Below are 115,343 nucleotides of genomic sequence, written 5' to 3'. Positions count from 1 at the left end.
GATTGCCCGTAATGTTCAACGGAAATGATATATTGAAACTGATTTTCAGTGGCACTTCAGTAGCAGTTTAAAGTCCTTAATTAAGATTTAAGTTCGAAGACGGGAAATCGTAGAACGTTGGAACTACATTAGTTTTTATTTATAATTTAACAGCAATTAAAGCGGCAGAATCGGGAAATGCAAAGTGAAAAGACAAATCCGGTAGTGAAGGATTCAATTCTCATACCTGTTGCAAAAAATAATTGCAAAAAAATAAAGCCTCCAGGAAAGGAGGCTTTATCAAATCTAATTAGCTGCTTTGAATTTATTGTTTAAAATTTCAACAATTTCATCATCAGTTAAAACAATCGTTTGTTTTCGGACTTCTACAAATGCATTTACTACATCTTTATTGTCAAATTCTGTTAGCATTATTTTTGATATGTCCTTATTGTTTATGCCTTGCTCTTTATTGTATTCATCAAACTCTTTTCTCATGAGGTCTTTGTTTATTTCTTTCTCATTTCCTCTTACAAGATTTTTGTATGCGGTAGATACTTTGAAAAAGTTATGGAAGCCATAGTTTATAAAAGTGTTAAATGTTCCCGCAATACCTGAATATGTTGAAACCACATCTTTCGGAATAAAAATAATTGGTTTATTTTGGTATGTGGGTAACTGAACAAAACCGGCATTCCAAGTAATAGTATTTGAATCAAAAATCTTGCTGACCGCTACTTGTTGCATAGGGATTGAATGTAAAATGCATTGTTGTCGTGTAAACTCTATTAAGCGAGACTTAACAATGCTTGTTACAATATCAGAAATCCTGTCAGGTCCAATGTTTTTTATTCCAAAATACACACTATCAATTTCAAGGTTACCCTTAAGAAACGCTTTCTTTAAAAATTTTAGATTTTTAAAAATTGTTTCTTTTAATTCATCTCCTACGGATTTACCTCTAGGATTACCTTCTGATAAACCTAAATGTGTTGCATTTGTTTCGTGTAATCCTTTAAGTAAGTCAGATAAATTAACATCTTGATTTTTAGATAAGTATATAAACATACTACTCATAAAATTATTAATATCAGTTTTCATTGCCTTATAAAGAGGCGAATTACCTTGTAATATTTTGTTATAATCCAAGAATAATCGATTGTCTACACCAAGGTAGACATTTAAAAAGTCAACATTATGTTGAGTATAGCCTTGATTATGAAGGCTGAAATGGGAAATTATATTTTGCATATGCGCGTTTTAATTTTTATACTATTATTTGAGTTTTTTAGTTCGTAAGTCCAAGTAATATATAGCAATTAAAATTTAACATAATTTTGTTTTGTTAATCCAATTGTATTTGTATTTTTGTCTCCTCTTAAAAAGAACATAATACAATATTTATATATCTCATAAATACCTTTAGATGACTAGTCTTTTGGTTAACAAATAGACTTAATATTTGTTTATTTTAATGTACAGTCTTTATTATTTTTTTTAAAAGAATAGTATTACAAATTTTATGCCAAATTTTCATGTTGTGAATTTTCATGTTGTGAAGTAAAATAACACAAAAAAAAACAGCCATTTTGGCTGTTTTTTTATTCATGTCAATTTTTTTTGGCAGTATAACTTACGCATTGTCATATTTCATAAACGCAACGCTTTTAATATAGGATTACAGCTTTCTTAAATATTTAACTCAAAATAACCCAATCATATTTTCTCCATTCTTGATTTAAAAAACAATTCTGTTTCTTTATCTTCAAAGAATACATAACATCCTTTCATACCCCTTGTTAGCAATATTTTATATGTATTTTTCATATAATCTAAAAACAGTTTTTTATCTCTTTTTACAGTATGGTCATGAGATATATTTGGATTACCACTCCAAGTTGAATTTTCTAAATTGTAAACTAAATCTTTTCCAATAATTACACCTACATAATCAAATTCAAATCCTTGAGCAGTATAGACACATCCAATTTGATTGATACCGTTTGGGTCTGTTGCCCATAATGATGCTTTTGGAATCCCGGGTGCTAACTTTATATTATTAATTGGTTTTGCATTCCATGGCTTTTGATAGTCGCCGATTTTAACATCCGAAATTAGGTTCCCTTGTTTATCTGGTTCAGACCATGGCCAACAAAATCCTGCTACTATCCGACCGGTATTTCCTTCTTCAATTCTTTCATTAATTATATTTTCCAAATCAATTGGCGATTTCATTATTCTAAAATCAAACGTAGTTTCGTCTCCTTCATTCCAAATTACATTGGCAGTGTTTTTTATGGCTAATGTATTATTAAGCCAATTGATAAAGCCGTCTGAACCGTTGCATCTAAATTGTGACTCCAGCTCGAATTCTATTACTTGGACGTTTTTTGATTTTGCATATTCTTTGACATAAGCAATAGACCCTATTTCACCTGGTCTTACAATTTGATTGTCATCAATGAAAAAGACTGAAACTTTGGCCACTTTCAATATTTCATATAATTGAGGGACATTTTTAGCAGTCGTTTTCTTTTGGAATCTGTTGGCACTAGATTCACGGATACGGTGTGCTTCATCACATATCAATAAGTCAAGAGTGTTTTTTTGTGCCTCTTGATAATTATTGAAATATTTAAACACATCGTGTGATTTTTTACCAAACATCTCCCGAAATGTTTCAGTAAAGGCTTTGGACCCTGTAGCATAATGTGATATTTTTCCCTGTTTTAAGAAATAGGTAAGTAGATGTAATGCTATTACCGATTTACCAGTTCCAGGACCACCTTTGACAATAACGGCTCTTTTTATATTTGTATTAGCTGCATTTTCAACCAAGGATTTTACTTTGTCAAACACAATTAATTGGTTGTCTAATAAAACATATGGAGATTTTGATTTTAATACATTCCCTACTTCGATCATTAGTTTTTTAGATGGCTGGTAGTTTCCATTTACTATTTTTTCTAAAGTAGGTAGACCATCTCCATTTATTAATTTATCTAATAAATACTGCTCTAATGTACTTTCTTGATTCTTAAAAAATACAGGAAAATCTTTTCTTACATCATCAAACTTAGGTTTCAATAAGGCATCTTTATCGTTATAAATATAATTATGCAAATAGGCACAAGCTGATAAATTAATATTTGATTGAAAAGCAGTATGTACACTGGAAAGATAGGTAGCATATTGGCCGACCTGTGAAGAGGGATGGAGTAAATCTCTGTATTCAATTCCCCAATGAACGGAAACTTCATTATCACCTTCAGCATCCAATGTCTCTGTCCATTGTTTTAATTCGATAATAACAGCATTCTCTCCATCCAAATTATCTTTCCCACAAATCAGGCAGTCTAATCTTTTAGAAGTTAATGGTAGCTGGTATTCGAGTAAAATGCCATGGTCATAAAACTTCAGGCGATCAAAAATGTTACTTACCTCTTTTAAAGAATTTTTCCAACTCAAAGCTTCGCTTGGTTGTGGATTCTGTCTGTAGTGTTTAAAGAACTCTTTAGATAATTTTTCAACAATGATATTTTGCTGATTGTCTTTAATAAATTCTAGCGATGATCCTTGATATAACCTCATATTTTACTTGTTTGTTATGAAAGGAAATTTTCCAAATATTATAGCTTTCATTCTAGCTCTGCTTATGGCAACATTAATACGGTTTGGTGAGAATATAAAGTCTTTTTTACTGTTCAAAGTATTTAAATCTGTTGTGCAAACAGAATATATTACAATGTCAACTGTTATACCTTGCACTCTTTCAACAGTATCAACTATTGGCAAAGTAGTCAAGCCTATTTCGGATAAATATTTTTTAATAACATTAACCTGCTTCCTAAATGGTGTTACAATAGCGATTTGATCTATTGGATATTTTTGTTCGTTTAAATAGCGGATAATCTCAGTTATTTTTTGTGCCTGAATATGGTTTTCAAATTTAAATAGACCATCCTCTATATTATCTTCTATAACGACCAAAGAATTTTCTTTGGTTAAACAATACCTTATAAATTCATCCGCTTCCTTCAAATCTATATCCAATAATCGTTCTGCCGATTGTTGGCTACTCATTAGAAAGGACTTCTGCGTTGTTTCATCTTTGTAAAAATTTAAACCAATGATATTGGTTAACTCCTCATTCATTCGATAAGTCAAATCTAATTTGTCTAGGAATTGAGGGTTAATTCTTCTTATTTGCTGAAAAACGGAAACACTTAAATTGTCGCTAATCAATTCTTCTTGAAATATGGGTGGCATTTGTGCATCATCACCAAAAAACAAATTGGAACCGGCACCAAAATACCCTATCAATGCACCAATAGAGAGAGGGATTTGCCCTGCTTCATCAATTAATAAAACATTTGGATTAATTGAATTTCTCCTAAGGCCTAAATTCAGAATGGCTGAATAAATGGTCATTCCGATAATAGTGGTTTCAGCTATTTTACTTTTTTTGTTTTTTAACGTGAACTCCGTAAAACTCATTGTTTGAACCGATGAAGGTAAATCCCGTGATTTTAGTTTTTCACCAATTTTGACTAACTTGATTTTAGGGTTTTGTTGATGAATAGCATCTAAACAATTGTTTACTGCTTGATGGGTATGCGATACAATAACAATACGCTTTTTATTGGAATAAAGAATGTCAGCAATTACACTTAAAGTGAAAGATTTGCCCGTTCCAGGAGGTCCTTGTATTCCTAAAAAGGAAGGTAAATCACAAGCTTTGTATACTATTCTTTTTTGAGCATCAGATAAATTTATTGATTGAATTTTAGTGTCAATTTTTTGGGAGTCAATTGATGAAAAACGAGATTTCTGGACAGGTTCTTTTAAGCCTGCAAGCATTTCTAGAAAAAACCAACCAGGTGCGCCTTCTTCAAGTCTATTGTAAAGTTCAATTATAGGGTCTAAAAGTTGGGGTATACTTATTTGTAATTTACAATTGGAGCCTAAGGGTAAATCCAATATTCCATCTGTAGTTAAAGAAATTTCATTTACTAAATTTTCGATAATGACTACATTTACTTTTTTAGTTGTTAAAATAAGGCATGCTTTATCCCCGGACTTCAGTTTGGAATTATTAACATCCACAGAAAACAATAATTGGTTTTCAAATTTATCTTCGAGAAATAAGTTTTCAATTAGTAAACCTTTTTCTATTTGAACATCTTCCGGTAAGGTTTTGAGTTGTTCAATTTGATCTAGAATAATTTTCTTTTCCTTTACCGTATATTCAAGTAATTGATCTCTGAACATGCTAATTTAAAATTGAAGTTAAATATTGTTTTGTTTCTTCGTCATGAACATAAAGGTACATCCCTTTCAAAGCTCGTGATAACAATATTCTATATCCCTTAATTATTTTGTCCAGAAGCACTAATTCAGGTTCAGTTAAACCTCTTGAACCTGATTTTTCTTTTTGAACTATTGCATTTTTTGCCCTTGACTTAGTTTGTGATAATGCTGTTTCTTTAACATTCTCAATTAATACACACCATCTCCCATTTCTGTAAACTAAATCGTCTAACCATAAAAGACCTAAATAATCATAATCGAAGCCTCTAACCACATATGGACAACCAACTTCACATAATTGATTGTCATTCATCCTAGAACCAAGAGGTGCTTGTATAAACATAGAGTAATCTTCACCAGGTGCATAATTCCAAGGTTTGGAATAAATCATTTCTGTGGAATTGCATTCATAATTGAAATGAAAATCCATTAAATGTGGAGCTACATCATGTGGTATCGATTCTTTTTTGGTTTTCCATTCCCTAGAATAACTTGAAATTATTCTTGCTGTGAGCCCTAAATCAATTTTAGATTGTAATTTTTCATCTATTTGGTGCGGGAAATCAACTATTTCGAAATCAAAAACTCCAGATTTATTTGCAGATGTTTTTCTCCAACTAGTATCTAATTCAAATTCTGAATCATTATCTAACAAATTTTCAACGAATTCAATATATTCTTTTGAACCACCACATCTAAATTGGCTGCCTTCCAAACTAATTTTATGAATTTCTGCATTAAGTCTTCTAGAAAAGTCTTCTAAATTATCAATAGTTGTGGTTTCACTGTCTCTGTAAGATTGTTTACCATCAGTGAAGAAAACTGTGATTTGTGAGCTTCTAATCACATGGTAGGCTTGTGGGCCTGCTTGTAAGCACCATCCACTTGAAAAACCTATATTGTGACCTTCCGTGTTTATTAAGGCATGTGCTTCATCAACTACTGAGATAAAATGTAAATTGTCCATGGATCTTTGATCACCACCATTTTCAAAATAGGTGTTAATATTTTCTTCCCAATCTTTTACCAACATTTCTTTGCCTGTTAAGTCCCTAAGTCTTTTGACTTGTGAACCTGATATTCCAGGATTATATTGATTAGAAGAAAGGATAAAACCCTGTCCTGAAAATTCTGGTGCTAAATTTTGAAATGTACTTTGCCAATTTGATTTTTGAGAGCTTGATGTCGTTACGAAAACTATGTTTTCAGTTTTACTTAAGTTTTTAGACTTTATTTCTGTTTTAAGCTTTTTAATTTTTTTATCAGGAGTAATGAATTTCATTACAGATTCTATCCAAAGATTAATTGCTAAAGCGGATTTACCAGAACCTGGTGGACCTTCAACTATAATAACATGTTTTTTAGATTTATCCCCAGAACGGTTGATTTCTTCTAATAAACCCATTACAAGATTGAATCCTTTTCGTTGTTCATCTAACAATTCGTATGGCGTTAGGGATCCGTTAACTTTTGATTGAATTTGTTCTGCAACTTGTCTTAAAATATTCCTGTTTTGTTTGTAATATCCTTTCTCAAAATCAATAGCAAATTGATTATCAGATTCAGAAATATTATTCACGATATTTTGAGCTAACTCTTTTGAATTGTCCAAATTAAAAATCGGAAATTCATTTACCAAAGTTGAGTTTGGATGATCTAAATAGGGTTGAATATTACCTGACTTTGTAATAAAAGCACAACCAGTAACATTCGCACTATAGCTTTCCACCGCAGAGTGAAAGCGTTTGCAGTAGTTTACATATCCTTTTAATTGATCGCTTGGGTGATTCCATTGATTTCCCTTGTGTGTAATTAAACCTTCGGCAAATCCTACTGAATCAGTTGATACATCCCAATCTTTTAATTCAATAATGTATACACATTGTTTACCGTCGCTGTTTTTCCCCATTAATACGGCATCACACCATGAAGAGGATGACGGTAATCTGTATTCTAAAGTTAGGTGGCCTAAATACAAATGAGTGTTAGAGAAATTTTTATTGAGCTTAGACGCTTCAGCAAGTATTTTGGATAAATGGGGTAATGAACTTCTCCAAGCTTCAATTTCAAATGGCGTTGCCCTTCCAGTTCTCTCAGTTAAAGAATCGATTAATCCGGATAAATCACCTTGAACATAATCAACAAAATCAACGGTTTTTAATAACATATTGTTTTTAGATTAATCTAATATTTGTAATAATTTTTTGTATTTACTTTTTGACAAGTTAAAGTATTTTATTACAATTCGTTGTATTTTTTAGCAGTTCCTTTTGCTTTATCTACAGGATATTTCTCACCATTTTTTTTTATCTTATCAAGTACAATTTTTTCAACATCTAGATCTAGTTTGTCAGCCAAAAGAAATGCATATGCAAATACATCTGCAAGCTCTTCTTTTAATCGATCCTTGTTTGCAGCTGTAGGGTCTTTCCAGAGAAATTGTTCTAATAGTTCATTTGCTTCAATACTTAATGCAATAGCTAAGTCCTTTGAATTATGAAATTGCTCCCAATCTCTTTCATCTCTAAACTTTTTTAGAGCATTCGTAATTACGGAAAAATCACTCATATTACTTGGCTCTATACATTGTTAATGCTAATTTATACTCATTATCAAATGGTAATTGTAACTGTGATAACATCTCTGGTATTGCAATTGCCCAACTAACATAATAATATGCCAACATTTGATACCCTGAAAAAGTTTTATTAGGTATAACACTTAATTTATAATTTTTAACATTTGGGTCATATCCCTGTGTCCCCTGCATTGCTATTTCAAAAGCAATTGTTTTGATATCTTCTTTTGATTTTCCTTCAAAGAATTCCTGAGCCCCAACCATAAACATGACCACGGCCATGTTTAGGCCTATCTCTTTTTGATTCTCTAAAAAGGCCTCCATTTTCTTCTCTTTGATAGGGTCTTTTTCATCAGTCCCGAAAGGATCTTTTTCTAAATCATCAATAAAATCATCAATATTACTCCTCTTTCTATATTGGTTTTCTCCAATAAGCTCAAAATATTCGCTTAGTTTTAAATCTTCAGCCCAGTGTTGAACCAATTCATATTCCTCTGCAGGTTTTCTATCTTCTTTGTACTCTTGATACTCTTGATAGAATTTATTAGCCGTATCTAACTCTATTTTTGTTGCATTATATTCACTAATGAAATCAATAGCAAATAAATCTTTTATTTGAAAAGCACCTACTAGGTTGTATATTTTAGTTTTAGATACTACATCCTTAGGAGTCAATTCTAACACTTTCTCATCAGTAACTGCCTTTAACCCATCTTGAACCAAATTCAATAAAGAAACAAATTGATAAGGTCTTAAATCTGTGAATTTATTGTATAAATTGTTTTCAATGAAAAGGTCTATAGGAGCATTGAAAATTTGAGAGTTGACTCCATCAAAAAGACTAGAGCCATAGGTATCAATACCCTCGTTAGAAATTCCTCTTTGTTTAAGTTTACTTAGTGATGGCTCTATACTTTTTAAAAATAAATTTTTATGCTGTTGCGTTGAAGTGAATAATAAATTATTTTCTTCTTTCTTAGCATCTAAAACAAAATCTAAATGAACCAATTCATGCATTATTAAATGTTCATACGCAGGAACAGTATCTTTAAATTTGATTATGTGTTTTTCTCTATCGTAGTTCTCAGCAAATTCAATTTTAGCTGGAGTAGGTATTGATACATCTTTTATGAGATCTATTTCAACGCCTCCTTTTTCTTCAAGGTAAACTCGATATTTTTTGAAAACTTTTTCACCATTATTCTCTTCAAAAATTTTATTTGCAACTTGATATGCACCTTCAATTCCCTTTTTGTAAAAAAAATCATTTTTATTCGAACATTTAGCCGTTTGAATAAAGCTATTAAATGACAAATCTAAATCACCTTCTTTATCTGCAATTAATGCAAGAGCATAATGAGTGTTTGGATATTTTTTATCCAGGCTTAAGGCCTTATGAAAATATTTTTTAGCTTCTCCAAATTTATTCTGCTGTAGCAAATTAGCTCCAATATTGTTAATGGTAATATTATCATCCGGCTTAGCAATTAATGCCTGATCATAATATTTCATTGCTGTCTCAATATCATTCTTGAATTTTGCAAAAATATTCCCCATCATCACCAATGCATATGCATTCTTAGAATCCCATCTTAATGCATCAATAAGTGAATTTATAGCTTCATCCTGGTCACCTTCATCTGAGTGAATTTGACCAATAATTCTATGACATTCAGAATTGGTTGGATTTTGCTTAACTAAACTTTGCAATAAAGGTTTTGCTTCGGCAAACTTTCCATTTTCACAAAAAGTTATAACTTTTTTAAAATCATTTTCTTGAGACGCTATTTTAGTAATGTCTATATCGACAATTACAAAACCATTCTCTATTTTTACTTTTGGTTTATGAGAACCGTATGAATAGAAACTCTCTAAAATATTAATAATATTATTTTCATCTTTTATATTTGGAAAAATGGTGTGAAGGAAATCGTCAATTTTATGAATAATTCTCATTATGAATACTTTGTTTTTTACAAATAACAAATTGTAACTATTATTTAATGCTTTATATTTTATGGTTTTTAATCTTTAAAAACAATTAACAAATGTACAAAAAAGCAAATTAATGTTAAGTAAGGAATACCGTAAAGAGTTACAAATTTTTCGTAACTTGTTTCTGCTGTCTAATGCTGCCTGTTTTTATTTCAAAGCTTTGTCTAATTTGTTTATTGTACCATCAATGATATTAATTTTTTCTTTTTCTACCAGTTTCCTTGTAATTTTTTCTGCTTTTATATAGGTACTTGCTTTGTCTCTTTCCACTTTTGCACTAATTGCTCTGGTATTGTCTCTTCATTTTTATGATTAGAATTTACATTTCTTATTATTGGATTGTATTTAAGATTAAACTTTTCTTCTGACATAGTTATTAAGATTACAAAATCGATCATACCTATAATTAAAGGAATATAGGTCCAGAAAAAAATTAGAGAGAAAATGCCTTTTGCTGTTTTTCCTAAATAAAATCTATGAATTCCAATACCACCTAAGAAGAATGCCAGGCAAGAAGCTGTATTTTTAATTTTCATTTTTTTACTTTTATATTGGAATCTGAATAATTCGTATTTTGTAGTGGCGCTTCTTTCTTAATTGAAGCTGTATATCTTAATAAGGTTAATATTCCAATTATGATTATTACTGTCATTAGTGTTCTAAATGTTAGTTGGCGTAATTATTATTTAATTAAGAGTATTAAGGGAAAACATAAAGACTATGCTTATTTTAGATAGAATTCCATACCATTTAATTTGATTTCATTTGTGTAAATAAACGACTTTTTGGGGGATTTTACTATACCCACTTTTCGTGATTTTTGACTCTTTTTTTATTGATGTAAATTTGAAGTCTTAGGAATATTTATTAGAACTTTGATTGTATTTATCCAAGTAGTATTCTAATTCGAATAAATGAATCAACTCCTCGTTATCAGAAAATTTATTAGCAGGTTTGCCATTGCTTGAGTAGGGCAGTTGAATTAAACTAATATTTTGGGATAGTATATTTTTTCCTGCAATGTTATGCAGTATAATAAAAATGGCTTGCTTTAAAGTCTTTGTATCACAGTACAAATTGTAGTCTTTCAGGAAAATGATAATGTCGATTTTGGCTGTTATTGGATTATAATCTATGGGTAGAAATTTAGATTCATTAGATTGTAAAGTAAGTTCCTGAATGATGTAGGGTTGGTCCAATCCGTTGATTATTCTATTAATTTTTTCGGTTGACTGTAAGAATGCTGTGAATTTCCATTTTCTTAATAGTGGCGCATTATCGACTAAATTAATTACTTGACCGAAATATTCTACATTACCGTTTGCGGTTATGATGAGTTCCGTTTTATCTGCATTGTTTTTAGGGAATAGAATTATAAAGTCGAGCTCTTCGCAGTAGTAGCTGAGGTTTTTTGATAACCAATAGATGATATGAATTTGGTTTTTAGGGGTTTCAAAGATGAGGTTTTGGATGGTTTTGTTATTGTCTTGGAACCAGTTCCAGAAGGTGTTGATTTTTCTCATTTGTTTGTAGTGAAAAGTTGTTGGGTTTTGGTGAATGATGTCCCTCGACTGCGCTCGGGATGACAGTGAAGGTTGAATTATCGTTTGTCTTTGGTGTTTTTGTCGAAGGTGATGAGGTTGAACATAGCTCTCATTCTGGAACGGAGTCTGTTGCCGTAGTTGTTTTCGATTTCGGAGGCGGAAAGGTTGGTGGTGATGTGTGTGATAGAATTGTTTTCGACAAACTGTTCGTAGCGGCTGATGAGTACCTCAGCCATAACGTTGCAGTCATTTCCGAAGTGTTTGATTTGCTGTTCGGCACCCAAATCATCAAAGCAATAACCGGCTAGTTTCGATTGATTGACTTGCTTTAGCGTGTAGCAGTTGAGGGCTTCAAAGCCGTTTTTGGCAAACTCAAAGGAGACTTCTCTACATGTTTTGATTTTATAGTCGGATGAATGATAGGCAAAAGGTCGTACTAAGTTCATTAAAGATGTTTTTCCGCAACCAATTGCTCCAGATACTAGAATGCCTTTTGATAGATCGATCATTAGGTCTAGGGCTACTTTTTCGTCTTGAATCATATAAATCAACAATTTGTATATGGTAGGGTGGTCCATTTCGCTGATATGAAACGAACTTCCGTAGGTGGTTCTTCCTTGGTTTTCTAGGTATTCCAGACATTTGTGGAAGTTATATACTTTGAAACCTTTGTGAACCACGTAGGTGTCACGGACGGATTTACAATGGTTCATCATAGTTTTTTTGTATTATGGTGTGCAGGTGCATTGGTTTTGTATGAGAGTTGTAATCGGATTTTTGGGTGTTAGTAGCAAACTTAGCTGTGTTTAGCATCCAGTTTCTTGCTGCAGCTTTCCAATCTTTCATTTTTGTTTTTCCACCAATGAGCCAACCGATGCTGGAGTAGTAATTGAAAAACTTATTGGCTTCCGTTTGGGAACTTTCCTTGAAAGAGAAGTATTCGAGTATCATTTCGAGTGAAGGCTTCTCGACTTCGCTCGAAATGGCAGTTTCGTACAAACTGTTTTCAGTTTGATTTTTTGAGTTTGCTTCAAAAATTAAATCGAGTTCGATTGGCTTTTCTTTTTTGGCGCAACTTTTTTCTTTCTCTTTTTTTTCTTTTTGATTTTTTAAAGGATTCAAATTTTGAACTGGTTGATTGATTGAATTTTTTTCTATATCTATTTTTGTATTGTTTAAATTGTTTTTAACTGTTTGTTTTTTATTATATATATAGAGCGGTTCATTTACCTGTTCAATGACTTGTTCGTTTTTTGGTTCGGTCAAATTGCGAACGGGTTCATTTTTTGAATGGGTTGGTATAGCTAATTTTGAGTTTGTTTTTACTTCTTCAGAGAAATTTGTCATAATGATGTTGGAACAGGAATGGGGATTGAATGTTGGGTTGTATACCATAAATCCTAAGAGTTCCAACTCTTTCATACACTTGTGATAGGTCGCTTTCGAATTGATTTTACTGGCTTTCATAATCTCTTCCCGAGAAATGCCTGTTGGATTCTTGAAACGATTCACATTCCAACATTGGAAAAGTGCTAAATAGAGTGAAATGTGGGTGGGGTTGAGGGTGGTTTCATAATTAATTTTATTGAAAAATCCGGTGAGGTGTTTGATGTAGTTCATATTTTTAGTGAATTGTGTCTCTCGACTGCGCGTGAGATGACGGTGAATAGTGAGAATGTTCCCTCGTCTCTCGACTGTGCTCGACATGACGCGCTCGGGAAGACAATAGCCGCGACTATTTGAATAGTTAGGGATTGGCGTTGACTTTGTTATTTTCCAGTACTTTTTCAATGTGTTGATTGGCGTAATAGATAGTGCCACCGATTTTGGTATAGGAAAGTGTTCCGTTGATGCGGAGGTTTTGGAGTGTTCCAGGAGAGATGTTTAGCAGTTTGCGTACTTCTGTGGATTTTAGCCACTTTTTGGTTTGCGTAGTAGTTTGCGATTGAAATATTTTTTGGATTTCCTCTAATAACTCAATTTTGAAGTCTCTAAGATCTTCGACTGTGATAATTGTTGCTGCCATTTGAAAGTAATTTGATTTTGTATCTATTGTGTTTTTTAGTGATACAAAATTGACTGCTTTTATTTGCTTTCTATCCCCATACGCTTCGTAGTACCGAAGAAATTTAACATTTCAATATTATTTAAAGCCTGTTTTGGGGGGTATTGGTATCTTCTAGCTGTTCTTTTTTTTAGCTGTTAAAGTTTATTATTTCCAGTTGAACTTTTTATAATGAAAAATGCCCCAATGTACTGGGGCATTAATATCTCGATTGTGCTCGATATGAGATGGAAACGAATACTATTTATAAAGTTTAGAAATACTCGAAGTCCCATTACGTAAGGTGTAACAATCAATTCTAGGGCTGTATTTCTCTAGTGTATTTTTCGTACTACCGATTGGATACCGATTTTTAAAATTCGTCTTCTTTGTGGATTTTTTGTTGCAGGTTCATCATCAGTTCTTCCAGGAATTTTGTTTTGCTACTTTTACGGTCCTTAATCTCTGAGTAGGTTTTATAGATATTGTCTATTTTAACGTTGAAAAAATCTTCAAAAGAGGACGCAATAGTATTTATGTCGGCACCTCCATGGTTCAAAGCCCCATTAGAGTATAAGGCATAGATTAATTCTGTTAGTGCTGTTTTGGGTGCTGTCCAAAGCAGAACTTTGTGTTTTTTTTCGTCAAATAGCATTGCATTTCCAGCATTGAGTTTTTGCATTGCTTCGCGGATGTAATGAATAAAGCGGTACATCGCTTTTATTTTTGCCCAAAGCATGTCATGTGAAGAGGAAAATTCAGGATATTGGTAATAATCCGTCATTGGAGTGAAAGGAAAACTATTTCCGGGGTTTCTTGTGAAAAATTGATGATCAATATAGGTGTATCCTTGCTCCATATAATTAACAAAGTCCAGATTGCGAGAAAAGAACTTATTGATTTTCCGCATTTCCTTTTCGAAAAAATCTATTTGATAGGACGTGCCTGCTTTAGGTTTGCGTAGTTCGCAAGAACGCAGTTCTGTAAAATAGATAAGGTAACTCATTGGAAGGGGTTTGATATTTTTAAAAAAATCAATCTCGTCAGGTGTCGTTTCAAAATCGTTTTGCTCGACTCTCTCTTTCATGTCGGCTAGTGTTTTGTTGCATAAATGAATACCATCAGTTGCTTTTTTAAGATGATTTTCGTCAGAATTAATTATCAATTTAAGTTTTTCATCAAACTCTTCTACAGTAATTTTTAGCATATGTTTTTGGTTTATCCTCTCCCCAGCCCCTTCGAAGGAGGGGAGCAAGAAAAAGAGGAGGGGAAAATTGGATTGATTTTTGTTTTTTAGTGGTTTTGCAATAAGTTGATAAAAATCAAATTTTATTTAGTTTTTGAATGTGTTTTATCTTCGTTTTGAATTGTACCCATTAATTCCATGGAAAAATTATCTCGGGCTTGAATATAGGCTACTTTTGGAATTATTGTGGCTCCCAGTTTTCTTTTCTCGAAAGTGGCAGATACCCCAAAATCAATTTTATTCAAGTTTAAACATCTAGCTCGTTTGATTGCCTGAAAAAGGAGTTGTCGGTAAAGTTGGAATTCTTTTGCACAGGAATAGTCCATTCCTATTAGAGCTGGAACATAGGTATGTTCTGTGTTTTTATAACAAAATAGAATTCCGATTAATGGGTTTGTGATTTCTTCTTTTTCTTCATTTTTGAGATATAACAATATAAATTCCCATTGCCGATTACTCTCCATTTTTTTAAATACTTCTATTGGATAGGTAAATGTATTTATAGCATGATTGTTATTTTTTACATTCTGATACAGATAATACGCTTGTTCTAATTCTTTATCTGATAATTGATCTTTTATTACAATATCGAAAGCTTGTTCAAAAGGTACTATCTCTTTAAAGAAATGCTTTCTGGAGCGGGAGGAAAGGGTCGCCGAAAATTCTTCGGTACTATTCCATTTACTATTTTGTATGATGCAGGTTTCGGGCATATTAATTTTTAAGAAGCCTTGATTGTGAAAAATACGATTCAATTGTTGATCTTCTTCGAAATCTCTTAACACGAGTATGTCAGCATCTAATTTATGGTATACTATTTCCACTTGCTCCAGCAAAAGTACTATTGCTTTTTCTGCTAAGGGGTGCGTTTTATTGATGTAACAGTGATTGCCTTCTGTGAATAATGAACCCATTCCCAAGACTTTTGAAGTCAGGTATAATGGATTTTGTTTTCTTTTTTCTTCTAGTTGAAGTGAAATTGATTCAGGTGCCAGCATATCGTCCTTCCAAAGTCCATAAGTAAAAAAAGTTGCTAGTATGGGAATTTCATTTTTGTCTTTTATTACATAATAATGAAATTCCCAATTATTTTCAGGGGAATTTGTATTTGAAAAAGCATTTTCCAAAAAAGATAATCCTTCCCAGTCGAATGTGCTTTGTTTTCCTAAAAGGTTATTCCAGTTTTGCTTGTCTATTTTTTTTATGGATGTTTCATACTGTACTATTAAGTTAGGTTTTGGCTCTTCATCTTCTATTTGAGGCATTGTTTCAGGGATGCCAAATGCTTTTTTTACTTTGTTTAGACTATTACCTGATTCTTCCAAGGCTTTAGGGAAATGGAATTCCATTGCTTCTACTAGTGCTTTTATTTCTTGTTTTTGATTGTGGCGGGAAAGGGTAATGCGAATTCCCGTATTTTTGATTGGAACTGCAGGATATATTGCGGGATTTACATAAAAACCTTCATTAAAGAGTCGTTGCACCATTTTATAAGCGGTCAACGGCATAGCGGTACCCAAGAAAAAAACGGGAGAGTCGTTTAAGACAATCATAGGTAAGGTAGTTTTTACCAATAATGATTTGAAATATTCTATCTTTTCTGATAAATCGCATTGTAAGCTCGTGATTTCGGTCGAAAGATGAATGTCAGCTGAAGCAATTGCAGCTGCTACAGAAGCGGGTTCCAGTTGTGCAGAAAAAGTAAGGGGTCCACCAAAGTTTTTAATTTTTTCACGCAGTCGATTATCTGTGCAAATTAAAGTCGCTCCACTGGCACCAAATGTTTTGCTCAAAGTACCGAACAGTAAAACATTGTCTGGTAAAGTTTTTAAAATATCCAATACGTATCCAGTGCCATTTTTTCCTCTCCAACTCATGCCATGTACATCATCAAAATAAAGATGTAACTGCGGGTATTTTTTACATAGTTCCATCAAATTAGGTATTGGAGCGAAATCGCCAAACATGGAATATACCCCATCAGCCATATACCATATTTTATTGCATCGTGTAGCGAGGTATTTAATTTTATCTTCAAGCATATTCAAATTATTATGTCTAATCATTTCTACCGGGATGCCTCTTATCTTTAGTAATTGACAGGCATTTTGAACACTCCAATGTACCTGATGGTCTAAAATTACTCCGTCTTCATCTCTTACCACTGTTGGAATTACTGCCAAATGACCAAGTGTGCTGTTTTTAGTTATTATAGGTGGGATTCCATACATCGATTCAATTTTTGATTCCAGCTCATTGTATAATGGATTGGAAATGTAGGTTTTGGATAGGGGGAATTGTGTACCATAATTTTGAATAGCAGCTATTGCTGCGTTTTTAAGCCGGATGTCTTGTTCTAGCCCCAAATACCCTGTCGTGCCAAAATGAAACATTTTTTGCCCTTTTATCTGTAGGGTACGTCCATTCAAAATTTGATCTTCAGCATAAAGGTGAAGCACACCTTCTTTTTTTGCTCCAGCGATCACCTCATCGACGGTGTCAATAAAGCTGTTGTGTTTGATTTTTGCCATATTATTTTGGTTTTAGTTGTTTAAAATTATAACCACTTGAATATCTCTTACTAGTTTGATATTTGTGGCGTAAAACTCTGAATAAAAAGGTAATAAGATTCAACGAATTATAAAAAAATCCTTTTATGACAACAGATACTCCCGATTTGATAACATTTGTGATTGTTTATATCAAATTGTATGTATTTAATTTAAATTGTATTATTTTTAATATTTTTTTTGCTAAATTGTGGCGTTTTATTTAATTTTTTATAAAAATGATGCATACTTTTCAGGATAATGAATTTGCTCAATTTTGGATTCATAACGAGATTCTTTTCTTTAAATACAAGCCTAATGTTGTCATTAATTTAACAGCAGCCCAACGCATCGTTGGTGATCGAATTCAGTTACAAAATGAAATGGCTTATCCTATTTTTTGTGATATTAGAGGGATTGTAGATTCTGACAAAGCTGCAAGGGACTATTTGGCGCAATCGGGCTCTATTCTTACCAAGGCAGTAAGTCTGGTTGGGCATCAAAGTGTTTCCTTAAGTATGACCTCATTTTATCTCAAAATATGTAAGCCAAGTGTTCCGACTAAGATTTTTACTGATGAATCAGCTGCTTTAGTTTTTTTGGAAAAGTATGTCTAGTGAGCGGATACTTATTTATGACTAATATTTACACATTATGAATCAAGAAATTAATCTGCAGCGTATGCGCAGTATGTCTCAAATGCTTCTTGAAATGGCAGGAGGTAATTTTGGTAATCGAATCCAAAGAACAGAAGAGGATGATGAACTGGAAGGATTAGTTGTGCTTATGAATATGGTTGCCGAGGAAATGAAGGAGTCTGTTTTTCACGCGGGTTTTATAAATCCTCATCATTCCTACAGGAATCTAGTTCAAAGTACTTTTATCTTAGATGAGTGTTTTGTCATTAAAAGTTATAATTCCGAAGCCTCTGTTTTATTAAACTTAACTCCTGATTTGTTATATGATACGTTATTTAAGAATTTGTTATCCGAAGATTCATTGTGTTTTTGGAATCGTTTAGAAGAAGAAATATTGTTAGACCCTGACTATCATGCTACAGTGCAATTAATTTATATTGCGCAAAATAAATTATTAGTTCCTGTGTATTGTACTATTTCAAGGCTAATGAACTGCTCAAAAATTTTAATTAGTTTCGTAACAACTGTAGTAGAAGAAACTATTTCGAAATTTGATATGATTACTCCAGAAAGTAAAGATCTACCGATTTTCTTAAGTAGACCTTCGGATATATTAATGATTCAAAATGTTTATGATTATGTTTTAGAACATTTGGATAGTCCGTTACCTTCTGTTAAGGAACTCTCTTATATTTTTGGTACGAATGAAAATAAATTAAAATACGGATTTAAGCAACTCTTTCGGACGAGTATCTACCAATTTTATATCATTGAGCGGTTGAAAAAAGCGCATCTTTTAATTCAGCAGACCAAGATTCCTTTAAAAAGTATTGCTACTATGACAGGCTTTAACACTTATCCAAATTTTTCGAAAGGTTTTAAAAAGCATTTTGGGTATACCCCGATGGATATTAAAAGAAAATTTTGACAGGAGGAGGAAAGAATAAAGAATAAAGAATAAAGAGGAAAAAAGTATAATGTAGAAAAACTCCTTTTTTGACAAGTTATACTCCCGATTTGCTTCACTTTATTTATTTGTTTTTTAGAATTTTATATCGGATTAAATTTAAAGTTCGCCGATATGAAACTAAGTGCCACCACCAAAAGTATTTTTCTCAACAGTATTTCTCTGCTGTATATATTATTGTTTGTTTATGCAGCAGTTAGTAAACTATTGGATTTTGAGAATTTTCAGGTTCAGCTAGGGCAATCACCCTTACTAAGTGCTTTTGCCAGTTGGGTTTCGTGGGCTGTCCCAATTATTGAGTTGCTTATTTCCTTACTTCTGATTTTTCCAAAATATCGACTTATTGGATTCTTTTCCGCTTTTAGTTTGATGATTCTATTTAGTACTTATATCATCATTATTTTAAATTTCAGCTCTTTTGTTCCCTGTTCCTGTGGAGGTATTCTTGAAAAGATGAATTGGACTCAACATCTTATTTTTAATATTGTATTTTTTTTGTTAGCTTTAGGTGGGATTCTAATACTAGAAGAAAAAGAAACAACGTCACAAATCAAAAGATGGAAACCTATTTTTATAGCTCTTCCAATCGTATTTGTTTGCAGCATTTCCGTTGTGATTTTACTTTTTATAGTATCAGAAGATATTATACATCATCGCAACAATTTTATTCGTCGTTTTCCTCACCACCCAATATTAAAAACACATGAAAAGGATATTCAGTTTAATTCTTATTATATAGCGGGAATAGCTGATGGGAAAATATATTTAGGTAATGTTACTGCCCCGTTAAATATACTTGTTTTAGACACAAGCTTGCAACATCAAGAGCGTTTTGTGATACAGCTTAAAAATGAAAATATTGCTTTTCGAAGAATTGCTCTAAAGGTTAAACCTCCTTATTTCTATGTTTTTGATGGAACAGTCCCAACTATTTTGAGTGGAAGTATCAAAGATTGGAAAGCATCACAATTAATGAAAGGCAAAGCTTATTTTTCTTTATCTGAGCCCATTAATTCGAAAACTTTTGTTTTTCGAGCTGTAAGCAGTACAATGCATAATTCTATTTTAGGACTTTTAAGGATTAGTGATACCATTCAAGTAAGATTAGCTCCTCATTTATTGCAAAAACAAATTGATGGACTTTTCGATACAGACGGGATGCTTTTGTATAACGAACAACTTCAGAAAGTTATTTATACCTACTATTATCGCAATCAATATCTTGTCATAGATACTAATTTAAAGCTAAATTATATAGGACATACTATTGATACGACTAGTCGTGCTCGTATTAAAGTAGCTTACATTCATTCTAAAAATCAAAGCAAACTTTCAGCCCCTCCGTTATTAGTTAACAAAGGCACTTCAACTTTTGGAAATTACCTTTTTGTGAATGCTGGTTTAATGGGATTGTATGAGCCGGAAGAAATGTGGCGAACCGCTTCTATTATTGATGTTTATGATTTAAGGTATAAACGTTATGATTTCAGCTTTTATATTAATAATGAAGAACAACATAAGATGGAACATTTTCAGGTTGTGGATAATTTAGTAGTTGCATTAATTGGTCATAAAATTGTTACGTATCGCTTGTATACTAAAGGGTTTCATCCGGCAAATTTTAAATCAAAAATGGGAGATACAATAGGCCTATAAAAATATACTGCGCGGTGTCAGGAAATCGATCGAAAACCTGTAAAAAAGAGTAGATCAAAAACTTTTAATTTAAATATTATGAAAACACGTATTGTACAAAAGGCATTGCCTTTTGCAGCTATTGTTTTAGCGGTAGCAGGGGCTTTTGCAGCCAACATTTCCAGAACCAATGTCAGCACTTACGCTGATGTTAACGGACGAATTCCTTCCACTTGTGCCGAAACAAGTGTTGTTTGTTCTGATAATTTTAATCCACAAATGTGTACTAATGGTGCTCAACAGTTGTACAAACTAAATGCAGCAGGTACAGCTTGTCCACAGGCTCTTTACAAAAAGATTCAGTAGGACTTTAACAACCCTATATTAAGTAGGGGAAATGGCAATGCCGAACTTGAAAATTTCAGGTTCGGCATTGTTTTTGTCCTTTCCCCGACCTTTCAATAGGAGGGGGAGGAAGTGTATATCTCATTCTCGTTTTACCCCGTCCCTAAAGCGATTCGAAAATTTGGAGTTTCATATGATAAAAAAGTTGAACTTAGTAAGTATCAAGTCGTAGTTTAGATTTTTTTTGTGGAAAAAGGGATTCCTTTGAGATAATAATCGAACCATTCTTTTACTCTTTTATCGAGGTCTATTTGAGACTCAGGCTTGCCAATGGCGTGGCCTTGGCCAGGATATACCAGAAATGTATGTGGCTTTTGAAGTCTTTGTAACGCCAAATGCAGTTCAATACTTTGCGTCCAATTCACGTTAGGGTCTTGCTGGCCCGTCCAAATCAACACTGGTGTATTTATGGAGGAAGCGCGTGCTATAGGTGAGTTTTCAATATATCCTTTGTAATTGTCAAACAAAGAGGTACCCATTCGCAATTGTGCGGATTCATAGCGCCACATATGGGAGCGTTCGCCACTGGATTCCATACTCAGGTAATTGCTGACTAGATCTGTACAGGCGGCACCCACGACTGCTGTGGCAAACCGATTAGTTTGTGAAATAATATAGGCAGTTTCATATCCACCAAAGGAACCGCCTATCAAACCAATGTGATTGGATTCAACAATACCGTTCGCTATAACAGTATCAATAGCTTCCTGTACGCACGAAACGGCAGATTGTCCTGGTATTCCTACTTCATAGGCAATATCTGGATAAAATACTAAATAGTCCTCGAATGTATATTTAGTTGGATTAAATCCATCGGAATTGTATTGTGTAGGATTAATATAATGATGCATAATTCCCGACTGTCTTTCGTATAGATGAACAATCATTGGATATTTTTTACCAGATTGAAAACCTGCCGGATAAAATAATACCCCCTTTAAGGGTAGCCCTTTTTGGTTTGTATAGGAAATCAGTTCAGCATGTCCCCAGAAGAATTTATCCTGCTGCGGATTTGTTTTCAATACCAGCTGCTCTTTTTTCATGGTTTTGCTCCAAAGCTGTAATTTTGGTGAACTCTCAAACGACTCTTCTTTATACAGATATTTTTCAGTTTGCTTTGCCTTTTTCAGCATGCTGATTCTTGCCTTTTTATATACCATCACTTTGCAATGACCATTGCTTTGCAAGTAATAATATCCGGAGGCTTTATTATCACCCAAGGCCTCAAGTACCGTTCCTTTAGTAAAGTTAAAAGTACGGGTTGGTAAATTAGATGTGGTATTGATTATGTTGCTTTCATTTAAATTTTGGTAGATCCTGAAACGTATTTTTTGCTCCCGACCTTGGGTTAGTCTTTTGGCGTTTTCCCCATCTGGAGCTACTGTCCAAATATCATACTGGTCGTACACAATAAGCTTACCGTCCTGTGTCCAACCCGGACTACCATAAGGCGGCGTTGCTCCTGGCTGATCGAATTCCAAGTTATAAACGGCTGAGGGAATTAGTGTTGTAACATTGGTCTGTTTTTCCAATATAGGATCGTATATCCACCATTTTTTATCTTTAAAGTAATTGATATACCTGCCCTGTGGTGCTGCTCCTATATTTCCAATGGAATGGAGCTGTTTCTTTACTACTAAACTGCTTTTTCCTGTATTTAAATCGGTCAGGTAGAAGTCGGGTATTGCCTCAAATTCATATTGAGGTTCATAGGCCCGGTTATTAAAGGTCAATGCATAGTTTTGATTGCCAATTAACAAAACGTTTGGCAAATCATCTGTTCCTATTTGGACTATTTTATTTTCCTCTGGCCACCATACTGCCAATTTAGGAATATGGAAAGGGTCTAGCTGTTGTCCATGATGTACGCCTGTTACAACACTACTCCATATTTGCACTATTTCGTTTTCTTCCTTTTGAGGAATTGCAGCACTTAGGTTAAAGAATATTCGTTTGCCATCTTCTGAAATTTCAAGCGGCACGCGAGCAAAGGGAATTACAATATGTTTGTCTTTAAAGAAATCTGTCGACAATAATGGGTCTAAAACTACTATTTTTGGTTTTTGTTCTAATTGGGTTATGTAGTATAGCTTGTGGTTTTTTAGTTTAGCGGTCTCGCTATTAGATTCTTGTAAAAAGGAGAGTACATCGCCTTTATTATTCCAACTAAGGTATTTAAAATCCCCTTCTTTTTCTTGAACTAATGTCTCACTATTAAAATTGGAATTCATTCGAATCAGATTCACTGTATTTTCTTTTGGTGTTACGTAGGCTAAAAGAGTACCATCCCCATTAAAACGATATTCTGAAACTCCATTGATCGTCTGTTCTTTACCCGTTTGTAAATGGAATATGTGGAGAGACTCTTCCTTCTGTGATTCCTGTTTCGTTAGTACTATATATTTTCCTCCAGCTACAAACTCATATTTAGAAACGTGCTGAATCCATTGCAATACACCCGTTTTTAAGTTTAGTAATGCCGTTCCTTTCTTTGAATCTTGCGCAATCCACCATTTACTGTCTGGACTAAAAAGACCATTTTCTGCTGTTGGAAAATACTTTTTCTTCGCAGTTTGTGTGTTTTGTACAAATAATGTGTCCTTTGCTGACTGATAATTCAGCTTGTAACTTATCCAATTTCCATCCTCTGAAATTTTTTCCTCTGAAAGGGTACTCCATAATGCATAGTCTTCGGGTTTAAGTTGCCTTTTTGAAAAGGATTGGCTCCAAGAAGAGCCAATCCCAAGTATCAAAAGGAGAAAAATCCAGTTCGTATTCCCTTTTAAATTCATCCTCTTTTTCATCTTAATATCCTGGATTTTGATGTAGGTTTTTGTTCAGCAGTAATTCTGTTTGAGGGATAGGTAACCATTTATCGGTACTTTTCCATCCTGGTTTTATAGCACTTAAAATCCCATCTGCTTGTTCTGTTCTTTTTAGATCAAACCAGCGTTGCCCTAATTCAGTGAATAATTCGACCCTGCGTTCTTGTTGAATAGCAAGTAATACGTTTTCGGGCGTGTTGGCCGCCGTATCTGCTAATCCTGCTCGGTTTCGAATTAGGTTTAAATCAGCTAAAGCACCAATCCAATTATTTTGATGAGCCCTAGCTTCTGCACGGATGAGGTATTGTTCTTCTAATCGCAATATAATTGCAAATTCCTGAGAGCTTCCTGTATTGGCGATTTGTTTGTATTTGTATGGGTAGTACCATGTTTGAGTACCGTCCGTCACATTCCCCAACCAATGTTGCTTTCTTTGATCTCCAGTTTCAAATGCGTTTAGTAAATGGGTACTTATAGCAGTAATCGGAGGAGGGCCGCTGCTAAAAATAAAAGTATGCGCATCATGCGTGTTCAGCCCCGTAATACCTGGGTGCAATTGCCAAATTGTTGAGGGATTTTCCTTTAGAAATACCTTATCTAAATCCGCTTCCAACTGGTATGTATTCGTATTAATTACTTGGGACGCTTCCTCTTCGGCTAGTTGCCACGCTCCTCTGTAAAGGTACACTCGTGCTAGTACTGCTGTAGCCGTGCCTTTATTAGGTCGAACACGTTCTGCAGTACCATAACTGTAGTTTAATATGCTTTTAGATAGCATTAAGTCGGTTGTAATTTTATCATATACTTCGTCTTCGGACATTCTCGAAACGGTACTATTTTTTTTATAATCTGTTGTTTCGATATATGGAATGTCTCCAAATAGATTTAGTAGATAAAAGTGAATAAATGCTCTAAGAAACAAGCCTTCTCCTTTTAAGACATTACGTTGCTCTGAAGGAATTGCTGTTGATTTTTCAAGACCTTCTAAAAGTGCGTTTATTGCATAAATTTGACTGTAACTGCTATTCCATAAAGAACTAACCATAGGATTTGAGGGGAGTACGGTATGATTGTAAAAGTCTTCTAAAGGCGCACTGGGACTTCCATAATAGGTTAATTCATCCGAATAGTTTCCCAGTCCATTCGAAAGGCCATCTTGGTTTCCAGAAAGTATGCCGTTTTCTCTTAGTTGTGAATAGCAATTTGAAAGTGCTGCGTTTGCTGTTGTAACATCTTCTAACACTGCAGTACCAGTAAGCTGTGATTGTGGCAAATCTACCTCCGTAAAACTTTCGCAGCCATTCAGCCACAAGCAAAGGAGTACTATTAATGCTATTATTAGCATTGACTGTATTAATTTATAGTATTTCATATCGCAATATTTATTGATTTTTAAAAGCTAAGGTTTAGTCCAAAAGTAAATTGACATAAAGGGGGGGAGTAGAAAGCGGATTGATTTTCAGGATCGGCACCTTTGTAATTGGTCCATGTGAGGAGGTTTTGTCCTTGTAAATAGATTTTTGCTGTCCCCCCTTTTGTAACTTCTTTTGGAATCGTATATGAAATACTGATGCTTTTCAATCGGATGTAGGAAGCATCACTTATGGTTGCGTTACTGTTGCTGTATAAGAAATAGGCATCCAATGCTGCTGCATTAGCTCCTGTTGTATATTGCTGAATTTCGGCATCGGTACCATTTTGTGGCCAGTGATTCAAAACCGCTTGTGGCTGATTCGAGAAATCTCCTATCCAAGAAGCCGTGTATAAGTAATTACGCCCTTTTTGTTTTACGCCCTGAAATAGAAAATCCAGTGCCCAATTTTTATAGCTGAGTTGGTTGCCAAATCCTCCAAATAATTGAGGTGCTGTATCTTCAATCCATTGGCGGTCTTCTGGTCCTGTAATTTTTCCGTCACCATTGTAGTCCTCAAATTGATAAACACCTGTAACTTGATCAATTCCTGTGTAGTGGTATGTTTTTTGGATACTCAATGATTTACCTATTACCAGCGAATTGGCGTAAGTAGACCCCTCTAAATCAGGGAATTCCAAGAGTTTATTTTTAGGTAGGGTCAGGTTTAATGTAGTCGTCCAATTGAACGCTGTCTTTCTAAAATTAACCGTTCGCAATTCCAGTTCTAAACCTGTATTTTGAACTGTTGCATTTAAATTGGCTTGTAAAGAAGAAAAACCTGTAGTTCCTGGTTGTGGTACACCCACAAGTTGACTAGAAGAACGGTTGCAAAAATAGGCTGAAGTTAAGAAAATACGATCGTTGAAAAATCCTAGGTCGATTGCGGCTTCTCTTTTTTTATTGGTTTCCCAACCAAAGGAAGGATTGAAAAGACGGGTAGGTTTTATCCCAATAGTACCATTGTAATTGTTGCCAGTAATCTCATAAGTGTCTAAGAATTGGTAATCACCAATCTGGTCATTTCCACTGGTACCATAACTGGTGCGTAATTTTCCGAAACTTAGGAAACTACTATTATTTATGAACGCCTCCTTTGAGAATATCCAGGCTGCACCTATAGCTCCGAAATTAGCAAAGCGATTGCCAGGGCCAAAACGACTGGAACCATCTCTTCTTCCTGTTAAGTTGATGATGTATTTACTTTTCCAATTGTAATTAATTCTACCAAAGAACGCTTGGTATTTGTAAATGGTTAACTGATCGTCAGTAATTGTTAAATAGGAAGCTGCAGCTATATTGTGCAGTAAACTGTTACTTGCAAAACCTGATCCGATTTGTGCCAATTGTTGCTCTGTTTGCTTCTGAAAAGTTGTGCCTGCTAATAGCATTAATTCTGAATTGCCTGCCGTTTTCTTCCAATTGATCTGAGGTTCAATAATCCATGAGCTACGTTTGGCATTGTTTATAATAAGCGTGGAAACTTCACTCCCCAGTCCATACGCTGGATTGTACATGGTAGAAGGAAATGTCCGATTTTCGGAGATGTGATAGTCTGTGTACCCTAGATTTGTTTTTATTTCCAAGTTTTCCAGTATGTTGTACGAAAGAACAGTATTAGCAATTAGGTTGCTTGTGTTGGCTGCATATTTGCCTTCCAAATAGCTTAACGGATTGTTCCAAGTGCCATTTTCCCAATTTAAGTTTCCTTGGGCATCGTATAGAGCTGGGGCATTTGGCGCCAGAATTATAGCTTGGTACATCAAGTCGTTTGCGGGTAGTGTATTCTTATCAGTAGCATAGTCTGCTGTAAAGCTCATTTTAAAACGATTGTCAATAGAGCGATGCGTTAGGCTGTTGTGAAACGCCAATTTTTCATATTTTGCATCCCCAGGGAAAACGGTTGTTTCGTTACGGTAGGTGCCACTTAACAAAAATTGAGTTTCGGCATTTCCACCAGAGACCGTAGTTTGAATATTGTTTGTATTTGCAGTACCTCCCAGTAATTCTTTTTGCCAATTGGTGTAACGGTTTTGATCCCAAGTACCATTTACATCATAGGCGTACCCTGGATAGTCTGTAATTCCGTCGTTGGCAAAGGCTTCCTTACGCATGGATAAATATTGTTGTGTATTTAATAAATCCATGGTGCGAGTTAGTTTTCCAAAACTGGAATACGTATTCATATCGAATTTGGTTTTTCCTTGTTTTCCTTTTTTGGTCGTTATGAGCACGACGCCGTTGGATCCTCTTGAACCATAGATTGCAGTAGCATCAGCATCTTTTAGTACTTCCATACTCTCAATATCTGATGGGTTAATATTGTTGAGAGGACTTGCTGATCCTGCCAAAATATTGCCCGATGTCATTACTGAGCCTAATGATTGTGAACTGTAAGGTACTCCATCCACAATATATAGCGGCGCATTACCATCAGTGCGAATGCTGTTTATCCCTCTGATCTGTATGTCGAAACCACCACCAGGAGTTCCAGTGGCTTGTGTTATTGTTACGCCAGTCATGCGACCTTGCAAAGCAGCCAAAGGGTTATTTATGGGTTGTTTTTCTATATCCTTTGCAGTGATTTTCGCAATACTTCCTGTGCGTTCACTTTCTTTAACGGAGTAGTAACCAGCGTTGACACGGACTTCTTGTAGCGAGGTTATATCTTGCTGTAATTGGATGTTAATTGTTTTACGGCCGTTTAAGGGGATTATTGCTGTTTTAAATCCTATGAATGCGACCACAAGTGTATCAATTGGGGTCGCTTCTATGGTGTATTTACCATCAAAGTCAGAAATAACGGTTGATTTTGCTTTTCCTTTTATGGAAACAGTAACACCAGTTAAGGGGTTGAGTCCATCTGTAATGGTACCGTTTATTTTTATTTGTTGCGGTAAGGAGTGGTTTTGCCTCAGTAGCTTGTTGGCTAGAGCAGGGGTATAGGATAATGAGAACCCGATAATAATCAGGTACCAAAATGCCGATCCACCCTTGTAAAATGAAATTTTTTTCATAATATTGGTATAGTTAATTGAAACGTTAGTTTTGTTAGCGGTGGTCCTCTAGTATAGCTTGCCGGCGTGTTAGAGGGCCTTTTTTTATGTCTTACTGTTGTTAAAAGGGAATTGTGAGAAGTGAGTCGAAACTCACAAAACTAAATTTGAATCATAAACAACGATAGACGAAGTGTTCTTTTTTTATTGCATAGGCATTAGATTTAAAGGTTTTTTTAAGGAAAGTCAACTGCCGTTGCCTGTTGCAGCCAGACGCAGGCAGAGCCTTTCCAAACTAATTCAAATAATTAATGGTATTGCGAGACTAAAAAGGAAGAGGCAGTGCTAAGAATGTAAGTGAGTTTGGCCAAAATAATGGATATAAAAAAAGGCATGGAACTCAGCTTATTGACTTTGAGGTACTGGTATACCCTGCAACAATAAGTGAGCCCACGCCATGGGACGTGAGCATCTTACTTATCTTCTCGTTGCAAAAATTACCAGTTTTCAAAGTCGAGATTCTAAGCGAATGCTTCAAATATTTTATATGAAGAATCGCAAATATATGTATTCAAAAACAAATATAATAAAAAAATACTATACCACACATATATGTGTGGGATTAATATTTTTTTATAACGCAAATTTATCAAGTGGAAGAAAAAGAATTAAATAAGGTACAGATTACACTTGGGGCTACCATAAGGAGAATTAGAGAAGAAACAACAGATTTTTCTCAATTCAAGCTATCTATTGAAATAGGTATGTCAGAAAATCAGATTAGAAGAATCGAAAAAGGGAAAAGTAATCCAACAGTTAATACTCTTGCCAAAATAGCAAAAGCTTTAAAAGTAAATATTAAGGTGCTATTTGAATAATTAAATCTTTAAGTATTAAAAGAATTCAAAAATATTCATCATGGAATGGTATGAAATCGTAATTGGCATTCTAATATGGATTGTAGGAGTATTTATCTATATGAAGTATAAAGACTTTCAAAAGAATAAATATCACAATGATTCATTCAAAAAAAAGTATAAATAAGTAAGATGCTGAGAGGCATCTTTTTTTTTAAAGATAATTTTTTTTTATATAATGTAGGAAATCGTAAAGAATTTTAGAAACGGTTTTGTAGGTTTGGGAAATAGTACTCAAATTGAACTAAGCGTATCTGCTGTAATAGGGAAGCTACTCAGTTTTAAAGTTAAAAGCAAGGTGTATAGGGACTTAAGTAGTGAATTAGTAAGTAAATGTAAATACTTTAAAAAAGTAATATATTGAAATGTAAGTGCTTCGAAATCCCTTATAGGGTATAGCTAAAACATTTGTATATACGAGAATCAAAAAGCTTAAATTAAAATGAATAGAAAATTAACAACGAACTCAAGATTAGTAAATGAATTATTTGCTAATTATATAAGTACTTTCACAGCATTTTGTGAACTTATGAATAATTCTATTCAGGCAAAAAGTAAAAATATTTGGATCGATATAGATTATACTTCGGATGAAGAAATACACCCTCTTATTATCAAAAAAATCACTATTAAAGATGACGGTGTTGGAGTTCATATTTCTGATATTGAACGAAAATTATTAGATATAGGAACAGCAAATAAAGATGGAGGAAAAGGAATTGGTAGATTTGCTTCATTTCAAATTGGACAAAAAGTTGAAATTGAAACAGTTTCTTATTCTAAGGAAAATAATAATTTTACAAAAGTATATATTCCATTAACTTTTGATAGTTTTGGAAAAAACATTAATGTATCAGAAGTTGAAATAGATACAAAAGAAAAAATCCTAAAAGGAAATAATCATAATCCTTATTACAAAGTAACAATCTCAAACTTGTATGATTCGAACATAACTGATAATGAACCCAAAAAGAAAATAATTGATAAATTTTTGAGTACTAATATTGCAGATGCAATTTTCGAACGTTATCCACTCAAAATTTTCAATAACGATATAAAATTTTGCATTAATGGTAAAAATATAAACCCAAATGATTTTGTGTTAAATAAGCCAATTAAGAAAATATTCGATTATACTGATACAAAAGGTAAAGTTCATAAAATTCTTTTTGACTTTATGCAGATAAAAAAATATGAAAAAATAAAAGTCTTTTTAACAACACAAAATGCTGGATTAAACACAATAGCAAACGGGTTTGAATATGATGCGAGTTGGTTAAGTCCAAAAATTGGAGGCTGGTTTATATATATTGCATCAGCGACATTATCTGCCGATATTTATAGAAATATTGACTTAGATGACTTGGATGATAACTGGAAAAAATATAGAGAATTTATTAAAGAAAATTTAAATGATTTTTACAGAGAACGAAATATAGAATTTGATAATTTTTCTGACAAACTAAAGGGGGATGAATATTATCCATATAAAATAAAATCAAGCTCTAAATCAAAAGTAATTCTGTTTGATAAATTAGCATACTTAGTTGAAGATAAATACCATATTTTAAATGAAAACAATAAACTACGAGAAATAATATACCCTCTAATCGATAGAACTATATCTAACGGAGAATTAAACAAAATATTAGGAAGTATCTTAAAGCTTAATAGTAAAATGATTTCAAAATTTTCTGATTTATTAGAAAAAACAGATCTTGAAAATATTATTGAATTTTCAGATAAAGTTTCTTCAAAAATAGAAGATATTGAATTTCTTGAAAAATTAGTTTATAGCGAAATTTCTAAAAATGTAAAAGAAAGAAAAGAACTCCACAAATTTTTAGAAAAGATGCTTTGGGTTTTTGGAGAAGAATATAATGAGACAACAAAATTATTATCTGATAAGAATTTAGAGAAAAATTTAACTCAATTACGGGATGATTATTTAGTATATAAGCCTAGTAAAGCTGATAATAATTCAATTGAAATTACTGAAAGAACTGTAAAATCGATTACAGATCTGTTCATGTATAACGAACGTATAATTGACCATAAAAAACGAGAAGTTTTAATAGTTGAGTTAAAAGCACCAAAAGTAAAAATTAGCCCTAAAGAAATTGGACAAGTAATGAAATATGCACGAGAAATTGAAAAATTAAATGCTTTAAGTAAAAATATAAATTATAAAATTTTATTAATTAGTTCAGGAATAAATAGTGACGCACAATTCGACATAACGGGAAGACAGAAAAATGAGGACAACCCTTATTTCTATTTTAGAAATGAAAACAAAAATATTGAAATATGGATTATGAATTGGTCGGATTTAATTGAAAATGTAAAAAGAAAGTTGAAATATATGGCAAACGTATTAGAAACAAAAGACATAGATGTACAAGATAAAGCTAAACGAGACTTTGAAAATATTGAATTTGGAAAAACCAGTTCTACTTTAAAAAAAGTAGCTGTATAAGGGAATTGTCTATAATGAATAAGACGGGCGCGTGTTCTGAAAGCCCAAGCAAGAAGTTGTTGTTGAATATTATCTATTATATTATTATTATTATTAGCTTGTGGGGCTTGAGGACTTTTTAATTTTGATAATAGGATTTTAAAAGGTTTCTGGTTAGAGAAGGTATTATAACAGCTACGTTTATAGATATTAATAAAGATGCTGAGAGGTGTCTTTTTTTATTTTATAAGGCACTGTCTCATAATGTGTAAGTTTTAAAATCTCAGGTTATTAGTTGACCTGAGATTTTTTTATTTATTAAATTTAACTTTTATACACTTATGAAACCAGAAGACATTTTAAACGAAGATTTTTTAAAGCAATTTAGAAACGGTCCAGAACTCACTAATTTTTTAGAATAACTTCACAAACGTGATATTGAAAAAATTATTGAAGGTGAGTTAGATGCTCATTTAGACTATGAAAAGCATCAAAAAAGCAAGGCCAATAACTTAAGAAATGGCTATACAAAAAAGAAACTAAAAACCACTTTAGGTGAAACAGAGATACAAGTTCCACGTGATCGTGATAGCTCTTTTAGCCCCATGATTGTTAAGAAAAGAGAAAGTGCAACAGATGGTGTTGAAAATGTTATTATTTCACTGTACGCTAAATGGATGAGTAAGAGTGATATTGAAGAACAGATAAGAGAACTCTACGATTTTAATATCACTACATCCACTATTTCAAGAATCACTGATCGCATTACCGATGATATAATAACTTGGAAAAACAGACCCCTGGAAGCCACTTATCTCATTGTTTGGATGGATGGAATCGTTTTTAAAGTTAGAGAGAATTCCAAAGTAGTAATATTAGATTACCAATGTCGAAGTTAGTATCACCATTTATATTTTTCGAATTTATAATTAAAAATTTATTTCCATTAGAATTTAATAAAATTTTTGCAAATAAAAATTATCAATCAACATTTAACAATTCAAAAAAAAAATCCATCAATATAATACCTTTTATAGAAACTAACATATTTCTCCATCAAGATTAATTTATGAAAGAATAATAGTAATTGTGTTTGTTACTATAGGCGTTTTTTATCTGTGTATCTTATAACTTGGAAGCGGAGTTTAATATAGCGGCTAATCGAATGCCAGATTTTTGGATTTGTGATTGAATTATTGCGATCGGATTATATAGGAAAAGATGCTGCGGAGGAGTTTTTGATTTCTTGCTAAAAAAGAAAATCCTATACTTTCTATATTTGAGGTATGGAATGGTATGAGATAGTGATTTTGATTGTCCCACTGGGAGCATATATAAGAGGGAAGATATATGAGTTTATGAGGGGGTATGATAAAAATGGTAATTGGAGGAGTAGGGGGAAGGGATAGAAAGATCCTGATGAGGTGTCTTTTTTTATGCGTTTTGTTTTAGTGAAAGCCCGTTAAGAATTAAAATTATTATGGAATACTTTTACTTCCTACACTTTTAGTAATATCACTAAAAGTGGGTATTGTAACAATAGTTAAAAAAGCCTTTATTTACGAACTAGTATATATAGCTTACGTTGTAGTAAAACTTTAAAAAAGGGTTACTTGTTGAGGTTAAATACTGGTTATAGGCAAGCTTACAGCAGAAATCGAGAATTCAATAACAAACAAAATCAATATTAATGATTAGAAAAATAGGCTTATTCTTATTATCACTTTGGCTTCTTTTTGTTCTAATAATTTTAATTACAGCCAAAATACCACTTGACGTTTCATTAAATGCAGTTTTTGTCGGATGGCGATTTCTTGCAGTAAATAATATAATCCCAATTTTTTGCCTAATTGCGCTGACAATCGGCTACATTTCGTATCGAGACTTTATACATCAAATCAAAGGAACTCCAGAACTTTCATTTAAAGTAAAAGAAATTGAAAAGATTGATTATGAACATTTAACCTTTTTAACGACATACATAATTCCGTTGGTATGCTTTCAATTCGATAATCTAAGATATATATTCGCCTTTTTAATTATTCTTTTTGTTATTGGTTCTATATATATAAGAACAGATTTGTTTTATGCGAACCCAACGCTAGCTATATTAAATTTCCGTATTTATAAAGTTTCTGGAGAATTTCGAAATGGAGAAACTAGACAAAATAAAATTTTAATTAGTAAAGACTTAATTGAAAAAGAAGATAGAGTAAAATATTATAAACTTGACGAAAGAATATATTACGCAACTAAAGTAAACTCAAATGACTAAAATTGAATTAGACAATGCCCTAGCTTTTATTAACAATCCTCAAGGCGAATTGCAGATAATTATTTATGCTAATGTTGAGGATGAAGATGAACCAAAAAAATTGGATATTAAAGCTGATGATTTACCTGAAATCAAACAAATATTTATTGATGGAATTAATAATTTTATAATAGCCAAAAACGACTACACTATTTTACAACTTTCAGCAGCAGATGAAAGAGGAAAATGTTTTTATCAATATGATTTGGAAATACCTGAAGAATTAGAACTTTTGGAAAGTGTTATTGGAAATGATAATTTACAAACTTTTGATTTTCAGGTAAGCCAACTTTCATCAATCAAGTCTTTAGTCATTTTACTCGCAGATGACAATAACGAATTGACCTTGTATAAAAAGTTATCTCCTGTTGAAGTAATTGGAAGAGGTGGACATATATTTAAAAAATCAAATCAAAGACTTGAAAAGTTTGAAGATCAGCTTTTAAGAATTACTGCGAAGTTTCAAGTAATGAGAATTGCTGGTGAGATCATAATTATAGATTTAGCATCAATTGAAAGAAGTTTTGGATTTCACGATGTGATAACACGAGAAGCTTTATTAAGTATTGAGGCAATTAATGATATGCAAATTGTTGCAAACATTGATAGCTTAAATGAATTAGTTAACAATGTTAGTTTTGCTAGAAAGCTTACTAAAGTTGCAAAATTCTCTCCTGTAATAAAGCTTAACATTCCAGTAGCAGACATAATAAATTTCGCGAAAAATCATCCTCTCACTAAAAAGAAAATGAGATATAATCCAGAAGGTACTCAATTTAATTTAGATACTCGTGTTTCAAAAGATTTACTAATTAAAATATTAAATGATGACTTGCTAACTTCGGAACTGACAAAACTGTATTATGATAGTTTAGCAAAAGATGGTATTGAAGTAGAGGAAGAGAATGAAGTTGAAAATAATTAAAAAGCATACCGCTAACAGTTAAGGCTTCGTTGGGCTTGAAAAGCTAATAATGAAACTTGTATTGAAGGAAACCTGAGGCAGTTTAAAAAGTACTGGTTTTAAGCTGCGGATTTTTGAGACTGAAATAATACTATGAAGGAAAAGATGCTTAGACATCTTTTTTAATATACATTTTATTTTTTTCTGATAATGTGGGAAACCGTAAAGAATAGTATAAATGGTTTTGTAGGTTTGCTATAGTAAAAAGGTATTTTTTCGAACAAACCCAACCTAATTTGGGTGGATTGTAGCTATTTTGTGGCTGGTATAAACAAGTTACGGTAATTATCAACAATATTCCGGTAATAACAATATAACTATCGATATGCAAGATGTAATTAATGATTTAACTTCACTCTTTGAGGAAGCAAAGCAAAAAAGTGAGTTTGATTTTGTATTGATACTTATCAATTACAAAGGAATGGGTACGAAAAAGTTAACCACAAATTTGCATGAGTGGTTTGAAGCAATAGAATTTTACAAACAATTATATACTATACATTCTGATAAAGAAAAGACTAGAGTTGGTACATTAATCTATTCAACTTTTTTTGAAAACAGTGATTTTTATAATATTATCGGAAGTCTTTGCAAAATCAAGCTTGGACAAAAAGGCTCTTCATATTTATTTTGGAAAACAAAAAAATATGAACGCCTATTAGGAATCGGTGAAAAACAGGATTTCCTTGTCGAGTTATTAGATGACGCAGGAAAACGAAATATCATAGCTTTTTTTAATGACAATCATCATAAAGAAATAAGAAATACATATTTCCATTCTGCTTATTCTTTAAGTGATGAAGATTACAAAATGCATGATTCAGAAACAATCTCAATTGGCGGAGTTGGAAGATCTTGGTTTAATATTGATACTTTTTTAAATCCAAAAATCGATAATGTAATTATATTCTTTGATACTTTTAAAAAGCTTTATTTAGATTCTTTTGATTCATATATTGTAGATAAAGAGGTGACCGGTTTTTTTCCTAATGAGTCCAAAATAACAATATTGGGTTCTGATGAAGGATTAAAAGGTTTTCGAATAAAAAATGCCGTTCAGTTTTATGGCGAGTGGCATGATTCAGGAATTTGGTATGAAGAAGAACACGATATATGGGCAGGTAATAATATAAACGTATATTTTCAAAATGTTGAAACTATAGAAATTAGAGAGCAAATTACTAGATATGAAAATAAAGCTGACATAAATAAAAATGATTCTGAATTCTATAACTTAATAGATAAAATTAAAGAAAGACAGCAACCTTTTGAATTACAAAAAGCAACTCACCTTTTATTAAAGTTTGGTAGTATTCGTGATAAAAAAATGTCAGAGGAAGAAAACCAATTTAAAAAACAAAGTTATCCTAAAGTTGTGTTGCCTTATTATCAAAAAGCTATTGAAATCGGCCCTCAATTTGTTGACATTCCAACGCTAACGAAACGAATTGCAGAGATCGAAAATAACTACAAGCAACAGCCATATTAACTGACGAAAACGACAATGATAAACATAGAAAGATTTTCAAAACGACAAGGTCTTTTTGCATTAAAGGAAAAAGAAATTACCATTCGCGAGGACGCACCAGAAGGTCTTCGTGGATATATCAAAATGGCTTATTACGATTTAAATAAAAATCCTTCTGACCTTCGTGCAATAACTACGAGGGTTTTAAGAATTCCTCCAGATCATAATAATTGGTCTGAATTTCCGAATATAGATTACGAAGTTGGAGAACATTTAGAATCTTGTGATTGGTATCTAGTTTATGACATTATTGAAACAATAATTCAAAAACTAAACCCACAAGAAAGAGAAATCTTTACAAACGAAATAAATGAATACTTCATTTCAAATGGAATTGGATGGAAAATTGAAAATGGACTTATAGAAACTCGTGGGGATGAAGTTTTTGAAACAGCAGTTAAGACTGTTGTTTCTGTTTTGGAAGCAGCAAAACTTGAAACAGCCAAGACAGAAATAAGAGAAGCACTTAATGACTTGTCAAGAAGACCAATACCTGACATAACTGGAGCAATTCAACATTCACTTGCTTGTTTAGAGTGTGTGACAAGAGAGGTTACCGGAGATTCTAAATCAACTCTTGGAGACTTAATGAAAAAATTCCCTGGAATAATCCCAACTCCACTTGACCAAGCAGTAACTAAAATTTGGGGTTTCACTTCAGAACAAGGCAGACATTTAAGAGAAGGGCAAGCACCTGAATATTTGGAAGCAGAATTAGTCGTTGAAGTTACTTCGGCCATTGCGACATATTTAGGAAAAAAACTTGGTGTAGCAAAAACGGAAAAAGATGACTTACCATTCTGACAAAGAAAATACGGCTGGTAAGGCCTGCTAGAACGGATTTGGGTTTTGTACTTAATTTGAAAATGGCTTGTATTTGTGAGAATTTTGTTAAACCGAAAAATAACGCTACTTTAGTTCCAAACCTCTTGTAGCAAGGAACGTGATAGCCAATTTTATAGAAAAAACATGACAGTAAAATTACATCCCCCAATTGACGGAAGCGTACTTGAAGGAATTAGTAAGACTTTAGGAGATACTTACAATGGATTAACTGGAACTGAAATTTCTAAATTTCTTCAAGAAGTTGGTATTCCTGACATTGATTCAAACAATACTAAATGGAAAAGGTTATTTAATGCTTTTGCAGATTATCAGAATAAAAAGCAAATTTCCAATAACATTCTAAAATTCGTAAATAGATCAATGAATCCAGCTAGATTTATTGGAAGAAATGAACAATTTGAAAATGTTAGATTCGAACTAAATAAGAGATTATCTTTTATTGGTTTGCAACTTTTAGAGAGCGGAAAATTTTCTTTGATTACAGTATCAACAACAATTTCTGAAGCCGAACAAAAAGTAAATAGATTCAAAAGTAAACTTCAACAAAGAAATGCTCATCAAAAAATATATGAATATTGTAAAGCCGAATTGTTAGCCGAAAATTATTTTCACGCTGTTTTTGAAGCTACAAAAAGTATTGCAGAAATCATTTGCCAAAAAACTGGTCTTTTTCAAGATGGAAGTGAATTAGTTGAAATCGCTTTTTCAATAAAAAATCCATTAATCAAAATTAATGACCTTACTTCTGAAACTAAAGAAAGCGAACATAAAGGATTCGCAAATTTAATAAAAGGTGTTTTTGGAATGTTTAGAAACACAACTGCACACGCTCCAAAAACGATTTGGGAAATAAATGAAAACGATGCATTAGATATAATGTCAACAATATCATTAATTCATAGAAGACTGGAAAACAACGCATAAAAAAACTGGCTGTAACAGCTAAGGGTTTCGTTGCGTGCGCAGCACGAACAATGAAACCTGTGTTGAACGGAACAGGAGGTAGTAAAAAAATATTGTTTAATTCATCCTATATTTACTTCCTAATTAACAAAATAAAGTTCGTTTGGAGGTTTTTAGACGAATTGAAGTTGTGGGCAATGCTAACGCAGACCATTCAAAACATTTTTTTATATTAAACCAAAATGAACATTAGCTTTTTTTCTAACTTATTTCTTTGGTTATTATTAATAACTTTACCAGAAATTGTATTTTGTCAATCGGCCGACTTTATCATTCAAGATGTAAAATTTGAAAGTCAGGGCGTCACTCTTGCAGGCTCAATTTTAACGCCTAAAAAAACAACTGCAGCAGTTGTAATTGTTCATGGGTCTGATCCTGTAAAAAGAGAAATGGAGTTCGCTAAACGTCTTGCGAAAGAAGGTATTGCCGTATTGACATATGATAAACGTGGAGTTGGGGAATCGGGCGGTGTATATGTAGGGCCATCTGTTGGTACTAATAATATTGACACTACTAATCTTAATTTATTATCTCACGATGCAAGTTCAGCAGTAAACACATTTCGAACCTATTTGAAAGATAAAAAAACACCAATTGGATTAGTTGGCTTCAGTCAAGCAGGATGGATAATCCCAATTGCTGCAAACAAAAATCCACAAATAGAATTTATGATTTTATTTAGTTGCCCAACAATTACAACTCTAGAACAACTTCGATTTCAGTTTTATACTAACGGCAACAATAATTTTTGGGAAAATCATACAGAATCAGATGCTCGTGAACATACTAAAAATGATCCAGACAGGTATCAATTCGTTGCGACTGACCCAAAAATTTCTCTGAATACTCTTTCAATTCCGGGACTTTGGCTTTTTGGTGAGAAAGATATACAGATTCCAGTAAAGTTGTGTATGGAGCAATTAAATACATTGAAAGCTCAAGGTAAACCTTTCGAATATACTTTGTTTTCTAAATTAGGACACAATACTTCTTCCGGCGATATTACAGAAACTGTTGATATTTCAATTCAATGGATAAAACAGAAAGCTTTGAATATTAAGAAGTTTAAATCATCCAAATAAAGCACTGCCTACAACAGCTAAGGCTCGTTGGGCTTGAAAAGCCAACAATGAAGCCTGCGCTGAATGGAAACTATAGGCAGTTTAAATCCTGTATATTTACTTCCTAATTAAAAAAACAAAGTTTGTTTGGAGGTTTTTAGATGAACAGACGTTGTAGGTAACGCGGTTACAAAATTGCACTTAAAAAGTATATTTTTTTGAAAGATTTTAATTAGTAAAATTATTCCTTTTTGACATCTCTTATTTTACGGTATCTATTGTAAGCCGAACAAATAATTAAAATAATTACAAAATAAACGAGATAAGATCGCGGTTCTCCTATGCCTCCAACTGTTGTAAACATTCGATTCCATCTAATTTTATTAATTCCTTTGCCATCAGTATTCCAACTTAACCAAATAAAAATTGGCTTGCCAACCACATGGTCAAAAGGAACAAATCCCCAAAATCTAGCGTCAATTGAATTATCTCTATTGTCGCCCATCATCCAGTAATAATCTTGTTTAAAGGTATAATTTGTAGCAAGATTATTATCAATAAAAATCTGATTTCCTCGCACCGATAGCTGATGACCTTCATATTCCGTGATTAATCTTTTATAAAGCGGTAGAATATTTACATTTATGTCAATTGTCTTTCCTTTTTCAGGAATGTAAATTGGTCCAAAAAAATCAGCATTCCAATTGTAATTCTTGTCATAAGGTAATATTTTAGAATCTCGATCTCCTTTATTATTTTTTCTCAATTCAAGACTTTCTATGTATGGATTATTCCTAGCATTAGCAACAGCTTCTTCTGTTGCTTGAACAAAATATTCTCCAGATTTAGAATCGTAAGCTATTCCATCGGTTATATCATATAATTTTAGAATATTAGACGCCTCCTCATAAGAAGAAAATTGAGCTTTAAATTTAATAGTATATGAAAACTGCAATTTTGTTCTATCAGATAGTTTAGTTTGTTTTCCATCAATAAATACGTAACCATTTCTAACTTCCAAAGTGTCTCCAGGAATTCCTACACAGCGTTTTACCAAGTTTGTTTTTTTGTCGATAGGTTTGTAATAATTTCTATCAGGTGAAAAATTATCCATATCCAAAAGAGTATCGGCTGGTTGGTTAAAAACTACAATATCGTTACGTTCTATTTGTTGAAAACCAGGCAATCTTAAATACGGTAATTGAAATATGTTTAAGATTGAAGTTTCTTTTTTTGAAATATCATCATTGAACATGTAGGATTTCTTTTTTACGAAAGGAATTGTGTCATGTACCATTGGCAAAGTAACTGTTGTAATTGGTACTCTGGCTCCATAATGCAACTTACTTACAAATAAAAAATCTCCAACTAATAATGATTTCTCCATTGACGAAGATGGAATTGTGAAAGGCTGAATAACATATGTATGAACAATAGTAGCAACAATAACAGCAAACAATAGTGAACTTACAGTTTCTCCTAATCCTGCTTTTGGGCTTAAGTTTCTATCCTTTACGTATTCTAATTTATCAGAATTATAATTCAAATAGGCAATATAAAAGCCTAAAGATAGTACTACTAACAAAGTGTCCTTTGTGGTGTTTTTACCAAAACTACGAATGGTTTCAACCCAAACAACAGGAAACATTATTAAATTTATTATAGGAATAAAAAATAGAAACACCCACCATTTAGGTCTATTAATTATTTGCATTAATATAATGGCATTGTAAATTGGTATTAATGCTTCCCAAGATTTTCTACCTGCTTTTACATACAATTTAAAAGTGGCTAAAAAATGAACAAATTGGATAATAAAGAATAATAAGAAAAATTTAGTCATTTGAATAATTTAAAGAATTTATGCAAAACTCGTTTAAATTATTACTAACAGATACTAAATTCATGATTCTGGCACACCAAATTATAAATCTAATTCTGATTTTTTTATGAATGATTGTCGATAATTAATTGCGGTAGTATTTGTTAGTTTTTTAAATGTATCATTAAAAGAAGAAATACTATTAAAGCCACTTTCAAAAGCAATTGTAGCAATTTTATAATTATGAAATTTAGGATTTTTTAAATTTTTTTTAGCTTCTCCAATACGATATTTAGCAATATATTGGGAATAGTTTGTGTTTTCAATTTGGTTGATAATTTGAGATAGTTGCTTAGAAGAAATGTTCATTCTTTCTGCTAATTTTACTAAAGTCAACTCTGGATCTAAAAATAATTTGTCATTTTCCATAAATTGATTAAGCTGTTTATAATACTCACTTGCTTTTGTATTATTTAATGTTGAATTAGTATATTTCTTCTTTTCATCTTCAAATATCCACAAATTTTGACATCCCAAAATTGCTAAAGAAATAATTATAAATGAAAACAAGAAAGCACTACTAGGATAAAAAGAAACAACATCAAAGAATACTAATATTGCATGAATAAAAATTAAAGTTGTAGCTACTATAAATGCAATTAACCAATTTTTAATTTTCACGTTCTTTTGTGAAACATCATGAAAGTTTGGGTGTTTTACTAACCAATAAAAACTATAACAACAGTAAATTAAACCGTGTATGAATAAGAACAAATAAAAATTTCCTAAGTTCGTAATTCCATTATTTGGGACAAACACTGTTAAAATCATTACCAAAAAAAATGGTGCATAATGCCGATAACAATCTATCCTTTTTAAGGAAGCATTATTATTATATAAAAGATTTACATAAAACCATAAACAGGGACCTATTAATAAAAATAAGCCTAAAAATAAGATGAGAATAGAATCGGTAATTGCATAATAATTGTGAAATAACGCTTTTCCTGTACGCAAGCTTAATGTTAAAAGATATACAGCCAAAAATAAATTTGCTTTTGAATTTTTACTTGTTTTGGCAAGAAGTATTATTCCAAAGAAAAACCCCAAAACAACACCTATACTGCTAATTAATAATTCAAAGCGACTAAAAAATCCTGGTTCAAAATTCATCAAACAAAGAAACTAAAATCTTAAGTATTTTACAATTGATTTATCCTTTATTGCTTTTACGCGAAAAATCTCTGTATTTCATCAAAATTTGAAAATAATGAGCTACTTAAAAGCGAGGGTTTCGTTGCGTGCGTAGAACGAACAATGAAACCCCCGGTTGAACGGAATCGCTTATAAGTTTTATTTCTCTGATTTGATCTCTTTTATCATACACTCGAGTTTTTCTCGCTGTTGTTTTGCTTTTTCATCATATGCCTTTTGCCTTCTCTCGAAAGTAACTTGTTGCTGAACGAGTTCTTTGTGCAGGGTAGGAGGGTATCATATAAAAAAACCTCTATAAAATCCAAAGGGCTGATATGAAAATATTTTTTTTTGATTCTTCTTCAGAGACTTTTTTGAGATCTTTAATAAATTCTCAAACTATACTGAACCTTTATATTGTTACTAATTTCCTTAAACATTAGGAAAATTTAAAGGGATAGAAAATATCAGATTGTTTTTTGTTCCTTTTTTGTCTCTATCTTACTGAATTTGTCTCGTAGAATTTTCATGTCTTCACCTACTTTTTTATCAAGTACTTTAGCATAATGTTGTGTGGTTCGTAGATTTTTATGACCAAGCATCTTACTAACACTTTCAATAGGAACTCCATTGGTTAGTGTTACAGTGGTTGCAAACGTGTGTCGTGCAATATGGAAGGTGAGGTCTTTATCAATCGCACAAATGCCTGCAATCTCTTTTAGATAGGCATTCATTTTCTGATTACTTAAAATAGGGAGCAGTTTGTCTTGGTTGCAGCATTCTGGATACTCTTCATATTTATCAATAATCATTTGCGTAACTGGAAGGATAGGGATTTTGGATGCGGTTTCTGTTTTCTGTCTGTGAGTGAAGATCCATTTCTCGCCATCGATACCTAGGCTTATATGCGATTTGGTTAAGTTTTTGACATCAATGTATGCCAGTCCCGTAAAGCAGCTGAAAAGGAAGATATCGCGAACTAATGATAATCGTTCTGTTTTGAAGTCTTTGTTGATTACGGTCTCTATTTCAGCTTCTGAGAGATACACACGTTCTACTTCTTTCACTTTTGCTTTGTAGTTGGCAAAAGGATTTCTGTCGATCCAATGATTGGCCAAACAGATCTTGATTATTTTGCTGAAGTTCTTGATGTATTTCACTGCGGTATTATTAGCACAATTACGGACGCTTCGCAGAAAGAATTCATACTCCATTATAAAAGCATGATCTACGTGCTTAATGTCTATATCTGATACTTTGTATTTCCATTCTAGAAACTCTACTGTATGTTTTAAAGAAGTGTTGTAGCGTTCCAATGTTCCCGGAGCATATTCCTTTCCTACCAATTCCTTGATTTTGTTGTTATGGTCCTTGAAGATTGGGATAAGCATTCTTTGGTTGTCTTGGATCCCGAGAAGTCTATTTTTAAAAACTTCAATTGTGAGGAGTTCGTTGCGGTGTATTAGTTCCATTTGGATGTCGAATATTTTTGATTTCAGTAAATCAAGGTATTCATTTAATGAACGAGCATTCTCTGTATTACCTTTCATTTTTGACATCTCTGGTGACCATTTAGCAGAATCTATAAATTTTTTGGTACTGAACTCCATTCGATTTCCATCTACAGTTAGTCTTACATAGATAGGAAGTAGACCTGCTGCATTAGCTTTTGTGCTCTTGGCATAAAAATGCAATGTGATTTTAGTTTTCATAGTGGTAACCTTTTAATTAATATTCAATTTAGATTTCTAAAGAATATCAAACAAGATGTTTAAATAGTGGACTAGTGTTATATTAGCCATTGAACAGGTTGTTTGAATTACTTAAGAAGATTTAGCGAGACCCTAATTTTTGAAAAATTCCAGGGTCTCGATTTTATCTCGTTAAGGATGAGATTAGATGAATAATTTGAATATGTAGTAAAAGCAAAAACCCCGTAAATCATAAGATTTACGGGGTTTTGATACCATTTGTTTTTCTACTGGCGGAGAAAGAGGGATTCGAACCCCCGGACCTGTTACAGTCAACAGTTTTCAAGACTGCCGCATTCGACCGCTCTGCCATTTCTCCAGTGAGCGACAACCATTACCTGATTGCGAGTGCAAATATAAGCACCTTTTTCGGTTTACAAAAACAATTTGGATAAAAATTTAAGCAGTTTTTTAAACTATTTTTTAATTGTTTCATTTCCTTTGTTTTAGCTCTGGAAATATTTTTTATAAAAACAATAACGTCTTTAATAAGGTACGTATTCTGTTATTTCTAGACCGTATCCAATCATTCCAACACGTTTTTCTTGTTCGGTATTAGATACCAAGCGAATTTTGGAAATATCGATGTCGTGCAAAATTTGTGCACCAATACCAAAATCTTTGCTGTCAATTTTAATTTTTGGTGCTTTGATCTCACCTTCTGCCTGTAATGTTTTCAATTCTGCGATACGGTTCAGTAGATTTACAGATTGCATATCTTGGTTTATAAATATCACAGCACCTTTTCCTTGCTCATTAATTACTTTAAACATATCATCCAGTTGTTGGTCTGCATTGTTAGTCAAGGTACCTAATAAATCATTGTTCACTTGAGAGGAGTGTATTCTTGTCAAAACAGGCTCTCCGAAATTCCAAGTACCCTTGGTTAAAGCAATATGTATTTGTTTATTTGTAGTCTGCTGGTAAGCTCTTAGACGAAAAGTTCCAAAACGGGTTTGGATATCAAAATCATCTTTTTTAACAATTAGGCTATCGTGTTGCATTCTGTAGGCTACTAGAGCTTCGATAGAAACGAGCTTTAAATTGAATTTTTTAGCCACTTTCACTAATTGTGGTAAACGCGCCATAGATCCATCTTCATTCATTATTTCTACGATCACACCTGCCGATTTGAAACCTGCCAATCGCGCGAAATCAATTGCTGCCTCAGTATGGCCTGTTCTTCGTAAAACGCCACCTTGCTTTGCAATTAATGGGAAAATATGTCCAGGTCTCCCTAAATCATGTGGTTTTGTAGCTGAATCTACTAGCGACAAAATTGTTCTAGCTCTGTCAGCAGCCGATATTCCAGTTGTTACACCGCCACCTCTTAAATCTACAGAAACCGTAAAAGCAGTTTCCATAGGATCGGTATTGTTAGAAACCATTACGTGTAACCCTAGTTCTTTACATCTGCTTTCAGTTAATGGGGCGCAAATCAATCCGCGACCATGTGTAGCCATGAAGTTGATCATTTCTGGAGTTACTTTTTCGGCTGCAGCCAAAAAATCGCCTTCGTTTTCGCGATCTTCATCATCAACTACTATGATTATTTTTCCTTGTCGAATGTCTTCGATTGCTTCCTCGATTGTGTTAAGGGGTATTTTATTTGTAACCATGATCGGTATTTATTTTTTAGATGGAAATAATTTTTGAAATAGTTTTTGGAACGGACTTAGAATAACGTCCATGTTTATTAGTCCTATATCATTTGTGGCTCGATAGGTCAGTAATATAGCTAATGGAGACAATATAAAGGATGACATCCAAGATCCCATAAAAGGAGATAGGCCGTTTTCTTGCGCAATTTTTTTCCCGAATGTATTTATAAAGTGATAAGAAATGAAAATTAAAACAGCAAATATTATAGGTAATCCAAGGCCGCCTTTTCTAATGATGGCGCCCAGTGGTGCTCCAATAAAAAACATCATAAAGCACGCATAAGCGATTACGAATTTATCGAAAAATGCTAGTTGATGATTGTTTATGTTTTTCTGCTTGTTTTCTAAATTAACTTTAGTGGCATCAATAGAGTACCCGGTGCTTACGGTGTTGCTGTTCGCCATTTTTAAAACGGCTAATTTTTGTTTATTTGTATAGACTGATAAAATGTCTGCTGGAAGTGCTTTCTTTTTTTCTATTGTTGTAGATGGAACAACAATCGTATTTGTGATTCCAGTTCTCAAATTAATGTTTTCCGAATAAGATACGATTTCGGTTTTCAAATTTTTATGGAGAGAATCCAAAGTGTAATTTAACTCATTTACAGTTAGCATTGTGTTAGTGTTAGCGATATTATTATCATCAACATCTACTTTGTTTAATTGTGATAAATCAATATTAAGCGTGTATTTTTTAAATGCACTTTTTGCGAAAGGTAATTTTGACCTGTCTTCATATTTTTTAGGAACGATATCTTCATAGTAATTCCCTTCATTGAGGACTAATTGTAAGATACTGGATTTCTCACTGCTGACTAATTTTCCGTCTTTTGCTTTGATTACCGTTTTGCTTCCGTCTCCTATACTGGATTTCTTATGAATGGTAATGCCAGTCAGAATATTTCCGTTATCTCCAGATTTTTTATTGACTTTGATATTGTAATCGCCCACATTGCTAAACTGTCCTTCGGCTATCGCCATGGCTGGTTTTACTTGTGCAATGTTTTTTCTGAAATTGATAAATTTGTATTCGGCATACGGAATTACATTATTGGCAAAAAAGAAGGCGACAATACTTAGTAAAAGAATAAAAGCGGTCAAACTTCTCATCGCTCTTTGCAATGATATACCTGCTGATTTCATAGCTGCAAACTCATAGTTCTCTGCAAGATTTCCAAAGGTCATTATCGAAGCCAGTAATATGGAAAGGGGCAATACTAACGGAATTATTCGAGGCATCGAGAACATCAAAAACTTAACAATTAATGTGATATCCAAATCTTTACCCGCTAGTTCAGCGATAAACAGCCAAACAGTTTGAAGAATGAATATAAAAAACAAGATTACAAATACCGTAGTAAATGTAATCAGGAATGTTTTTAATAAGTATTTGTCAAGAATTTTCACCTAGAGAATTAATCTAATTTATTGATGTAGTAATTTGGATATTTACTTTCGGCAAAGATAAATTGATTTTTTGACAAAGGCTGATTGGTTTTAAAAGAATTAACGGTTAATGTGGTTTTTGTTCCTTTTTTACCCATTTCTATCAAATTATAGATGTGTTTTGTTTGTACATCAATACCTAATAGTATTTCTTTTCTCTGATCTCTTGCATTAGTAGGAATTAGTTTGATGTATTGAATTTTTCGACCTCTTACATCTTGTAGTATATCCATCGAGTATTTATAACCACTATTGAAAAAAGTTAACATTTTTGAAGGTGTAATGGCACTATCGTCTTTTTCATTAAAGCTCGAAATAGTGATTTCTTCATCTTCCGGTACAATAGTGTAGGTTTTTCTACCATCGAATATTTTAGTGATTCCCATGAAATTCAAAACGTATTGATTGTTTTTCATCGTTACATTTCCCTTACTATCTTGATTGATGTTTTCTTTTGAATTATTTAAAGAATATTTAAAATCAATTACAATGTTGTCATAACTTCTCACTCTCGCAGTAACTTGATCTAAAAGCGCTTTTGCTTTTTTGTCTTGTGCTTGTGTTGAAAAGCTAAAAAGGAGAATAAATGTAATTAGAATAAATTTTTTCATGGTATTAATTATTTTGTTCATTGTTAAAAAATTGATCAAGAGAACTCATGTCTAGGATGTTTACACCACGTGCTTTACTTCCTTCAAATGGTCCTACAATTCCAGCAGCTTCTAATTGATCGATTAGTCGGCCGGCTCTGTTGTAGCCCAGTTTTAGTTTTCTTTGTAACAATGATGCTGAGCCTTGTTGTGCGTTAACAATAATTTCGGCAGCTTCTCTAAACAAAGTATCTCTTTCAGAAATATCTACATCAAGATTGATGCCACTATCTTCTCCTACGAACTCTGGAAGTAAATAAGCTGTTGCATATGCTTTTTGGGAACCAATGAAATCGGTTATTTTTTCTACTTCGGGCGTGTCTATAAAAGCACATTGTATACGTACAATATCATTGCCATTCGTATAAAGCATATCACCACGTCCAATCAATTGATCAGCTCCAGAAGTATCCAAAATAGTTCTTGAATCAATTTTTGATGTTACTCTAAAAGCGATTCTAGCAGGAAAGTTGGCTTTGATTAAACCTGTAATTACATTTACCGATGGTCTTTGAGTTGCAATAATTAAGTGTATTCCTATCGCTCTAGCCAATTGAGCCAAACGGGCAATGGGAACTTCGACTTCTTTTCCTGCGGTCATTATTAAATCGGCAAACTCATCCACTACTAATATAATGTAGGGTAAAAAGCGATGTCCATTTTCAGGATTTAGTTTTCTAGCCTTAAATTTATCATTGTATTCTTTAATGTTTCGTACCATCGCATCTTTCAACAACGAATAACGATTATCCATTTCCACGCAAAGAGAGTTCAAGGTATTGACCACTTTAGCATTGTCTGTAAGAATGGCATCTTCACTATCCGGAAGCTTGGCTAAATAATGTCTTTCAATTTTATTAAAAAGAGTCAGCTCTACTTTTTTAGGATCGACCAAGACAAATTTAACTTCGGCAGGGTGTTTTTTGTAAAGTAACGAAGTAAGAACAGCATTTAAACCTACAGACTTTCCTTGTCCTGTAGCACCTGCCATCAATAAGTGAGGCATTTTTGCTAAATCGACTACGAAGGTTTCGTTAGAAATTGTTTTACCTAATGCAATAGGCAACTCCATTTCAGCTTCCTGAAACTTAGCCGAACCAATTACACTTTTCATGGAAACCATGGTTGGATTTTTGTTAGGAACTTCGATACCTATTGTTCCTTTTCCAGGAATGGGTGCAATGATACGAATTCCTAATGCCGAAAGTGATAAGGCAATATCATCTTCAAGATTTTTAATTTTTGAAATACGAATTCCTGCTTCAGGAACGATTTCATATAAAGTGACAGAAGGCCCAACAGTTGCTTTAATCTGTGCAATTTCTATTTTATAGTTGCGCAGCGTATCTACAATTCTGTTTTTATTTTCTTCTAATTCTTGCTGGTTGATTGTAATTCCGCCAGTTGAATACTCTTTTAAAAGATCAATTGTTGGGTATTTATAGTTGGATAAATCCAAAGTAGGATCGAATAAACCAAAATCTGAAACTAGCCTTGACGCTAGATTCTCTTCAATAAGATCTTCTTCGGGAGCAGTTTCAATGACGAATGAATCATCAACAGCGTTTTTATCGGTCAGAGTTTCTTCCACAGCTTTAGGTTTAGCAACAGGGTCGAGATTAATTTCTGAAGAATGACTGATTGTGGGTTTTAAAGCTTCTTTGTTGATTTCAAACTGTGAAGGTTTTGAAGCTTGTGTTGTTTCCTCAAATTCTTTTTCTTCCGTGATAGCAAACTCTTCCAAGTTATAAGAACTTCCTGTATTGACAGATGTATTCGAACCTAAATCCGACTTGATTTCTTTTTTTGTATTTTCGAAAAAGGATTGAATTCTTTCTGGAGAAAGCTTAAGTTTAAATATAACATAAAGGATTAGGCCAAAAATCAAGGTTAAAAGGGTTCCAGTTTTTCCAATATAATCCTGCAGGAATAAATTCAACTCATAGCCAACAGTTCCGCCTAATTCCGGTAGTGAAGTAGCAAAAAATCCAAATAAAATTGATAAAATAATAATAGCAAATAAATCCCAGAACCAGATTCCTTTCAGTTTCTTAGATGAAATGCCAAGAATGAAAAAGATTCCGGTTAAGAAAAATAATCGAACAAATAGAAAGGAGGCAAGCCCAAAACCTTTATAAACAATTAAATCTGCCAAAAAAGCGCCAAATTTACCTAACCAATTTTGAACTGTCTCTGAGCGGTCTGTCATTTCAGATACGGCACTTTGATCTTCTTGTCCATGAATGTAAAACGATATAAAAGCAACTAGTAAAGCAACAGAAAATAGGATAAAAAGACTTCCTAGCACGATTTTGTGTTGTTTTGTCAATACCCACGGTGTTCTTTCTGTAGCTTTTGAGTTGTTTTTTTTGTCTAAAGGTTCTTTTTTTGTTGTTTTCGCCATCCTTGATTGTATGTTCAAATGCTTAAAAAATTAGAGGCACGTATATGATTAAACCGATAATTATTGCTGTTAAAGCTGCAAAAAATACAGCTCCAGCGGCAATGTCTTTTATGAAACCAATTCTTTCATGATAATTAGGATGAATAAAATCAGCGATTTTTTCTACAGCCGTATTCAGACCTTCGATACTCATCACAAAGCCGATTGCCAAGGTTTGGAAAAGCCATTCCGTTGCAGTAATGTGAAAATAGAATCCAGCAAGGGTAACTAAAATCCCTAAGAAAAACTGAACCATTATACTATGTTCTGTCGTGATTAACTTTATAGCGCCTTTTACAGCATAACCGACACTTTTCAGTCTTCCTGTAACAAAGGTATTGTCTTTTTGAAATTCCATTAAAGTAATATTATAGTACAGCTAAAGCAGCCTCGTAATTAGGTTCGTTAGCAATTTCTGGAACTTGTTCTGTATGGATAATAGTGCCGTCTGTGTCAACCACAATAAGCGCTCTTGAGTGCAAGCCAGCCAATGGACCGTCAAGGATTTCGAGACCATTTTTTTTACCAAAATCTCCTGAATTAAAATCAGATAAGTTAATTACATTTTCAAGTCCTTCAGCACCACAGAAACGTTTTTGAGCAAAAGGTAAATCTCTAGAAACACATAATACTGCAGTGTTTTCTAATTTCCCTGCACTCGCGTTGAATTTTCTTACTGAAGTGGCGCAAGTCCCAGTATCGATACTAGGGAATATATTTAGTACCAATCTTTTTCCTGCGAAATCGCTTAGTGAAGCTACAGAAAGATCATTTTGTATTAGTTTAAAGTCAGCTAGTTGCGTCCCCACTTTTGGTAATTCTCCTGAAGTATGTATTGGATTTCCTCCTAATGTAATTGATGCCATGTTTTTTGTTTTTCGTTGTGGTTCAAAAGTATGAAAATTATTTAAGAATTAGGTTTTAAGAATTAAGATTTTAGAACATCGCACAAACGGTTGTAATCAAGTGTCTTTTTGATAAATAGACCGTAAAAGAAAAAAACGCATCCATTTCTGAGTGCGTTTTTCGTATGATTGAACCCTTTGAAGGACTTCTATTTATCGATAGAACCTAAAACTCGTTTCATAAAAGTGTTTAAGGCCTCTTTTTTGTCAGTTCCATTTTTCACCATTTTATGCACTTCTAATGCGCCATACATGTTAGAAATTAATTCGCCGATAACATCTAATTCTTCATCTTTCAAAGAAGGAATCTCAGTCATCGCTTCTAGAACGTCGATAGTTTCGATGATGTAGTCTTGATCATTTTCTTCTATAAACTGAGTCAAATGCTTTATTACAGGTAATTTCATATTTTTTAATTTTGATTTAGGAATGAAAAGGCTAAATTAATTATACTATTTCCTGTACTAAATTGATTAGGACTTCTTGTTTGTTGGTTTGTGTTTCGTTTACCAATACTCCGTTTACAAAAGTAGCAAAAGTAGGCAGGTTGCTTACGTTGGCTAATTTTCTTGATTCAGGAGAGTTTTCAGCATCAATAAGAACAAAAGTAATTGCATCGTTTTCTGAAGCCAGTTTTTTAAATTTTGGTTTCATTATTCGACAATTTCCACACCAAGATGCCGAAAATTGAACGACTACTTTCTCGTTTTTTGATATTAAATCCTGTAATGTATCTTCGTTTAAATCTATTAACATATCGTTTCTTTTTAAATTCCAATTTTTAAATTCCAAATTCCAATCTTACGTTAGAAACTTTAAATTGTTAAAAACTGTATTGATTTTTTAAAGGGAAATTTCATTTTAAAAAATTCCAAATCCCTACTTTAGGAAATTGATTAATCTCCGTTGGGATTTGGAATTTAAAATTTGAGATTTATTCTTAGTTTAAGCTTAAGTATTCAGCAGTACTTTTTCTGTCAGCGCTCATCGCTTCTTTTCCAGCTTCCCAGTTTGCAGGACAAACTTCTCCTTTTTCTTGAATATGAGTATAAGCATCAACCATACGTAAATACTCGTTTACGTTACGACCAAGAGGCATATCGTTTACACTTTCGTGGAAGATTTTACCGGTTTCGTCAATTAAGTAAGTAGCTCTAAAAGTTACGTTTGATCCTTCAATTATTACTGAGTCAGTTTCTTCGCTGTATTCAGTAGAGTCAATATCAAGAATACCTAATATGTTAGATAAGTTTCTGTTAGTGTCTGCAAGAATTGGATACGTAACACCTTCGATTCCACCGTTGTTTTTTGGAGTGTTTAACCAAGCAAAATGTACTTCATTTGTATCGCAAGAAGCACCAATTACTATTGTATTTCTTTTTTCAAATTCTTGTAAAGCTGCTTGAAAAGCGTGAAGTTCCGTTGGGCATACAAATGTAAAATCTTTTGGGTACCAAAATAAAATTACTTTTTTATTGTTTTTTGTAGCTTCTTCGAAAATGTTGATTTTCAAATTGTCACCCATTTCTGAGATAGCGTCAACTGCAATACTTGGGAATTTTTTACCTACTAATGACATAATTATATGTTTTATTATTAATTAATATTGTAGCAAAAGTAGGGAATAAGGGCATGTTCAAACAATCAATTTTAATTATATATTTTGATAGACCTATAGGTTTATACTATTAACGTAAAAAACAATGCTACAACTGTAAGATAGTCATGGCATTAGGAATATATGTGCGGTTAGTAGTCTTTTTAATTAATTTTTCACATCAGTTACCAATTGTCTAATTTTGATATTGAATGCCGCAAAGATTAAAGTCATAAACGGACTCAATATATTAAAGAAGGCATATGGCAAGTAGTCTAAGGTGGATACACCTAGTGTACCAGATTGATAAGCTCCGCAAGTATTCCAAGGAATTAATACAGAAGTGACCGTTCCTGCATCTTCGAGTGTTCTACTCAAATTTTCTGGCGCAAGACCTTTGTTTTTATAAGCTTTAGCAAACATTTTACCTGGAACGACAATAGCTAAATATTGATCAGAAGCTGTAATGTTTAAGGCCAAACAGCTTCCAACAGTAGAAGCGAATAGTCCGAAAGTGGTATGAGCTAATTTTAATAGTGCATGACTTATTCTGGCTAAAGCACCAATTGCATCCATAATTCCTCCAAAAACCATAGCGCAAAGAATCAACCAAATCGTTCCTAACATTTTTTGCATCCCTCCCGAAGTAAATAGATCTGCCAAAGTTTTATTATTAGTAGGAATAACGATTTTACCCGTTATAGCATCCATAACGCCTTTATAAGCAGATTGGAAAGTCATTGACTCGACTCCAGCAATTTGATTGATGATATGGGGTTGAAAGACTATAGCGAAGATTCCCGCTAATAAGGTTCCAACTAATAATGCAACTAAAGGTTCTGTTTTTTTGATAATTAAGCCAATTACGATTGCAGGTACCACAAACAGCCAAGGTGAAATCGTAAAAGAAGCTTCAATATCGGTTAGTAACGAGGAAATATTAACATCACCTTTTATATCAACCGATAATCCTAAGATAATGAATAAGATTAATGTGATAATGTAGGTTGGAATGGTCGTTAAGGTCATATATCTGATGTGGGTAAACAAATCAGTTCCGGCCATTGCAGGAGCAAGATTGGTCGTGTCTGACATCGGAGATAATTTATCTCCAAAATACGCACCGGAAATGACTGCACCGGCAACCATACCTAAATCAAAACCCAAAGCGCCACCAACCCCTATTAATGCAATACCAACAGTAGCACTCGTTGTCCAGGAACTTCCTGTCGCAATAGAAATGATGGAACATATAATTAGTGTAGCCGGCAAAAAGATGGCGGGACTTAGAATTTGTAAACCGTAATAGATCATCGAAGGGATAATTCCGCTGATTAACCAGGTACCGGCGAGAGCACCAACCATAAGTAATATTAGAATGGCGCCAACAGTAGACTTTATATTTTCAGCCACTTCTTCCATCATTTTTTGATACGTAACTTTATTGAAAAAGCCAACAATAGCGGCAACAGCAGCACCTAATAATAGCACAAATTGATTACTGCCACTCAAAGCTTCGTCTCCATAAACATATACGTTAAAACCGAGCATTACTATAAGTGCAGCAACAGGAATTAAAGCTTCCCCAATTGATAATTCTTTATTTCTGTGAATTTTTGTGTCCATTCTATAGCGTTTGAGTTTGCAATATAGATAAAAAAGATCCTAACAGCCTAAACAGATTTTGTAAAAACGCCTATTTTTCTATTTATTTAGATGTAATTTATTTGCTAAAAACGGGTATAATCTGGTTTTTATTTTTGGAAATTGATTTTAATTTTATTTAAAATGACTGAGATAAAGTACTTTTTTCTAAAAGTAGTGCTTTCTAATTTTTAAACTAAGTACAAGTTGCTAATGGTCACGGGTATAGTTCCTTGAGTGGATGTGTTTCCAAGTAGTTGCTGTGCGGCAGCTTCTTGAAATTCGTCGAAATCTTGATATACTTGAACAAGACCGCTTATGGATTGCAAGTCTGGTAGAAGTTGTAAAGCATAAGGATTGCCAAATACATATAAAATACATTTTTTTGATAAAAATAATTTTTTTAGTAATTCCAAAACAGTTTCTTCGATGTCAAAATTATTCATTGGTTTTGCCTTTGGAACAAAAAGAGCAATAAGTAAAGTATCATAATCCGTTAGACTATTTATTATTCCTTCAATGCTATTTTTAGTATTCATCTCTACAGAAAATTCTTTTGCAGATAGGGAAGGAGCAAGTGTTTTGAAAAAAGTGTTTTCGGTATTTTTATAAACACTCAGTTTTGCTAATGTTCCTTTTTTTGCTGCATCAGTAACAACCGCCGTGTTTTCGTTGTCTTTTATGGTTGTAATACAATTTTGAGCTATTTTCCGGTTCAAAATGGAAGCTGTTGCAAAATCTAATTCAGTGGTTGTTTCTTTTTCTTCTTCGAATAATCCTGCCTTCTCCTTGCACTTCATTAATCGGTTGAAACTTTCTTCAATGCGCTGCGGAGTTGCATTTTTTAGTATTTCCTGAATGCCTTCAGGTACATTTTCGGCAAAGCACAACACATCATTTCCCGCATTAAAAGCTTCCCATTCCAGTTGGCCTTTTGTTTCGTAAAGCATAGAAACGCTATGCATGTTCAACGCGTCCGAGATCACCAGTCCATCGTATTTTAATTGCTTTCGCAAAAGCGTCTCAATCACTGATTTGGACAAAGTAGCCGAAGTATTTGCACCGTTATTCAAAGCAGGAACAGCCAAATGTCCTATCATAATCGAGTCAACATCACTTTCGATTCCCTTTATAAAAGGATATAATTCATTTTCAAGTAATTGTGCTAATGTTTCTTCTAACACAGGTAAGCCTAAATGAGAATCTACATTGGTATTGCCATGTCCGGGAAAATGTTTCAGGCAGCCTAAAACGCCTACGTCATTCATTCCGCGCAAGTATTCCAACGCAAATTGAGCTACTTTTTCTTTGTTTTCACCAAAGGAACGGTATCCAATCACTGGATTATTAGGGTTGTTGTTGATATCAGCTAAGGGCGCTAAATTATAATGAAGCCCCGCTGATTTTAAGTCAAGCCCTATTTGTTTTCCTACTTCATAGACTAAATGGGATTCACTCATTGGCAAAGCGCCTAATGTTATGGCATAAGGATATTGTGGTGTTTTTTCGACGCGCATCGCTAATCCCCATTCGGCGTCGATACTCATCAATAATGGAGTAGTAGCACACTTTTGATACCGTACAATTAAAGCTGTAAGTCGCTGGTAACTGTCGTCATTAAACACAATTTTGTTCTTAGTTTCATAATTAGTGGCAGCACTAGCTCTACTGTGAAAAAAAGTAAGACCACCAATGTTGTGTTTTCTTATTAGTTCTTCAGTTGCTTGAATGTTTTCTTCGGTGTCATTTATAAAGACGGCTGGAAAAAAGAATTGCCCTATTTTTTGTTCTAATGTCATTTTGATAAAAATTATTTCCTACTGATTATTTTGCCACAAATTCACAGATTAAAAACAGTAAAGATTGTTAATCAATTTTGCAGATTTTAAATCATTTATATGCTTCGATATTAACTGCGAACTCTCAAATTCAAAAATAAATTAGTGAATTAGTGGCTATCGAAAATAGTTTTGCTATTTCTCCTCCGATTTCTTTCCAAAGTCATATGGAAAAATCAAGAATCTTGACAGAATCAATCCGGGAATCGTGGCTAGAAATACCCAAATAAAAAAGTTCCCGTAGCCCAAATATTCTTGGATAAATCCGCTTGCCATTCCGGGAAGCATCATTCCTAGTGCCATAAATCCAGTAGAAATCGAGTAATGCGAGGTTTTCGACTCGCCATCAGCTACATAAATCAAATACATCATAAAAGCGGCAAAGCCAAAACCGTAACCAAATTGCTCTGCAATCACAGTAGCATAAATATAATAAATAGAGGCTGGATGAAAATGCGCTAATAATACAAATCCAATAATAGGTAAGTGCATCGCTAGAATCATAGGCAACATCCATTTACCAAGACCGTCTTTTGATATTGCAATTCCGCCAATGATTCCACCTACAGTCAAGGCAATCACTCCGAAAGTTCCATAGATAATCCCCACATCTTGCGTGGTGAGTCCCATTCCGCCAACACCTTTGTCGTCAATTAGAAAAGGAGTCAACATTTTCAATAATTGTGATTCGCCCAAGCGGAATAATAGTATAAATGCCAGTACAAAGCCAATTTGTTTTTTTTGAAAAAAACTAGCGAAGACGGCTCCAAAACTTACTTTTGGTTCTAACGATTTCTCGTCTTTAGCTGTCGTTACTTCAGTTCTTGGCGTAGAAAAATAATTGTAAATGGTTAATGCAGCCATAATAAAACCAACAATAATCATTGTATAAGACCACGCTTTTTGTTTGTCGCCATATTCTTGTTCGAGATAACCGCCAATTATTACAATCAAACCATTTCCAGTAAGCATGGAAAGGCGATAGAATGTGCTGCGGATTCCAAGGAAAAAAGATTGTTGTTCTTTCTCTAAAGCTAACATATAGAAACCGTCACTAGCAACATCGTTCGAAGCAGATGCAAAAGCAGCTACCCAAAAAATGGCGAGACTGATCACAAAGAAATTATTCATGGGAATGGTTAATCCCACAATTAGAAAGGCAATAGAAATTACTAATTGCATGGCTAAAAACCACTTTCTTTTGGTCGCGTACATATCAATGAATGGGCTCCATAACGGTTTTATAACCCAAGGGAGATACAACAGACTCGTATATATCCCGATGTCTTCATTATCAATTCCCAGGTTTTTGTACATAATAACCGAAACCGAGATAATAATAGCGTAAGGCAAGCCCGAGGCAAAGTTTAATATAGGTATCCAATACCAGGGTCTATTGTCTGTTTTCATTAATTATAGGACTTTGGGGTGTTTCGGTTTCTGTCGTTTTATTTAAAAGAATGGCCTGACTTTCATTACCGTAATAGTCAATGAAAGAGAGAGCACAAATATTATTTTTTTCTAAAAGGCTTTTCTGGATATTGATGCTGATGCTATCTTTTCTTTCCTTGAAAGCAATTTTATCAATAATTTGGCTTGGATTATTGACGTCAAGTTTAGAACTGTCCTTGGCGCCATATACCATTACGTAACGTATTTTGCTTAGCAACGGATAGTTCAGTGTGACAGTCGAAATCAATTTGTTAGTTGTAATATTAGAAACCGTAGGCATCTCGATATCTGTTCTTCTCGAATTAGGAACAACATAGGGAAGTGCAGGGTATTTGTATTGATTTTGCAAAAGCAAATCGGTTACAGCTTTGTTTCTGTTCACAAATGATTTGGCACTGAAAAAAGCATTTCCTCCAATGTTTTTATAAGTTCTAGTCAAATCAATCTGATCAGGAATCTCACTTGGGATATTCCATTTTTTATCGGAATCAGTATTGATTTTATAACTTCCGTTCCCCATGTAAATAGCTACATTTGTTGAGTTTTCTGACCACCATTTGATCAATTTTGCATAAGAAGCCGTTTTATGGTCGATACTCCAGTACAATTGCGGAAGCAGGTAGTCAATCCAGCAGTTTTCCATCCATGCTAATGGATCCGCAAACAAGTCGTCATAATTCGTTTGTCCGGAATTCGTGTCGGAACCTCTTGGATCTACAGATTTATTACGCCAAACGCCAAAGGGGCTAATCCCAAATTGAACCCAAGGTTTAATCGTTTTGATAGAAAAGGAACAGTATTTCACAAAATTATTCACGTTCAAACGTCTCCAGTCGGCTAAGCTCATTCCTTCACCATATTTTTTGAAGGAAGCAGCGTCATTAAAGTTTTCCCCTGCTATTTTGTAAGGATAGAAATAATCGTCAAAATGTATCGCATCGATATCATAGTTTTTAACTACTTCATCAACTACTGCGATTAAATGATTTTGGACTTCAGGCAAGGCGGGATCGTAATAATACTTTCCACCATATTTAATCATCCATTCCGGATGTTTGAAAAAATCATGCGTCGGACTTAGAATGTCAGTTCTTAAATCCATAGTGGCGCGATACGGGTTCAACCAAGCGTGAAATTCAAAACCACGGTTATGAGCTTCCGTAATCATCCATTCTAATGGGTCATAATAAGGATTAGGTGCCTGTCCTTCTTTTCCAGTCAAATATTTAGACCAAGGCGCTAGTTTCGAAGGATAAAAAGCATCACCTACGCTTCTAATTTGGACAATTACAGCATTATAATTTAATTTTTTATAGGTATCTAAAATTTCAAGATAATCCGCTTTTTGTTTCTCAATAGGATCCGAACCACTTTTTGGCCAGTCGATATTTACCACTGTGGCGATCCAAACTGCTCTAAATTCGTTTTTAGGATAACTGACTTTTTCCTGCGCATTTCCATTAGAAAGAGACAACAAAATAAAAGAAAGCAATAAAAATAAGTGTTTGTAAGGATTCATTATGGGAATGTTTTTATAGGATTCAAAAATAGTTTTTTTAGTGTAGTTTTTGAGAAAAAAGTGGTTTAAAATTTAGTTCACTCTATTCCTGCAATTTCTTTGCCAAATAATTAAGTAACCACTTTGCATTACGGTTAATTTTGAAAAGGGAAGAATTAATTAATTTTACTTTTTTCTTGTTCTATTCTTTAAATTATAGATTGCTATATCTTTATATTTGTGAAAACAAAAGCAATACATTCTACCAATGCCTAACTTATCTCAATTAAAAGAATTAGCTACATCCTTAGAAGGAACACTTTTATACGATGAACTTCATAAAACACTCTATGCAACTGATGCTTCAGCGTATAGAATATTGCCTTTGGCGGCAGCCTTACCTAAAAATGAAGCGGATATTATAAAACTGATCCATTTTGCCAAAGAAAACCAGATTTTCCTAACACCAAGAACTGCGGGAACCTCTCTGGCAGGGCAAACCGTTGGTAGCGGAATTATTGTTGATATTTCTAAATATTTCACGAAGATTGTTTCATTCGATGCAGCAAATAAAACGGTTACCGTTCAGCCAGGTGTAATCAGGGATGAACTGAATTTATATTTAAAACCGCACGGATTATTTTTTGGACCTAATACTTCTACGTCTAATCGATGTATGATAGGAGGGATGGTAGGGAATAATTCATCGGGAACGACATCGATACGCTACGGAGTTACCAGAGATAAAATTGTGGAGATAAAAGCTATTTTAAGCGATGGCTCGCAAGTTGTTTTTGGCGAATTGACTTCGGCTGAATTTATCAAAAAAACAAAAGGTGATTCTCTAGAAAGCAACATCTACAACAGCCTTTATGCCGAATTATCAAATGAGGCGACACAAAAAGAAATTGTAAAAGAATTCCCGAAACCAGAAATTCATAGGCGAAATACAGGATATGCAGTAGATATTCTATTGCATTCTGATCTTTTTGGCGGAAGCCAACCTACAATAAATGTGGGGAAATTGCTTTGTGGAAGCGAAGGAACCTTGGCTTTTACTACAGAGGTCACTTTAAAAGTAGATCTATTGCCTCCTACAAATAATGTGATGGTGGTAACACATTTTACCAGTGTTCAAGAGAGTTTAGAGGCAGTTTTGGTAGCAATGAAGCATCATTTGTACACCTGTGAAATGATTGATGATACGATTCTTAATTGTACTAAAACAAACAAAGAGCAAAGTAAAAACAGGTTTTTTATTCAGGGGGAACCCAAAGCGATAATGATGTTTGAAGTCGCTTCGCATACGAGTATGGAAGATGCCGAAATGCAAGCCGATGCTTTAATCAAAGACTTAGAAGAGAACCATTTTGGTTATGCTTCGCCAAAATTATACGGTGCTGATATCGAGAAAGTAAACGAACTTAGAAAAGCAGGTCTCGGACTTTTAGGAAGCATTGTAGGTGATGAAAAAGCAGCCGACTCTATTGAAGATACCGCTGTTGAATTGAGTGATTTACCTAATTATATCGCTGACTTTTCGGCGATGATGAAACGCCATGGCCAAGAAGCGATTTATTATGCTCATGCCGGCGCTGGAGAACTGCATTTGCGTCCAGTTTTGAATTTAAAAACAAAAGAAGGCGTTTACCAATTTAGAAATATTGCTACCGAAGTGGCGCAGTTAGTAAAGAAATACCGCGGTTCATTAAGTGGAGAACACGGTGATGGAATTGTACGTGGGGAATTTTTGCCTTTTATGATTGGCGAAAAAAACTACGAGTTATTAAAACGCGTCAAATTAGCTTTCGATCCGAATTCAGTTTTGAACATGGGAAAAATTGTCAATGCGTTAAAAATGGATGAGAATCTCCGTTTCGAAACTGGGAGAGACGAACCTAATATCAAAACCATTCAAGATTTTTCAGATAGTATGGGCATTTTACGTGCTGCCGAAAAATGCAATGGTTCTGGTGATTGTCGGAAATTACCCTCGGCAGGAGGAACTATGTGCCCGAGTTATCGAGCCACGCGAAACGAGAAGGATACTACTCGTGCTCGCGCCAATGCCTTACGTGAATATTTGACTCATTCAGAAAAAGATAATAAATTCGATCACAAAGAATTATACGAAGTTTTTGAGTTGTGTATTAGTTGCAAAGCTTGTGCTAGCGAATGTCCGTCTAACGTAGATGTGGGTGCGCTTAAAGCAGAATTTTTATACCAATACCAAAAGGCAAATGGTTTTTCACTTCGAAATAAGATTTTTGCTAATAATGCCAAACTCAATAAACTAGGAAGTTTTTTTCCGGCATTGACTAATTTTATGGTCAATCAACCTTTGGTAAAAAAAGGAATGGGCGTTGCTTCAAAAAGAGAAGTGCCACTATTAGCGCCAAAAACTTTCAAGAAATGGATCGGAAGTAATAAATTAAAGAAGGAAGCGAGTTCTTTTAAAAACGGAAAAGTATTTCTGTTTTGTGATGAATTTACCAATTATTATGATGTTTCGGTGGGGATTGATGCTTTTGAATTACTCTCTAAATTGGGCTACGAAGTTGTTGTTGTAGATCATGAAGAAAGTGGAAGAGCCTATATATCCAAAGGTTTTCTGGAAGAAGCCAAAGCTATTGCTACTAAAAACGTGAATATTTTTAAAGGAATTGTATCTGCTGAAACTCCGTTGATAGGGATCGAACCATCAGCAATATTGACTTTTAGAGATGAATACATACGTCTGGCTGATGAACCCGATTCCGCCAAAAAATTAGCCAAAAACTGCTTGACAATTGAAGAGTTTTTCAAAAAAGAAATCGCGGCAGGAAAAATTCATTCGGAGCAATTTTCTGATGAAGTACGAGAAATCAAAATTCATGGTCATTGCCACCAAAAATCCTTAAGTTCGATAGAGGCGACTTTTGCCATGTTGAACGTTCCTAAATATAGTACGGTTTCGATTTATAATTCAGGTTGCTGCGGCATGGCAGGTTCTTTTGGTTATGAAAAAGAACATTATGAAATTAGTATGCAGATGGGCGAGGACACTCTATTTCCGAAAATTAGAAATACGGCACTCTCAACTGCCATTGCCGCTGCGGGTACTAGTTGCCGTCACCAAATTTTTGATGGCACTAATAGAAAAGCACAGCATCCAGTAAGTATTTTGAAAAATTTCCTGAAATAAGTAGTTGTTTTGACTTTCAAATGAGCTGAGTTGATGCTTTTATAAAAGCTTGTTTTGAAGACGGAATTGCTGTTGTATTTTTTTTAATTTTTATCTTCATTCTTAATTGCAGGTTTGACTTTTAAATTAGAATAAAATTAAAAAATTGACTTTTTATTCTAATTTAATAAATAATAAGGCTCTTAACATTGGAAATTGAAATTGTTTTATACATTTGGTTTTTAAATAAAACCTACATTATTACTACAATAATGGGATGATATTTACAGAATATTAATTTTTAATGTAAAAATGTAACGCATGGCATTTTCTAGTTTATTTCGTAAGAAGACCGTACAGGATATCTTAAAACAGATTGAAAAAAATGAAGCTGACGGCCATGAAGCGCTGGGTAGACATTTAACGGCAAGAGATTTAACTGCTTTTGGTATTGCCGCCATAGTGGGTGCTGGGATTTTTAGCACCATTGGTAAAGCGAGCTCTGATGGAGGTCCTGCAGTGATTTTCCTTTTTTTATTTACGGCTCTTGCCTGTAGTTTTGCTGCCTTTGCTTATGCAGAATTTGCTTCTATGGTTCCTGTTTCCGGAAGTGCGTATACGTATTCCTATGTTGCGTTTGGCGAACTGATCGCTTGGATTATCGGTTGGGCATTAATCATGGAGTATGCCATTGGGAATATTACGGTTGCCATATCTTGGAGTGATTATTTTACAGGACTACTAGAGAGTGGTGGCATTCACTTGCCCCAATGGGTTCAAATGGATTACCTGACTGCCTCAAATGGATACAAAGATGCTACTGCTTTGATGCAAGGCGGGAAATTATATGAAAATTTAGGAGAAGGTTTAAAAGCATCTTATACTGCTTGGACAACCGCGCCAACAATAGGTTCGTTCCACTTTGTAGCCGATTTACCTGCGTTGTTTATTATTATATTGATTACGGCTTTAGTATATCGTGGAATGAAAGAATCACGAAATGCGAGTAACATGATGGTGGTCGTGAAGCTGTGTATTATCCTTCTTGTAATCTCGGTTGGGGTGTTTTATGTTGATACGGATAATTGGACTCCATTTGCTCCTAATGGTGTGAGCGGAGTTTTAAAAGGAGTTTCAGCAGTGTTCTTTGCCTATATTGGTTTTGATGCGATCTCCACCACTGCAGAGGAATGCAAGGATCCACAGCGTGATTTACCACGAGGGATGATGTGGGCAATTATAATATGTACAATTTTATACATTGTTGTTGCCTTAGTGTTAACCGGAATGGTTAATTACAGTGAGTTAAATGTGGGTGATCCTTTAGCATTTGTATTTCATAAATTAGATTTAAAATGGATGTCTGGTATTGTTGCGGTAAGCGCCGTGATAGCGATGGCAAGTGTTTTGTTGGTTTTCCAAATGGGGCAACCTCGTATTTGGATGAGTATGAGTCGTGATGGTTTATTGCCAAAACGTTTCTCCAGAGTGCATCCTAAGTATAAAACACCGTCCTACGCCACCATCGTAACTGGTTTTGTAGTGTCGGTTCCTGCCTTGTTTTTAAACCTGACTATGGTTACTGATTTGTGTAGTATTGGGACATTATTTGCTTTTGTCTTGGTTTGTGCCGGTGTTTTGGTATTACAAAATAGAACTGATATTCCAAGAGGAAAATTTAAAACACCTTATGTAAATTCAAAATACGTTATTCCTTTTATGTTGGCTGCGGGCTTGTATTATGCTTTCAATTATAATAATAAATCGACCATGGATTTCCTGACTAATGAAACCCAAGTAAACGATGCAACTACTATTATTACTTCATTAAATAAAGATGAATCTAGAAAGGTATATGATTATCTAGTAAGCGTTGGAGCGCAAAAAACGAGTGATGCGAATTTAGATTTAGAAAATTTATTGAGTCAGTACCAGAAAGAGGATGCTAAATATGCCACTGTTGTGGCAGGATTACCAATAGACAATGCGCTGAAATATGAAAGTGGTCTTAGCTTGTTTAAACACAAAATCCCCATGTGGATTTTCCTTATTGTTTTAGTTGGGCTTACGTTCTGGTCTTTTGCTGAAAATTTATCTCTAATTCCGTTATTAGGACTAGTGAGTTGTTTGTACATGATGGCAGAACTAAGTGTGTGGAACTGGATTTATTTTACGGCCTGGTTGCTAATTGGCTTGCTGATTTACTTTGGCTTCAGCCGAAAAAACAGTAAGCTGAATTTTAAAGAAGCGTAAAAAAACACTATTTATAGAAAGCCGTCTTGATGATTTCAAGGCGGTTTTTTTTATGTCGAGTTATTTTAATTCGTAAAATATAAATAAGAAAAATAGTATTTTTTAAAATAAATAATGCGAAAAGTTGTATATATTTGATCTTATATACAAGTTGGCAGACATTCTAAAAAACGAAAACTAAAAAATAGCCGAAGAAAATAATTATGAATAAAATTTTAAAAACATCTCTCAAAACACTCTTAATTTTAATTCTCATAATCTCGATTTCAATTCCAATATATTACAATTATTGGAGAAGTAGTAAAACAATAAACACATTTAAAGTTTTCAGTGAACCGAAAGAAATTGTCTATAGTGAAATAATTTGGAAAAGTGATAGTATTCAAAATATGCTGGTTGAAAAAGCATTTTTCTTTGTTCCTGTAAAAATTGAAGGAATTAAACAAAAATTATATATGCAATTTGACACTGGAATTTCTGAAACTTGTTTCTACGGAATAACATTAAGTAAATTGCTTGAAAGTAATACATCTATGAAAACTGAATATTCAAAAGATAGTATTCAATTTCTTAAAAAACCAATATTAAATATTGGAAAAATGAAATTCAAAGCTGATAAGATAAAAATGCTAAATCGTGGAGACGTAAAGATAGATAGTTCATTTATTGTTATCGGAAGTATTGGATTAGATGCAATCGTTGGAAGAACTTTAATTTTAGATTTCAAAACAAATAAAATTGCAATAACCGAAAAAAATATAAATCAACTAGGAAAATCATTTGATTTTATTGAAAATGCAAGCGTTGACAAATTTCCATTATTAATTCCTGCCAAAATTGGAGAAGAAAACACAAGGTTATTTTTTGATTCAGGTTCAAGTATGTTTTCTTTACTAACAAGTGAAAAAAGGTTAGCAAAACTAAAAAGTAAAAAGGAGATAGAAAAACTTTGTTGTATAGGTAGCGGTGGAAAAGATTATGAAATTTATAGAAAGCAAATAACCGAAAATATTCAAATTGGAAAAACTATAAAAGAAAGAGAATATGTTTATGGATTTTTCAGACTCAATATGATGGATTATATACCTTCATCGATTATTTACGGAATAACTGGTAATAAAATGTTTGACAATGAAATTATGGTTATTGATAATAAAAATAATATATTGGGAATTGAAAAGTAATACAGAAAATAAGAACGATCTGCCAACAGCGGTTTCAAGAAATGGTGAGTAAAGTGGTAAATTCACGTTTATCTTTCGCAAGAAATATTATCTTAGTGGAAAATATGCGGTTACGAAGTTCGCCACTTCTTGAAGCCGCGAAACGTCAGGTTGTGAAAAAACTAAGTCAAAAAGAGAAGTTATTCGGGGGACTGTCTGAGAAAAATTTCATATAGACGATTCTCAGAGACCCATTTTGAGTTTATTCACAGACTGACGTTGTAATATATTTTAGCGCAGAGTCAGGAATCTAACGCAATTTTAAATTTAATATATTTGTCAATAAATACTAAATAAAAAATACGTTATACAAAAAATTTCAAATTCAAAATTTTATAAAAAAAAATGAAAATATATATTTTCCTATTATTGATTTTAACCTTTACCCTGTTTGGACAAAATAATACTAAAATAATACCAACAAAAAAAGTATCACTTTCAGAAAGTTACGATAAAGAATATAAATCTATTGGTGTAGAAAAACAAAAATTTAAAAAATTTAAAAAACAATTAAAATATAGTAACACTGAAGATTATTTACAAAAAATTAGAATTTACTCGAAAGATTCTTTAAAAACCCTAGCAATAAAACTTCTAAGCCTAAAAGAATTAAACGAAAAAAAATTACTTCAAAAAGATATCTCGCTAAATTCAGAATATTATATTCGTTTGCTTGATGAATTGAAATCAAGTGAAATAAATAATCTTGAATATTTTTTCCTAGAAAGAGAGTTGAATACTTATAATTTGGTTAATGCAAAAAAGAAACAAACTTTAAGCCTAATTGTAAATTTTATCTTTGGAATAATAATATTAGTTCTCATCTATAATATTTACTCAATTAAATCTAAAAAAAGATTAACAATTATTGAGGAACTTAGCAATCAAGAAATGAAGATAAAAAAACACATAATAGCTGGCAAGAGTAATAAAGAAATTGCAGAAGAACTATTTATTAGTCTTAACACCGTTAAAACACATATTACCAACATTTACAATAAGTTAAATGTCTCTAATAGAAAAGAGTTAATTAGTAGATTTCAAAAATAGTACCAGTACTAGTACTTAAATCATACAAAAAAAAACACTTTGACGAGTGTTTTTTTTTCTTTGTGGAAGTATTAATTAAAAACTTACTAAATAAAATGTTTAAAAAAATTTTTTCTTCCGCATTATTCTTTTTCTGTTTAATTGGATTTTCACAAGATAACCTTACTTTAAAGATAGAACTTACTAATTCAAAATATGAAATTATAAAAGAAGGTAATGCCTACTTATTTAATTCAGAAACTAATCAATTAATTAAAATAGAATCAATAGTAGATAGCCATTTCCTTTTTACTTCGTTAAATAAAGGAAATTACAATATTCAAATTCAATGCAAAGATTTTGAGGATATTGATCAAAAAGTTACTTTAAATCAAAATTTAAACCTAAAATTAGTGTTGTCTAAAATTAGTATTACTGAATTAAACGAAATTGTATTGAAAAGCGAAAAAAAAATTTTCACTAATACTAATGGAAATATAAAAGTAGATATTGCTTCTTCTCTTTTTGAAGCGGTTCCAAATCCAATGGATTTACTATCCAAACTGCCGGGTATACAAATAAGTGGAGACAAAGAGAGCATATCAATTGTTGGAAAAGGAAATGCTTTAATTTATATAGACAATCAAAAGGTTGGAATAAATGACCTGAATGCTTTGTCGGTTGAGGATATTAAAACTATAGAAATCATAAAAAATCCTTCATCGAAATACGAAGCTGAGGGAAAAGCAGTAATTTTAATTACAATAAAGTTAAGTAAAAAAGATGGTTTTGAAACTACTATATCTGAAGTTGCTTCTTTTAAAAAAAGATTTAATAATTATCTGTCCATAAATTCAAGTTTTAAAAAGAATAAAACAGAAATAAAAACTAATTTTGGTTATAATTTACTTAATCCTTGGGAAAGTATTGGGAATAATTTTGAAATTCCAAATAAAAATATAGACTCAGATTTTATTGCAGAATCTTTCACAAGAAGACGTCAATTTATTCTTGGAGGTGGTATTTATCATCAAATAAATGAAGATGATTACTTATCATTTAATATGAGTGGAAAAATTCAAAAAGACAATGACAAGAACACAACTAATTCATTCATTAGCCAAATCAATGTTCAAAATAATATTGAAACATTAAATAACAATGACGAAAACAGAAATTTTTTAAATTCATTTATTAATTACAACAAAAAAATTAAGAGTTTAGACGCAAAATTATTTACAGGTTTTCAATACTCCAATTTTTATCAAAAATCAAATAGTGTAATCCAAAACAATTATAATAACACTCAATTTGACTTAATACAAAACAGAAATCAAAAATTTAATGTCAATGTCTTCTCAGGTAGAACAGATTTAGAGAAATCATTTAAAAATGAAATAAAATGGGAAATTGGAGCATTATATTTATCAGCAGAAGCAAATACAAATTTCGAGGTTATAGATTTTATTTCAAATAATAATGAATTTACAAATTATAATTTTAAAGAGAAAAATATAGCAGGTTATACTCAATTATCGGGAAAAATTAAAAAATTAAATTATTTGATTGGTATAAGAACAGAAAATACAAATATTAAAGGAAAATATAAAATTGATGATAATTTATTAATTAATAAAAATTACACTAATTTTTTCCCTAAATTTCAAATTGATATTCCGATAGACAGTACCAAAACTATAAGTCTTAATTATGCAAAAAGTATTTCTAGACCTAATTATTCATCAACTAGCCAAGTATCAATTTATACAAATCCATTTTTAGTATTTTCAAGAAACATAAATTTAAACCCAACGATATCAGATGAAATTTCTGGAACTTTTCAGTTTAAAAATAAATCTGTAAAGCTAAATTTCTTTCAAAGTAAAGATACAGTATATTTTGCATTTTCGTTTGATTCTTCTATAAATTTGATTTCATTTAACTCTATAAATTATGCTAAAGAGTCTGGTTTTAATTTAGAATTTACGCTACCATTTAAACAAAAATTTTGGACTTCTACAAACAATTTTAATTTTATCTTAAACAAAATTGAAGATAAATCTGCTGTTTTTAATGAATCAAAACCATATTTATACTATTATTCAAATCATATTTTTGAATTACCAAAAGAATTTGATTTTTCTATTACAGGTTGGGGTTTTACAGAACGAAAAGAAGGAGTTTTTAAAAGAAACTCGTTATTCATAATGGATTTAGCGTTATCTAAAACATTATTAAAAAATTTTGATTGTACGTTGAGCTTTAATGATGTTTTTAGAAATATGAATTTTAATGAAAACTTTACTATTAACGATATAGCATCAAAAGGAATATATTATACTGATACTCGAGAAATATCATTTTCATTACGTTATAAATTTGGAAGGATTAAAGATTCAAATTATCAAGAAAGAAATATTGACGAAAATTCTAATAGAATTAGATAAAAAAACAACACACAACAGCTAAGGGCTCGTTGGGCTTGAAAAGCTAACAATGAACCCGCGGTTGAACGGAACCGGTTGAGATTCCACTAACTCTATGGAGTTATCGTAAAATAATTTGAAGGATTACAAGAGGACTTAGTTTCCTCTTTTTTTTTGCAGTACGACTACAGTGGTTTTTATCGTGATTTCCTTGAATTTTAGACACAATTTCCCTTACCCACAAAGTTAATTTTTACAGGGACCTGAACTTTGGCTATCGCCAAGATACCAAGCAGGCGGACCACGCTGGTCAAAAACGGCTATTCTATGTAAATTATCCCTCTTGCAACAAGGACATTTGGGTAGAAAAGGTTTCTTCTCTACTCTTTCCAGTATTTTTACCTTTAGTTTTTCCTGTAGAACCTTTAATTTCTCCCGTTTCCAAGTGCTACTCAAAAAACCATAATGACATATTTTTACAAAGCGTTTGGGCAAAATATGCAACACAAAGCCAAAACGTTAGCGTTAACTTTTTCGTAAAAAAGGAAATTTTTTGAATTTAATACCAATTATTGGTATCTTTGAAAAAAAAATTATGGCACGTAATACATCGATATTATTAGGAGACTATTTTGAAAATTTTATTAATGAACAAATTTCTACAGGAAAGTATAGTTCAGTAAGTGAAGTTGTTAGAACTGCTTTGAGAGTTTTTGAGCAAGAAGAAAATAAAGCAAAATCTCTTATAAATGAATTAGAAATGGGAGAAAAGAGTAGTAAAATTAGAAATTTTGACCGCGATATAAATCTAGAAACGCTAAAAGCTAATTTTCAAAAATAATGTCAGCGTATATAATTAGTGAAAAGGCTTTAGAAGATATTAACAACATTTGGATTTATACGGCAGAAAATTGGTCTGTTGAACAAGCAGATAGATATTATAACTTAATTATTGACGAAATTGAATATATCGTAGCTAATTTTGAGATGGCTCTTGACTCCGAAAACATTAGAAAATCATATAAATATTCAAAAGTAAAATCACATTTAATTTTCTTCAAAAAAGACAAGACAAATGAAATTGAAGTCGTACGAGTTTTATACGAAAGAATGGATATTGAAAATAGATTAGCGGAGTAAAAAAAGCTACTGGCTAACAGCCTTTCCTAAATAATTTGTTCCGTGCCCGTAAACTAAATCAAAAAAATTAGATGTGCGTTGCATCATTAAAGATGAACAAAGAAGGTACGCTTGATAGTAATAGATCGATGTGTCAGCTAATACATACTCAAAAATAAAAGCCACGGATGACACTGATAAAAACGGTTTTTTTATATTATTGATAATTATCTAAAATTCGTTTCATCCATATTCCAATTTTTAAAGTTCCATAAATCCTAGAGATGCTAAAATTGAAAATAAGGCTTTTCAACCTTCTTTGGCCACAGCCATGAAAACAGCATTCTAAACATCCATTTGCGAAAGCGCAATCAGTACAATAGAAATTAATGCCAATGCAAGACCCACATAGTTTCGTTTACTCATTTTTTCTTTAAAAACGAGAATACCCAAAAGACTCCCCAGAATAATAACACCCATATTCATTGCCGCGAAAACCGTCGAGGGATTGTCAGCAAAAGCTTGATGTGCTTTTAGATAGAAAAGGATATTCCCAAAGTTAAAAGCACCTACTAATCCACCAAAAAGAATATTGATGGCTGTTAATCGTGTTTTTCGAACGATAACATCGTACAAGATTACTGCAATCATCAGCATTAGTGCTACTGCGAAAATAACAAATAACGAACTCGTAAATGGAAGGCTGGTGTATAAAGCAATTTGTTTAAAAAGGATATCTATGAGTCCAAATCCAATGAGTACTGCAGCAGGATACATCCATTTATTGTTGGTATTGGCCGCTGGTTTAGAAAGGATAAGTAATAAGGCAGGAAAGCCTATCAAAAAAGCCGTAATCTTCAATAGATTGAATTCTTCGTTAAAAATAAGCCAGGCTGCAAGTAGCGGTATGAAAAGAGAAAGCCTTTGGGCAGCATCGGTTTTTACGATTCCCATATGTTTTATCGAGGCGGCCAAAAAGATAAATATCAATGGTAGCAAAATTCCTAATGTGATATAGATGGACCACGGTGCTGTGTGATCTATGGCGTTCAAATCTGGGCTAAAAGTAAAGAAACACAATACTAAAGCAAAAAGGTAATTCCAGCTGACAATTTGAATAACGCTGATGTTGTAGTTGCGTGATAGTTTAAAAATAATGCCTACCGTAACGCTACATAAAATGCTTAAAATAAGGAATAACATGGGGGGTAATTTTATATTATACAATTTGAAACAAAAAAAACTCCAGCCGAAGCTAGAGTTTTATATAGGGTCTGGATGAAGTTTAGGCTTCTTCCATGGTATGATAAACGTTCATTACATCATCATCTTCTTCCATTTTTTCAATCAATTTTTCTACATCAGCCATTTCGGCTTCTGTTAGTTTTGTCGTGTTTTGAGGAATTCTTTCAAAACCAGAAGAGAGGATTTCTAGATTGCGATTTTCAAGCTCTTTTTGGATCGTTCCAAAACTGTTGAAAGGCGCATAAATTAATATTCCGTCTTCATCTTCAAAAACTTCTTCGGCACCAAAATCGATTAATTCTAATTCTAACTCTTCAGGATCAAGTCCGTCTGCCAGAATGCGGAAGTTACAAGTGTGGTCAAACATAAATTCAACAGAACCCTGCGTTCCCATCGTTCCATTGCATTTATTGAAATAGCTTCTCACATTGGCAACAGTTCTATTATTATTGTCGGTAGCCGTTTCAATTAAAAGCGCAATCCCATGAGGAGCATAACCTTCAAACAAAACTTCTTTATAATTAGCGGTATCTTTATCAGTTGCTTTTTTAATGGCACGTTCTACATTTTCTTTAGGCATGTTTGCGGCCTTTGAATTCTGGATAACAGCTCTTAAACGCGAATTAGCATCAGGATTTGGTCCACCTTCCTTAACAGCCATTACGATGTCTTTTCCAATTCTTGTAAATGCTTTAGCCATTGCTGACCAACGTTTCATTTTTCTCCCTTTTCTAAATTCAAACGCTCTTCCCATTTCTTATTTATTATAATGAACTGCAAAAATACAGCTATTCCTTATTTCTACCAAAACCCTCTTCTGTTCTTTTTGTGAAATTAGGGTAATATTCTCGTTTCACTATTTTTTAGCGCTATTTAAATCATTAATTATCGCAATAGCTTCATTTAAATAGTGGCTTTTTTTCAATTCCTCCAGTTGGAATTCATTATTGGCTCTTTCCGAAGGGTTAATTGTCAATAGATAATTATTGAGTTTTGAATTATGAATAAACAAATTGTTACTTTTTGTATCGAATGCAGTAATTTCCTTCCACATCGCATTGATTTCAGATTGGTCTTTAATTATTGTGTCTATTGTCACTGGTCTAGGTAATTTTGGGGTCTTTATTAAAGCGTCAATTTTTTTATTGATTTTTTTTGCTTCATTAAAATTGGAATTAACGGCAATTCTATCGTTACTTTTTTTAACGATTTTTGCTATAACACTATTTTTTAAGTATTCCTTATAAACAAGATTAGCTACAATACTGTCATTTATAAAAGCAGTAGGATTGTTACATTCCTTAGAATAGATACTTTCATAAATTTCGGGAACTAGTACATTAGGAATAATTCCAATAGCTTGATTACTTTTTCCGGTAATCCGATAAAATTTATGAGTGCTTATTTTTACAAAGTTTTCCGCGTCATTTGGTTCTAATGGCACTATAGATTGCATGGTTGCTTTTCCCAAAGTCGCGCCTCCCATCAATAGCGCGCGGTTGTAGTCTTGTAATGCTGAGGCAAAAAACTCACTTGCTGAAGCTGAATTTCCGTTTATTAGGATCACTATCGGGTCCTTGTAAATCATCCCCGGATAAGGGTCATTTACAATAGTTTGTGCTTTTTTATTGTCCAAGAAAATGGAGACAGGGCCGGTGTCAATAAACATTCCCGCAAGTTTTATAGCTTCTTCTATGGAGCCTCCTCCATTGTCAATTAGATCAATAATAACACCTTGAATAGAGTCTTTCTGGAGTTTTAGAACTTCTAGTGCTGTATCATCTGCGCAGCCTTTGCCGCTGTTGCCTTCAAAGTCCGAGTAAAAGCTAGGAATTTTTACATAGCCGTAGTTCCGTTTATTATTCGCAATAATAAAACTATAAACGACATTGGCATCGTCTTTTAAACGTTTTTTTTCTACCAGTACCTCAAAGTTTTTACCAGAGTTTCTTCTCAGAGTTAGTAGGATTTTCTTATTGGAATCAGAAAGGATCATATTCGAAATAGATTCTAGGGTAACACAGGAAACTTGTAATGTTTCTTTAAGGTTGGAAACAGCAATTATTTGATCTCCTTTTTTAATTCCTCCAGTTTGAAAGGCAGGACCATTGGGGTTCATTTTAATAATAATAATTTCATTACGGTCGTTCAAACTTACGTTCATCCCTAGTGATAGCTGCTCTTTTGATAACGAAGCCACAAAACTGGACTTGGTATCGACATTGAAATAGGCAGTATGTGGGTCGAAATAACTGCAAAAATTATCCAAAAGATTTTCTTCAAAACCAGATTCTTTTTGCAAAACCACATTTATTTTGCAAATTTCATTTGCTATAATTAGGTTTTTTGATACTGCTTCTAAAATATTGAACGAAGCTGATATTGTGTCTAAATTGTTGTTCTGAGAAACAATATCATCAAGAATTTCATATTTTATTTTTTTTCTCAAGGCTTTTTCTACTTGATTTTCTTCTAGGTAAAAAGGGAATGCTTTTTTATAAAACCGAATCGTATCTTTTACGTTATAACCGATGGTGTCATTCTTCATTTTTTCTAAAATAACTCTATTTCTCATAAGTGCGGCCTTGTATACCGTGACAATGTCAGACAGGAAAGAACAATCGTTGGCATGAATTAAATCATCTAGTTCCAAACGGTATTTATGGGAAAGCACTTCGTATTCTGATTTTAGTAAAATATTTCGGGAAGGATCTAGCGCGTCAATAAAGTTGTCAAACACAAAAATGGATAAGCTATCGTCTATTGGTTTTGGTTGAATATGTTCGCTTTGAATGAGCGTATTCATTTTAGAAAGTAAAACACATGTTTTAGTATCACTTTGGGCGAAAAGTGAAAAAGAAGTTAGCAAGAAGACCAGTGAAATTATTTTCATCTCCACTTTATTAATTTCGAAAAAAGCTAAAAAGTAAGCGATTTTTATGAAATATAAAGTTACGTAAAGCACTGGATTACAGCTAATTTTTCATGACTATTTAAATCTAATACCAAAAACAAGTACAATATAGTCCAAACTAATTTTTGTCACATCGAGCGGAGTCGAAATGCAATAGTGGTTCTCGACTCCGCTCGAACTGACAATTGGACTGTTTTATAAAAAGTACTAGTATAAAATTTTACGTTATAGACGGAAACATATTATAAAAAAAACCGCTCATTCACTAATTTTTGAAAACACCCGAAAGGATGTAATGAAAAATTTGCAAATAAGCGGTTATAGAATAAATTCTGATTTATTTCTTGTAGAATGGCAATTTTACCACCTTAGCAGGAACATCATTTTTTCTGATGCGAATATAGATGTCGTTATCCATGGCGCTATTCGCTACAGTTACATAACCCAATCCAATTCCTTTATTCATCGATGGAGACATTGTTCCTGAAGTTACAATCCCGATTACAGCTCCCGTTCCGTCCACGATTTCGTAGTCATGTCTAGGTACAGCACGCTCTTGCATTTCAAAAGCAACTAATTTTCTAGTAACTCCTTCTTCTTTTTGTTTTTTCAAATTCTCCGAGTTGGTAAACTCTTTGGTGAATTTAGTAATCCAACCCAACCCAGCCTCAAGTGGAGAAGTGGTGTCGCTAATATCATTTCCGTACAAACAGAAACCCATTTCAAGACGCAAAGTATCACGTGCCGCTAAACCAATTGGTTTGATTCCGTATGCCGCTCCAGCTTCAAAAACCTTATTCCAGATTTGTTCTACTTCGGTATTTTTACAATAAATTTCAAAACCTCCTGAACCAGTGTAACCTGTTGCAGAGATTATCACATTATCAATTCCTGCAAAATCAGCTACTTCAAAATGATAGTATTTGATAGCTGCCAAATCAATGGAAGACAAGGCTTGCATCGCTTCAACTGCTTTTGGTCCTTGGATTGCTAATAATGAATAGTCTTCAGAAATGTTTTTCATATCCACTCCTAAATCATTATGAGCCGAAATCCAATCCCAGTCTTTGTCAATATTAGATGCGTTTACAACCAGCAAATACTGCTCTTCTTTTATCTTATAAATAATTAAATCATCTACAACACCACCTTTATCGTTTGGCAAACAAGAATATTGTGCTCTTCCTATTGTCAATACAGAAGCATCGTTTGAAGTCACTTTTTGGATCAAAGCCAAAGCATTTGGTCCCGAAAGCAAGAATTCTCCCATGTGTGAAACATCAAAAACACCTACAGCATTCCGTACCGTTTCATGTTCAGCATTCACTCCTTCATATAAAATAGGCATATTGTATCCAGCAAACGGAAGCATTTTTGCTCCCAAACTCTCGTGTATGTGCGTAAGCGCAGTATTTTTCATTGTGTGTGTATATAAAATTTGAAGTGGCTAATTTATTCAAAAATTATCATATTTAAGGCATTATTTATGTAAATTCAATAGTTTTTAGGAGCTATTTTCAGCTATCCATTGCAATCTTTTACTTTTTAAATATAAAAGTAAAAGGATTTCCATTTCTATCTGGGCTAGGCAATTTCGTGATTCAGAACGAATCTGTTTCAGATAAAAAACGTAATTTTAAACAAAAAAATGATCAGATGAGTCCTATATACATTGACCAAAACGAAATACTCAAACGTTACAAACCAATTGATGCACATACGCACAAAGGCATTCAAGGACATGCGCTAATTATTGCGGGAAGTTATGGTAAAATAGGCGCAGCAGTACTAGCTTCAAAAGGATCTTTGAGAACGGGTTGTGGCTTAGTAACGGCTTTTGTTCCTAAATGCGGCTACCAAATTGTGCAAATAGCTATTCCCGAAGCCATGGTTTTAACGGATGTAGAGAAAAAATACCTCTCGGCGATTGCATTCGACATCAAACCGCAGGCAGTAGGAATTGGTCCTGGAATGGGGCAGGAGGAACCAACGCAAAAAGCGCTGCATGAATTCTTGATAACCAACAACATTCCATTAGTAGTAGATGCTGATGCATTGAATATTTTATCAAAAAATAGATCTTGGCTTACGTTATTACCTTCAAAAACGATACTAACACCGCATCCTAAAGAGCTGGAACGACTAATAGGTGAATGGGATTCAGAGGAAGATAAATTCGAGAAAACAATTGCGTTTTCGTTGCATTATGATGTGATTGTGGTCATGAAAGGAGCGCCAACGCATATTATTGATGCCGAAACGGTGTATAGGAACACCACAGGGAATGCCGCTTTGGCCACAGCCGGAAGCGGGGATGTCTTAACCGGAATAATTACGAGTTTACTGGCACAATCCTATGAACCTATTGATGCAGCTATTTTGGGAGTTTATTTACATGGTTTAACGGCCGATATCGCTTTGCCAGAAACGGGATATCAATCGTTTCTCGCATCCGATATTATTTTGACTATTGGAAAAGCATATTTAAGTTTAGAAAATTTGGAGTAATTATTGTTTTAAACGCAAAAATATCATTCCGACGAAGGAGGAATCTTATTATACCAAGAACGAGTTATTGAGGCATAGAAGAAAATCATTATTTGAAACATGTATTAATTTAGTCCTACTTATTTGTAAGTTTGTACCTCAGTAAATTCCGAATATGAAAAGCAACTTCAATCTTAGAACTGTAAATGTTACCCGATACATTACGCCTTTGCGCGAAGGTGGTTCTTTACCAGCTTTGGCAGAAGCCGATGATGATTTTAAATATGTTTTAAAGTTCAAGGGAGCCGGTCATGGGGTGAAAGCCTTAATCGCTGAATTGATAGGAGGGGAGATTGCTCGTGTTTTAAAGTTACAAATTCCCGAGCTAGTGTATGCAAATCTCGATGAAGCCTTTGGTCGTACGGAAGCCGATGAGGAAATTCAGGATTTGTTGCAAGGAAGTCAAGGACTCAATTTAGCGTTACATTTTCTTTCAGGAGCTATCAATTTTGATCCTGTGGTCACAGTAGTAGATGCTAAGCTGGCTTCGCAGATTGTTTGGTTAGATGCTTTTATCACTAATGTCGATCGAACCTTTAGGAATACCAATATGCTGATCTGGCACAAAGAGTTATGGCTGATAGATCATGGCGCAAGTTTTTACTTTCATCACTCTTGGACTAATTGGGAGAAACACGCCCAAAGCCCGTTTGCGCTTATTAAAGACCATGTATTGTTGCCGAAAGCTTCGATGTTGCAAGAAGCAGATGCTTTATTCAAAACTCTTTTAACGACAGAAACCTTGCAATCGATAGTAGATCTTATTCCTCTGGAATGGCTGGACTGGCAAGATACGGACGAAAGCCCTGAGGCGGTACGTGAAGTCTACTTTCAATTTTTATCGATGCGCCTGAACCATTCTCAAATTTTCATTAAAGAAGCCCAAAATGCAAGAGAAGCACTTATATGAGTACTCGGTAATCCGTGTTGTACCAAGGGTAGAGCGTGAAGAGTTCCTCAATGTGGGGATTATTATTTTTTGCAAAAAAGCGAAGTTTATAAAAATGCTTTACACTATTGATATTGCAAAGATGCAACTGTTTTCCGGCGATTTGGATTTGGAACAACTGCAATTAAACCTAGAGTCCTTCCAGAAAATAGCACATGGAACAAAGCAGGGCGGACCCATTGCACAATTTGATATTCCATCGCGTTTTCGTTGGTTAACGGCGTTGCGTAGCTCGGCAATTCAAACATCGCGACCACATCCAGGATTATGTGATGATTTAGAACAAACAACGCAACGCTTGTTTGAAGATATGGTTTTGTAAATTATAACTAAAGACATGCCATATAATTAAAAAGAGGTAGTTCTTCTTAACGAACTTAAATGAACTTCGATTACTTATATGGTGAAAGAAAAATTTGATTCCACTTTGTTTGTATTCGCTACTTCCTATAGAGGGGTAACAATTTTTCTAGTAGTAGATTTAATTTATCTTTTTTTCTAAAACGATAAACTCTAAAGGCTGTTCTACGATTGAAATATGAATATCGCTTACTGGGAAAGGTTCACGATCACCTGTATCCACATAACCGTGGCGTTTGTACCAGTTAATTAACTCCGTTCTAATTGAGATCACTGTCATTACAATTTTAGACAAGTCTAATGTTTGTGCATGAACTTCGGCCTGTTGTAATAATTTTTTTCCAATTCCGCTATTTTGTAATTCCGGTGATACCGTCAACATGCCTAAATACAATTGTTGTTCTTTTTCGACCAACAAAACACAACCAATAATCTGGTTGTCCTCCGTGAATTTTAGCAACGTATTTTTATTGGTACCAATAATTTCCTTCAGTTCGGCTTCGTTCGTTCGGCTACCTTCTAATATGTTGGCTTCGGTGGTCCATCCTTTTTTGGAATATTCCCCTCGGTATCCTGAATTGATTAATTTATTTAAGTCCGAAACGTCTTGTAGTGTTGCTATTGTAATCATGGCGAGATATGGTAAAATGTAGTTGCAAATATAATTAAAAAGGGAACAAAATAAGATTTTAAAGGAGTTCTTATACAGTGTTAATTAGGTTGAAATCCGTGGCATGAAATGACGTAATTGATTGCTGCAATTGAAAATTTACGAATGTATTTATTCAGATAAAATTTATATATTCGTGTGCACCAAGTTATTGAAAAGATAAAGATGAAAAATTTCACATATGGTTATTATAGGTTTCTCCTAATTCTACTTTGTTTCGGAGTTTCTGAAACTATTTTTTCACAAAAAAACAATGATCAAGTTATAAAAGTGGGTTTATATGATAACCCTCCAAAAATATTTATTAATGAAAAAGGGCAGCCTGATGGTTTTTTTATTGATATTATTAAAGAAATTGGAAAAAGAGAAAATCTGAAATTTGAATACCAATTTGACACTTGGGATAATCTTTATAAAAATTTACAAAGAGGTGAAATTGATGTATTACCAGATGTAGTATTTTCATCAGAGCGAGATTCTATTTTTACTTTAAGTAAAATGCCTGTACTAAGTTCGTGGGCAGAATTGTTTTCAAGAAAAGGATTGAATTTACATTCTATATTGGATTTAAAAAACCTAAAAGTAGGTGTTTTAAAAGGTTCCATCGAAGAGAAATACATGACGGATTTTGTATCTAAGGAGTTCGATATCACCTATAAACTTTATACGTATGATAGTTATTCAAAATCTGTTAGTGCACTTAAAAGCAGTAAAATTGATGTAATCATCGCCGATCGGTTTTTTACTTTTTCAAATTTATTCGCTAAGAGTAGCAAACCAACAGGAATCTTAATTAGACCATTGGGATTACATTTTGCATTTACAAAAAATAAAAATGCTGCGTTGGTTGCATTATTCGATAGGAATATTTCAACGTTAAAAAATGATGCAAATTCTATATATTATAAATCATTGTTTCGCTGGTTAGATAAGGATCCTAAGCTACTGATTCCTGATTATACAAAATGGTTAATCCTTGTCATTTTTATAGTTTTAGTTATTTCTATATCTTTTGTGTTGTTATTACGAGAAAGGGTAAAAATAAAAACTAGAGAACTCATTAAAGCAAAAGAAAAAGCCGAAGAAAGCGAAGATCAACTGAAATTAATTGCTAATAATTTTGTGAAAGGAATGATTTATCAAGTAGTGACACTTAATACAAATAAAAGAAAGTTTAATTATGTGAGCGATTCCGTTTTGAAGCTTTATGGTTGTACGGCGGCAGAAGCAATAAAAAACCCGTATTTAATTTTTGGAAAAATACATCCTGAAGATATAGAAATGTTGGTAGATGTAGAGAGAAAAGCATTAAAAAATTTATCAGTTCTTAATGTCGAATGTAGGATAATTAATCCAGATGGAAGTGTGAGATGGTCTTACTTTGTATCAAAACCAAGAATAGTCAATGATTTAGTTTGTTGGGATGGGCTTGAAGTAGATATCAGCGAAAGAAAAATGATGGAGATCGAACTGCATATTGCAAAAGAAAAAGCCGAAGAATCAGATCGTTTAAAATCAGCTTTTCTTGCTAATATGAGTCACGAAATACGTACGCCAATGAACGGAATATTGGGTTTTGCAGAATTGTTGAAAGAACCAAATCTTAAAGGAAAAAAGCAACGGAAGTATATCAAGATAATTGAAAAAAGTGGAGCAAGAATGCTCAATATTATCAATGATATTATAAATATTTCGAAAATTGAATCCGGACAGATGGAGGTTAATATAAAGAAATCTAATATTAATGAACAATTAGAATATATCTACACCTTCTTTATTCCAGAGGCAGAAAAAAAAGGTATTCATCTATCCTATAAATACACTTTGCCTTCAAATGAAGCCTTCATAACAACAGATCGTGAGAAGGTCTTTGCGATATTAACAAATTTGGTAAAAAACGCCATCAATCATACCGAAAAAGGAAGTATTGAAATCGGCTATAACTTAAAAGAGGAGTTTATAGAATTTTATGTAAAAGATACCGGAATAGGTATCCCAAAAGACAGACAACAAGCTATTTTTGAACGTTTTATTCAGGCCGATATTGCCAATAAAATGGCGCTGCAAGGCGCTGGTTTAGGATTGTCTATTTCTAAAGCTTATGTAGAAATGTTAGGTGGTGAAATCTGGCTTGAATCACAGGAAGGAAAAGGAACTGTATTTTATTTCACACTTCCTTTTAAAGCAGATAAAAGCATAGAAATATCAAATAATAGAGAAATTGTATCTCCCGTTGAAGTACCCAGTTTTAAAAAGTTAAAAATAGTTCTTGCTGAAGATGATGAAGTGTCAGAAAAACTTATTTCGAAAGTTATTAAGGATTTCGGAAAGGAAATTATCTATACAAGAAATGGAATAGAAGCTTTAGAAGCGTGCCGCAATAACCCAGATGTAGATTTAATATTAATGGATATTCAAATGCCGATAATGGATGGTTATGAAGCCACCCGAGAGATACGTAAATTCAATAAAGAAGTAATTATAATTGCACAAACAGCTTACGCTTTAGCTGGAGATATGGAAAAAGCGGTTGATTCAGATTGCAATGATTATATTTCTAAACCAATTAAAATTCAAGAGTTGAAACAGTTAATTGTAAAACATTTTAAGGATTAAGTATAGAGTCTAAAATGAGAACCTCTATAGTTAAGTCTACAGGTTTATTCTTAATTTTAAAATAGATTTGTAACAGTATTTTAGACCTCGTTTTGAGTCAGGCATAAGTGGAGGTTTAGCTTGCATAAGATTAATGTAAACAAATTAAAAAATTGAGAATTACTTCCTTAAAAATTGACTAAAATCATTTTTACGTACTTTTTTTGTGCGTAACCCCAAAGCACAACATCCTTTTTCCAATGATTGAATCTGCTGCTTTGGGGTCGGGCTTTTGGCTTTATCTTTATTTTTTAAAGAACAAAAATAAAGGATATCGCCGCAATCCCTTACGCTACTTTATGTTTAGGAGATAATTACACAACAATTGTATTTAGAGAATATAGAAAACCAACTACTGTAAGTCATAAAAAAAAGCTACTAACTTCATGTAGTTAGTAGCTTTTAATTACGCAGGATTATTTTAGAAATAAAAAGACAGTTGCGATCCAAGTGAAAGAATTCAGCAGAACTGAATAATTAATAGTCTAGTTTTTATTTAATAAAACATCAGCATGCACTGCTACTTCGCTCCATGTTTTACTTACGCCATCTTTACCAGTATGCAATGCTTCGCAAGCTTTGTTAATTGAAGCTACTGCTGCTAAAGCATCCCAGTTTTCTAAATTCATCACCCCGTCAAAAGATAAGCTAGTGTCACTATTCGTAGTATATTGTAAAGGAATGTTTGCTGTTTTCCCGTTTAAGAGTACATCAATAGAACAAGTATTGTCAGCAGCCACTTTAAACTCACCAGAAATAAGTTCCGTATTTTTCATCACTCCAAAAAAGAATTTTAAAATCTTAGGATCTCTGGTTCCTGTAGCGTCATTAGTAAACAAACTACTAACCGGAATACTAAATTTAGTACCATTCAACGCTTCCAATGCTGTTTTTCCTTGTCCTGTATTTGTTAATGTTATTTCTTTAAATGTACCACCAACAGCTGCTTTGTCTGTTGTTTTATAAGCTGTAAAACTCACTTTGGTAGAATCATTTACTACACTGTACGTTCCATCTGTCGTTTGAATTTCTGTAGTCGTTCCTTCCGTCTCTTTCTTAGAATCTTTACAGCTAACGGCAGTAATCAGAATCATTGCTAGAGCAATCAGTTTTAAGTTTTTCATTGTATTATCCTTTTTTAAAGTTTGATGTAAAATTAGGCATAATAAGATAGACGACATCCCTTATATTGGAAAGACTGCAAGGGGTTTAATGTTAAATCGTATAAAAGAGTATGTTAAGAGATGTTAAAATTAGGATTTTGTGGGTATAAAAAAAGCTATTGTTGTTTTACAATAATAGAACTTACTTGTTAGGTCTATTGAATTATTTCAGGACCATGTATATAATTACATTATCGTTTAGGAACAGCTTGTAAACAGGTATTTTTTATATTCGAAAGAAAATTACATAGTTCGGAAGGATTGGGAAATGGTATGACCCAATCGCAACGTGTTCTATTCTTTCATAAACCACACCACTTAGCTTGTCTCGCTGAAAGCGTCTCAAAATTGATGTGTAACGTTACGGAGACGCTTCCAGTGTGATAAATAGTAAGACTGATTGATAACTAAAGAATATGGGTAGTGAATAAATATGATTAGCAGCTCTTGCCTTGCGTAAAGGATAGGAGCGGCATCCTTTTATGAAGTGTAACGAAATAAAAGATACAGCGTATAGCCTGACCTCGTTGTAGAATCAACTCGAATAACGTATTGCTCTTTAACGAGGTTACGCCATAAAAAAAAACCGACTGAAAATCACTTCTCAGTCGGTTGTTATATTTGATGTTGAAAGTTTATCCTAAAAACGCTTTGAACTCTTCGTAGGTCTTAATTTTAGTGCTTACTTTTTCTTTATCCATTACACTTTCTATTTGTGCAGGAATTGGTAATTTTACGTTTAAAGCTGGTTCTACGACATCCAAAAATTTAATAGGATGTGCCGTTTCTAGGAAAATACCAATAGCATTTGGATAGTTATGCAATTCTTTTTTCAATCCTAAATAACCCACAGCGCCATGTGGTTCAGCGATATAGCCGTTTGTGTTATATATGGTTTTCATCGCTTCAGTTGTTTCTTTATCTGTAAAAGTATACGAAGAGAAGTCTTTCTTGAATTGCGCCAAATCGTTGTGGTACATTTCCTGAATACGGATGAAATTACTAGGATTTCCTACATCCATAGCATTAGAAATCGTCGCTTTCGATGGTTGTGGATCGTAAAATCCGCTTGCCAAGAATCTTGGGACCGTATCATTTACATTCGTGGAAGCTACAAAATGAAGTAGGGGCAAGCCTAATTTTTTAGCCATAATTCCAGCACAGATATTCCCAAAATTCCCACTCGGGCAAGAGAATACCAATTCCTTGTTTTGCTTCTTCAGTTCTTTGTAGGCAAAGAAAAAGTAAAACATTTGTGGCAACCAACGTGCAATATTAATCGAATTTGCCGAAGTCAGATTGTGATGCTTTAAACTATCGTCTAAGAATGCTTTTTTGACCATGTCCTGACAATCATCAAAAACACCATCTACTTCGAGTGCTTTAATATTCTGACCTAAAGTCGTCAATTGTTTTTCCTGAATGGCACTTACTTTCCCGGAAGGATAGAGAATGATCACTTCTACGCCAGCAACACCTAAAAATCCGCTCGCAACGGCACCACCAGTATCTCCAGAAGTAGCTACAAGAACGGTGTTCTTACTGTCTTTTTTGTCTTTATTGAAGTAGGCCAAACATCGCGACATGAAACGCGCTCCTACGTCCTTAAAGGCCATTGTTGGGCCATGGAATAATTCAAGAGAATATATCCCTTTTTCGACTTCAACGACGGGGAAATCAAAACACAGGGTATCAGCAATAATTTCTTTAAGTACATCAGCGGGAATTTCATCTCCTACAAATTGTTTAATAGCTTCAAAAGCGATTTCCTCATTGCTTAAATTTTCGATAGTATCGAAAAAGGCCTGAGGCAGTGGTGTTATGTTTTCTGGAAAATACAATCCTTTATCAGAGGCTAATCCTTGTATTACTGCTTCCTGAAAGGAAACGTTTGGGGCATTATGGTTTAAACTGTAGTATTTCATTGTAACTTTGATTTTCTTAAATCTTTTGCCACAAATTCACGGATTAAAAATAATTGTAAAAAATCTGTGAATCAGTGGTTATCATTTTACATTTTCATTTTGGGCTTTTACTCGGAATTATAAAATTCTCACGCCATCAGGATTCACTTTTGAAACGTGAATCTCGTATGGCAACTTCATTTCGTCATAGACTGCGCTCATGGCTTTGGCAATTTTATCGGCGGCGTCTTTTCCTTTGCTTAAAGCAAAAATAGAAGGTCCAGAACCCGATATTCCAGATCCTAAAGCACCGTTTTCTAATGCGGTTTGTTTGATTAAGTCAAAACCAGGAATTAGTACAGAACGCAACGGTTCTACGATTTCATCATGTAGAGAACGACCTATCAAGTCATAATCCTTAGTATATAAACCAGCAATTAATCCGCCTACATTTCCCCATTGCATGATTGCACTTTTTAGGGGAACCATTTGCTTCAATACAGAACGTGCATCTGATGTTTTTAACTCAATCTGAGGATGAACTACCGTCGCATATAATTCTGAAGGACTTTCTATTTTTATAATATCTAAAGGACTGTAGCTTCTCACTAATGTAAATCCACCCAAAAGGGCAGGGGCTACATTATCAGCATGAGCGTTTCCGCAAGCTAACTTTTCACCTTGCATAGCAAACTGTACCAAATCTTTAATTTCAAATGGATTTCCTAACAAAACATTGATACCATAAACGGCTCCGGCGGCACTGGCAGCACTGCTTCCAATTCCACTTCCAGCTTTGATGTTTTTGTATATTTCGATCTCAAAACCTGCATCTGAATTCAAAGCTTCAAGCATTGCTAAAGCAGCAACTCCAGCGACGTTTTTTTCGGTTTCCAAAGGTAAATCAGCACCCACAATTTTAGTGATGCGAATTCCTTTTTGATCTGATTTTCTGATAATCATTTCGTCCCCTACATTGTCTAAGCACAATCCAAGGACATCAAATCCACAGGATAGATTAGCAATTGTAGCGGGACAGAATATTTTTATTTCATTCATTTTCTTTATACTTTTTTTGCTCCTTTAGGGGTTAGGAACTATACGTTTCCAATTCGAATCACATCGGCAAAAATTCCTGAAGCAGTAACTGCAGCTCCGGCACCGGCACCTTTTATCAATAAAGGTTGGTCAACATAGCGATCCGTGTAAAACAAAACAATATTGTCTTTTCCTTCTAAGTTGTAAAAAGGATGGTCTTTTGGGATGAATTGCAAACCTACGCTAGCCTTACCATTTTCAAATTGAGCAACAAATTTTAAGCGGCTTTCTTTTGCATTGGCCTCCGCCAAAATCCCTTCAAAATGTGCTGCATGTTCGACAAGAGATTTAAAGAAATCTTCATTAGTTGTAGTTTGCATACAAGCAGCAGGAAGGAAAGATTGGTTTTCAATTTCTTCAATTTCCATTTCGTAACCACTTTCGCGAATCAAAATCAGGATCTTTCTAGCGACATCGATTCCGCTCAAATCTATCTTTGGGTCAGGTTCTGTAAATCCTTGAACACCAGCTTCTTTTGCCACTTCACTGAAAGCGTTGTTTTCGTCAAAATTATTAAAGATAAAGTTTAAACTACCAGATAAAACAGCTTGAATTTTGTTGACTTTATCTCCTGATGCGACTAGGTTTTTAACGGTGTCAATGATAGGTAATCCTGCTCCAACATTTGTTTCAAACAAGAAAGGGGCATTATATCTTCGGGATAAACTTTTAAGATTTTTATAATTTTCAAAAGCAGAAGAACAGGCAATTTTATTACAAGTTACAACGGCTACACTTTGTCTTAAGAAATGCTCGTATGTTTTAGAAACACCTTCGTTTGCCGTGATATCCACAAAAATACTATTACGTAAATTCAGCTCTTTTACTTTGTTAATAAACAATTGTTGGTCAGCCGCATCTCCTTTTTCGATAAGAGGTTGCCATGCTTTTAAGTCAATTCCATCTTCGTCAAAAATCATTTTGCGTGAATTAGACAAAGCGATTACACGAAGATTTATTTTTAAGTTTTCTTTTAGGAACTTCTTTTGTTGGTTGATCTGATCAATGAATTTCTCACCTACATTACCAACACCCATAACAAATAAGTTTAGTTGTTTTGTATTGTCTTCAAAGAAACGTTCGTGAAGTGTATTCAATGCTTTTTTTACATCTCTTTGATTGATTACCGCAGATATGTTTCTTTCAGAAGCACCTTGGGCAATTGCACGAATGTTGACATTGTTTTTTCCTAAAGTACTAAACATTTTACCGCTCAATCCTTGGTGATTTTTCATGTTTTCGCCAACTAAAGCAATAATACATAGATTTTTTTCTACGATACAAGGATCTACTTTGTGCTGCAAGATCTCGATTTCAAAGGCTTTGTTTATTGCAGCTTCGGCAGCTTCGGCATCTTCATTAAGGATTCCAATGCAAATAGAGTGCTCAGAAGAGGCTTGAGTAATAAAGATAACGTTGATTTCTTCTAGGGATAATACCTCAAAAAGTCTTTTTGATGAACCGGATACTCCAATCATTCCCGGACCTTCAAGTGTGATCAATGTAATATTTTCGATATGGCTGATTCCTTTTACAGGCTGACCATTAGAAATAGATTGGCTTGAAATATAAGTTCCTTCCGCTTTTGGTTCGAAAGTATTCTTGATGTGAATAGGAATGTTCTTTCTTAAAACTGGCTGAATTGTTGGAGGAAACAAGACTTTGGCACCAAAATGAGACAATTCCATCGCTTCTTGATATGATATAGAAGCTATAGGTTGGGCCTGTTTTACAATTCTTGGGTTAGCAGTATACATTCCGTTGACATCAGTCCAGATTTCTAAATCAGTTGCATCTAATGCTCCAGCTAGTATTGCAGCGGTATAATCTGATCCACCACGTCCTAAAGTCGTGTTTATTCCATCAATAGAAGACGAAATAAAACCGGGCATTACGACAACCTGACTTTCATTCGAGGCAAAAAAAGAAACAATTAATTCATCAGTAACTTTGAAATTCACTGTAGCTTTTCCAAAATTATTGTTGGTTTTTATAAGTTCACGGCTGTCTTTATAACTACTGCTTTTAAAATCTTGTTTAAGTGCCTCAGCAATGATATAAGAAGAAAGTAATTCTCCAAAACTTAAAATAGTGTCGGATGTTCTATTGGATAGTTCTCCTAGAAGGAAACAACCGTCCAATAAAGTTTCTAGATGATTGATGATGCGTTTGATATGGCTTAGTAAGCTGCTTTGCTCACTTACAGGAATCAATTCTTTTACGGCATCTAAATGTTTTTTCTCAATATCACCCACAATTTCCTTATAACTTTCATCATTAGAAGCAGCTCTTAATGAAGCCAGCTGAAGTAAATCAGTTACTTTGCTAAGGGCAGATACTACTACGATTAATTGGTCTTGTTTTGCTTGGTTTTGAACTATCTCAAGGACTAGTTTTATATTTTGTGCATTGGCTACCGAAGTTCCGCCAAATTTTAATACTTTCATTGTGTTTGTTTTATTTTAGAAAAATGGCAATGCTATTTACCCACCTAAAATCTTTCCTTCTTAAAAAAAGAAAAATATAAAATAGGATTATATGTAAAATGAATACCCCTAAGGGGTAGTAGTTGTTGTAGTTGTAAAGGTAGAAGTAACAGAAGTTGCAACCCAAATTTGAGTTGTTATCGAAGATTGATATGTTGTTCTGTTATTTGTCATTACTATTTTCCAAAAATACAGCTTTTTATAAAAAGCAACCTCCTTTATATGGTTTTTTGCGAATATTTTAATATAAACGAGAGAAATCAGCTTCTATTGAATATTTCCTATTTTATGAGCGCATTGTGGCGGCTATTGTTATTTATTTTTAAAGCAGGAAGTGATAACTAGGTATATTTGAGCTCTTTTTTTTAATTTCAACTGCTAATTTGGACTAGTTTATGGGGGACGAGTAACACTTTTGGTTTTTCGGAGCGTTAATTGGCTTTTGAAAACTGTGATAGGAAACTTAACATTAAAGAAACCGAAGTAATTAAAATAGTGTCTCTTCAAAGCAGGATTATTCGGGGAGAATTTGCATCAAATTTAGAAAAGCGATGCTTTTGAATCTAAGTTTTAAATTATTACTAATATATGTTGCTTTTTAATATTGATTTCTCCAATTTTGGCTTTTAAAATTTAAGATTAAATGGACAATACACATTATATAAGTACCGCACTACTTTCCCTAGAGACCGTAAATGAAATTATTGCAAATCAGATGTTACTAGAACTGTCTGATGAGGCTAAAATTAATATTCAAAAATGCAGGGATTTTTTAGATAAAAAAATGGCAACGCATTCTGAACCTATCTACGGAATAAATACTGGTTTTGGGTCACTTTGTAATGTTAAAATCTCTAATGAGAATTTATCTAAGCTTCAGGAAAACCTTGTAAAATCGCATGCTTGTGGAACTGGAGAAGAAGTTCCAAATGAAATAGTAAAACTAATGTTGTTGCTGAAAATTCAGTCTTTGAGCTACGGACATTCAGGAATACAATTACAGACAGTGGATCGCTTGATTGCTTTTTACAACAACGATGTCTTACCTATTATTTATACCCAAGGTTCTCTTGGTGCATCTGGAGATTTAGCTCCTTTAGCGCATTTGTCTTTACCATTATTAGGAGAAGGAGAAGTGTATTTTGAAGGAAAAAAAGTCCATTCAAGTGTGATAATGGAGCACTTTAATTGGGAACCTATAATTTTGCAGTCTAAAGAAGGTTTGGCCTTGCTAAATGGAACTCAATTCATGAGTGCTTATGGTGCTCATATCTTAATGAAAGCCAATAAATTTTCCTATTTAGCAGATTTGATTGGTACAATATCTTTGGAAGGATTTGACGGAAGAATCGAACCATTTAATGAGTTGATCCATTTTATACGTCCTCACAAAGGCCAAATTACAACTGCCAGTCGTGTAAAAGAATTTCTGGAAGGAAGTCAAATTATCGAGCAGGAGAAAGTACATGTACAAGATCCTTATTCATTCCGTTGTATTCCGCAAGTTCACGGAGCTTCAAAAGATGCTATTGATTACGTTAAAAAAGTATTTAAAACGGAGATTAATTCGGTTACAGATAATCCAAATATATTCATCGAAAGTGACCAAATCATCTCAGGTGGTAATTTTCACGGACAACCATTGGCATTAGCCTTAGATTTTATGGCCATTGCTTTAGCGGAACTAGGGAGTATTTCTGAAAGAAGAACCTATCAATTGATTTCGGGATTGCGGAACCTTCCTGCATTTTTAGTGGATAATCCAGGGTTGAATTCCGGATTTATGATCCCTCAATATACCGCTGCCAGTATTGCTAGTCAGAACAAGCAATTAGCAACACCTTCAAGCGTAGATAGTATTGTTTCTAGTAATGGACAAGAAGATCACGTGAGTATGGGAGCGAATGGCGCCACAAAAGCATTGCGTGTTATGGAAAATCTAGAACGTATCCTGGCAATCGAATTGATGAATGCTTCTCAGGCAATTGAATTTAGAAGGCCACTTCAGTCAAGTGAGTTTATCGAAATGTTCTTAAGTTCCTACAGGGAAGAAGTTCCGTTTGTAAAAGAAGACCGCATTTTACATTATGACATTGAGAAAACCGTTTCTTTTTTAAATAGTTTTCGGATTGAAGATGAATTGTTAGATTAAATAAACATTCGCAGTTATAATTATAGTAATTTTGCGCCCTAAAAAATAATAAAATGTCAATAAATAGTGTTTTCCAGTTTTTAGTTCCAAAGGATAAAAAATTTTTCCCTTTATTCGAAGAAGCATCCAGCAACTTAATTGAATTAGCTGCAAACTTACATGAAGCAGTAAATCTTCCTTTAAAAGAAAGAGAAGTTCTTTTTCAAAAAATTGATAAATTAGAACAAAAAGGAGAACATATTACCCGTCAAACGAATCTTGAATTGAGTAGAAACTTTATTACTCCATTTGACAGAGAAGATATACATTCCTTGATTACATCGATTGACAATGTTGCTGATAATCTTCAGGGTGCAGCAAGTAGAATGCGATTGTATCAAGTCGATAAAATTACAAAGTCCATTAGAAAATTGACTGAAATTAATCTTGAAGCTTGTCAGAATATTGATGTCGCCGTTAAAGAATTGAAAAATTTTAAGAACATCAAAAATATTACTGAGGCTTGTGCCAGAATCAATAAGTTAGAGAATAAGTCGGATACCGTTTACAATAAAGCAATTTTTGAAATATTCGAAAATGAAACGGATGCAATCACCATAATAAAATACAAAGAAGTGTTATCTGTGTTAGAAACTGCAACGGATAAGTGTAAAAGTGTAGCCGGAGTTTTAGAATCAATTGCTGTAAAGCATTCTTAATTTAATCGGTTACTTTTTGAAATTACATTTATGGAATTTACTTTACTTATAGTTATTATTATACTGGCTTTAATCTTTGATTACATCAACGGTTTTCATGATGCGGCCAATGCTATTGCAACCGTTGTTGCCACAAAAGTTTTATCTCCTTTTCAGGCGGTTCTTTGGGCTGCTTTCTTTAATTTCTTGGCCTATTGGGTTTTTGGATTTGGAGTTGCTGACACTGTTGCTAAAACGGCGCATACTATGGAGATCAACCTTGTAGTCATACTCGCAGGTGTTATTGCTGCCATTTGTTGGAACTTGTTAACCTGGTGGTTGGGAATACCTTCAAGCTCATCGCATACTTTAATTGGAGGTTTCGCGGGAGCTGCGGTTGCTCATGCGATTGCTGTTCATGGTTTTTCAGGTTATTTACTGGAGGATGGGACTACTGCTTACTGGTATGACATCGTTAGTTGGTATAAAGCAGGTAAAGACGGCGGAGTGCCCTCAGGCGTTTCCATCATTATTCTTTTTATTGTTTTAGCACCGTTGTTAGGAGCCTTGATGTCATATTTAATTTCAATTTGGCTTTTAAATGCTTCCAAAAAAACGATTACCCCAAAACTGGTTACTTTAGCTATAATGGGTATCACGATCTGGTTTGTGGAGAGTCAAATGAAATATTATGAAGCAATAGAAAAACCAAGATTTGATTCTCATTTTTGGAGTGTTGCTTTTGAATCACACAACCTTAAATGGTTTTTGGTAGCGTTTATCATCTTAGCCATTAGCTCATTTTGTTTAATATTTAGTAGTTTGAACTTGAATCAAGCTACTGCATGGTTGAAAAAAATGCAGTTATTGTCTTCTGCTGCGTTCAGTTTAGGTCATGGTGGAAACGATTCACAAAAAGTAATGGGTATTATTGCAGCGGCAGTTGCAGTATATATTCACACTACAGGATCAGCTCAAGATAGCATGCCTGACTGGTTAAATGTTGTTTTGCCAAAAGAGGATTTAGCTGGAGTAATGCCTGCCTGGATTCCCTTAGCATGTTATACTGCAATTGCATTAGGGACATTAAGTGGAGGGTGGAAAATTGTAAAAACAATGGGTTCTAAAATTACAAAAGTAACTTCTTTTGAAGGTGTTGCCGCTGAAACAGCTGGAGCTCTAACCTTATATTTCACAGAACATTTAAAAATACCGGTGAGTACCACGCATACTATAACTGGTTCTATCATTGGAGTTGGTCTGACTAAACGTGTATCTGCGGTGCGATGGGGAGTTACAGTGAGTCTTTTATGGGCTTGGGTATTAACGATTCCTATTTCGGCATTATTGGCAGGACTAGTTTACTATTTCCTTAGCTTGTTTTTATAAAAGTATTATAGTTTTCGAAATAAATAAAAAACCATCCTAATTATAAAGTTAGGATGGTTTTTTTTAGTTTATTGAATTTCTATTCCTAAACTGTTTTGAATTTATTTGATTGCTTTTTTTAATTTTTTCAATCTTTTATAATGCGTTTGTTTTAAATTACCATTTCCTGAAATCATACTTATATTTCCATCTACTTCAAGCATTGATAGTTTTACGTCAGAGAAATGATCAATTCCATGCTCTCTCATAGCTTCTCTTAATTCATCAGAAGTGATATTCAATTTGCTTAAAAGTTTAAAATCAATTTTGCCATCATGGATTAATATTTCTGGTTTTTCTTGAATTAAATCCTTTAAAAATTTAAATTTGAACATTGCTTTTTTCAAAATATAATTAATCAAAAAAAGTCCCGTAGCTGCTACTAAACCTCCAATTAAACTATTGTTAGGGCCAACCATTGCATTTTGAACCGAATTGCTGATTAACAAAATTAAAATTATATCACTATTATTGAGTTGAGATAATTCTTTTTTACCAAAAATTCGCAAAGCGATAATCATAAAAAAATAAACGGCTGTACTTCTAAAAATGATATCGAGGTAGAGATTCATTATTGTTTATTTACATTCTATGTTTAAAATTTTTCTCGATAGCTTTGATCATTTCACCAGCGATATCTTTATTAGTAGCACCTTCAATTCCCTCTAATCCCGGAGAAGAGTTTACTTCTAATAATAAAGGGCCTTTAGAAGAACGAATAATATCTACTCCAGCTACTTTTAAGTCCATGGCCTTAGCTGCTTTTATAGCAATTTTTTTCTCTTCAGCAGTTGGTTTTATGATAGAAGCAGTTCCACCAAGGTGAATATTAGCTCTAAATTCGCCTGGCATAGCTTCACGCTGAATCGTTGCAACAACTTTTCCGTCAATTACAAATAATCGTAAATCTTTACCATCTGCTTCTTTGATGAATTCTTGAACTAGTATATTAGCATTTACACTTTTGAAAGCATTAATAACACTTTCTGCCGCTTTTTTAGTTTCAGCAAGTACAACACCTTTTCCTTGAGTTCCTTCTAATAACTTTACAATTAATGGTGAACCACCAACCATTTTAATTAGGTCATTAGTATCCAATGGAGAATTAGCAAAACCAGTAGTAGGAATCCCAATTCCGCTATTTAATAACAATTGTAAAGAGAATAATTTATCTCTTGATTGTGTGATTGCGTTTGCCGAGTTTAAACTATAAACTTTTAAAGCTTCAAATTGCCGAGTTAAGGCACAACCGTAAAAAGTGATACTTGGTCTTATTCTTGGAATAATAGCATCAAATTGATTTAAGATGATTCCACCTCGATAATGAATTTCTGGAGTTTGTGCATCCAGCTTCATATAGCATTCTTTGATATTTAAAAAATGCATTTCGTGACCACGCATTTCACCCGCTTCCATAATACGTTTATTACTGTATAATTCAGGATTACTGGCTAAAACTCCAATGCGTAAACCGGTAGCTGCTTTCTCTGAATTTTTATATAATTCTTTTAAATTGTCAGTGGTTGGTTGACCCAATAGGTACTGTTGTTCTGGATCAACAAGAACTCTTCCGCTCATGGCTTCTCTTCCTAGAAGCATTCTGAATCCCATGGAATCCCTGTTGGTCAAAGTCATTTCTATTGGCCATATAGATTCTCCTATTTTTAAATTAGTCTGAATAACATAACGTTGTTCTCTAAATCCGCTGGAGCTTTTTACGATTCGTTTATCAATAAGCGGCGCTTCGCAATGAATAACTGTTTTTAAATTATTCTGAATAGGGTTGATGTCAAATCGTACCCAATTTGTTTCGTTTTTGATAAAAGGAGCTATGTTAATAGCATGTAAAGCAGATGTTTTTGCACCAGAATCTACACGAGCTTTTATTGTGGGAATTCCCAGTTCAGGAAAGGAGCACCATTCTTCACTACCTAGAATAACTTTTTCTTGCGGCATATTATTTATTTTTGTTAAGGTCAATTTATAAAAGTCAAATGTAAATATTTGTTTTTAAAGATAGGATAAATTTACATAAAGAATAAACCCGTTATGTTATAAAAACGTAACGGGTTTGTTTTAGTATCTAAAAGATGTTATTCTATTGTTTAGTTGGCTCTTCAGCTTTATTAACTTTTACATTTAGTTCTTGAGCTCCGTCTTCAATGTCCATGAATATTTCATCTCCAGAAGCAATTTTAGAAGTAATAATCTCTTCTGCAAGTGAGTCTTCAACATATTTTTGAATAGCTCTTTTTAGTGGTCTGGCACCAAATTGCTTGTCAAAACCTTTGTCCGCAATAAACGCTTTTGCTTTGTCAGAAAGAGTCAATTTGTATCCTAGTTCAGTAAGACGAGCATATAATTTTTTCAATTCGATTTCGATAATTAAATCGATATCATGTTTCTCTAAGGTGTTGAAGACAATTACATCGTCAATTCTATTTAAGAACTCAGGAGCAAACGTTTTTTTCAAAGCACTTTCAATAATACTTTTGGAATTATCTTCGGCATTTGCGGTTCTTGCAGCTGTACCAAAACCAACACCTTGACCAAAATCTTTTAATTGTCTGGCTCCAACATTTGAAGTCATGATAATTATAGTGTTTTTGAAATCAATTTTACGACCCAAGCTGTCAGTTAAATAACCATCGTCCAAGACTTGTAAAAGCATGTTGAAAACATCAGGATGTGCTTTTTCAATTTCATCTAATAATACAACACAATATGGTTTTCTGCGTACTTTCTCTGTTAACTGTCCACCTTCTTCGTAACCTACGTATCCCGGAGGCGCTCCAACTAAACGAGAGATAGCAAATTTTTCCATGTATTCACTCATGTCGATTCGAACTAGTGCGTCTTCAGAATCAAATAACTCCTTAGCAAGAACTTTGGCTAACTGTGTTTTTCCAACTCCTGTTTGACCTAAGAAAATAAACGAACCAATAGGTCTGTTTGGGTCTTTCAATCCAGCACGATTTCTTTGAATGGCACGAGCAATTTTTAAAACAGCTTCTTTTTGTCCGATAACTTTACTTTCAATAAGTTCTGGTAAAATGGCTAGTTTATTACTTTCTGTTTGTGCGATACGGTTCACTGGAATTCCAGTCATCATTGAAACTACATCAGCAACATTATCTTCTGTAACTTCAATTCGATTGTTTTTTGCATCTTCTTCCCATTGTTCTTGAGCTATTGCTAATTCTTTTTCGATGCGCTTTTCATCATCACGAAGTTTAGCTGCTTCCTCATATTTTTGTTTTTTAACAACAACATTTTTCAGTTCGCGTATTTCTTCTAATTGACGCTCTAAATCAAGTATCTTTTTAGGAACTTCGATGTTAGTAATATGTACACGTGAACCTGCTTCGTCTAAAGCGTCAATTGCTTTGTCTGGTAAAAAACGTTCAGACATGTATCTGTTTGTTAATTTTACACAAGCTTCAATTGCTTCTTGTGAATAAGTAACATTGTGATGGTCTTCGTATTTGTTTTTGATGTTATTTAAAATGGTAATTGTTTCTTCAACAGAAGTTGGTTCTACAATTATCTTTTGAAAACGTCTTTCTAACGCACCATCTTTTTCAATATATTGTCTGTATTCGTCCAATGTTGTAGCTCCGATACATTGGATTTCTCCTCTTGCAAGCGCTGGTTTGAACATATTGGACGCATCCAAAGAACCTGTAGCGCCACCAGCTCCAACGATAGTATGAATTTCGTCTATAAAAAGAATGATATCGTCATTTTTTTCCAATTCATTCATTACGGCTTTCATACGTTCTTCAAACTGTCCTCTGTATTTAGTTCCTGCAACAAGACTTGCAAGGTCTAATGTGACTACGCGTTTGTTGAAAAGAATTCGAGAAACTTTCTTTTGTATAATTCGTAAAGCTAAACCTTCGGCAATAGCTGATTTACCAACTCCGGGTTCACCGATAAGTAATGGGTTGTTCTTTTTACGTCGGCTCAGAATTTGGCAAACGCGTTCAATTTCTTTCTCACGTCCTACAACTGGGTCTAATTTTCCTTCTTCGGCCATTTCTGTTAAATCTCGTCCAAAATTGTCTAACACAGGTGTTTTAGATTTCTTATTAGATTTATTGGCTGGATTATTAAAATTACCTTCTTTTAGACTGTCATCTTGTCCTGAATCGTCATTATAAGAGTCTGTAGCTTTGGGTAAATTTTCCAAAAATTCTTCTTCGTTTGGTGTCATATTGATATATTGTTCTTTAGCTACATCGTAATCAATCTTAAGTTTATTCAATAGCTTGGTTGTTGGATCGTTTTCGTTTCTTAGAATACAAAGCAGTAAATGCGCTGTACTTACAGAGGAACTTTGAAATACTTTTGCTTCTAAAAAAGTGGTTTTCAAAGCGCGTTCTGCTTGCCGCGTTAAATGAAGGTTTTTCTTTTCTAAATTAGTGTCTACGCTAGGGGTTGCTGGGCTTAGTATTTCTACTTTTCTACGCAGATGGTCTAAATCGACAGAAAGGTTATTTAATATTTGAATTGCTTTGCCATTACCATCTCGAAGGATACCTAGCATCAAGTGTTCAGTGCCTATGAAGTCATGACCCAATCGCAAAGCTTCTTCTTTGCTATAAGTAATAACATCTTTTACTCTTGGTGAAAAATTATCATCCATAATGTATATTTTGTATATGTAAATTTAGTGAATTAGTATCTTAAAAACAAAAATCATACCTTAAGATGTCCTGTCAGCTAAGTGACAAAAAAAATAGGGGATTATTATAGTATAGCTTCAAATTTATTAAACAAAACCAATATAATTTTGTTAATAAATCTTTGAAATAAGAGTGTTAAAATGTTATAAAAAATTTCAAAAAGCTGTATATTGGCACGTTTTGAAACTAATATAATATTTTAATATAACAACTTATGTCTGAAGGAGAAAACATAATTCCTATTAACATAGAAGATGAAATGAAATCAGCTTACATCGATTATTCGATGTCAGTAATTGTGTCAAGAGCACTTCCTGATGTTAGAGATGGTTTGAAACCAGTGCATCGAAGAGTTCTTTACGGAATGTATGATTTAGGAGTTTTTTCAAATAAAGCCCATAAAAAATCCGCCAGAATTGTCGGAGAAGTTTTAGGTAAGTATCACCCTCATGGAGATACGTCTGTTTATGATGCCATGGTTCGTATGGCTCAGGAATGGAGCATGCGCTATTTACTAGTTGACGGTCAAGGTAACTTTGGTTCTGTTGATGGTGATAGCCCTGCAGCTATGCGTTACACTGAAGCTAGAATGCGTAAGATTTCGGAAGAAATAATGGCTGATATCGAAAAAGAGACAGTTGATTTTCAATTGAATTTTGATGATACTTTATATGAGCCAAAAGTAATGCCAACCCGCGTTCCTACTTTGTTAATTAATGGAGCAACAGGAATTGCTGTAGGTATGGCAACTAATATGCCTCCTCACAATCTTACCGAAGTTATCAATGGTACTTTGGCGTATATGGATAATAATGATATCGAGATTGATGAGCTGATTAACTATATTAAAGCACCAGATTTTCCAACTGGTGGTATTATTTATGGTTACGAGGGGGTGCGTGAAGCGTTCAAAACCGGAAGAGGTAGAGTAGTGATGCGTGCTAAAGTTGGCTTTGAAGAAGTAGACGGTAGAGAATGTATTATCGTTACCGAAATCCCTTATCAAGTCAATAAGGCTGATATGATTAAGCGTACCGCTGATTTAGTAAATGATAAGAAAATTGAAGGGATTGCAAATATCCGTGATGAATCAGATAGAAACGGTATGCGTATTGTTTATATTCTGAAACGTGATGCTACGCCAAATGTAGTTTTAAATACCTTATATAAGTATACTCAATTACAGTCTTCTTTTAGTGTAAATAATATTGCATTAGTAAAAGGCCGTCCGCAGATGTTGAATCTGAAAGACATGATTCACTATTTTGTAGAGCATCGTCACGATGTCGTGACTCGTAGAACTCAATTTGAATTGCGTAAGGCAGAGGAAAGAGCGCATATTCTTGAAGGTATGATAATTGCGTCAGACAATATTGATGAGGTTATCGCATTAATTAAGGCTTCAAAAAACACTGAAGAAGCAAGAGGGAAATTGATTGAAAGATTCAAATTATCTGATATACAAGCAAGAGCAATTGTTGAAATGCGTTTGCGTCAACTGACAGGTCTTGAACAAGATAAGTTAAGAGCCGAATATGATGAAATCATGAAGCTAATCGAGCATTTAAGAGCTTTATTAGCAGATGTTAATTTAAGAATTGCTTTGATTAAACAAGAGCTTGTTGAAATTCGTGATAAATACGGAGATGAACGTCGTTCATTAATTGAATATTCAGGTGGTGATGTTAGTATTGAAGATTTAATTGCTGATGAAAATGTAGTTATTACAATTTCTCATGCAGGATATATTAAACGTACAAATCTAACGGAATACAAAACACAGAATAGAGGAGGAGTTGGTCAAAAAAGCGCAGGAACGAGAGATCAAGATTTCTTAGAGCACATGTTTGTTGCGACAAATCATCAATATATGATGTTCTTTACCCAAAAAGGAAAATGTTTTTGGATGCGTGTTTATGAAATACCAGAAGGAAGTAAAACGGCTAAGGGTAGAGCGATTCAAAATCTTGTGAATATCGAGAGTGATGATAAAGTAAAAGCATTTATATGTACTCAGGATCTAAAAGACCAAGACTACATTAAGAGCCATAATTTGATTATGGTAACTAAAAAAGGTCAGGTTAAGAAAACATCTTTAGAAAAATATTCTAAGCCTAGGGTGAATGGTGTTGCGGCAATTACGATTAAAGAAGGAGATGAATTGTTAGAAGCGAAATTAACGAATGGTGAAAGCCAAATTATACTTGCTGTGAAGTCAGGTAAATTAGTTCGTTTTGAGGAAACAAAAACTCGTCCAATGGGAAGAACGGCTTCTGGAGTTCGTGGAATTTCACTCAAGGATGATTCTGATGAAGTGATTGGCATGGTTACTGTAGATAAGGATGCAGTAAACGATTCACAAGTTTTAGTGGTAACTGAAAACGGATACGGAAAACGTACCAAATTAGTTGATGATGACGGAGTAGATGTTTACCGTATTACTAACCGAGGAGGAAAAGGAGTGAAGACTTTAAATATTACGGAGAAAACCGGTAATTTGATTTCAATTAATGCCGTTACTGATGCAGATGATTTAATGATTATCAACAAATCAGGACTGACTATTAGAATGGCTGTTGAAGACTTAAGAGTTATGGGACGTGCTACTCAAGGTGTAAAATTGATTAACTTAAAAGGTAAAGATTCTATCGCTGCTGTTACTAAAGTTATGAAAGATGATCCTGAAGAGGTTGTTGTTGATGAAGATGGTAATGTTCTTGAAGTGGAAACAATCGAAAGAGTTAAACCAGTTATGGAAGAATTAGAAGATGAAGGTGTCCCTGACGATGATGAAGACGAGGAAGATTCAGATGAAGAGGAATCTGATGATGATTCTGATGATGATGATGACGAAGCATAAATAAGGATTATATACAAGAACCAGAATAATTAATTATAAAATAGAATTTTATGAAAAGTAAATATGTAATACTAGCGTCAGCTTTATTGATATCAGTAGCATCTTTTGCTCAAAAAGACGAAATTAAAGCTGCTGAAAAAGCGCTAAAAAAGGGAAACTCCCAGGAGGCAGCGACAATTTTGCAAGGTGCTGAATCCTTAATGTCTAATGCTAGTGATGATGAAAAAGCTCAGTTTTTCTTTGTGAAGGGAAATACTTATCTTGATTTAGCGAATAAAAGTGTTGATACTGATAAAAATTTAGGTTTGGCTGCAGATGCTTATTTAAGTTTAGTAGATGTAGAGAAAGCATCTGGAAAATCAAAATATTCGGAGCAGGCTACTAAATCAATTATTGAGATAAAATTTAAATTGATAAATAGTGCGATTGCTGACTCTAAAATTGACAAGCACGCTGATAGTGCAAAGAAACTTTATGATGCTTATTTGTTAGATAAAAAAGACACTTTAAATCTATACTACGCAGCATCAACTTATGTGAATGCAAAAGAGTATGATAAAGCGCTAAAAAGCTATGAAGAGTTGAAAAGACTAAATTATTCTGGAAAAGGAATTAGTTATTTAGCTGTAAATAAATTAACAGAAGAGGAAGATCTTTTTACTACAGTTGCAGAAAGAGACAGGATGGTAAAAATGGGTACTCATGAGAAGCCAAGAACAGAAGTTATTCCTTCGAAAAGGGGAGAGATATATAAAAATATGGCTTTGATATTAGTTGATGCTGGAAAAACAGAAGAAGCTAAAAAAGCGATTGCTGAGGCAAGAGTAGCAAACCCTGAAGACGTATCATTGCTATTAACTCAAGCAAATTTATATTTAGATACAAAAGATTTTGTAACGTATAAAAAAATAATAACTGAAGTGTTAGAAAAAAGCCCTAACGATGCGGATTTGATTTTTAATTTAGGTGTTATTAGCGCTAATGCAAAAGACTTAGTTGAAGCTGAAAAATATTATAAAAGAGCAATCGAAATAAAACCTGATTATATAAATGCTTATTTAAATTTAGCTATATTAAAATTAGATGCCGATACGAGTATTTTGGAAGAAATGAATAAATTAGGAAATTCTGATAATGATAACAAACGATACTTAGTCTTAAAAAAACAAAGAGAAGAGGTATTCAGAGGAGCGCTACCTTATTTGGAGAAAGCTTATGAATTGAATCCTAAAAACGCAGAAGTAGCATCTACACTTCTTAGTGTATATAGTGCCTTAGAAATGACTGAGAAGAAAAAAGAACTGAAAGCCAAAATGTAATATTAGTTTTCGTTTAAATAAAAACCTATCTAAAAAATATTTTTAGATAGGTTTTTTTATATAATTTTTTTTATGACTCTGAGTTGATGAGTATGCTTATTTATTTCTGCATTATAGATACCTAAATGATCTAATCTGTCAATCCTTACTTTTCCACTGGCATGAATAATATAATTATTTTCCATGATAATGCCTACATGAGTAATGTTGCCTTCTTCATTATCAAAAAAAGCTAAATCACCAGGCTCGCTTTCTTCAATAAAGCTCAATGCCTCTCCTTGTTTAGCTTGCTGTGACGCATCTCTTAATAATTTGTACCCATTAAGTTTGTAAACCATTTGGGTAAAACCGGAACAATCAATACCAAATGGAGTTTTTCCACCCCAAAGATAGGGAGCGTTTAAATACAAAAATGCAGTGTTGATAAGGTGTTTTTTGTCTTTGATGCCATTAACTTTAGTTCCTTCAAAATCAAAATTACTAATATTTATGTTGTCGTTGTCAATAAACGAAACAGAAGCACCCAAGGGTATTGGGATTAACAAATTAGAAGACCCAGTAATGTACTCAATTAAATCAGAATTTAGAATAATTGGCTCCTCAGAAAGCTGATTAAAGTTTGATTCAGAAATGGTTTGATATTGTTTAGAATCTACCCAACCTTCGTACCCATCGAAATGCATTTTAATGCGAGACCATTGCTTCTGCTGTTCTAAAATTTCAAAATGCTCACCAAATAATACTTGAGAAACGGTTTCGCTTCTATCACTAGGTTCAAACCGAAGCGGGATTATTGCCAGATTACAAATTCCGAACATGTATGTTAAGGTATGAGGTAAGAGTGATGAGTTATACGTATCAAAACGTATAACTCACAACTCATAATTAATTAAATTCTTTCAATAACAACTGCTGATGCACCACCACCACCATTGCAAATTGCAGCAGCACCGATACTTCCATTATTTTGTTTCAAAACGTTAAGCAATGTGACAATGATTCTCACTCCAGAACAACCTAGAGGATGACCTAGGGATACAGCACCTCCATTTACATTTACTTTACTACTGTCTAATCCTAAAATTTTGGAGTTAGCTAAACCTACTACCGCGAAAGCTTCGTTAAATTCAAAATAATCAACATCGCCAATCGCTATTCCTGCTTTTGCTAAAGCTTTTGGAATTGCTTTTGAAGGACTTGTAGTGAACCACTTCGGTTCTTGAGCCGCGTCTGCATATCCTTTGATGTAAGCCAAAGGCTTCAAACCTAAAGCAAGTGCTTTTTCTTCGCTCATCAATATTACTGCAGCAGCCCCATCGTTAATTGTGGAAGAATTAGCGGCTGTCACTGTTCCTTCTTTTGTAAATGCTGGATTTAAAGAAGGTATTTTATCAATTTTTACGTTTGTAAATTCTTCATCTATAGAAACGATAATTGGATCTCCTTTTCTTTGAGGAACAGGAACGGGAACAACTTCATTATCAAATTTTCCTTCTTTCCATGCTTTAGCGCTGCGCTCGTACGATTGAATTGCGGCCTTGTCTTGATCTTCTCGGGTATAATTATATTCGGATGCACATAAGTCGGCACAAACACCCATAGCATTGTTGTCATAGGCATCAGACAATCCGTCTCTTTGCATTCCGTCAATCATTGTTGCTGGTCCAAACTTTGTTCCATTTCTCAAATGCATGTAATGTGGAATTAAACTCATGTTTTCCATTCCACCTGCTACTACAATTTCGGCATCACCACATTGAATGGCTTGCGCGCCTAACATGACTGCTTTCATTCCAGAAGCACATACTTTGTTTATTGTGGTACAGGCTACGGTATTTGGTAAACCTGCAAATATAGCGGCTTGACGAGCAGGAGCTTGACCTACGCCAGCTTGAACTACGTTGCCCATAAATACTTCATCAACTAAATTTGGATCTAATTTTATTTTGTCCAAAGCGCCTTTAATAGCGATTGCGCCTAATCTAGGAGCAGTGACTGTAGATAATCCCCCCATAAAACTTCCGATAGGTGTTCTAACGGCAGAAACGATAACAACTCTTTTGTTCATGACTTTATAATGTTGGTTTATGAAGCAAATTTAATCATTTTAAAACAAAATCTGATTTTGATTTGATTATTATATTTTTGAAAAAAAAATATTGATTTTATTTTGCTATATGTTTGATAGTGAACTCGTTTTATAAAAATGTAAAAAAACATTAAAAAAAAGCCCTGAAATAGTTGTGAGTAACGGTATGATGTCTTAAATTTGCAACCGCAAAACGAGACAAGTTTCTCTGAGCTTAGGAGGGGTGCCAGAGTGGTAATGGAGCAGTTTGCTAAACTGTCACCGAGCAATCGGTGCCAGGGTTCGAGTCCCTGTCCCTCCGCTTAATATTTTTTTTCGAAATTTTGCAATTTTGAATCAAGTAGATTAATTTTTTTAAGTTGTTTTTATAAAAAATATTTAAATGATGTTCTGTTTTTTTCGGGGTGTAGCGTAGCTCGGTTATCGCGCCTGCTTTGGGAGCAGGAGGCCGCAGGTTCGAATCCTGCCACCCCGACTAGATTTTTTTACATGAGCAATGGAGGCATAGCTCAGCTGGATAGAGCACCTGCCTTCTAAGCAGGCGGTCGAAGGTTCGAATCCTTCTGCCTTCACTTAAACGACACTAGAAATAGTGTCGTTTTTTTGTATATAATAGTTTTAAATGTTTTATTTTTATAAAAAAAGCTTCATGACGTTTCAAAATAAATCCCAATTTATATTTTTTTTGTTTTTTGCCATAATTTCTTGCAAAGCACAAGTACAAATTCCTGTTGGTCGAACCCCAAAATGCCCTGTAGTTAACGATACGACTTTTGTTAATTTAAAAAACTATAACAGCAATTTTGTTTATGATATGAAATATGCCACTGAGGATAACTTTTTGAAAGCAAAAGTATATGATTGTGCAGAGTGCTATTTGCGTCTAAAAACGGTGGAGGCTTTAGTGGAGGCAAATAAAGAATTTATTAAAAAAGGGTATAGAATTAAACTTTTTGACTGTTATCGCCCTTTAGATATTCAAAAAAGAATGTGGAAAATTGTTTCTAATCCGCAATATGTTGCTGATCCGGCTAAGGGTTCCATTCATAATAGAGGAGGAGCAGTAGATATTACTTTAGTTGATAGTAATGGTGTTGAACTGGATATGGGAACTCCTTTTGATTTTTTCGGGATTGAAGCCAGTCATGGTTATGCTAAGCTATCAGAAGAAGTTAAAAACAACCGAAAATTGCTAAAAAGTATAATGATTGCCGGACATTTCAATTCCTTTGATTCTGAATGGTGGCATTATAATTTAAAATCTGGCCTGAAAGATAAAGTCTCTAATGTTAAATGGGATTGTGATTAATTTATTCGATACAACCTAAATTAGAAATGAAGTAGTTTTCAGGTTGATAAATTTCATTGTTCAATTCTGATTGAAATTCTTTTTTAATCACATAATCTTCATTTTCGGTCAAATATTTGATTCTCATCAAAGAAACTGGAGAACTTGTTAGCTGTTCAAAACTACCTTTTATAAACATAAAAGAACCAGTCATAATTCTATTATCAAAGCCTTTCTCATCTCGTATCATAGTGCCACAATCTTCTTGGTCAATATGCAGCAAGGTCACAATTTGGCCATTATGTAGTTGTAAATACAATTTCGAATTTTTATCCAAACAATTTGCTTTCATAAAGCCTTTACTTTTTTGAATAAATTGAACATTTAAGGTAGGTAGGCCGTCTGTTAGTACTAATGAATAGAAAATATAACTTGAATTTCCAGCAAAATTTTTCTCAAAGATCATGTATGCCTTAGTAGACTTGTAAGTTCCTATAGAGTCATTGATGTTTTCACTATAGTCGCAGGGTGTTTGAGCAAAAACATTTACTGTTATGAGTAAGAATAATAGTATTAGCTGCTTCATTTTTATTGTATTTTGGTGCAAATTAAAACAATTTTATTGTTATTATCGTCAGTTGTAAAAAAACAATATACATTTCCTCCATCTTTTATTTTCCATTTTTTTCGAATGTTTTCTACAGTTTCCGGAAAATTTCTAGTTGTGACATTTGCTTTTTTATTCTGCAAAAATAATTTCATTTCATGCTTACTGTATGGAATGCAGTTTTGGATTTCAAAAATTCTTCCGGGGAATGAAATTAAATTTGTTGAAGTGTATAAATGAGAATGTTTTTGTAGCTTGTTAATAGCGAAGTAAGCACTTACTTCATCAAATCCTCCAGATTTCATTACAGCGCTGTTGGGTTCGTACAGATATCTTTGAGGTGCACTGTAGTTTGGTGTCTGCGAATCATCATTCCATATAAAATCAAAAGTTTCTGTTTTGTCTTTCAATATGTTGATTGTTTTAATCTTTATACTTCCTTGATAACCTTTATGCAACTCCCAGAGTAATTCTTTTACATCATTTTCCAAAGCGACAATATGTACGGTTTTTACATTTTTCAATTCTAACACCCCTGCCGAAATATCCAATAAGGGAGCAGTTTTTATTAGAATAGCTTCCGTATTTTTAAAATAGTTATCAAGATTATTAGGAACGTTTGGTAAGCAATCTTTTAGCATAAATACTTTGCCTTTATCGTCATTACGTCTGGAAGGATCAATATAGATCCAATCCCATTTTTGGTTTAATGATTGTAAGGTGTTTAAACTGTCTCCAGCGTGGCAAGTAATATTAGTTACACCTAATTGTTTGTAATTGTGCGCTACAATTGCAGATAATTCAGGATTAATTTCGCAATGAGCTATGATAGTAACCCTTTTTGAAAAATAATAATCATCTACACCAAAACCTCCTGTTAGATCTACTAGAGAACTACCAGAAACAATAGTGGATTTGTATAAGGCTGTTTTTTCGGATGAAGTTTGTTCTATAGAAATTTTACTGGGGTAAATAATATTTTTAGTCTTGAACCAATGAGGTAATTTGTCCTTAGCTTTTGATTTTGCTTCTATTTGATTTAAAATAGAAATCCATTCTACTTTTGGAAACGGATTTTTTCGCAAGGCTAAGTTTGTAATGCTAACGCCAATATTACGATCTATAAATTCTTGAATTTCAGAATTTAGTATGCTTAAATCCAACATTAAATATTTTTAGTTAAAAGGATAATTATTTTATTCTCTGGGAAAAATTCTTTACCTACTACTTTTAATATGGTGTAAAGAGGAACTGCTGCAATCATTCCTAAAATACCGAAAAGAAAACCTGCTATAAGTATCACAAGAAATATTTCTAGTGGATGAGAACTCACGCTTTTTGAAAAAATAATTGGTTGGGATAAATTATTATCGATAACTTGAACAATCCAAAAACCAAGTAAAACATATACTGTAGTAGGTAAAATTTCTGACTGAAAATCACTTCCTAGGTTACTAAGCATCGTTAAAATTGCTGCTAAAACGGAGGCGATTAGAGGGCCTATGTATGGGATAATATTTAAAACAGCACACAAGAAACCGATGATAAACGCATTGGGAACACCAAAAATCAGTAAGACGGTAAGATATAGAACAAAAACAATGAATAGTTGAAGTAATAAACCAATGAAGTAGCGTGACAGCAAGGAGTTTATTTTCTCTAAAGAATTCAAAAATTGGTCTTCGTGGCTGTCTGGAATTAATCTTTTTATTCCTGTAATAAATGATTTTCGTTCTTTAAGAAAGAAAAATGTTATAAACAAGACAGAGGCTAATCCCATTCCGAAACTACTGATAGTGGAAAGTATTGTATTTAAAAAATTAGGAATAATGTTAAAATTTATTTTAGAGCTTATTTCTGACGCACTTAGTATTTTTGATGAATCAATATGGTGGTTCTCTAAAAATACGCTTATTTGGTTTACTAATTGAATGGTTTGTTGTTCAATAGCGCCAGTATTTAATAGCGACAAATTTTGACCTTGAGATAAAATTAAAGGAATAAACATCATTATAAAGCCAGCGATAATTACCGTGAAAATAAATAGGGTCCCGATAGTTGCAAATACATGATTGAATTTCAATCTTCTTCTGAAGAAATCTAAAACTGGATTTCCAATTAACGTAAGGATTAACGCAATTATTAGATATATTAATACGGCTTGGATTTGATAAAGGAAATAAAGAAGAAGAGCAGTTAAGACTATGACGGTTATTGCTCTTAAAATTCCGTTTGCTATAGTTTTTGACGTAACCATTTATTTTTTTTAGGATATAAAGATAAAAAAAACTCGCTAACAAGTAGCGAGTTTTAGTATTCTTATTTTTAGTAAGGGTTAGATTCCGAAAGCTGCTCTTGCACCACCTGAAACAAATATGGCATCCATTCTTGATTTTTGTCCATTTGTAAACATATACATACCTGGATCGTCAGTATAATCCATATAGTTCATAGTCATTTCTACTGGAGTTCCAGAACAAGTACTGTAATGTGGGTAAGCTGGTACGCCATAGTTTGCAGAATCGTGAGTAGGAGTGTCAGAAACTAAATCGCTTCCACAATTTGCATCTCCCCATATGTGACGTAGGTTCAACCAGTGTCCCACTTCATGAGTAGCAGTTCTTCCTAAATTGTAAGGTGCATTAGTAGATCCGGAAAGACCAAAATATTTAGAGTCGATTGCAACACCATCAGTAGAGCTTTTTCCTCCAGGAAATTGTGCATATCCTAGGATACCTCCACCGATAGTACAAACCCACATATTTAATTTAGTGTCTGGAGAAGTTGCATCAATACCACCTCTTTTTCCATTTTTCATTGTGTCTCTTGTTCCCCAAGAAGATTTTTTAGTTGATTTTCTATTGACAGTTTCTAGAACAAAGCTGATTCCAACATTTGCTTTATCTCCAGAGAATAATGCAGGTACTGAATTGTAATCAGAATTTCCAGCATTGAAATCATCATTTAAAACATCAATTTGAGATTGAATCTGTGCATCGGAAATGTTTTCTTCAGCAGTTCGGTATAGTACGTTTACTACAACAGGAATTTCAACTTTACCATTCACTAAACGACCTGTTAACATCGCATTTTGAGTAAAGGCTTCAATTTGGTTCATTCGAATTGCCAATGTAGGGTCAGCAGCTAATTGGGCGGCTAATACTTCCTGAGATGCACAACCACGCTGGGCAATTGCATTTGTTGTCGAATTTGCAGATTCTGTTTGGTCATTTTGACACGAAAAAAGCATCAGGAATGCCGCGGCGGATAAAATAATTTTCTTCATAATAAAGTTGTTATAAAAAATTGGTTTTGGTTAATAATATAACAATTTTATAACAATTTATTTAAAAAAACAAATTATTGACAATGAAAATATAATTTTTTGTTAAAAATTGTGGTTTTAAGGAGGTTTGTTTTGTGAAATCAACCTAATATAAATTCTCTTTTTTGAAAATCCTTCTAATTTCAATTGCAACTAGTTACTACTATTATTTAATATTTAAATCGGGCTACTGTTTTTTTTAATAACTGTATTTAAGCAGTTTAGTATCTTTTTTTAGAAATAGCATCATTATACTAACTATCTTTTTTCTATGCTTTTAAACTTAAAAGTTGATCTTGTGTTGAAGACTTAAATTGATTTCCTGCTGCATGGAGGTTTTTATAAAATAAATTTATCGATTATATTGCAGTTTTAACTATTTGTAATACTAACTTCATTTAATATAATTTTTGAGTGACTGGATTTTAGTTCTATTTTCTAAGTATTAATAGTAGTGTTGAAAAAGTAGTTAAGGCTTTTTTTTTGAAATATTCGAACAAATGTAAAAATAGATATATAGTTTTTTTTTTTTAGAAAGGAAGAATTCAGTGCTATAGCGTTATATTATGTCGGGAATTAATAGGCGTACGAGATAATAAACCCAGTCTATTAATCTGATTGGATATTTAGTAAAAAAAAAACTCGCTAACAAGTAGCGAGTTTTAGTATTCTTATTTTTTTAAATTTAAATTTAGATTCCGAAACCGGCTCTTGCACCACCAGAAACAAATATGGCATCCATTCTTGCTTTTTGTCCGTTAGTAAACATATACATTCCTCTGTCGTCTGTGTAATCCATATAGTTCATTGTCATTTCTACTGGAGTACCAGTACAAGTACTATAATGAGGATAAGCTGGAACACCATAGTTTGCAGTGTCATGTGTAGGAGTATCTGAAACTAAATCACTCCCACAAGTAGCATCTCCCCAAATGTGACGTAAGTTCATCCAGTGACCTACTTCGTGTGTAGCAGTTCTTCCTAAGTTATAAACTCCAGAAACTGTACCAGTGCGTCCAAACGCATTGTTATCAATTACAACTCCATCAGTTGCAGAGGATCCTCCAGGGAATTGTGCATATCCAAGAATACCACCACCTAAATTACAAGACCACATGTTTAATACTGTTGTAGGCGAAGTAGGTGCGATTCCTTTGTTAGCTGTTTTCATAGCATCATTAGTAGAAAAGGAAGTTGTTCTTGTTGATTTTCTTACTATGTTTTGTAGTACAAATGTAATTCCAACATTTGCTTTTACTCCAGAGAATAAAGCAGGAACACTTCCGAAGTCAGCGTTAGTTCCAGTAAAATCTTCATTTAATACATCAATTTGAGATTGTATTTGAGCATCGGAGATGTTTTCAGCTGCTGTTTTGTATAAAACATTTACAACAACTGGGATTTCAACTTTTCCGTTCACTAAACGACCTGTTAACATTGCCTTTTGAGTAAATGCTTCAATTTGATTCATTCTTATTGCTAAAGTGGGATCTGCTGCTAATTGAGCAGCAAGCACTTCTTGTGAAGCACAACCACGATGAGCAATTGCATTTGTTGCCGGGGTACCTGATTCTGTTTGATCATTTTGACAAGAAAAAAGCAACATAACAGTCATTGCGGATAAAATAAGTTTTTTCATAATAATAGTAGGTTTTGTTTGTTAAATATGTTTTTGGTTAATTATGTCGCAATTTTATAACATTATTATTTATAAAAAAAATAAATTTAAAAAATAAATTAACAATAATTTAAGAATCCTTATTTGACGCGCTTTACAGTAAATTCACTCTTAAACAAAAAATTAAAAAAATAGGATATAGCTTTCATTTCTGTAATCAATTTTTGCTAAAATTGCTTTTATTATATAGGAAATAAGATCATCAAAATAAGAAATAATTAATCACCTATTGAGTTTCATTTACTTTATAATCTCATAAGAGACATATATTGGGATAAAAAAAGAGAAAATTTATACGTTACAAAAGTTAATATGCTGTTTTAATCGGAGTTGTTTCCTGTTTTTTTAATAATACTAAAAAGAAATATTTAATTGTAATAGCAACTTAATACTTGAAATATAATGTTTTGTTTAAGAAGTACTTACGTTTTTTTGCTTTTTATCGAGGCCTTTTTTATTCAATTTACTATGATTGAGTGCGGAAATGTATTTTATTTTAAAAAAAAACTCGCTAACAAGTAGCGAGTTTTACTATTTTTATTTTGTTGCAATTTAGATTCCGAAAGAAGCTCTTGCACCACCAGAAACAAAAAGTGCTGCCGCTCTAGATTTTTGTCCTGCAGTAAACATATACATACCTCTATCGTCTGTGTAATCCATATAGTTCATTGTCATTTCTACTGGGGTTCCAGTACAAGTAGAATAATGAGGGTATGCCGGTACGCCGTAATTAGCGTCATTGTGCGTCGGTGTGTCAGAAACTAAATCGCTTCCACATGTAGCATCTCCCCAAATATGACGCAAGTTCATCCAGTGACCCACTTCGTGTGTAGCTGTTCTTCCTAAGTTGTAAACGCCAGAAACTGTACCAGTACGACCAAATGCATTATTGTCTATTACAACTCCGTCAGTAGCAGAAGCTCCTCCAGGGAATTGTGCATATCCAAGAATACCACCTCCTAAATTACATGACCACATGTTCAATACCGTTGTAGGTGTAGTAGGTGCGATACCTTTGCTAGAAGTTTTCATAGCATCATTTGTAGAAAATGAGGTTGTAGTTGTTGATTTTCTAACTACGTTTTGTAAAACAAAAGTAATCCCAACATTTGCTTTTACTCCAGAGAATAATGATGGTACGCTTCCATAATCTGAATTTGTTGCATTGAAGTCTTCGTTTAATACGTCAATTTGAGATTGAATTTGAGCTGTACTAATGTTTTCAGCTGAAGTTCTGTACAACACGTTTACAACAACAGGGATTTGAACTTTCCCATTTACAAGTCGACCTGATAATATCGCATTTTGAGTGAAATCTTCAATTTTGTTCATTTTTAGTGCCAAAGTTGGGTCAGCGGCTAGCTGGGCAGCAAGCACTTCTTGTGAAGCACAGCCACGAGTAGCAATAGCATTGGTTGTTGGTGCGCTTGATTCTGTTTGATCATTTTGACAAGAAAAAAGCAACATAAGTGCCATTGCAGATAAAAGAATTTTTTTCATAATAAATGTAGGTTTTGTTAATTAAATATGTTTTTTGTTAATTATACCGCAATTTTATAACAAAAAGATTTATAAAAAAAATATTTATAAAAAATAAATTAGCAATAATTTAAGAGGTCGTATTTGGCGCGGTTTGGAGTGAAATTACCGATAAATAAAAAAATAGAAATGAAAGATATAGATTACATTTATATATTTTTTATTCTTAAAATTGCTTCTATTTATTTTTTTTAAATAGGTTAATTGGAGTGTTTTTAGCGAAGAGAAATAACGACGTAACCATATTATGTTTGTCACTTAATAGATGAAGAGTAAAATTCTTTTCAGTTCCATTCTCTTTTCTTGTGGAAAGTGAAAAAAATTTCTGAAATAGATAGATTTTCAATTAGGATCTATGATGAATTGGTTTTTATGAAATTGGTTTTTTTACGTAGTTATGTAAATGTGTTAATTATTAAAAATGTAGCTTATAATGTTTGCACCCATTTTTAATGCCTTTTCACGGATAGCTACTGGATCGTTATGAACCTCGGGATCTTCCCATCCATCACCTAAATCACATTCGAAAGTATAAAGGAGTACCAGTCTATTTTCTACAAAAATACCATAGGCCTGCGGACGTTTTCCTTCGTGTTCATGAATTTTGGGTAGTCCACCAGAAAAAAGAAAGGGTTTTTGAAAAATAATGTGATTAGCGGGTATTTCTATAAGTGGATTATTTGGAAATATTTTTCTTATTTCTTTTCTAATGTATTGATCCATTCCATAATTATCATCAATATGGAGAAAACCTCCGGCGCTCATATATTTATTTAAATTACTAACTTCAGCATCACTGAAAGTAACATTTCCGTGCCCAGTCATATGAATAAAAGGATAAGAAAATAAATCAGGGCTGCCTGGTTCTACGGTCGCTGGTTTTAGCTTTATGCTTGTGTTAATAGTAGCATTGCAGTATTTAATAAGGTTAGGTAACGAAGTGGGGTTAGCGTACCAATCACCACCTCCATTATATTTTACTAAAGCAATTTCTTGAGAAAAGGCGGAGATTGAGATCAACAGCAAAAATATATATATTCTTTTCATATGCTACTATGTATTGTTTTTAGTCATCAGTAATTTACTAATTGCCGCAAATGCTTTGGTAATTACACCTTATCCAAAATTTTATTCTTCATTAAAAAAGGCAATACTATGACAGGCAACCATCGCAGCAGTTTCTGTTCTTAACCTCGTATTTCCTAAAGATACAGGAACATATTGACTATCAATTGCCATTGTGATTTCCTTTTCAGAAAAATCACCTTCAGGACCTATCAGTATAGTGATGCTTTCATTTGGTTTTAAAACCGATTTTAATGTTTTTTTATCTGTATCCTCGCAGTGCGCTATTAACTGCAGGCCGTCATTTTTATGTTTTAGAAACTCTTTCAAAGAAATAGCTTCATTTAATTTAGGAAGATATAACGCGTTAGATTGTTTCATAGCGGTCAATATGATTTTGTCAAATCTCTCATTATTGATTACTTTTCGTTCAGAGCGGTCGCATATAATAGGTGTAATTTCATGAATTCCTATTTCAGTCGCTTTCTCAAGAAACCATTCGTAGCGGTCATTCATTTTTGTAGGTGCAACGGCTAGGTGCAAATGGTATTTTGATTTTGGTTTTTTTTCGAAAGAAATAATTTTTACTGTACACTTACTGTCAGAAGCCAGGGTGATTTCAGTTTCGAATAAATAACCTTCACCATTTGTTACAAATAATATATCGGTATCTTTTTTTCGTAATACTTTTATAATGTGTTTGCTTTCTTCTTTGTCAAAAGAAAAGGTTTCAGTAGTTGCGTCTATATTTGGGTTGTAAAATAATTGCATAATTTAGAATTGTATTCGTGCTTTAGAAACTACTGCAGCAGTTTCAAATTGTTGTGATAAAAATTTTTGATAACCCACAATTCCAATCATTGCAGCATTATCGGTAGTATATTCAAATTTCGGAACAAATGTTTTCCAACCGTATTTTTGTTCTGTATCTTTGATTGCTGTTCTAATTCCAGAATTAGCAGACACACCACCGCCTATGGCGATTTGATTGATTCCGGTTTCTTTTACAGCTAATTTTAATTTATCCATTAAGATTTCGACAATTGTATATTGTATGGAGGCGCAAATATCATTTATATTTTCAGCAATAAAGTTGGGATTCTCTAATTTTTTCTTTTGTACAAAATATAATATGGCTGTTTTTAAACCTGAAAAACTAAAGTTCAATCCAGGAACTTTAGGTTTGGTAAAGGCAAATGCCTTCGGATTTCCTAGTTGAGCGAGCTTATCTACCAAAGGACCGCCGGGATAAGGGAGGCCCAATATTTTTGCACTTTTATCAAAGGCCTCACCTACAGCATCGTCTGTAGTTTCACCAATAATTGTCATGTCAAAAAAGTCATTCACTTGTACGATTTGAGTATGTCCGCCACTGATGGTTAAAGCCAAAAAGGGGAAGTTAGGTTTTTCAAATCCTTCTTCATCTATAAAGTGCGCTAGAATATGAGCGTGCATGTGATTTACTGATACAAGCGGAATTCCTAAGGCTAAAGCCATTGATTTGGCAAAAGAACTCCCTACAAGAAGTGATCCCATTAATCCGGGACCTTGAGTAAATGCTATTGCTGACAATTGTTCTTTGCTAATGTTTGCTTGACGAAGTGCCGCATCTATAACTGGAACAATGTTCTGTTGGTGCGCGCGCGAAGCTAATTCTGGTACGACGCCACCATATTGGGCGTGAATTAGTTGATTTGCAACAACATTTGACAGTACTTTGTCGTTATGTAAAACGGCCGCTGCCGTGTCATCACAGGAACTTTCGATAGCAAGAATAAAAACCTCGGAATTTTGCATAAAAAGGCACAAATTTTTGAATTATATTTACAAACCGATTTTATTTTTTATAATTTTACGGCGCAGCCAAAATTAAAGAATTTTTATTAAAGGTGCCGCTCTTTCCGTGGGCAAAATAATATTTTAGGTTAAAAATAAAACAATAATAGGTATCAAAAAATTCATTAAAATATTTTTCCGCTTCATTCTGGGACTAGTTGTGCTTTTGCTGTTGCTCGGTATTGCACTTTCGATACCCTATGTACAGACAAAAATTGCGCAGCATTTTACAAATAGCATTAATAAAGACTTTGGAACAAATATTTCAATTGACGCGGTGCGTTTGTCTGTATTTGGAGGTGTGAAATTCAAAAATGTTGTGATATTGGATCATCATAAAGATACTTTGATTTTCTCTAAAATTGTAAACACTAATATACTTGAAGGGAAAAAAATTCTTGATGGCGATTTGATTTTTGGAGATGTTAGACTTGATGGTTTGTTATTTAAAATTAAATTATACAAAAATGAAGAGCAAACTAATTTAGATCAGTTTATAAATGCCTTCGAAAGTGGT

The 115,343-nt window shown here is 33.4% G+C and carries 85 protein-coding genes, 4 tRNA genes and 2 pseudogenes (1 of these 91 running past the window's edge); 34 read left to right on the top strand and 57 right to left on the bottom strand.

Annotated elements, in window-relative coordinates:
* Positions 1-285: 285 nt before the first annotated feature.
* From BMW63_RS06860 to BMW63_RS06800, 13 genes are all read right to left on the bottom strand, one after another.
* Positions 286-1,230 (bottom strand): hypothetical protein, encoded by a 945-nt coding sequence (locus BMW63_RS06860; RefSeq protein WP_139174209.1) that lies wholly within the window; start codon positions 1,228-1,230, stop codon positions 286-288.
* 465 nt (positions 1,231-1,695) lie between these two features.
* Positions 1,696-3,570, bottom strand: a complete 1,875-nt coding sequence (locus BMW63_RS06855; RefSeq protein ID WP_074722571.1) for a DUF2075 domain-containing protein — start codon at positions 3,568-3,570, stop codon at positions 1,696-1,698.
* Positions 3,571-3,573: 3 nt separating this feature from the next.
* Positions 3,574-5,250 carry a DEAD/DEAH box helicase gene (locus BMW63_RS06850; protein WP_074722569.1) on the bottom strand — a complete coding sequence of 559 codons (1,677 nt, stop codon included), beginning with the start codon at positions 5,248-5,250 and terminating at the stop codon, positions 3,574-3,576.
* Position 5,251: 1 nt separating this feature from the next.
* Positions 5,252-7,456: a DNA/RNA helicase domain-containing protein gene (locus BMW63_RS06845; RefSeq protein ID WP_074722567.1), complete on the bottom strand. Its 2,205-nt coding sequence runs from the start codon at positions 7,454-7,456 to the stop codon at positions 5,252-5,254.
* A gap of 71 nt (positions 7,457-7,527) precedes the next feature.
* Positions 7,528-7,857, bottom strand: a complete 330-nt coding sequence (locus BMW63_RS06840) for a nucleotide pyrophosphohydrolase (RefSeq protein WP_074722565.1) — start codon at positions 7,855-7,857, stop codon at positions 7,528-7,530.
* 1 nt (position 7,858) lies between these two features.
* Complete coding sequence (locus tag BMW63_RS06835) at positions 7,859-9,823, bottom strand: tetratricopeptide repeat protein (RefSeq protein ID WP_074722563.1); 1,965 nt, start codon at positions 9,821-9,823, stop codon at positions 7,859-7,861.
* Positions 9,824-10,101: 278 nt separating this feature from the next.
* Positions 10,102-10,398 carry a TM2 domain-containing protein gene (locus BMW63_RS06830; RefSeq protein ID WP_074722561.1) on the bottom strand — a complete coding sequence of 99 codons (297 nt, stop codon included), beginning with the start codon at positions 10,396-10,398 and terminating at the stop codon, positions 10,102-10,104.
* Between the two features lie 318 nt (positions 10,399-10,716).
* Positions 10,717-11,385, bottom strand: coding sequence for a hypothetical protein (locus BMW63_RS06825; protein ID WP_074722559.1), 669 nt, complete (start codon positions 11,383-11,385; stop codon positions 10,717-10,719).
* A 77-nt stretch (positions 11,386-11,462) separates the two neighbouring features.
* Positions 11,463-12,122: an ATPase gene (locus BMW63_RS06820; protein ID WP_074722557.1), complete on the bottom strand. Its 660-nt coding sequence runs from the start codon at positions 12,120-12,122 to the stop codon at positions 11,463-11,465.
* Complete coding sequence (locus BMW63_RS06815) at positions 12,106-13,026, bottom strand: hypothetical protein (protein WP_074722555.1); 921 nt, start codon at positions 13,024-13,026, stop codon at positions 12,106-12,108. Before BMW63_RS06815 ends, BMW63_RS06820 begins: the two co-directional genes overlap by 17 nt.
* Positions 13,027-13,153: 127 nt before the next feature.
* Positions 13,154-13,432, bottom strand: a complete 279-nt coding sequence (locus BMW63_RS06810) for a helix-turn-helix domain-containing protein (RefSeq protein WP_074722553.1) — start codon at positions 13,430-13,432, stop codon at positions 13,154-13,156.
* 391 nt (positions 13,433-13,823) lie between these two features.
* Complete coding sequence (locus tag BMW63_RS06805) at positions 13,824-14,657, bottom strand: RteC domain-containing protein (protein WP_074722551.1); 834 nt, start codon at positions 14,655-14,657, stop codon at positions 13,824-13,826.
* 122 nt (positions 14,658-14,779) lie between these two features.
* The gene (locus BMW63_RS06800) at positions 14,780-17,227 is read right to left on the bottom strand and encodes an aminotransferase class I/II-fold pyridoxal phosphate-dependent enzyme (RefSeq protein WP_074722549.1); all 2,448 of its coding nucleotides are present in this window, start codon (positions 17,225-17,227) and stop codon (positions 14,780-14,782) included.
* A 257-nt stretch (positions 17,228-17,484) separates the two neighbouring features.
* Between BMW63_RS06800 and BMW63_RS06795 the strand changes: the two genes are divergently transcribed.
* The 4 genes from BMW63_RS06795 (at position 17,485) to BMW63_RS06780 (ending at position 20,851) form a co-directional block, all read left to right on the top strand.
* Complete coding sequence (locus BMW63_RS06795; RefSeq protein WP_074722547.1) at positions 17,485-17,862, top strand: DUF7793 family protein; 378 nt, start codon at positions 17,485-17,487, stop codon at positions 17,860-17,862.
* Between the two features lie 37 nt (positions 17,863-17,899).
* Complete coding sequence (locus tag BMW63_RS06790; protein ID WP_074722545.1) at positions 17,900-18,811, top strand: AraC family transcriptional regulator; 912 nt, start codon at positions 17,900-17,902, stop codon at positions 18,809-18,811.
* Between the two features lie 153 nt (positions 18,812-18,964).
* A complete protein-coding gene (locus BMW63_RS06785; protein ID WP_074722543.1) occupies positions 18,965-20,506 on the top strand; it encodes a MauE/DoxX family redox-associated membrane protein in 1,542 nt (513 codons plus the stop codon).
* A 78-nt stretch (positions 20,507-20,584) separates the two neighbouring features.
* A complete protein-coding gene (locus BMW63_RS06780; protein ID WP_074722541.1) occupies positions 20,585-20,851 on the top strand; it encodes a DUF6520 family protein in 267 nt (88 codons plus the stop codon).
* Between the two features lie 212 nt (positions 20,852-21,063).
* Here BMW63_RS06780 and BMW63_RS06775 read toward each other — a convergent pair whose 3' ends face one another.
* Genes BMW63_RS06775 through BMW63_RS06765 form a run of 3 tightly spaced genes read right to left on the bottom strand, consistent with a single transcriptional unit; the run spans position 21,064 to position 28,143 of the window.
* Positions 21,064-23,694: a S9 family peptidase gene (locus tag BMW63_RS06775; RefSeq protein ID WP_074722539.1), complete on the bottom strand. Its 2,631-nt coding sequence runs from the start codon at positions 23,692-23,694 to the stop codon at positions 21,064-21,066.
* Position 23,695: 1 nt separating this feature from the next.
* Positions 23,696-25,087, bottom strand: a complete 1,392-nt coding sequence (locus tag BMW63_RS06770; RefSeq protein ID WP_074722537.1) for a RagB/SusD family nutrient uptake outer membrane protein — start codon at positions 25,085-25,087, stop codon at positions 23,696-23,698.
* A gap of 20 nt (positions 25,088-25,107) precedes the next feature.
* Entirely contained in the window at positions 25,108-28,143 is a 3,036-nt protein-coding gene (locus BMW63_RS06765) for a SusC/RagA family TonB-linked outer membrane protein (RefSeq protein ID WP_074722535.1), read from the bottom strand.
* Between the two features lie 632 nt (positions 28,144-28,775).
* On the opposite strand from BMW63_RS06765, the gene BMW63_RS06760 reads away from it, so the two are divergent.
* The 9 genes and pseudogenes from BMW63_RS06760 (at position 28,776) to BMW63_RS06720 (ending at position 39,191) form a co-directional block, all read left to right on the top strand.
* Positions 28,776-29,000, top strand: coding sequence for a helix-turn-helix domain-containing protein (locus BMW63_RS06760; protein ID WP_074722533.1), 225 nt, complete (start codon positions 28,776-28,778; stop codon positions 28,998-29,000).
* A gap of 481 nt (positions 29,001-29,481) precedes the next feature.
* Entirely contained in the window at positions 29,482-31,515 is a 2,034-nt protein-coding gene (locus BMW63_RS06755) for an ATP-binding protein (protein WP_074722531.1), read from the top strand.
* Positions 31,516-31,835: 320 nt separating this feature from the next.
* A pseudogene (locus tag BMW63_RS06750) lies at positions 31,836-32,366 on the top strand (transposase); the annotation flags it as partial.
* Positions 32,367-33,184: 818 nt separating this feature from the next.
* The gene (gene kwaA, locus BMW63_RS06745) at positions 33,185-33,769 is read left to right on the top strand and encodes an anti-phage protein KwaA (protein WP_074722529.1); all 585 of its coding nucleotides are present in this window, start codon (positions 33,185-33,187) and stop codon (positions 33,767-33,769) included.
* Positions 33,762-34,733 carry an anti-phage protein KwaB gene (kwaB, locus tag BMW63_RS06740; RefSeq protein WP_074722527.1) on the top strand — a complete coding sequence of 324 codons (972 nt, stop codon included), beginning with the start codon at positions 33,762-33,764 and terminating at the stop codon, positions 34,731-34,733. Before kwaA ends, kwaB begins: the two co-directional genes overlap by 8 nt.
* A gap of 364 nt (positions 34,734-35,097) precedes the next feature.
* Positions 35,098-36,261: a hypothetical protein gene (locus tag BMW63_RS06735; protein WP_074722525.1), complete on the top strand. Its 1,164-nt coding sequence runs from the start codon at positions 35,098-35,100 to the stop codon at positions 36,259-36,261.
* 15 nt (positions 36,262-36,276) lie between these two features.
* The gene (locus tag BMW63_RS06730) at positions 36,277-37,104 is read left to right on the top strand and encodes an AbiJ-NTD4 domain-containing protein (RefSeq protein WP_074722523.1); all 828 of its coding nucleotides are present in this window, start codon (positions 36,277-36,279) and stop codon (positions 37,102-37,104) included.
* A gap of 165 nt (positions 37,105-37,269) precedes the next feature.
* A complete protein-coding gene (locus BMW63_RS06725; protein ID WP_074722521.1) occupies positions 37,270-38,070 on the top strand; it encodes a TIGR02391 family protein in 801 nt (266 codons plus the stop codon).
* A 221-nt stretch (positions 38,071-38,291) separates the two neighbouring features.
* Positions 38,292-39,191, top strand: a complete 900-nt coding sequence (locus BMW63_RS06720; RefSeq protein WP_074722519.1) for an alpha/beta hydrolase family protein — start codon at positions 38,292-38,294, stop codon at positions 39,189-39,191.
* Positions 39,192-39,411: 220 nt separating this feature from the next.
* Here the strand turns inward: BMW63_RS06720 and lepB are convergent, their stop codons facing one another.
* The 17 genes from lepB to BMW63_RS06635 all read right to left on the bottom strand — a co-directional run bounded on the left by lepB (position 39,412) and on the right by BMW63_RS06635 (position 59,092).
* Positions 39,412-41,013 carry a signal peptidase I gene (gene lepB / locus BMW63_RS06715; protein ID WP_074722517.1) on the bottom strand — a complete coding sequence of 534 codons (1,602 nt, stop codon included), beginning with the start codon at positions 41,011-41,013 and terminating at the stop codon, positions 39,412-39,414.
* Positions 41,014-41,094: 81 nt separating this feature from the next.
* Complete coding sequence (locus BMW63_RS06710; RefSeq protein ID WP_074722515.1) at positions 41,095-42,165, bottom strand: helix-turn-helix domain-containing protein; 1,071 nt, start codon at positions 42,163-42,165, stop codon at positions 41,095-41,097.
* Between the two features lie 488 nt (positions 42,166-42,653).
* The gene (locus BMW63_RS06705; RefSeq protein ID WP_074722513.1) at positions 42,654-43,898 is read right to left on the bottom strand and encodes a site-specific integrase; all 1,245 of its coding nucleotides are present in this window, start codon (positions 43,896-43,898) and stop codon (positions 42,654-42,656) included.
* Positions 43,899-44,168: 270 nt separating this feature from the next.
* Positions 44,169-44,256 (bottom strand) — tRNA-Ser (locus tag BMW63_RS06700).
* A gap of 166 nt (positions 44,257-44,422) precedes the next feature.
* On the bottom strand, positions 44,423-45,556 hold the full coding sequence (ribB, locus tag BMW63_RS06695; RefSeq protein ID WP_074722511.1) for a 3,4-dihydroxy-2-butanone-4-phosphate synthase: 1,134 nt from the start codon (positions 45,554-45,556) through the stop codon (positions 44,423-44,425).
* 9 nt (positions 45,557-45,565) lie between these two features.
* Positions 45,566-47,005: an LptF/LptG family permease gene (locus BMW63_RS06690; protein ID WP_074722509.1), complete on the bottom strand. Its 1,440-nt coding sequence runs from the start codon at positions 47,003-47,005 to the stop codon at positions 45,566-45,568.
* A gap of 8 nt (positions 47,006-47,013) precedes the next feature.
* Positions 47,014-47,655 carry an outer membrane lipoprotein periplasmic chaperone LolA1 gene (locus BMW63_RS06685; protein ID WP_139174206.1) on the bottom strand — a complete coding sequence of 214 codons (642 nt, stop codon included), beginning with the start codon at positions 47,653-47,655 and terminating at the stop codon, positions 47,014-47,016.
* Positions 47,656-47,659: 4 nt separating this feature from the next.
* On the bottom strand, positions 47,660-50,098 hold the full coding sequence (locus tag BMW63_RS06680; protein WP_074722505.1) for a DNA translocase FtsK: 2,439 nt from the start codon (positions 50,096-50,098) through the stop codon (positions 47,660-47,662).
* A 22-nt stretch (positions 50,099-50,120) separates the two neighbouring features.
* On the bottom strand, positions 50,121-50,495 hold the full coding sequence (locus BMW63_RS06675) for a diacylglycerol kinase family protein (protein WP_074722503.1): 375 nt from the start codon (positions 50,493-50,495) through the stop codon (positions 50,121-50,123).
* 10 nt (positions 50,496-50,505) lie between these two features.
* Positions 50,506-51,003, bottom strand: coding sequence for a thiol peroxidase (tpx, locus tag BMW63_RS06670; protein WP_074722501.1), 498 nt, complete (start codon positions 51,001-51,003; stop codon positions 50,506-50,508).
* 188 nt (positions 51,004-51,191) lie between these two features.
* Positions 51,192-51,449: a DUF6952 family protein gene (locus tag BMW63_RS06665; protein ID WP_074722499.1), complete on the bottom strand. Its 258-nt coding sequence runs from the start codon at positions 51,447-51,449 to the stop codon at positions 51,192-51,194.
* A 40-nt stretch (positions 51,450-51,489) separates the two neighbouring features.
* Complete coding sequence (locus BMW63_RS06660; protein ID WP_074722705.1) at positions 51,490-51,798, bottom strand: thioredoxin family protein; 309 nt, start codon at positions 51,796-51,798, stop codon at positions 51,490-51,492.
* Between the two features lie 184 nt (positions 51,799-51,982).
* Positions 51,983-52,621 (bottom strand): peroxiredoxin, encoded by a 639-nt coding sequence (locus BMW63_RS06655; RefSeq protein ID WP_074722497.1) that lies wholly within the window; start codon positions 52,619-52,621, stop codon positions 51,983-51,985.
* A 186-nt stretch (positions 52,622-52,807) separates the two neighbouring features.
* Positions 52,808-54,265 (bottom strand): Na+/H+ antiporter NhaC, encoded by a 1,458-nt coding sequence (gene nhaC, locus BMW63_RS06650; protein ID WP_074722495.1) that lies wholly within the window; start codon positions 54,263-54,265, stop codon positions 52,808-52,810.
* A gap of 209 nt (positions 54,266-54,474) precedes the next feature.
* Positions 54,475-56,082, bottom strand: a complete 1,608-nt coding sequence (locus BMW63_RS06645; RefSeq protein ID WP_175460267.1) for a glycoside hydrolase family 3 protein — start codon at positions 56,080-56,082, stop codon at positions 54,475-54,477.
* 174 nt (positions 56,083-56,256) lie between these two features.
* A complete protein-coding gene (locus BMW63_RS06640) occupies positions 56,257-57,531 on the bottom strand; it encodes an MFS transporter (RefSeq protein ID WP_074722491.1) in 1,275 nt (424 codons plus the stop codon).
* Positions 57,515-59,092, bottom strand: coding sequence for a glycoside hydrolase family 10-like protein (locus tag BMW63_RS06635; RefSeq protein ID WP_074722489.1), 1,578 nt, complete (start codon positions 59,090-59,092; stop codon positions 57,515-57,517). The genes BMW63_RS06640 and BMW63_RS06635 overlap by 17 nt, the downstream gene beginning before the upstream one ends.
* A 247-nt stretch (positions 59,093-59,339) precedes the next feature.
* Between BMW63_RS06635 and BMW63_RS06630 the strand changes: the two genes are divergently transcribed.
* From BMW63_RS06630 to BMW63_RS06610, 5 genes are all read left to right on the top strand, one after another.
* Positions 59,340-62,255 carry an FAD-binding and (Fe-S)-binding domain-containing protein gene (locus tag BMW63_RS06630; protein ID WP_074722487.1) on the top strand — a complete coding sequence of 972 codons (2,916 nt, stop codon included), beginning with the start codon at positions 59,340-59,342 and terminating at the stop codon, positions 62,253-62,255.
* A 300-nt stretch (positions 62,256-62,555) separates the two neighbouring features.
* A complete protein-coding gene (locus BMW63_RS06625) occupies positions 62,556-64,487 on the top strand; it encodes an amino acid permease (protein WP_074722485.1) in 1,932 nt (643 codons plus the stop codon).
* Positions 64,488-64,690: 203 nt separating this feature from the next.
* Positions 64,691-65,671, top strand: a complete 981-nt coding sequence (locus tag BMW63_RS06620; RefSeq protein ID WP_139174205.1) for a hypothetical protein — start codon at positions 64,691-64,693, stop codon at positions 65,669-65,671.
* A gap of 384 nt (positions 65,672-66,055) precedes the next feature.
* Positions 66,056-66,760 carry a response regulator transcription factor gene (locus tag BMW63_RS18535; RefSeq protein WP_074722481.1) on the top strand — a complete coding sequence of 235 codons (705 nt, stop codon included), beginning with the start codon at positions 66,056-66,058 and terminating at the stop codon, positions 66,758-66,760.
* Between the two features lie 95 nt (positions 66,761-66,855).
* Positions 66,856-69,186: an outer membrane beta-barrel family protein gene (locus BMW63_RS06610; RefSeq protein ID WP_083380371.1), complete on the top strand. Its 2,331-nt coding sequence runs from the start codon at positions 66,856-66,858 to the stop codon at positions 69,184-69,186.
* Between the two features lie 225 nt (positions 69,187-69,411).
* Here BMW63_RS06610 and BMW63_RS18375 read toward each other — a convergent pair.
* Positions 69,412-69,675 (bottom strand): annotated as a pseudogene (locus tag BMW63_RS18375) (IS91 family transposase); the annotation flags it as partial.
* Positions 69,676-69,760: 85 nt separating this feature from the next.
* Between BMW63_RS18375 and BMW63_RS06600 the strand changes: the two are divergent.
* Positions 69,761-70,006: a type II toxin-antitoxin system ParD family antitoxin gene (locus tag BMW63_RS06600; RefSeq protein WP_074722701.1), complete on the top strand. Its 246-nt coding sequence runs from the start codon at positions 69,761-69,763 to the stop codon at positions 70,004-70,006.
* Entirely contained in the window at positions 70,006-70,305 is a 300-nt protein-coding gene (locus BMW63_RS06595) for a type II toxin-antitoxin system RelE/ParE family toxin (RefSeq protein WP_074722479.1), read from the top strand. Before BMW63_RS06600 ends, BMW63_RS06595 begins: the two co-directional genes overlap by 1 nt.
* Positions 70,306-70,629: 324 nt before the next feature.
* Here the strand turns inward: BMW63_RS06595 and BMW63_RS06590 are convergent, their stop codons facing one another.
* The 4 genes from BMW63_RS06590 to gcvT all read right to left on the bottom strand — a co-directional run bounded on the left by BMW63_RS06590 (position 70,630) and on the right by gcvT (position 75,863).
* Positions 70,630-71,487: a DMT family transporter gene (locus BMW63_RS06590; protein WP_074722477.1), complete on the bottom strand. Its 858-nt coding sequence runs from the start codon at positions 71,485-71,487 to the stop codon at positions 70,630-70,632.
* An 82-nt stretch (positions 71,488-71,569) separates the two neighbouring features.
* Positions 71,570-72,283, bottom strand: a complete 714-nt coding sequence (locus BMW63_RS06585) for a YebC/PmpR family DNA-binding transcriptional regulator (RefSeq protein ID WP_074722475.1) — start codon at positions 72,281-72,283, stop codon at positions 71,570-71,572.
* 102 nt (positions 72,284-72,385) lie between these two features.
* Positions 72,386-74,422, bottom strand: coding sequence for a S41 family peptidase (locus BMW63_RS06580; RefSeq protein ID WP_074722473.1), 2,037 nt, complete (start codon positions 74,420-74,422; stop codon positions 72,386-72,388).
* Between the two features lie 358 nt (positions 74,423-74,780).
* The gene (gene gcvT, locus BMW63_RS06575; RefSeq protein ID WP_074722471.1) at positions 74,781-75,863 is read right to left on the bottom strand and encodes a glycine cleavage system aminomethyltransferase GcvT; all 1,083 of its coding nucleotides are present in this window, start codon (positions 75,861-75,863) and stop codon (positions 74,781-74,783) included.
* A 236-nt stretch (positions 75,864-76,099) separates the two neighbouring features.
* Here gcvT and BMW63_RS06570 point away from each other — a divergent pair, with 236 nt between their 5' ends.
* The 3 genes from BMW63_RS06570 (at position 76,100) to BMW63_RS06560 (ending at position 78,261) form a co-directional block, all read left to right on the top strand.
* A complete protein-coding gene (locus BMW63_RS06570; RefSeq protein ID WP_074722469.1) occupies positions 76,100-76,951 on the top strand; it encodes an NAD(P)H-hydrate dehydratase in 852 nt (283 codons plus the stop codon).
* Between the two features lie 154 nt (positions 76,952-77,105).
* On the top strand, positions 77,106-77,900 hold the full coding sequence (locus tag BMW63_RS06565; protein ID WP_074722467.1) for a HipA family kinase: 795 nt from the start codon (positions 77,106-77,108) through the stop codon (positions 77,898-77,900).
* The gene (locus BMW63_RS06560; RefSeq protein WP_074722465.1) at positions 77,878-78,261 is read left to right on the top strand and encodes a DUF3037 domain-containing protein; all 384 of its coding nucleotides are present in this window, start codon (positions 77,878-77,880) and stop codon (positions 78,259-78,261) included. Before BMW63_RS06565 ends, BMW63_RS06560 begins: the two co-directional genes overlap by 23 nt.
* A 159-nt stretch (positions 78,262-78,420) precedes the next feature.
* On the opposite strand, the gene BMW63_RS06555 is transcribed toward BMW63_RS06560, so the two are convergent.
* The gene (locus BMW63_RS06555) at positions 78,421-78,930 is read right to left on the bottom strand and encodes a GNAT family N-acetyltransferase (RefSeq protein ID WP_074722463.1); all 510 of its coding nucleotides are present in this window, start codon (positions 78,928-78,930) and stop codon (positions 78,421-78,423) included.
* A 204-nt stretch (positions 78,931-79,134) separates the two neighbouring features.
* Here BMW63_RS06555 and BMW63_RS06550 point away from each other — a divergent pair, with 204 nt between their 5' ends.
* Positions 79,135-81,585 (top strand): hybrid sensor histidine kinase/response regulator, encoded by a 2,451-nt coding sequence (locus BMW63_RS06550; protein ID WP_074722461.1) that lies wholly within the window; start codon positions 79,135-79,137, stop codon positions 81,583-81,585.
* A gap of 524 nt (positions 81,586-82,109) precedes the next feature.
* Here the strand turns inward: BMW63_RS06550 and BMW63_RS06545 are convergent.
* From BMW63_RS06545 to thrA, 4 genes are all read right to left on the bottom strand, one after another.
* The gene (locus tag BMW63_RS06545) at positions 82,110-82,748 is read right to left on the bottom strand and encodes a hypothetical protein (protein WP_074722459.1); all 639 of its coding nucleotides are present in this window, start codon (positions 82,746-82,748) and stop codon (positions 82,110-82,112) included.
* 674 nt (positions 82,749-83,422) lie between these two features.
* Positions 83,423-84,712, bottom strand: coding sequence for a threonine synthase (gene thrC / locus BMW63_RS06540; protein ID WP_074722457.1), 1,290 nt, complete (start codon positions 84,710-84,712; stop codon positions 83,423-83,425).
* 117 nt (positions 84,713-84,829) lie between these two features.
* On the bottom strand, positions 84,830-85,750 hold the full coding sequence (locus tag BMW63_RS06535; RefSeq protein WP_074722455.1) for a homoserine kinase: 921 nt from the start codon (positions 85,748-85,750) through the stop codon (positions 84,830-84,832).
* Between the two features lie 38 nt (positions 85,751-85,788).
* A complete protein-coding gene (thrA, locus tag BMW63_RS06530; protein WP_074722453.1) occupies positions 85,789-88,236 on the bottom strand; it encodes a bifunctional aspartate kinase/homoserine dehydrogenase I in 2,448 nt (815 codons plus the stop codon).
* A 682-nt stretch (positions 88,237-88,918) separates the two neighbouring features.
* On the opposite strand from thrA, the gene hutH reads away from it, so the two are divergent.
* The 3 genes from hutH to BMW63_RS06515 are packed head-to-tail and all read left to right on the top strand — an operon-like array spanning position 88,919 to position 92,493.
* Positions 88,919-90,427 carry a histidine ammonia-lyase gene (gene hutH / locus BMW63_RS06525; protein WP_074722451.1) on the top strand — a complete coding sequence of 503 codons (1,509 nt, stop codon included), beginning with the start codon at positions 88,919-88,921 and terminating at the stop codon, positions 90,425-90,427.
* 53 nt (positions 90,428-90,480) lie between these two features.
* Positions 90,481-91,125 (top strand): DUF47 domain-containing protein, encoded by a 645-nt coding sequence (locus BMW63_RS06520; protein WP_074722449.1) that lies wholly within the window; start codon positions 90,481-90,483, stop codon positions 91,123-91,125.
* Positions 91,126-91,155: 30 nt separating this feature from the next.
* Positions 91,156-92,493 carry an inorganic phosphate transporter gene (locus BMW63_RS06515; protein WP_074722447.1) on the top strand — a complete coding sequence of 446 codons (1,338 nt, stop codon included), beginning with the start codon at positions 91,156-91,158 and terminating at the stop codon, positions 92,491-92,493.
* A gap of 101 nt (positions 92,494-92,594) precedes the next feature.
* On the opposite strand, the gene BMW63_RS06510 is transcribed toward BMW63_RS06515, so the two are convergent.
* From BMW63_RS06510 to BMW63_RS06500, 3 genes are all read right to left on the bottom strand, one after another.
* Positions 92,595-93,104, bottom strand: a complete 510-nt coding sequence (locus BMW63_RS06510) for a DUF421 domain-containing protein (protein ID WP_074722445.1) — start codon at positions 93,102-93,104, stop codon at positions 92,595-92,597.
* Between the two features lie 10 nt (positions 93,105-93,114).
* Entirely contained in the window at positions 93,115-94,488 is a 1,374-nt protein-coding gene (gene rimK / locus BMW63_RS06505; protein ID WP_074722443.1) for a 30S ribosomal protein S6--L-glutamate ligase, read from the bottom strand.
* A 142-nt stretch (positions 94,489-94,630) separates the two neighbouring features.
* A complete protein-coding gene (locus BMW63_RS06500) occupies positions 94,631-97,180 on the bottom strand; it encodes an ATP-dependent Clp protease ATP-binding subunit (protein WP_074722441.1) in 2,550 nt (849 codons plus the stop codon).
* A 254-nt stretch (positions 97,181-97,434) separates the two neighbouring features.
* Here BMW63_RS06500 and gyrA point away from each other — a divergent pair, with 254 nt between their 5' ends.
* The gene (gene gyrA / locus BMW63_RS06495) at positions 97,435-100,080 is read left to right on the top strand and encodes a DNA gyrase subunit A (RefSeq protein ID WP_074722439.1); all 2,646 of its coding nucleotides are present in this window, start codon (positions 97,435-97,437) and stop codon (positions 100,078-100,080) included.
* Between the two features lie 50 nt (positions 100,081-100,130).
* Positions 100,131-101,399, top strand: a complete 1,269-nt coding sequence (locus BMW63_RS06490) for a tetratricopeptide repeat protein (RefSeq protein WP_074722437.1) — start codon at positions 100,131-100,133, stop codon at positions 101,397-101,399.
* Positions 101,400-101,455: 56 nt separating this feature from the next.
* On the opposite strand, the gene BMW63_RS06485 is transcribed toward BMW63_RS06490, so the two are convergent.
* Positions 101,456-102,217 (bottom strand): C40 family peptidase, encoded by a 762-nt coding sequence (locus tag BMW63_RS06485; protein WP_074722435.1) that lies wholly within the window; start codon positions 102,215-102,217, stop codon positions 101,456-101,458.
* Positions 102,218-102,288: 71 nt separating this feature from the next.
* Positions 102,289-103,467, bottom strand: a complete 1,179-nt coding sequence (locus BMW63_RS06480; RefSeq protein ID WP_074722433.1) for an acetyl-CoA C-acyltransferase — start codon at positions 103,465-103,467, stop codon at positions 102,289-102,291.
* A gap of 238 nt (positions 103,468-103,705) precedes the next feature.
* Between BMW63_RS06480 and BMW63_RS06475 the strand changes: the two genes are divergently transcribed.
* The 4 genes from BMW63_RS06475 to BMW63_RS06460 all read left to right on the top strand — a co-directional run bounded on the left by BMW63_RS06475 (position 103,706) and on the right by BMW63_RS06460 (position 104,797).
* Positions 103,706-103,789 (top strand) — tRNA-Ser (locus BMW63_RS06475).
* A 99-nt stretch (positions 103,790-103,888) separates the two neighbouring features.
* Positions 103,889-103,963, top strand: a tRNA-Pro gene (locus BMW63_RS06470).
* 23 nt (positions 103,964-103,986) lie between these two features.
* Positions 103,987-104,060: transfer RNA gene (locus BMW63_RS06465), tRNA-Arg, on the top strand.
* A 77-nt stretch (positions 104,061-104,137) separates the two neighbouring features.
* Positions 104,138-104,797 carry a M15 family metallopeptidase gene (locus tag BMW63_RS06460; protein WP_074722699.1) on the top strand — a complete coding sequence of 220 codons (660 nt, stop codon included), beginning with the start codon at positions 104,138-104,140 and terminating at the stop codon, positions 104,795-104,797.
* Position 104,798: 1 nt separating this feature from the next.
* Here the strand turns inward: BMW63_RS06460 and BMW63_RS06455 are convergent, their stop codons facing one another.
* The 9 genes from BMW63_RS06455 to tsaD all read right to left on the bottom strand — a co-directional run bounded on the left by BMW63_RS06455 (position 104,799) and on the right by tsaD (position 114,787).
* Complete coding sequence (locus BMW63_RS06455) at positions 104,799-105,362, bottom strand: hypothetical protein (protein ID WP_074722431.1); 564 nt, start codon at positions 105,360-105,362, stop codon at positions 104,799-104,801.
* A 2-nt stretch (positions 105,363-105,364) separates the two neighbouring features.
* Entirely contained in the window at positions 105,365-106,546 is a 1,182-nt protein-coding gene (locus BMW63_RS06450) for a class I SAM-dependent methyltransferase (RefSeq protein WP_083380378.1), read from the bottom strand.
* A 2-nt stretch (positions 106,547-106,548) separates the two neighbouring features.
* Positions 106,549-107,640: an AI-2E family transporter gene (locus tag BMW63_RS06445; protein ID WP_074722427.1), complete on the bottom strand. Its 1,092-nt coding sequence runs from the start codon at positions 107,638-107,640 to the stop codon at positions 106,549-106,551.
* A 78-nt stretch (positions 107,641-107,718) separates the two neighbouring features.
* Complete coding sequence (locus tag BMW63_RS06440; protein WP_074722425.1) at positions 107,719-108,669, bottom strand: zinc metalloprotease; 951 nt, start codon at positions 108,667-108,669, stop codon at positions 107,719-107,721.
* Positions 108,670-109,399: 730 nt separating this feature from the next.
* On the bottom strand, positions 109,400-110,347 hold the full coding sequence (locus BMW63_RS06435) for a zinc metalloprotease (RefSeq protein ID WP_074722423.1): 948 nt from the start codon (positions 110,345-110,347) through the stop codon (positions 109,400-109,402).
* Between the two features lie 591 nt (positions 110,348-110,938).
* A complete protein-coding gene (locus tag BMW63_RS06430; protein ID WP_074722421.1) occupies positions 110,939-111,886 on the bottom strand; it encodes a zinc metalloprotease in 948 nt (315 codons plus the stop codon).
* A gap of 447 nt (positions 111,887-112,333) precedes the next feature.
* Entirely contained in the window at positions 112,334-112,972 is a 639-nt protein-coding gene (locus BMW63_RS06425; RefSeq protein ID WP_074722419.1) for a DUF4159 domain-containing protein, read from the bottom strand.
* 81 nt (positions 112,973-113,053) lie between these two features.
* Positions 113,054-113,761: a 16S rRNA (uracil(1498)-N(3))-methyltransferase gene (locus BMW63_RS06420; protein ID WP_074722417.1), complete on the bottom strand. Its 708-nt coding sequence runs from the start codon at positions 113,759-113,761 to the stop codon at positions 113,054-113,056.
* 3 nt (positions 113,762-113,764) lie between these two features.
* Positions 113,765-114,787, bottom strand: a complete 1,023-nt coding sequence (tsaD, locus tag BMW63_RS06415) for a tRNA (adenosine(37)-N6)-threonylcarbamoyltransferase complex transferase subunit TsaD (RefSeq protein WP_074722415.1) — start codon at positions 114,785-114,787, stop codon at positions 113,765-113,767.
* A 205-nt stretch (positions 114,788-114,992) separates the two neighbouring features.
* Between tsaD and BMW63_RS06410 the strand changes: the two genes are divergently transcribed.
* Positions 114,993-115,343, top strand: partial view of a translocation/assembly module TamB domain-containing protein gene (locus tag BMW63_RS06410; protein WP_245744902.1) — the beginning only. Its footprint extends 4,083 nt past the window's final position; the window shows 351 of its 4,434 coding nt (coding positions 1-351); the start codon lies at positions 114,993-114,995; its stop codon lies off the right edge, out of view.

This window comes from Flavobacterium frigoris, assembly GCF_900111075.1.
GTDB classification, from domain to species: Bacteria; Bacteroidota; Bacteroidia; order Flavobacteriales; family Flavobacteriaceae; genus Flavobacterium; species Flavobacterium frigoris.
The sequence above is the reverse complement of the archived record's forward strand: the minus strand, read 5'-3'. Positions and strand labels throughout refer to the sequence as shown.

Bases quoted from the DNA above. Each gene is read 5' to 3' on its own strand.
- BMW63_RS06860 (WP_139174209.1), bottom strand. From the start codon at position 1,230: ATGCAAAATATAATTTCCCATTTCAGCCTTCATAATCAAGGCTATACT.
- BMW63_RS06855 (WP_074722571.1), bottom strand. From the start codon at position 3,570: ATGAGGTTATATCAAGGATCATCGCTAGAATTTATTAAAGACAATCAG.
- BMW63_RS06850 (WP_074722569.1), bottom strand. From the start codon at position 5,250: ATGTTCAGAGATCAATTACTTGAATATACGGTAAAGGAAAAGAAAATT.
- BMW63_RS06845 (WP_074722567.1), bottom strand. From the start codon at position 7,456: ATGTTATTAAAAACCGTTGATTTTGTTGATTATGTTCAAGGTGATTTA.
- BMW63_RS06840 (WP_074722565.1), bottom strand. From the start codon at position 7,857: ATGAGTGATTTTTCCGTAATTACGAATGCTCTAAAAAAGTTTAGAGAT.
- BMW63_RS06835 (WP_074722563.1), bottom strand. From the start codon at position 9,823: ATGAGAATTATTCATAAAATTGACGATTTCCTTCACACCATTTTTCCA.
- BMW63_RS06830 (WP_074722561.1), bottom strand. From the start codon at position 10,398: ATGAAAATTAAAAATACAGCTTCTTGCCTGGCATTCTTCTTAGGTGGT.
- BMW63_RS06825 (WP_074722559.1), bottom strand. From the start codon at position 11,385: ATGAGAAAAATCAACACCTTCTGGAACTGGTTCCAAGACAATAACAAA.
- BMW63_RS06820 (WP_074722557.1), bottom strand. From the start codon at position 12,122: ATGATGAACCATTGTAAATCCGTCCGTGACACCTACGTGGTTCACAAA.
- BMW63_RS06815 (WP_074722555.1), bottom strand. From the start codon at position 13,026: ATGAACTACATCAAACACCTCACCGGATTTTTCAATAAAATTAATTAT.
- BMW63_RS06810 (WP_074722553.1), bottom strand. From the start codon at position 13,432: ATGGCAGCAACAATTATCACAGTCGAAGATCTTAGAGACTTCAAAATT.
- BMW63_RS06805 (WP_074722551.1), bottom strand. From the start codon at position 14,657: ATGCTAAAAATTACTGTAGAAGAGTTTGATGAAAAACTTAAATTGATA.
- BMW63_RS06800 (WP_074722549.1), bottom strand. From the start codon at position 17,227: ATGGCAAAAATCAAACACAACAGCTTTATTGACACCGTCGATGAGGTG.
- BMW63_RS06795 (WP_074722547.1), top strand. From the start codon at position 17,485: ATGATGCATACTTTTCAGGATAATGAATTTGCTCAATTTTGGATTCAT.
- BMW63_RS06790 (WP_074722545.1), top strand. From the start codon at position 17,900: ATGAATCAAGAAATTAATCTGCAGCGTATGCGCAGTATGTCTCAAATG.
- BMW63_RS06785 (WP_074722543.1), top strand. From the start codon at position 18,965: ATGAAACTAAGTGCCACCACCAAAAGTATTTTTCTCAACAGTATTTCT.
- BMW63_RS06780 (WP_074722541.1), top strand. From the start codon at position 20,585: ATGAAAACACGTATTGTACAAAAGGCATTGCCTTTTGCAGCTATTGTT.
- BMW63_RS06775 (WP_074722539.1), bottom strand. From the start codon at position 23,694: ATGAAAAAGAGGATGAATTTAAAAGGGAATACGAACTGGATTTTTCTC.
- BMW63_RS06770 (WP_074722537.1), bottom strand. From the start codon at position 25,087: ATGAAATACTATAAATTAATACAGTCAATGCTAATAATAGCATTAATA.
- BMW63_RS06765 (WP_074722535.1), bottom strand. From the start codon at position 28,143: ATGAAAAAAATTTCATTTTACAAGGGTGGATCGGCATTTTGGTACCTG.
- BMW63_RS06755 (WP_074722531.1), top strand. From the start codon at position 29,482: ATGAATAGAAAATTAACAACGAACTCAAGATTAGTAAATGAATTATTT.
- kwaA (WP_074722529.1), top strand. From the start codon at position 33,185: ATGATTAGAAAAATAGGCTTATTCTTATTATCACTTTGGCTTCTTTTT.
- kwaB (WP_074722527.1), top strand. From the start codon at position 33,762: ATGACTAAAATTGAATTAGACAATGCCCTAGCTTTTATTAACAATCCT.
- BMW63_RS06735 (WP_074722525.1), top strand. From the start codon at position 35,098: ATGCAAGATGTAATTAATGATTTAACTTCACTCTTTGAGGAAGCAAAG.
- BMW63_RS06730 (WP_074722523.1), top strand. From the start codon at position 36,277: ATGATAAACATAGAAAGATTTTCAAAACGACAAGGTCTTTTTGCATTA.
- BMW63_RS06725 (WP_074722521.1), top strand. From the start codon at position 37,270: ATGACAGTAAAATTACATCCCCCAATTGACGGAAGCGTACTTGAAGGA.
- BMW63_RS06720 (WP_074722519.1), top strand. From the start codon at position 38,292: ATGAACATTAGCTTTTTTTCTAACTTATTTCTTTGGTTATTATTAATA.
- lepB (WP_074722517.1), bottom strand. From the start codon at position 41,013: ATGACTAAATTTTTCTTATTATTCTTTATTATCCAATTTGTTCATTTT.
- BMW63_RS06710 (WP_074722515.1), bottom strand. From the start codon at position 42,165: ATGAATTTTGAACCAGGATTTTTTAGTCGCTTTGAATTATTAATTAGC.
- BMW63_RS06705 (WP_074722513.1), bottom strand. From the start codon at position 43,898: ATGAAAACTAAAATCACATTGCATTTTTATGCCAAGAGCACAAAAGCT.
- ribB (WP_074722511.1), bottom strand. From the start codon at position 45,556: ATGGTTACAAATAAAATACCCCTTAACACAATCGAGGAAGCAATCGAA.
- BMW63_RS06685 (WP_139174206.1), bottom strand. From the start codon at position 47,655: ATGAAAAAATTTATTCTAATTACATTTATTCTCCTTTTTAGCTTTTCA.
- BMW63_RS06680 (WP_074722505.1), bottom strand. From the start codon at position 50,098: ATGGCGAAAACAACAAAAAAAGAACCTTTAGACAAAAAAAACAACTCA.
- BMW63_RS06675 (WP_074722503.1), bottom strand. From the start codon at position 50,495: ATGGAATTTCAAAAAGACAATACCTTTGTTACAGGAAGACTGAAAAGT.
- tpx (WP_074722501.1), bottom strand. From the start codon at position 51,003: ATGGCATCAATTACATTAGGAGGAAATCCAATACATACTTCAGGAGAA.
- BMW63_RS06665 (WP_074722499.1), bottom strand. From the start codon at position 51,449: ATGAAATTACCTGTAATAAAGCATTTGACTCAGTTTATAGAAGAAAAT.
- BMW63_RS06660 (WP_074722705.1), bottom strand. From the start codon at position 51,798: ATGTTAATAGATTTAAACGAAGATACATTACAGGATTTAATATCAAAA.
- BMW63_RS06655 (WP_074722497.1), bottom strand. From the start codon at position 52,621: ATGTCATTAGTAGGTAAAAAATTCCCAAGTATTGCAGTTGACGCTATC.
- nhaC (WP_074722495.1), bottom strand. From the start codon at position 54,265: ATGGACACAAAAATTCACAGAAATAAAGAATTATCAATTGGGGAAGCT.
- BMW63_RS06645 (WP_175460267.1), bottom strand. From the start codon at position 56,082: ATGACATTAGAACAAAAAATAGGGCAATTCTTTTTTCCAGCCGTCTTT.
- BMW63_RS06640 (WP_074722491.1), bottom strand. From the start codon at position 57,531: ATGAAAACAGACAATAGACCCTGGTATTGGATACCTATATTAAACTTT.
- BMW63_RS06635 (WP_074722489.1), bottom strand. From the start codon at position 59,092: ATGAATCCTTACAAACACTTATTTTTATTGCTTTCTTTTATTTTGTTG.
- BMW63_RS06630 (WP_074722487.1), top strand. From the start codon at position 59,340: ATGCCTAACTTATCTCAATTAAAAGAATTAGCTACATCCTTAGAAGGA.
- BMW63_RS06625 (WP_074722485.1), top strand. From the start codon at position 62,556: ATGGCATTTTCTAGTTTATTTCGTAAGAAGACCGTACAGGATATCTTA.
- BMW63_RS06620 (WP_139174205.1), top strand. From the start codon at position 64,691: ATGAATAAAATTTTAAAAACATCTCTCAAAACACTCTTAATTTTAATT.
- BMW63_RS18535 (WP_074722481.1), top strand. From the start codon at position 66,056: ATGAAAATATATATTTTCCTATTATTGATTTTAACCTTTACCCTGTTT.
- BMW63_RS06610 (WP_083380371.1), top strand. From the start codon at position 66,856: ATGTTTAAAAAAATTTTTTCTTCCGCATTATTCTTTTTCTGTTTAATT.
- BMW63_RS06600 (WP_074722701.1), top strand. From the start codon at position 69,761: ATGGCACGTAATACATCGATATTATTAGGAGACTATTTTGAAAATTTT.
- BMW63_RS06595 (WP_074722479.1), top strand. From the start codon at position 70,006: ATGTCAGCGTATATAATTAGTGAAAAGGCTTTAGAAGATATTAACAAC.
- BMW63_RS06590 (WP_074722477.1), bottom strand. From the start codon at position 71,487: ATGTTATTCCTTATTTTAAGCATTTTATGTAGCGTTACGGTAGGCATT.
- BMW63_RS06585 (WP_074722475.1), bottom strand. From the start codon at position 72,283: ATGGGAAGAGCGTTTGAATTTAGAAAAGGGAGAAAAATGAAACGTTGG.
- BMW63_RS06580 (WP_074722473.1), bottom strand. From the start codon at position 74,422: ATGAAAATAATTTCACTGGTCTTCTTGCTAACTTCTTTTTCACTTTTC.
- gcvT (WP_074722471.1), bottom strand. From the start codon at position 75,863: ATGAAAAATACTGCGCTTACGCACATACACGAGAGTTTGGGAGCAAAA.
- BMW63_RS06570 (WP_074722469.1), top strand. From the start codon at position 76,100: ATGAGTCCTATATACATTGACCAAAACGAAATACTCAAACGTTACAAA.
- BMW63_RS06565 (WP_074722467.1), top strand. From the start codon at position 77,106: ATGAAAAGCAACTTCAATCTTAGAACTGTAAATGTTACCCGATACATT.
- BMW63_RS06560 (WP_074722465.1), top strand. From the start codon at position 77,878: ATGCAAGAGAAGCACTTATATGAGTACTCGGTAATCCGTGTTGTACCA.
- BMW63_RS06555 (WP_074722463.1), bottom strand. From the start codon at position 78,930: ATGATTACAATAGCAACACTACAAGACGTTTCGGACTTAAATAAATTA.
- BMW63_RS06550 (WP_074722461.1), top strand. From the start codon at position 79,135: ATGAAAAATTTCACATATGGTTATTATAGGTTTCTCCTAATTCTACTT.
- BMW63_RS06545 (WP_074722459.1), bottom strand. From the start codon at position 82,748: ATGAAAAACTTAAAACTGATTGCTCTAGCAATGATTCTGATTACTGCC.
- thrC (WP_074722457.1), bottom strand. From the start codon at position 84,712: ATGAAATACTACAGTTTAAACCATAATGCCCCAAACGTTTCCTTTCAG.
- BMW63_RS06535 (WP_074722455.1), bottom strand. From the start codon at position 85,750: ATGAATGAAATAAAAATATTCTGTCCCGCTACAATTGCTAATCTATCC.
- thrA (WP_074722453.1), bottom strand. From the start codon at position 88,236: ATGAAAGTATTAAAATTTGGCGGAACTTCGGTAGCCAATGCACAAAAT.
- hutH (WP_074722451.1), top strand. From the start codon at position 88,919: ATGGACAATACACATTATATAAGTACCGCACTACTTTCCCTAGAGACC.
- BMW63_RS06520 (WP_074722449.1), top strand. From the start codon at position 90,481: ATGTCAATAAATAGTGTTTTCCAGTTTTTAGTTCCAAAGGATAAAAAA.
- BMW63_RS06515 (WP_074722447.1), top strand. From the start codon at position 91,156: ATGGAATTTACTTTACTTATAGTTATTATTATACTGGCTTTAATCTTT.
- BMW63_RS06510 (WP_074722445.1), bottom strand. From the start codon at position 93,104: ATGAATCTCTACCTCGATATCATTTTTAGAAGTACAGCCGTTTATTTT.
- rimK (WP_074722443.1), bottom strand. From the start codon at position 94,488: ATGCCGCAAGAAAAAGTTATTCTAGGTAGTGAAGAATGGTGCTCCTTT.
- BMW63_RS06500 (WP_074722441.1), bottom strand. From the start codon at position 97,180: ATGGATGATAATTTTTCACCAAGAGTAAAAGATGTTATTACTTATAGC.
- gyrA (WP_074722439.1), top strand. From the start codon at position 97,435: ATGTCTGAAGGAGAAAACATAATTCCTATTAACATAGAAGATGAAATG.
- BMW63_RS06490 (WP_074722437.1), top strand. From the start codon at position 100,131: ATGAAAAGTAAATATGTAATACTAGCGTCAGCTTTATTGATATCAGTA.
- BMW63_RS06485 (WP_074722435.1), bottom strand. From the start codon at position 102,217: ATGTTCGGAATTTGTAATCTGGCAATAATCCCGCTTCGGTTTGAACCT.
- BMW63_RS06480 (WP_074722433.1), bottom strand. From the start codon at position 103,467: ATGAACAAAAGAGTTGTTATCGTTTCTGCCGTTAGAACACCTATCGGA.
- BMW63_RS06460 (WP_074722699.1), top strand. From the start codon at position 104,138: ATGACGTTTCAAAATAAATCCCAATTTATATTTTTTTTGTTTTTTGCC.
- BMW63_RS06455 (WP_074722431.1), bottom strand. From the start codon at position 105,362: ATGAAGCAGCTAATACTATTATTCTTACTCATAACAGTAAATGTTTTT.
- BMW63_RS06445 (WP_074722427.1), bottom strand. From the start codon at position 107,640: ATGGTTACGTCAAAAACTATAGCAAACGGAATTTTAAGAGCAATAACC.
- BMW63_RS06440 (WP_074722425.1), bottom strand. From the start codon at position 108,669: ATGAAGAAAATTATTTTATCCGCCGCGGCATTCCTGATGCTTTTTTCG.
- BMW63_RS06435 (WP_074722423.1), bottom strand. From the start codon at position 110,347: ATGAAAAAACTTATTTTATCCGCAATGACTGTTATGTTGCTTTTTTCT.
- BMW63_RS06430 (WP_074722421.1), bottom strand. From the start codon at position 111,886: ATGAAAAAAATTCTTTTATCTGCAATGGCACTTATGTTGCTTTTTTCT.
- BMW63_RS06425 (WP_074722419.1), bottom strand. From the start codon at position 112,972: ATGAAAAGAATATATATATTTTTGCTGTTGATCTCAATCTCCGCCTTT.
- BMW63_RS06420 (WP_074722417.1), bottom strand. From the start codon at position 113,761: ATGCAATTATTTTACAACCCAAATATAGACGCAACTACTGAAACCTTT.
- tsaD (WP_074722415.1), bottom strand. From the start codon at position 114,787: ATGCAAAATTCCGAGGTTTTTATTCTTGCTATCGAAAGTTCCTGTGAT.